Origin of the sequence: Kitasatospora sp. NPDC057223 (genome assembly GCF_042669755.1) — a bacterium.
GTDB lineage: Bacteria > Actinomycetota > Actinomycetes > Streptomycetales > Streptomycetaceae > Kitasatospora.
The window spans coordinates 57,672-146,761 of record NZ_JBHUWW010000005.1 but is presented as its reverse complement, the minus strand read 5'-3'; the positions used below and the strand labels follow the sequence as shown (position 1 = coordinate 146,761).

Here is an 89,090-nt window from a genome sequence, read left to right as displayed (position 1 = left end):
GCGCTGAACCGCGGACCGGGCCGGGCCGAAGCCCCCGACGGCGGATTCGGCGTTCCACCGGGACACCCGCCCGCCGACCTGTTCCCGCACCCGCATCGTGTGCTGCGGAAGACCGACCTAGACCGATACGCGGACGAAGCCCTCGGCCCAGTGGTCCTCGTCGAGGTCGTACTCCCCGATCCGGAAGCACTCTGGCTCGTCGGCGAAGCCCGGTAGACGACGCGCGCGACGCATCCGCTCTTCGGCCGCGGCCTCGGAGGAGTAGATGCCGAGCAGCTTGACGTCGTCGCCGTCCTGCTCGTCGATGAACACGCCTCCGTCGTCGAGGTGAATCGTCTCGTCGTCGGGGCCGGCTTCGTTCTGGTGGCTGATGTGCCAGAGGGGATAGACCTTCACGGGCGCAGGCTACCCCGGGCCCATCCGGCGAACGCTCCCGGTCAGAGCACTGGCCAGGTTCTGTCCAGGGATCCTGGCAGGCCGTACCGCACGGGCCGTGTGCATCCATGGGGCAGTCGTCGGTGCTCAGGCGCATGGCAGGTGTCGTCCGGCCCGGCAGACCTCTGTCGGACGGGCCCCACTACGCTGGGGCGGTGCTGCTCCCCTGCCGTGCGGCGGTCTGGCGGATCGACGCCCTCGCGCCGCTCGGCCGTGTGCAGTTCTCGGCAGGTCTGCCGGACCGGCTTCCGGACGGTGCCGACGTGGGATGGGACGGCGGCCAGGCGTTGGCCGCGATCACGGTCGAGGACGAGACGACCCGGCTCACCGTCGGCGGGCACGACGAGGAAGCGATCTGCTGGGCCGCTGACGAGGGGGAGGCGCCCCGGCGGTGGGCCGCGCTGATCGACGAGATACCCAACCGTTCGACCACCTGGGGCGTGGACTTCGGCCACCACGGCATGTCCTGGACGCTTCCTCCGCTGGAGGCGGGTGACCACTGCGAACTCCCGGTGGTGGCCGCCTGGGCCCCGGCCGAAGCCGCAGAGAAGTGCGCCAACACCTGGTACGCCGTCATGCCGTCGCCGACGGTGCTGCTGCGCCAGGTCACCGCCGAGTCGGCGAAACGGGCCGACACTCCGCATGAGGGATGATTACGGTCTTAGCGTGGAGCCGCGAGGGGCAGGGCGCCGTTCCCCGAACGGGAGCGCGGGGCCCGGACGAACCGGGCTCCCAGGGGGCGACCAGCACGGCAACGGTGTCCTCTATGACGATGCTTCAGCTGAGGTGGGCGGATCAGCCGGCGGAGGGTGGATCAGGCCCCGGCGTTCGAGGAGGTGCCGGTCCTGCTCCTCGGCGAGGACCTTGCGCCGGGACCAGCAGGCAGGCCGCACACGCCGGCGGCGCCGGCCGTCCGGGGGAGTGGCGAAGCGGCCGCCGAACCCCGATCCGTGTCCGGTCGGGGTGGCGGGTCGCCAACCCACACGCTCACCAATTCATGACGCTGAACAGTCACTTGACCACCTCCATCGCAAGGGCGGAAGTTCACCTGGGTCCGCGAGCATGTGCGGCCATGACCAACTTAAGTCGCCGAATCTTCATCCTGGGCGGGCTCACCACCGCGAGCACCGCTGCGCTCCAGCTCGGGGCGATGGCCCAGCCTTCGGCCGCCGCCACCACTCCCTTCCCCTTCACACTCGGCGTCGCCTCCGGGGATCCGGACGACAGCAGTGTGGTGCTCTGGACGCGTCTGGCTCCCACGCCGACCAACGCGGACGGTCAGGGCGGCATGCCCAACGCCGACGTCGCCGTCGACTGGCAGGTGTCGACCAACCAGAACTTCACCACCCTCGTCAGTTCCGGTACGGTCACCGCCCGCTACGCCCAGGCCCACTCGGTGCACGCGCTGGCCGGCGGACTCGCGCCGGACGCGGAGTACTACTACCGCTTCCGGGCCCAGGGATTCATCTCCCCGGTGGGCCGGACCCGCACCGCGCCCGCGCCGGGCACCGTCGGGCGCGACTTCACGATGGCCTTCGCCTCGTGCGCCCACTACGAGAGCGGCTACTACACCGCCTACCGGCGGATGGCCGACGACCGCCCCGACCTGATCCTGCACCTGGGCGACTACATCTACGAGGGCGGCGCCGGCACCGGCGGGGTGCGCCAGCACCTCGGCAGCGAGATCGTGTCGCTGGCCGACTACCGCCGCCGCTACGCGCTCTACCGCACCGACCCGGACCTCCAGGCCGCGCACGCGATCGCGCCGTGGCTGGTGGTGCCGGACGACCACGAGGTGGAGAACAACTACGCCAACATGGTCCGCGCCGACAGCAGCCCCGTGCTGACGGCGGCGCAGTGGACCGCGCGACGCACCGCCGCGTACCAGGCCTACTTCGAGAACATGCCGCTGCGGGCCGCCGCGACGCCCTCCGGCAACAGCATCCAGCTCTACCGTCGGGTCCGCTGGGGCACCCTCGCCACGTTCCACATGCTCGACACCCGTCAGTTCCGCGACGACCAGGCCTGCGGCGACGGGACGAAGGTCTGCGCCGACGCCGATCTGGCCGGCCGCTCCATCACCGGCGCGGCCCAGGAAGCATGGCTGCTCGACGGACTCGGTCAGCACCTCAGCACCTGGGACCTCATCGGCCAGCAGGTCTTCTTCGCCCGCAACGTGAACTCGGCCGGCGCGATGAACATGGACGCCTGGGACGGGTACCGCGCCGGCCGGGCGCGGATCCAGCAGGGCATCATCGACCGGGCCGTCCGCAACCCCGTCGTCCTCACCGGCGACGTGCACGCGTCCTGGGGCAACGACCTCAAGGCCGACTACGCCGATCCGTCGTCGGCGACGATCGGCTCCGAGCTGGTCTGCACCTCCGTCACCAGCGGCGGCGACGGGAGCGCCACCACGGCGATCCCCAACGGATCGCTCAACCCGCACCTGCGCTTCTACTCCAACCGGCGCGGTTACGTCCGCACGCACATCACGCCGTCGCAGCTCACCGCCGACTTCCGGTCGGTGGCGTCGGTCACCGAGCACGGCGCCGCGGCGACCACCGCCCGGACCTTCATCATCCACGACGGACAGCCGGGGTTGGCCGATGCGTAAGCTCTCAGTACTCGGCGCAGCACTCGCCGGCTTCGCCGCGGTCCTCGCCATGGTGGCCCCGGCATCGGCGGCGGGCCCTTCGTCCTGGGTGACCGCGAACAGCGAATCCACCGGTGACCAGGACTCCGCCTCGATCGCGGCCAACCGCCTCGGCGACGTTGCGGTGGTCTGGGAGGACGACCGCGACTCGACCAACGCCGGCGACAACGCGCACAGCGACGTGTGGGTGCGGATGTTCCGCAACGGTGTCTCGGCCTACGAGGAGAAGCTCTCGGCCGGCGGGACCGCGGGCGAGGCCTGGCGGCACCTCCAGCCCGACGTGGGGCTCGACGACCGGGGCAACGCCGTCGTCGTGTGGGCGGAGGACCCGGACGGCAACGGGCTCTACAACATCGTCTACCGGGCGCTCTCCCCGGCCGGTGCCGTCCTCGGCTCCGGTCGGGTCAACGCGAGCGCCGACGGCCAGCAGGTCCATCCGCGCGTCGCGGTCGATCCGGACGGTGCGCCGAACAGCACCACCGCGGTCGCCTTCTCCGTCGTGTGGGAGGACACCCAGGGCACCGCGGCGGCGACGGTGAAGGCAGCAGGCTTCACCGGGACCACGACGAAGGCCTACGAGGTGACGGTCAACGCGGCCGGCGGCTCACACCACAACCCCGACGTCGCGACCTCCGCCTCGGGCGACGCCGTCGTCGTCTGGGACGAGGACACCGACAACAACGGCTCCTACCAGATCGGCCTGGTGAAGCTGGCCAAGGCGAACGGGGCCGTCACACTCACCCGCCGCAGCGCCAACAGCCTCGCCGTCGGACAGCAGCAGCGCCCGGCCGTGGCCGCCGACTTCAACGGCGACTTCGCCGTGGCATGGGAGTCCGATCACACCGGAACCCGTGGCGTCTGGGCCCGATCGTTCACCGCGACCGGCACCGCCGGCTCGGCCGAGGTCGAGATCTCCGGCGCGGCCGGAGCCGGAAACCCCACCGTCGGCATCGACGACCAGCGCCACGCCGTGGTCGGCTGGAGCGTCGCCGGCACCGATCCAGCGGTCTGGGCCCGGGGCCTCAACCCGGACGGCACCTTCACCGGCCGGCTGCCGGCCCAGTCCGTCAGCCAGGTCACGACCGGCCGCCAGGAGCAGCTCTCGGTGGCGTCCTCCCCGTTCGGCACCCTCGCGATGTCGTACACCGATGACAACGACGGCAACACCTTCGACCAGGTCCTGCTGAGTCTGGGCGGGGCCAACTCGGACTGGTGACGCCCTTTCGACTCGCGGACGTCCGCCGGGCTGCCCCGGTCGGGGTGATCCGACAGACGGTTTCGTAACCGCGCGAGAACGCGGTTCGCCGCCACCTCTGTCGGATCCCCCCAGGGTGACCCGGAATCGAGCGTCCAGGCCGTCGGGCCGGCCGTCCCTGCTCGGCCGCAAGCGGTCGTCAAAAGCCTTCGCATAGGCTGAGCCGGGCGGTCATCGTCCCCTGCGGTCCCGGGTCAGGCTCGGCCCGGCCGGTTCGGTCCGGCTGCTCGTTCCCTGGGGCCAGGCGTCGGCCTTGTGCTCGATGTCGGCGACAATGCCTGCGTGACGACCTGGACGGACAATCTCCCGCAGATACCCTTCTCCTGCTGCGACCTCCCGGAGGGCGGCGAGTGGATGACCCAGGAGGAAGCCGCGTCCTGTCTGGGCATCGGCCCGATCCATCTCAACACTCTGACGCACAGCACCCACCGGATCGACATGGTCCGCACCACCGGTAGGGACCTGGCCGTCACCCGCGCCAGCGTGGAAGCGGAAAGGCTTTGGCGCGCCACCGCCCCCCGCTGGCGTAAGGTCCTGCGCCTGCTCGAGGACATCGGTCTCCCGTTCTGAGGAGCCCCTTCGATCGAAGCCGGGCTACTGGGCACCGGTCGAGCGATCAGGTTCGCCTGTCAATCGGTCAAGATCGCCTGTCGTGGGACACCTGTGCCCCGTCTCGCCGAAGTCCGACCGGGGTCTCGGGGAAGTGTGACCTGCGCACGGCCTCATGACGATGCCCCGCACCGAGAGCCGGTGCCGATCAGCTCGGCCTGGACGTGGGCGAGGGTGAAGCGGACCGCCACACTGATTTCCCGGCCGGTCGAGTGGGCCCGGATCTGCGTGACGGCGACCGCGACCCCAGGTCCCCGCGCGACGAAGCGCAGCCCGGGCAGCGGTGCCGGCACCTCGTTGTGCGGCGGTTGTAGGTCGTCGTCGCTCTCGTGGGAACCAACGGTCATTGAGCGGAGCCCCGGTCCCTTCATTGCCTCTCCTCCGACAGGTCGATCTGGTCCGTCTCAGAGGCGGTACGTGTTCAGGGTGGCGCTGTCCGTGGATGCCGTGGACGTGGTGCCGTGGATGCACCCGGTGTTCTGATCGCTCGGGCCCGGCGTTTGTGTTCCGGCCGGAGGTAGAGTCCGGTCGGGCGCGTACGGCGGCCACCGGGCAGGGGGGTGTGGCATGTTCGACCGAATGTGGTCCGGCCGTTGGAGGGACTCGATCGCCTGGGAGGTGATCCTCACCGTAGGGACGGGCTTGATGGCCTTCATGCCCGGCTCCCCCGTCCGCAGCAGCATGACCGTGGCCCTGTTCGCGCTCGCTGTCGTGGGTCTGCTCCTCGATGTCCTGGGGCGGACCCTGGTGCGTCGGGCGAGGCGGGCCGGCCGTCTGAGGGGCCGCCACAGCGTGACGGACCACCCATCGGGTGCGCCGACCTCTACGTCCACACATACCCACTGAGGGACAATGAACGTCTACAGGAACCCCTACTACCGGTCCGCCGGCATCATTCTCGTGCTGATCGGCGTGGTGTTGGCGGTGGCTGACCGGTCGATCCTCGCCGGATTCCCCGACCGGGAATCCGCCTGGCGCATCGCCGTGTTCCTCGCGACGGCCGCCCTGGGCGTCGGGATGTTCCTGATTCGGGTGGTCGCGACCGCCGAGACACTCACCATCAGGAACCTCCTGCGCACCCACGTCCTGCCGTGGGACGCGATAGCCGGCTTCGACCTGGAGGCCAGCCTGGTCGTGGAGCTGAAGGACGGACGCCGCATCGGCTGTTCCGCGGTCCAGCCGACAGGCCTGGACCGCATGACCGGCCGCAAGGGGTACGCCGGTACCACCGCCGAACTTCTCGACGCGAGGCGTCGGATGTCCGCATCACCGGAGAGCCGATCCCTCTGACCTCGGCCCCTGAACCCGCCGAGGCCCCGGACATGCTTCCGACGCCCGCGCGCGGCGCGCTCCTGATGGCCCGCGCGCATCGCGCCGGGCGGCGTCGGCAGTTCCGAGAGGCCCGGCCCCGCCTGGCTTCGCCCGCCGTGCTGCGGTCCGGGCCACGGCTCCTCGCTTCGCCGGCGTGCAGTCGGCTGAGCCGTCCGCGCCTCGGGCGCCCTGGACGACCGCCACCGGGTGCCACCGGGCCCGTTCGAATGGGAACCGCACCCCGGTCCGGACGGTCTTCCGTAGGGGCCGATGCTGTCGGTCCCCGGTTCTACCGTGGACGGATGGCAGCTGAAGGTGGGGGCACTGTGCGGCGGTTCGGTCTGTTGTACCTCGCGTTGAACGTGGTGGCTCTGGGGCTCTGGGTGGTCTGGCATTTCGGGGCACAGACGTTGGCCGGCGCCGGGTTGGCCGGTGAGCGGGGGATGCTCGAAGTGACGAGTTGCCAGGACCGTTCCTACACCACCGACCGCGGTGGCAGCGGTACGGTCCACCACTGCTACGGCGACTTCCAGCCGGACGGCGGCGGTCCGGCGGTCTCGGGTATCGAGCTGAGAGGCGGCTCGGGCGATGCCTACCTGACGTCGAACTCGTGCAAGGGCAGCACCACGAAGCCCTGGTGGTGCCGGACGAACCCGGATTCGGTACGGGCGCGGTACGTCCACGGCCAGGCGTGGATCTACGGCAACGGCATGGTCCTCCCGACAGGTGCCGCCGTCATGGGGACGGCCATCGTCGGAGCCGGGCTGCTCATCGGCTACCGCGGGCTCGGCCGCCCGGTACCGCGCCGGTTGCAGAAGGCGCCCGCCGTGCTGGTGATGACCTTGGCTGCCGGGTTCTGCGTGGTGCTCCTGGCCATGGTGATGGAGTAGATCCGGGTAGTGGGGCAGCAGCATCGCCGGCGTCCTCCCGGACGCCGCCGTCGTGGCCGCGAGCGTTCCGTTCGAAGTGCTGAACGCCGCCAACATCATCGTGCCCGACGGGCTGCCGATCGCCGACGGGCCCTGTCAGTGTCCCGTGGCACGGTACGGCTCATGATCAACAGATGCCGTGCCGAGGTTGACCGCCCTGCTCGACACTGACAAGAACCACGACGCCGCCGAAGTCCTCGGCCGGATCGGAGCCCCGGCGGCCGCAGCACTGCCCCGCCTGCGGCAGATGCTCGCAGCCGGCCATGTCTGGACCCGGATGCATGCCGCCGCCGCGATCCACGACATCGGCGGCCCGGCCGAGGCCGAGGTCGTTCTGTCCGGGCTGCTGGAGGTGTGGGAGGAGAACGACTCGACCGTTGGCCGTGGCGTCTTGGACTGCCTGCGGCGGATGGGCTCCGCCGCCGCGCCTGCCCTTCCCCGGATCCACGCCGAACCCGCCCTCGCCCGCCGGGGCGGCGGGTTCTTCGCGAGCGTGCAGGACGACGAGGCACTGCAGCGCGCCGGCCGGGCTGGACGCCGCTGCCTCCTCCGGGCGCGGAGTCACCCTCCCGGTACCGGCGGGCCGGATTCGCTGCCCGGAGGCCGGACGAGCCCGCCCGCCCGCCCCCGCCGCGCACATGCGACCAGCGCCGCGGACACCTGAGTTCCGGGGCTAGAATCGCCGCTTCGTACCATCAGGGGAGTCGCCGGTCATGAGCAACCGTCCGCACACGGCCGAGGCGATCTGGGAGGCCGCCGATCTTCCTGCTCGCCGGCTCGCCGGGGTGGCGCTCAACCCCTCCGCGCCGACAGATGTGCTGCTCCGCCTGCTCGCGTGCGACTCGGCCGTCGTACGGATGTCCCTCTGCCGGGACCGGGACCTGCCACGGGAGGTGGTGGACGCGGTGCTCACCCACCCCGACCACCGAACCCGGCGGTTCCTCGCCGCCAACCCGCACGTCGACCCGGCCCAGCGCGCCCGGCTGGTGGAGGATCCGCACTGGCTCGTCTGCGCCTGGCTCGGCCAGGGACCCGGCTATGAGCACGGGCGTAGCGAGCTCCCGGAACACACGGTGGTCAGGATGCTGACGACCTACGACCAGGAGCACCTCGGCACCCTCTACCGGCAGGTCCCCAGGTCGGCGCGGTGGACGTTTCCGTCGCATCCGGAGCCGAAGGTCAGGGCCTACGCCTGCAACTGGTGGTCGGAGCTGACAGTGCGGGAACGGTCGGCGCTGCTCGCCGATCCCGACAAGGAGGTACGCGAGAACGCCCAGGGGAAGGGCAGGCACCTCGACCCCGAGTACGTCGAGCGCGCGCTCCCGGATCGGCCCTGCCACGCCCGAACGCACCTGCTGCTGCACGGAGCGCTCTCGCGCCGCGTGGTGGAACAGGTACTGGCCGCGCCGGCGGGACGCGAGGACCTGGCGATGATCGCCGCGAACCCGAGCCTCCCGCTCGACGTCCTGGCGCTGCTCGCCCGCGATCCGGACCCGCACGTGCGTGAAACGGTGGCGAGCCGACCGGAACTGACGGCACAGCAGCGACGGGAGCTTGCTGAGGACCCCCACCCGGCGGTCCGGACCCGGATCTCCCTGCACCCGGCGCTCACCGAGGAGGAACGCGCCGCCATCGACTACCAGGTCGACTCGGACCAGACCTTCGGCCGCTCCGACATCCCCGCCTGGCTGTACGACTCGGCGAAGTCCCGACGCCTGGCCCTCAGCAGCCACCCCGTGCTCCGCCGCCAGGCCGCCTCCGACCCCGCCCTGCCCCCGGACCTCGTGACGCGCCTCTCCGGCGACCCCGACCTCGGAGTACGGGTCCTGCTCGCCCAGAACCATCCCCGGGCCCCGGCGGACCTGCTGCTCCGCAGCTTCCTGGAGTACACCGGCCGTGAGCGGTGGCGCCTGACAACCCGTCCGAACTTCCCCACCACAGAACTCGCAGGCCACGCCGAAGCCGCCGACCCGATGCTCCGACGGCTCGCCCTCCTCGATCCGCAGGCCCCGGCGGCCACCGTGGACCGGCTGACCACCGACTCGGACCCGGACGTACGGGCCGACGCCGCCCGCCACCCACGCCTGCCGCCACGACGGCTCACCGAACTCCTCGACGACGGGGAACTCGCCCATCAGGCCGCCGCCAACCCGGTCCTGCCGCCGTCGGTGATGCACCGCCTGGTGGCGGCACTCGACGACTGAGGGCTGTCCGCTCCTCCAGGCGGCCCGACTGCGGAGACGTGTCGGTGGGGCCTGAGAGACTTCGGCCCGTGTGACCCTGCGGCAGACCCGGTCGGGCCTTGCCTCACGCTCAAGGCCCGGCAGCGGTTCCGCAAGGACACCGTTCTGATGGTCGACGGCCGCCTGGTCCCTACCCGTGACCAAGGACTGCCGGGTGGTCGAGCGCATTCCCGCACGCCAAAAGCGACACGAGCCACTGCCACCGACTGCGCAGCAGGTACAGAAGCCGGACGGGCCACCGAGGGGAATGTTCGGGGGTCGACAGCGGGCGAAAGGGCCAGAAAGGCCCTCTCGCGGACGCTGAGCCCTGTCCAGGTCGCGTCACACCAGCGGGGTCGAGTTCGGCTCCCTGAGGGCCCTTTGAGGAGGTCGATTTTTGCGACAGGCCACGCAAGATCGGCCGCCGACCATGTTCGTATACGTTGCCCAGGTAACTCCGCAGTCGGCTGGACGTGAAATCGGCATTCAAGACGGGCCTGTACCCGCATCCCCTCGTCGCTCCCCGATGCAGCTCAGCGATCGCCGTAAGCCCGCTCGGCTCGACTGGCCGAGCGCTCGCCAACACACTCGCCAACACAATGGAGGCCCGCACCCCCACGACGGGGTACGGGCCTCAACAGCAACCGTCTCAGGAATTCCTGTTCCGGACCGAACTCATGATCTCCGGGAAGCTCGGCTCACGCTGCAGGATGGTGAGCAACGCCGACGCCACCCGCACAGCCTGCGCCACGTCCATCGCCGCGTGGATCGCCTGTGCGGTCCGGATGAAGTCGTCCGGGTCCACCTCCAGGGTCACAAGCCCCGAAGCCGGGGACACAGCCGCATCGCGCTGCTCCGGCACCTCAGGCGTGTCAACGGCGTTTACATCTTGCTCGACGAGGAGAACCGCCTCCAGCACGGACAGCTCGGCCACCGATCGCGACTCGGAGCCGTCCACAGCGCCGGGTTCCCCGATATTCGCAGTCCCGTCATCGGCCTCGGAGTAAACGGCGTTTACATCACCGGTGGGGCGGGGCAAGACCGGGCCCGGCGGCGCGGACCGCTCCAGTCTGGCAACAGCCTTCGCCCTCTCCTTCTCCGCGGCAGCCTCTCTGGCCGCCCGCCCACGCTCCAGCTGCTCATCGGTAGTGAGTTTGCCCGCCCTCGCCTCGGCCCCGATCTTGCGGGCGTCCTCGATGGCGAGCTCACCCGTGCCGGCCTGCTCCTGAAGCTCCGGCGTCAGGTGAAGCAGCGCCAGCCGCTGCCCGACCCACGCCCGGGACTTCCCGAGCTTGCGCGCAACCGCTGCCTGGTTGCCGTCGTACACCGTGAGCAGCAGCTGCTCGATCGCCTGCGCCTCCTCGAACGGAAGCACACCCTCCCGGTGCGCATTGGCGACGAGTGCGGCCTCCACCATGTCCGCCGCCGTGGCTACCAGGTCGTCGTTCAGGTCCACCCGCAGATTGGGCAGACCTGCCCGCTGCGCGGCGAGCAGCCGCCTGTTGCCGTCCAGCGCCACGAAGTCGGCTCCGCCGATCCCGGCGGCCTGGTCCGGGTGCGCGTCCAGGAACGCGTCTCGGCTGACCACCGTGATCGGCACGATCTGGTGCCGGCTCAGGCTCTCCGCCAGCTCGTCGATCGTCTCGTCCACGAAGGTCCTGCGCGGGTTGAGCGGGTTGAACACGATCGACGACACCGGAGCGAGGGAGGAACGCCGCACGCGCCCGGCCGCGTCCAGGGCATCGCTGCGTGCGATCGCCTCAGTTCGCCCCCGCGCCTCGCCCTGGGTCAGTGCCCCGAAGGACCCGCCGCCGCCCGCGAGCTTCTTCGCGATACTCATCCGAGCCTCCGACGGATCTCACGCATGCGCTGCGCCTGGATGGAGGTGGGCGCGTACATCAGCAGCGGCTGCTTGAGGTGCACGGCCTCGCGCTGCTCCTTGAGGTCGGGGACGACGGCGACGACGGGCGGGGTGCCGAGCGCCTGCCAGTTGTCGAGGGAGTGCGTGGTGACGTAGCCCTTGCGCTTGTCGAACTTGTTGACGACGAGGCCGAGTCGGTCGATCTCGACCTCGTAGTCGAGGCTGACCGTTCGGATCTGACTGTCGAGCATGGCGTAGGCGTCGGCGGAGGAGTCCTCCGCCTCGACGGGAATGAGGACGCCGGACGCACCGGCGGCCTCGTTCTTGCGGCGGTGCGCGTAGTAGAGGCCGGCGTCCATGGCGAGGCCGAGGTTCGGGGGAGCGTCGATGACGATCGTGTCGAAGTGCTCCTCGAGCGAACCGAGAGCGCGTTGGAGGCTCGCCTCGCGGGGGCCGCGGACCGAGCCGAGCCGGGAGTCGAGGAGAAAGGCGTCGAAGCTGGACGGCAGGAGGAACAGGCGCCCGTCGAAGTACCCGGGCGCGATCGGCACGACGTGGTCGAGGAGCGTACCGACGGTGCGGTCGCGCTCGACCATGTGCGACACGAGGCTTTCGTCGCCGGGGGCGATCTGCTTGACACCGAGCTGCGAGGTGAGGTGCCCCTGCGGGTCGTAGTCGATCAGGAGCGTGCGCCGGCCGGGCAGTGCGGGCAGTTTCGATCCGCCGGTCGTTGCGGGCAGTCCAAGCGCTATGGCCTGCCCGATTCCTGCGACAACGGTCGTTTTTCCCACCCCGCCCTTCTGGTTGCACACGATGATGCGGCGCGTGTACCGGGGGATTGTCACTTCGGAGCACAGTGCGGCGTGGGAGTCGACCCAGGCACGCACGGCCTGGGCAAAGCCTTGGACGCAGGAGATGTCCCTGCTGCTGCAGTCGGCCTTGAAGTCGTCGTAGAGGCCGGCCGGGAGCACGGTGTTCCAGCTCTCGGCGCCGGTGGTGTCGAGGGTGGGGTTGTTACCGGGGGGGCGAGCGCGCCACTGTTCGATGGCTTCGGTGACTGCGTCCTGCATGTCGATACCGAGCTGAGCGGATCTGGTCTTGAGTTCCTGACGAAGGGCGACAGGAAGCTTGGATGCCACCTTTTCCCGGCCGCCTTCGGAGGGTGGAGATGCCATGGCGTCACCATAGTGGCGCAAAGCGGTTCGGAGGCCGTGGGGAGTTGCGTGTTGCGTCTGAAGAATGCTCATACGTGTAAACGGCGTTTACTTCTGGATCGCAGTTCGCTGGCTGGACGGCGTGTGGCATGTCGACGATCCATCTCGGGGGGACTGCCCGAAGCCTGACCCCCGGGGGTACTCTCCGCGCCGTGGTCGGACGGTCGAGGTCGGGTGGTCGTGGTCGGGCGGTCCTCAGTGGGCTGTCGGCTGTGATGCCGGTGCCGATGTCTGTGCCGATGAGGTGGGTGCAGCCGGCCATGCGGCCATCGCCGCGTCTGCCACGCGGTCCAGCGTCTCGCGCCCCGCTCCGTCGCACGCCTGCTGGCTCATTCCCTGGACGACCGCCGCGTAGAAGGCGGCGAGTCCGTCGGCGTCCACGTGCGTGGGCAGCAGCCCCGCGTCGAGGTCGGCGCGGATACGTGCGGCGAGCGCGGCCTTGGTCGCCTCGCGCATGTCGCGCAGTTCGGCCTTGACGTCCTGCGAGTTGGGGCCGCAGTTGGCCGCCGCCGTGATGATGAGGCAGCCGGGGGGATGGCTCGGGTCGGTGTAGTCGGCGGCGATGTGCCGCAGCATGGCGGCGATGTCCGTGCGGGCGTCCGGGCCCTGCGGCAGCGGGGCTCCGTAGGTGCGGGCGTAGAGCTGCACGGCTTCGTCGAACAGGTGCCGCTTGTCGCCGAAGGCGGCGTAGAGGCTCGGCGGGTTGATGCCCATCGCGGCGGTGAGCGCGGCGATCGAGGTCGTCTCGTAGCCGTGGGTCCAGAACTCCCGCAGGGCGGCGGCCAGGGCGTGGTCACGGTCGAAGGCGCGTCGGCTCTGCCGGGGGCGGGTCGTGGCCGGAGTGCGTTCGCTGCTCATGACGGCAGCCTACTGCCCAGTCCGTAGTGATCGCTAAAGCTGTTCTGCTAGAGTCTGGCCACTGCTTGGCTTTAGCGATCGCTAAAGCCAAGCGGGTGCCTGTCGATCCAGCGAGAGGGAACCGCGATGACCATGACCGCATCCACCGCCTTCGCCCGTACCGTCCGGGGCTCCGGTCCCGGCCTCCTCCTCGCCCACGGGGCGGGCGGCGGAACCGAGGCCAACTACGGGCCGATCATGGAAGAGCTCTCCGCGCGGCACACCGTCGTCGGGGTCGACTACCCCGGTAGCGGCGCCACCCCGAAGGCCGACCAGCCTCTGGAGATCGACGGACTCGTGGACCAGTTGACCACGGCGGCCGACGCCCAAGGACTCGACACCTTCGCGGTCAGCGGATACTCGCTCGGGGGAGCCGTCGCGATCCGCCTCGCCGCGCGCCATCCCGAGCGGGTCACCGCACTGGTGCTGAGCGCGACCTTCGCGCACGCCGACACCCGCACCAGTCTCGCCGCCTCCGTCTGGCACCAGCTGTTCGAATCCGGCGAGCACACCGTGCTCGCCCAGTACCTGAACCTGATGGCACTCAGTGAACCGGTACTGAACTCCCTCACCCCCGCCCAGCTCCACACCGCCGCCGAGCAGCTCGCGGCCAACCTGCCCGTCGGCACCCCGGAACAGGTGGACCTGGTCCGCCGGGCCGACGTCCGCGGCGACCTCGCCGGCATCGCGGTACCGACGCTCGTCGTCGTCACCACCGCCGACCCGCTCATCTCGCCGACCCTCCAGCGCGAGCTGGCCGCGGCCATCCCCACAGCCGAGGTCGCCGAACTCCGCTCCGGCCACCTGCCGTTCGCCGAACGCCCGCAGGAGTGGGCGAAGCTCATCGGCGACTTCCTCGCACGACACCGAAAGCACTGACCGGTCCGGCCGGCCGACAGGGATCCCCTCCCACCCGATGGGACGCGTCGCGGCCGTCACGGGACCGCCTTCTGCTGCTCCGTCGCCGCCCTGAGAGGGTCTTGAGCGGGGAGCCGTCGTCGAGGTCGGCGGTCGAATAAGCCTCGGCCCCCGCTCGCTGCTTCCGGTACGTTGCTCGCTTCGAACACACCATCAGGGGGAGCGTTGACGGATTCGTCGCTGGACCTGGCCGGCCGGTTGGTCAGCGCGGTGATCGCCTGGGACACCGACACGGTACGGACGTGCCTGGAGCAGGGGGCAGCGCCGGACACCTTGGGCTCTGACGGGCTGCCCTTGCTCTGCACCGCCGTGGGCAGGTTCGATCACGTCACCGCTGAAGTTCTGGTCGAGGGGGGTGCTGATCAGGACCGCGAGCTTCCGGGTGGTGGCACCCCCTTGCTGCGGGCGGTCGACACCGGTTCCCCCACGCTGGTCTTGATGACGCTCGGAAACGAACCTCAGGTTCGCCTGCCCGAGGCTTCCCGGCGGGAACTGCTGGACCTGGCCCGGTACTGGCACGAGACGGGTGTGGTCGAAGAACTGCGCCGCCGGACCGGAGCCACGGAGTCAGCGGTCAAGCGCCAGGTCGACGACCCTCACGGTGACACGATCGACGAGTTCTCCCTCGGCGGTCGCACCGCACGGGACGGCCACGGCGCCATCCTCACCCACCTCGAGTGGGCGTTCGGCGTGTTCCCGCCCTCCGGCGAAGTGATGGCACGCGCCGTCCCGCACGCCCAGGTAGGGGACAGCAACTGGTTCGCCGCTAGCTACTACCTGGGCCAGCGCCGCGGTCCACGCATCTGGTCCGAGCTCACCTCGCTGCGGCAGCAACCCGATCCCGCATGCCGCCGCTTCCTCGCTGAGGTCATCTTGCACCGGAACCTCTTCGTGCCGGTGAACCGCCCACCGGATCTCGCTCAGGACGTCGAGTTCCTGGCGTCCTGGGCACAGGAGGAGCCCGACGGACAGGTCCTCGCCGCCGTCCTGGAAACCTTCACCGGCCACGGGCATCCGGAGCAGGAGGCCATCGGCCTGCGGTACATCGGCCATCCCGATCCGGGCGTACGCAGCGCGGCCGTGTCCTGCCTGGACCGGGAGCGTGCCGCATCGGCACTGCTCGGCCTCGTCCACGATCCCGAGCCCGAGGTCCGGCATGCCGTCGCCGAGGCCTTCCCCTCGTGGTCCGCGCCCGACAAGCGACTCGAGCCGGCTGTCCGGGACGCCCTGCTCCTGCTGATTCGCGACGAGATCCTCGGGGTGCGGCGCCGCGCCGCACAGTCCCTCTCCGGCTACGACGACCGGAGCGCCCCCGTCCTGGACGCGTTCCTCGCGCTCCTCGACGAGGAGGACAAGGATCTGCTCCTGGAGGCGGCCTGGGCACTGGCCCGCCGCGACCACCCGCGGACCGAGGAGGCGTACGAGCGGGTCGGACCGCTCGACGTGTTCTCGAAGCACGACCACCGGACCTCCGCCCTCTGGTACTACCGCGCGAGGAGTCGGAGCGACCAGGCATGACAGGACGTCGCCGCGCATGTCTTCGGCAACGCCGGCGGTGCCGCAGGTCACCGCAACACGTGATCGATGCTCCGGTGGTTGGCTACCTCGACAGCTTCGTGGTGCGCTCCGGGTAGGCCGCGCCGACGTACGGCATGGCGGTCGCGTCGGTATCCGGAAGGACCCTATGAGCTGTGGGGTCGCCGGCGTCGAAGGCTTCGCCGAGGAGCAGGAGGACGAGTGTCCGCGCTGGCTGCGGACCCGTCAGGAGATCAAGGCGGGAGAGGGCAAGCGGTCGCCGGCGAGCGTGGAGCCGGTGCTGCCGGCCCACATTCCGTACAACCCGCGTGAGGAGCTGACCAACGTCGGGGAGACGGCCGCGTCGCTCGTGGCGGGGGCACCCTCGCAGCCCGTCGCCGTGGTGTCCCTGTCGGCCTTCTATGCCGTACACCCGCTGACCACACGGAAGTTCGGTCCCGAGGGGTGCACGGATGACGGTGACTCGGGTGCTGCCGGCACACGTCGCTGTCCTGGCGGGACCACTGATACTTCGAGGGACTCAGGGTCTCTGCACGGTCCAGATGCTGTCGCGGATGTCGATCACGGGGATGCCGGCGGCGCGGGCCGCGTCAAGGCCTTCGGTGGTGTTCTCGAAGGCCACGCACCGGCCCGGGGCGACGTCCAGCTTGGCGGCGGCCAGCAGGTAGGCGTCGGGGGCGGGCTTGAGGCGGGAGACGTGTTCACGGGCGATGACGACGTCGAACAGTCGGTCCAGGCCGACCGCGGCGAGGCCTGCGCGCACCACCCGGCCGTCGTTGGCGGAGGCCACCGCCACGGGTACGGCCTGAGCCAGCTTGCGGGCGAGAGCTGCCACGCGCGCTATCGGCCGGACCCGGTCGCTGAGGGTGAGCCAGTGGGCTCGGGTGCGGTCCACGAACTCGCCGTCCGTGCAGGGCAGGTGCAGGCCGAGGTCGGTGTGCAGGCGTTCGCGCAGGGCCGTCAGATCCGCGAGCGGGGCCTGCTGCAGCCACTGTTCGGGGACGGCGAGCCCGAGGTCGGTGAGGCTGGCGTGGGCGGCGTCGGTGTTGACGGTGCGGGTGTCGACCAGGGTGCCGTCGAAGTCGAAGACCGCCGCCTGCGGGGCGAGTCGGGCGAGCAGTTCACTCTCGGGGGTGCGCATTTCGGCAGCGGACTGCGGCAGGGGCGCGTTCATCGGATGACTCCGGCGTGGTGGTGGGCGGGTAGGAGGAGGTCGCGCAGCCCGCGGGCGGCCAGGGCGTGGACGTGGGTGGTGGTGACGGTGAGGAAGGGACGGGGTCCGTACATGATCGGCCGGTCGTCCCAGGTCCCCTCGGCGGTCCGGGTGTCGACGAGGAAACGCACCGCCCGTTGCAGGGCTGCCTCGGACAGGTCGAGGTGACCGGCGCAGTAGGCGGTCAGGGCCAGGCCGGTGGCGGCGGGGCTGGAGTACGGCTCGCCCGGGATACGGGGCCAGCCCCCGTCCGGGCGCTGCGCGGCCGCGAGGCCAGGCCCGGCTGCGCGGCTGCGGGCCGGCGAGTCGGGCCGGTCGCTGACGGCCGGTCCGATCTCGGCCGGGCCGTAGGCCGGTGGGATGTACCAGTTGGACTCCCAGCCGCCCGTGACAGCGAGGCCGGCCAGCCAGCGGCGGGCCGGGCCGAGATCGATCCCCGGCAAGCCGGTTGCCTCGATGCCGGCGACCATGTGGGCGACGACATCGGCGACCGGAGTGTCGTCGCTGGAGAGCCAGGTGTTCCACAGGCCCTTCGGTGTCTGGTGCCGGCGGGCGTAGTCCGTCGCGCGGATCCGGACGCGGTCGGCCCACGTGGTGCCCGCCAGGGCGAGGAGGTTGCTGCCGGTGGTGTCGTTGTCGGAGTCGAGGGCGTGGGCGCAGGCCCAGCCGCCGTCCTCGCGCTGGGCTGCGACGAGGAAGTCGAGGGCCGGGGCGAGCGCGGCCTGCTCGAAGCCGGGGTACCCGCGCAGGCTCCGGACCATCAGTCCGGTGTCCCATATCTCGCTGATCATGAACCGCCAGGTTCCGTCGTCGTGCTGGTCGGCCAGCAGGCTCCGGCGGCAGCGTTCGGTGGCGGGGTGGTCGGGGGCGATCCGGGTCAGCGCGAGGTGCAGCATCGCGGTGACCATCGGCATGCCGTAGTACGAGCCGTCCACCGACTGGCCGCGCCCGAGGTCGTCCGGGATGCCCGGGACTGCGGCCCTGCCCAGCGAGTGGTGGGCGATGGCCTCGAAGGCGAGCAGCAGGGTGCGCTGCCAGGGCTTGATGCGGGCTCCGCGGTCGCCGCCCAGCGCGGCCCGGGCGTGCTCCAGCAGCAGGCCGGGGTCGGCTCCGGGGGCGCCGGCGGCGCAGGCGATGGCGTGCAGATACAGGGCCCGCCGCTGGTGCGGCCCCTCCTGCACGGCCAGGGTGGGCAACGCCGGCACTCTCGGAGCGGTGGTCAGCTCCAGCAGCCAGCGGTCCGTGGCCTCGACCAGCGGGTCGTGCGTCTGTGCGGTCGCGGTGGCGAGCCAGTGCACGGCGCGCTCCCGTGCCTCCTCGGCTCCTTCGACCCCGGCCAGGCTGTAGGCCGCCACCGCGGTGTCCAGGATCCGCGGCCGGGTCGGCACCCGCCAGGCCCCGTCGTCGTCCTGCGTCCGGACGGCGAATGCCGCTGCCTGGTCGAGCGCGTTCGTGGCTTCGGCCTGCAGACCGGCCGGCAGCAGCCGGCCGTGCAGTATCCGCTCCGACGCCTCCGGTGCCTGCCCGAACACGTCGACGGTTCCGAACATGCTTGTTCCCCCACTGCCACCTTGCGGTGACCCACCCCGGCGCCGCGCGACTCCCTCGCCCAGCCCCCCAACCGACGAGACACCCCCGACGGACGACACCGGTGCCCCGGAATCGATCAGTCCGACTATCGCGCCCGGACACCGGCCGAATCAAGATTCACCCATGGCAAGAACCTGCTCATAGCCCCGAACCGCACAGCAGGCGGACCGGCAAATCGGCAGCTCGGCCACTGCTGGTCGGCCTGCTCACCCACCCGAGCGGCCCGGTCCGGGCCAGGGCCGTCCCGGGAACTGCGGCTGCGGTGTCACTGAAGCTTCGCCATCTTCGAACGCGCTGGTCGGGGGCGGTGGCGTGGCGGGCTTCCGAGGTGCTTGTGCAGGTCGTGGGTGGGGGCCTGATGTCCTGATCGTCTGACGGGGCCGGCCGGAGCAGCTCTGTCACGGCAGTAAACCGCTCGCCTACCCAGGCGATCAGCGTTAGCGTCCGCGAGTGATGACAGCAGACGACGTACTGGACATCCTTGCCGTGCTGCAGCAGGCAGAGGTGGACATCTGGATTGGTGGTGGCTGGGGCATCGACGCCCTCGTCGGTGAGCAGACCCGCCGGCACCGCGATCTGGACCTGATGCACCGAAGCGACCAGGAGCCGGCGGTGGTCGCGGCCCTCTCGCAGGTCGGCTTCGGCGAGACCCTGGACTGGCGGCCGGTGCGGTTCGTGGTCACCGACCCTCGTGGTCGGGAGACCGACCTGCACCCGCTGCTCTTCGCTGCCGACGGGTCCGCAGTCCAAGCCTCGACCGACGCCGGGCACCCATTCACCTATCCCGCCTCGTGCTTTGTCACGGGAACGATCCAGGGGACCACCGTCCCCTGCCTGTCGGCCGATCAGCAGGTCTACTTCCACCAGGGCTACGAACCGGCGGATCGCGACCGTCACGACATGGCGCAGCTCCGACAGGCCTTCGGCATCGCCACCCACTTCTGACCCTGGGCAGGCTGGAACCGCTACGCGGCAGGCTGTCGCAGCTGTCACAGCTGTCGCAGCTGTCCAAGCTCGCCGGGCGGGGCCGGCTGCGCAAGCTGCCCGAGAGCCGCTTCACCACGTGCCTGTCACCGCGCCCCCGCAGGCGGATGAGGTGTAACTGTGCTGCCCCCGAGGGCCGTTGAGAGTATGCGATCAAGAACAACGCGCCCGCCGAGGGTGTCTCCCGTGTCGGCCAGTGCAAGCTGAACCTTTCCACGCACCGTGGTCTACCTCGCCGACCTGCTGCGTTCCCACCTGAAGGCGAACCGCTCCTCCTTCCGGTCCCTGCCCACGGGCCGGATAGGAGTGCTCATGCAGTGCTCATGCCGGCGATGCTGCGGCACGACAAGCGGCTCCTCGGCCTGCCCGGCGGCAACGGCGTCCCAGTGTCTCCCTGCGGCGCCGGCGCGACGGGATGATCAACCACGATCAAGACCCCGGGCAGCCGTCCGTCACCAGCACGAGCACCCCGGCCGAACGCCACGCCAGAGGCTCCGACCAGCACGTTCGAAGCTGGTGAAGGCCCACTGTCCCAGCATGCCCGGTTTCAATCCTTTGCTGGGACGGTCCCGGACCGGTCTCCTGGCGGGACTGCTTCGGGCCCGGGTCAGGACAGTGCTGGGACATCCGGCCCGATCGGTCGGCCACTGCCTTCTGCCAAGTGATCCCGACCGACTGCCAGGTGACTTTGACCGGTCGATAACCTGTGCCTGTGACGCCCAGCGATGATCGACAGTTCCCTCCCGCACTCGCCGCCGCGATGTCGGCCCCGTTCGACTACGACGACGGTGAAGGCATCGACTTCGAGCCCTTCCCCGTCTTCTTGTCCGCCGAGGAGACCACCGACTGGTTCCGGGCCTGGACCGGCAACAAGGACCTGGACGGCGACCGCTTCCGCATCTTCGGCCAGGACGGCACGGGCGGGTACGCGGCGCTCTGGCTGATCCGCCCGGCCCAGGAACTCACCGAGCAACCGGTCGTCTTCCTCGGATCCGAAGGGGAGACTGGAGTCGTCGCACGCGACCTGGGCGACTTCCTGTGGCTGCTGGCCGACGGCCTCGGACCCTGTGAGGCAGCCGACCCGCACGAGCGCCGGCGCGCCCCGCGCCCCGACCTGGAGCTGAGGTCTGTCGCGGAAAGGTTCGCGCCGGGGCGGAACCGGTCGGCCGCCACGGTGATCGAGTTGGCCGTCCAGGAGTTCCCCGACTTCGAGGACACCATCGCGGAACTTTGCGGCTGAACCCGGTTCACAAGCGCTTTGCAGTCGGACTCCGGTGGCGAACGGCCAAGACGTGGCGCACACCCGTCTCGCTGACGTCTGACTGAGGTCTGACTGTAGGGCGTTGGCCTACTCGGTCGTGCCCAGCGAGATGCAACCAAGGGCGCTCAACTCGCTCAAGGGCGCGCTCAACTCGCTCGCCGGATCAAGCTCGGCAGAGACGGGCGCAAGGAAATCGGAAGGCGATACGGGCGGGAGATGGAACACTTCGCCAGGTGATCGTGATGCAAGCTGTCCTGGAGATGTGCACCCCCGATGGCTTTGCCTTCTGGCCTGTCGCTGAGATCGAGCCGTTCGGCTTCCTGCCTCTCAGCGGCGAGCTCTCACCCGCCGAGGTCGGGGCAGCAGTGATGCGCATCATCGCCTGCAACGACGTTGACCCGGACGGTGACCGCCCGCCGCGGCCGGCTGATCCGCTCGACTCCTTCCTGCATGGACTGCTGACCCTCGAGACTCTCTACGCGGCCGGCGGCCTACGGGTCACGGACAGCTCGACAGGCACTACCTTCCTGCCCGGCTGCTGCAACGGGCTGGAGGAATGGCGCGACTGGCACCAGGTTGTCGACGGCAGCGGCTACACGTCCTTCGGCCATGATCCCGACCCGTGCGCCGAGCGCTTCGGCCGGACCGTCCGGCTGACCGTCGACGCCGAGCAGCGCGACAGCCCGGTGATCGAGCTGTCCGTCACCGAGCTCCGCCACCTTCTCGTCGGAGTGGAGCGTGACCTTGCCGGCTTCTTCGAGCTGGCAGCCGACTGGGTGTCCAAGAACCTGTCCGACCGGTCCACCCCTGTCACGGCCGCTCTCGCTCGCGTCCTCGACCTCGCGGCCCCAGCCGTCCCGTCAACGTCGTGGGGCGCCGATCCGACTCCGCAAACCCGTGGAGGGCCGGTCAAGATCGCTGAGACTGGTCCGACTTCGTCGAGAGGGGCCGGCCGGTGAGGCAAGAGCCGAAGGCGTGGTACAGCGCAAGAACCTTCTACAGATGGCTGACCTGGGAAAACCGTCCCTATGAGGAGCGTGTCGTGCTGTTCCGGGCACGTTCCCTCGACGAGGCCATCGAACTGGCGGAGCGGGAGTCGGCCGAGTATGCGGGGGAGGGCGACCTCGAAGTCCTGGACATGGTGCAGGCGTACCGGATCTCCGACGGCGACGAGGCGGTAGGCGCGGGTACGGAGGTGTTCTCGAAGCTGCATGCGCTCGGCCTTTCGGAGAACGCGTTTCTCGACCGCTACGACTCGGGACCGGCGCACACTCAGGTCAGCGAGTGATGGTGGCGAAGTGGATCTCGACTGGCGATGATCATGCTGTGGCGCTGGGGGTATGACGGATCGGCAATGGGCCTGGCTGGAACCCCGCCGAAGTGGATGAACGCCTGCCCGTTCATCCACCGCAGGTCAACCAGGTAAGGGCTGTCCATCTCCCGGATGCGCCGCTCGATGCACTCGACGATCCCCCGCAGACGGCGGTCGTCGTAGTCGTCATCGTCGGCCGTGGCACTCTCCTGAACGCTGATCCAGCCGTGGTACCCGAACATGGCCGCAGCCTGCTGACCCGCCCGCCCACGGCCCAGCCGATTTCCGCTCAGCTGATTCCCCAGATCGTTCACCTGCTACGAAATGGGCAGTCGGAGCGACACCGGCCGCTTCCCAGAAGCCGGATCAACGGGGGAGGACCACAATGGACGCCGGGACTCTGCGGCAGCCGCTCGACAGCCTCGACACCCTCCTCGGGCGGGTGCTGCCCAACCCACCGTTCCCTTCCCCGGTGACCGGCGCGTCAGCCCAGGAGTACCACGAGTACCTGGAAGCCGCCCGTCTCTGCCTGGGCCCTGGACGACAACCTCACCAGCCAGCTCGTCTTCCCCCTGACCGTCGCGCTCGGACGTAGGCCTCCTCACCCACCTCATCGCCCAAGCCAGCACCGGTAGTTGGCAGGCCCGTACGAACGCCTGTTCTGCCGCCCACTGGATCAGAGCATCGCGGCCCACCACCCGCCGCGACGCAAGGGTCCGCTGCTGCACCAGGCCCGCCTGATCACTGAGGAGAAGCACCACCTGTTCAACCGACTTCTGGACCACCGGACCGGCTACCGGAGCGCCATCTGATTCCGGCCCCGTCGGGAACAGGCCGACTGACGGTCTGCACCGGAGAGTCCGGGGGCACGCCCCGCCGCCGCCCGAGCTCGGCGGCGGCAAAGTCGCTACCGTGCAAGTCGAGCGGGGCGCTGCTGACCACTCTCGCGGCCGGCGCCACCGACGGCCAGGCCGTGCGCGCCGACAGGTACTTCACTCGTCCCGTCCCGCCGGGGGGACGCTACGGTGTCACGGATCCCGGGGCTTGTGTGGCCCCTTCGGAGGACCACGATCATCCGGCGGTCGGCGAGCTGGGCACGGAACAGGCCGCTGCGCTCGTCGATCCCCGGGGGGATCGACGAGCCGGGAACGCCGAGTGCGGTGAGGAATCCGCCCAGTGCCTCGCCGGGCTCCAGTGAGCCGGCCGAGGGTTGAGGCCCCGCAGGTTCACGTACAGCTGGTCGTCCGGGAACCGCTTTGCGACCTGGTGGGCCGAGTGGACGGCCAGGCCGGTCTTACCCACCCCGGCCATTCCCCCCACTGCGGCGACCGGGGAGCGGCCTGCCTGTACATCTGCGTCTGCGTCCGCGCTCCATGTCGCCGATCGCGCGCACACTGACTCCGGATGCGGCGGCGAGCCCTTCGAGCGTGAGCCGGGCGCGCTCACGCGCCTCGCGCAGCAGGGTGCCGAAGGTCGCCTGCTGCACTGCGCCACCCCCTGATCAGCCGTCCGGCTGGTCGATCATCGTACTGTCCGGGTAGTCGGAGAAGCCTTCCAGCGTGCAGAGCGGTCGTCCTAGGCGGTGGTGCCCCGGGCGATCTGTTCGAGGAGATCGACCAGCTCTTCGGGCATGGAGAGCATCGGTGTGTGGCCGCTGGCCAGGTGATAGGTGGCACCGGTCCGTTCGGCGAACGGCTCCTGGTAGGACGGGGGGAGGCTCTGGTCCTCGTCGCAGACGACGTAGCTGCTGGGAACGGTCTTCCAGGCGGCCCGTCGCACCGGCTCGGCGAAGGAGAGCGCGCTCTGCGGAAGCAGTCGCGCCAGAGCGGCTTCCCTCGGGCCCTCGGGCACGTCGTTGTAGAGCGTCGCCGCCGGGTTCTCCCGGACCGGGATCACCCCCTCCACCGTCGCCAAGTCCGGCTGTTCGCCGCCGAAGCAGGTCATCAGGCTCTCGCCGACCTCCAGCGCGAAGGCGGATACGTACACGAGGTGCGACACGTTGGCGGCTCCCGCACTCGCCTCGGTGACCGGTGCGCCCCCGTACGAGTGCCCGACGACGACCAGGGGGGCCCGGACGGCATCGATCTTCTCGCGGATCACCCGGGCATCGTCCAGGAGGCCGGGCAGCCTTCCGGTGGACCCTTCGGCCACGACGCTCGGCAGGTCGACGGTGTGGCTGGTCCAGCCCCGGTCGGTGAGGATGTCCTGGATCGCGCGCCAGCACCACGACCGATGCCAGGCCCCGTGCACCAGCAGGAACTCGGGGGTTTTCCTTCTGTCGTTCATCTCAGTCCTTCGTTGCTCTCTGCGGTCGTAGGGAAGCGGCAGCCGTACGGAGGCGCACGGCCGCCTCGCCGGTTTCAGCTCACAACGGGCAGGGCCGAGGCCCACAGTCGATCGGCGGCGGCAGGGTCGACCGACCATCGCGCCACTCCCGCCATCACCTCGGGGCCGCCGTCGACGACCTCCGCCTGCTGGTTGTCCTCGAAGTAGCACCCGGTCACGCCGTCCAGGAGGGGTGAGGCGGCCAGCAGTACCGTGGTGGCCGCGCCCTCGGCGGGGGTCTTGTAGTGGTCGGGGGTGAGCAGATTGCCCTCCGCGTCCATGGCCCCGAGCGCCTGCATGGTCGCGGCGTCGAGGTGCCGTGTCAGGTTCGTGTGGATCCACCCCGGCGCGCAGGCGTTGGCGCTGATGCCGTCCTCGGCCCACTGACGGCTGATCCCGACAGCGAGCAACACGCTCGCGGTCTTCGACCGGGCGTAGGCGACGAACGGGTCGTAGGGGTGCCGTTCGAACTGCGGGTCCTCGAAGTCGAATCCTGCCCGGAGCTGGGCTCCGGAGCTGACCGCGACCACGCGCGGGCACTCGGCCTTCTGCAGAGCAGTGCGCAGTCCGAGCGCCAGCGCGAAGTGGCCGAGATAGTTGGTGGCGAGCTGCAACTCCCAGCCCTGCGCGTTCACCTGGCGGGTCGGCAGCATCATCACGCCGGCGTTGGCGACCAGGCCGTCCAGGGGGCCGCGCCAGGCTTCGCAGAAGGTGCGGACGGAGGCCAGGTCGGCCAGGTCGAGGGCGACGGCCCGCACCCCGGGGAACTCCGCGGTCAGCGACCGGGCGGCAGCGGGGTCGCGGGTGGCGACGGTCACCTGCGCCCCCGCCGCGGCCAGCGCGCGCACCGTCTCGGCACCAAGTCCGGAGGACCCACCGGTGACGACGATCCGGCGCCCGCCCAGATCGACCCCTTCGAGCACCTCCGCGGCAGTGGTCCGCGCTCCGAACGGTGTGATGGTTGGGGACATGGCTGTGTCCTGCTTCCAGAAGAGGGATGGTGGCCTGGACCGGCCAGGACCTCGCCGCCTGTGGGTGTTCCCGCCGGGACGACTGGGCCGACCTTACAACATGTTCATACCTGGCAAGGGATTCAATGGTCACATGTGTGACCGTCCGATGGTGTCCGAGTGTCCCGGACGTTGCCGCTGACCTTGCCGCTGATGTTGCCGCTGCCTACGAGTGTCGTTGTCGCGCGACGGCGCCGGTGGACGGCCCGTCGTCAGGTGGCGGACGCCTTGAGTGCGATGCCGACAGGCCCGGAGGAGTGCCGCGACCCCCGGGCGTCGACGCCGCAGGGCGCACATGTCCATCGCGGTGCCGGCTGCGGAGAGCGAACACACTGCTCGTGCACTGCACGGCGAAGCCGAGGAAACGGCCGCCGGTTCGTCGTCCGCGGCGGTCGGCGGTGGGCGGTCGGCGGCCCGGGTGCGGACCTGCGGGGCCGCGCACCCGGGCCGGGACGGCCGCCTTCTCCTGCGGCAGGCGGTGCTGTCGGGGCCTGCTCAGCCCGCGAGGAAGGCCAGCAGGGCCTGGTTCACCTCCTCGGCGTGGGTCCACAGCAGGCCGTGCGGGCCGCCTTCGATCTCGACGTAGGCGGCGTGCGGCAGCGCCTTGTGGAACGGCCTGGCGGTGGCGTCCAGGGGCAGGATGCGGTCGGCTGTGCCGTGCAGGATGAGGGCCGGTACGTCGATCTTCGCGATGTCGGCGCGGAAGTCGGTGGACCAGGTCAGCGGGGCGGCGGCGGCCGCGCGGGCCCCGCCGCCGGCGGCGGTGTTCCAGCTGTTGCGCAGGGCCTCCTCGCTGATCCGGGTGCCGAGGTAGTCGTCCAGGTTGTAGAAGTCCTGGAAGAACGCGGTGTAGTAGGCGTAGCGGTCGGCCTGTGCCGCCTGCGAGACGCCCAGGAAGAACTCGGCCGGTGCCGCGCCGCCCGGGTTCTCGTCGTTCTGCAGCAGCCAGGGCTCCAGGGAGGCCAGGAACGCCACGCGCTCGACGCGGGCGGCGCCGTAGGTCGCCAGGTAGCGGGCGGCCTCGCCGGTGCCCATGGAGAAGCCGACCAGGACGGCGTCGTTGAGGTCCAGGGTCTTCAGGACCGTGTGCAGGTCGGCGGCGAAGGTGTCGTAGTCGTAGCCGGTGGCGGGCTGGTCGGACTGGCCGAAGCCGCGGCGGTCGTAGGTGATGACGCGGTAGCCGGCGTCGAGCAGCGCTGCGGTCTGCTTCTCCCAGGAGCGGCCGCTGAGCGGGTAGCCGTGGATGAGCACGACCGGCTGCCCGGTGCCGTGGTCCTCGTAGTACAGGTCGATGTCGGTGGAGTTCTCCTGGCCGACGGTGATGAACGGCATGACTGTTCCTTGTCTTCGATGGGTCCCGGACGGTGCCGGGAGGGCGCGGGGCGAGCTGCTGAGGAGCGGCGGGCGCGGGGGTGCGCGGCAGCGGGGCCGGACGGGGGCCGCGGCCGGGGTCGGCTCCGGGTAGGTGCTGATGTGGTCAGACCAGGTAGGTTTCGAGCAGCCGCAGCCACACTTCGCTGATCGTCGGGAACGGCGGGACGGCGTGCCACAGCAGGTCGACGGTGATTTCGCCGGTGATGGCGACCGTCGCGGAGTGCAGGAGTTCGGCGACGCCGGGGCCGGCGAACGTCGCTCCGACGACGGTGCGGCGGGCGGGGTCGATGAGGATGCGGGCCCTGCCCGCGTAGTCCGGGCGGTACTGCAGGGCTCCGGCGAGTTGGCCGATCTCGTAGTCGACGACATCGACCCGGCGGCCCGCGCGGACGGCCTGGGCGTGGGTCAGGCCGACGGCGGCGATCTCCGGATCGGTGAAGACGACCTGGGGTACGGCTTCGGAGTCCGAGGTCGCGCTGTGCCGGCTCCAGGGTGCGGTGTCCACCTCGGCGCCCTGCGCCCGTGCGGCGATCACCGAGCCGGCGATCCGGGCCTGGTACTTGCCCTGATGGGTGAACAGGGCGCGGTGGTTGACATCGCCCACGGCATAGAGCCAGTTGCCCGCGACGCCGGTGACGGCCAGACGGTCGTCCGTGGCGATCCAGTGCCCGGGCCGCAGGCCCACGGTGTGCAGTCCGAGATCCTCCGTCGCCGGCGCCCGCCCGGTCGCGAACAGCACCTCGTCGGCGCTGGTCCGGCTGCCGTCGGTGAGCGTGAGGACGACCTCCCCGTCCGGTCCGCCCGTCCGCGCCGCACCGGCGACGGCGGTGTCCAGCCGTACATCCGCACCGGCGGCGCGCAGCCGGTCGGTGACCAGCTCCCCGGCGAAGGGCTCCAGTCGAGCCAGCAGCCCGCTGCCGCGGGCGAGCAGGGTGACCTGGGAGCCCAGTGCCTGGTAGGCGGTGGCCATCTCGACCGCCACCACGCCGGCGCCGACGATGGCCAGCCGTTCGGGTATCCGCTGTGCGGTGGTGGCCTCCTGGCTGCTCCAGGGCCGCAGGCCTTCCAGTCCCGGCAGGCTCGGGAACGCTGCTCGGGTGCCGGTGCACAGGACCACGGCGTGCCGGGCACGCAGGAGCAGTACCTCGCCGTCCGGCGTGGTGACGGCGACCCGCCGCGGGCCCTGCAGGCGGCCGTGACCGCGGATCAGCTCGATGCCGGCGGACTCCAGCCACGCCACCTGGCCCTCGTCGTTCCAGTGCGCGGACATGCGATCCCGGTGCGCCAGCACCGCCGCCGTGTCCAGGGGCCCGGCGACCGAGGGATCGAGGCCGGGGACGTGGGAGGCGTCGGCTCGGAGCAGCACGGGCCGCAGCAGAGCCTTGCTGGGTTCACACGCCCAGTAGGAGCAGGCGCCGCCGACCAGTGCGCTTTCCACGATGACGGTCTTCAGGCCCGCGGCCGTGGTGCGGGCGGCGACGTTCTCGCCGACAGGTCCGGCGCCGATGACGACGACGTCGGGGGAGTGGGTGAAGTCGACCGTCATGGGTCCTCCGGGGGTGGGCGGTACGGGCGGGCGGATCGGGGAGGTGATGGTCCCGAGGGGGCAGCTGGGGGAGCGGCCGCCCCCTCGGGTGCTTCGGGGGTCAGCGGGTGGCGTTGGCGGCCTTCTCGATGACCTGGGCGACCAGGGCCGGGTGGGAGACCGCGACGGAGTGCGAGGCGGCCACCTCGGTGATGTGGGAGTGGGCGCGGCGCGCCATGAAGAGCTGTGCGGCCGCGGGGATGTTGAGGTCCTGGGTGGTGACGACGTCCCAGCTCGGCTTCTCCTGCCAGGCGGCGGTGGTGGCCTTCTCCTGCAGCGCGCTCTGGGCGATGGGCCGCTGGGTGGCAGCCATCAGGGCCGCCTGGGCGGCGGGCACGTCGGCGGCGAACTGGTGACGGAACTTGTCCGTCTGGATGTAGAGGTCGGTGGTGCCGGTGCCGTCGGGCAGTGAGTAGGTGACCGGGTTCAGGGCGTCCGGGAGCGTGGATCCGGAAAACTTGCCGGTCAGTTCCAGCGCCGTCTCGCCCGGGGCGGGCAGGAACGCGGCCACGTAGACCAGTGCCTTGACCTGCGGGTCGTTCGCTCCGGCCGCGCTGATGACGGAACCTCCGTAGGAGTGCCCCACCAGGACCTTGGGCCCCTTGATGTTGTCCAGAACGCTGCGCAGCACGGCGGCGTCGGCGGCCGGCCCGCGCAGTGGGTCGGCGGGGGCGACGACCGGATAGCCGGCCGCGCGCAGCCGGGTGATGACGCCGCTCCAACTGGAGCCGTCGGCGAACGCACCGTGTTCCAGGACGATCGTCGGATTGCCCCGCGTGCCGGCCACCGACGAGGTGCTGGCGTCCGCCGGGCCGCCGAGGGCGACCGAGCCCAGGACGAGGCCCGCCGAGACCGCCGACACGATTGCCATCGGAAGCCAGTGCTTGAGTCTGCTCTTGCCGTCTGCCATGGGAGTTGTCCCTTCCGGGTGAACGAGCGAAGTGTGCGGGTGAGTGCCGCCTCGTGCCGTGCGCTGCACGGGCGCACCGCTGTCGTGCGGACAACGCCGAGGGGCTTGACGGGCTCCACCCTCCTGGCACGGCCCACGGACAGGGATCCGTCACATGACGGTCAACCGCCGTACGCCGTGCCGCACCGGCTCCCTACGTCACGCGATGCGCCTGAGCCATCCGGCGCTGTCCGCAGCACAGGGCCGGCGCAGCGGCGGGGGCTGCCGCCTGCCGAGGACGCGGGTCGCCCCGGGCTTCGCGGGGATGGCCGCAACGGCTGCCGCAGGAGGCAGGACTTCGCAGCGCCACAGCGGTGCCGGTCGGGCCGACCGTCAACTGACGGATGTGTCCGGACTGCGCACGGCTGAGAGTGGGCGGCGCGGAGTGCGCTGTCGCGCACTCGGAGTACGTGAGCCGTCGAGATCGGGAGCCGGCGCAGAACCGCCTCCGAGTCGCCTGGCAACCGCCTGCCAACTGCCTGGTCCTGGTGCGGCGCCCGGAGGAACGTTGTGCCTCACAGGCGGTCCGCCTCCCACAACCGACCCGACCGGTCACCTGGGAACCGCGACCGTGCACCGGGCAACCCCCGCAAGCGCTGCGGCGGCACGGGATCCCCGCCGAGAGCGGGCGGGCACGGGGGAGACACCCCTGCACCAGGTTCCCCGCCACAGGTGGTCGACGTATCCAAGGGCACGGGCCGCAGCCCGGCCCGTCCGGGGAAGGGAGCAGGGCTGTGGAGTCCTTCGAGTCGGCCATCGTGGGCCGGGAAGCCGAAGAAGCGATTCTGTCCTCGTTCGTCAACTCACCCCAGGGGCAGACCCTCCTGCTCACGGGCGAGACCGGCGTGGGAAAGAGCGAGTTGCTGAAACACACCGCCGAGCAGGCAGCGGGCGCGGGGTACCAGGTCGTGCGGGCGGCCGGTGTCGAAGCCGAGTCGGAGCTGCCCTTCGCCGGCCTGCATCAGCTGCTCTATCCACTGCTCGCCCACGTCGACGACCTGGACGAGGTGCGCAAGGTCGCCTTCGAGGTCGTCTTCGGGAGAAGCCAGGCGGACGCCCCGTCGGTCATGACACTGGGTACCGCGGTCCTGGACCTGATCACGCTCGCAGCCGCGCAGTCACCCCTGCTGCTGGTCATCGACGACAGCCAGTGGTTCGACACGGCCAGCACCGCGGTCTGCGGGTTCGTGGGCCGCCGCCTGGCCGGCAGCACCGTCAAACTGCTCATCGCCATGCGTCCCGAAGGACTCTCGGGCTTCCAGTCAGCGGCGTTTCCCACCCGCGCGGTGCCGCCGCTGTCCTGGTCCGCCGCGACGCGTCTGCTGGACCTGCGTCATCCGCAGCTGAACCCGCAGATCCGGGGCCGGGTCCTGGACGAGGCGCAGGGCAACCCGCTGGCCCTGATGGAACTCCCGGCCCACCTCAGTGCGAACGTCGCCGTACCCGTTGCCGGCGAGCTGCCCGGGGACGGCCTGGTCCCGCTTCCCGACCGGTTCCAGCAGGTCTACGGGGCGCGCATCGCCACCCTCGAACCGGCCCTGCGCACCGAACTCCTGCTCGGCGCGCTGGACGGAGTCAACGCCGGAACGCTGACCGCTCCGGCGGGGGCCGCGCGCTACCGCATGCGGGACGCCGACCAGGCAGTGGCGGCTGGACTGCTGGTCCTGGATCCGGGCAGCGGGGAGTACGTGTTCCGTCACCCCCTGGTGCGTTCGAGCGTCGTGCGTTCCGCCGCCCCGAACGCGCGCCGGTCGGCCCACGGGACCCTGGCACAGATCCACCGCGACAACATCGAACGCCGGGCCACCCATCTGGCGGCCGCCACGGTCGACCCGGACGAGGGCGTCGCCGCAGCCCTGGAGGAGGCCGCGGCCTCGGCCACCCGGCGCGGCGGCGCCGCCGCCGCCGTGAACTGGCTGACCCGCGCGGCGGAGCTGAGCGAGACCCGCGAGGACCGGTCCCGACGGCTGGCGAGCGCCGCGTTCGTGGCCGGCCACACCGGGCTCCTCGGCCGGGCCCAGCGCCTGCTGGACACCGATCGCGCACCGGGCGGGACCCAGTCGGCAGCCTCTGTCCGGGTCACTGCCTACGCGGCGTTCTACGAGGACGGGGACGTGCGGTCCTCACACCGGCGGGTGGCCGCGGCCATCGAGAGGATCCGCGACGGCGCCGAGGCAGAGCCGGAGGAGGAACTCACCAGACTCGTGAACCTCCTGCTGGCCATCAGCCAGTACGCCGGCGACGGCGACTCCTGGCAGCGGACCCACCAGCTGCTCGACTCCCTGGGCCACCTCGTCCCGGCGAAGTCACGTATCTACCAAGACGCCTGGAGCGACGTGGCGGACCGGGGCCGCGGAGTGCACGAGCGCCTGGCAGCGGCATACGCCGCGTTTCCGAACCTGGACCCGTGGGACATCACCCGACTGGGCGCCGCCGCCTACCACATCGACACCCTGAGCCACTACCGCACCCATCTCGTCCGCAGCGTGGAACGTGAACTGCTGACCGGAGCCGTGGTCAACGGCATGACCATGCTGCACCTGATCATGCTGGACCAGATGGCCTCGGGCGCCTGGGAGGCCGCCGAACAGACCGGACATCGTGTCCTGGAACTGACGACAGCTCACGGCCACGCCCTGTTCGCCCACCAGAGCCTGGCCCACCTGGCCCACCTCGCCGTCCTGCGCGGGGACCTGGACCGGGCGAGGGACCTGCAGGGCGTCGTCGACCGCTGGGCCCGCCCCCGCAGGATCGGGTTCCTCACCCAGATCGTCGACGTCGTGGCGATGACCGCCGCCCTGATCGAGGGAAAGTACGAAGCGGCCTACCTCTGCGCCACCGCGATCACCCGGCCCGGCGGCTTCACCCCCGGCGCACACCAGGCCCCGCGTATCGCCCTCGACCTCGTCGAAGCCGCCCTGCGCACCGGCCGAACCCGACAGGCACGCGAACACGCCCTGGCAGCACAGGCCGCAGCCCTGCCGGACATCTCTCCCCGCCTCGCCCTGACCACCTTCGGGGTGCTCTCGATGACGGCGGAGGACGACGACGAAGCGGAAGCGATGTTCCAGCGGGCCGACACCCACCCGGCGGCTGCGGACTTCCCCTTCGAGCGGGCCCGCATCCGCCTGGCGCACGGCGGCCGGCTGCGCCACAGCAAGGGCCCCAAGGCCGCCCGGCCACTGCTGGACCAAGCCGCTGAAGCCTTCGAGCAACTCGGCGCCCACATCTGGGCCGAACGGGCCCACGCCGAACTGCGCGCCTGCGGGGTACCCGCCCAGCACTCCTCGACGAACCCGGGACCGCTCACCTGGCAGGAACATCGCATCGCAGACCTGGCGGCACGCGGTCTGACCAACAAGGAGATCGGGGAGCAGACACACCTGTCCCCGCGCACCGTCAGCTCGCACCTGTACCGGGCGTTCCCCAAGCTGGGCGTCACCTCGCGCGCCGCCCTGCGTGACGCACTGGCCGCAATCCCGGACGACGACGCCGTGCGGTCGTAGGACGGACCTGCGAGGCCGTGAACCGAACCATGGACGCAGCCCCGCTGCACACCGCAGAGCAGCCCGCCTCCGACAGGCGTACGGACTTCCGGGCGCTATCCGGCCGCACCACCGGAAGCCGCGACACGATCAGCACGACCGGCCGAGGTGTACAGCACCGCCCGCTGCTCCTTGTGGCGCTGCACCTGCCCCTTGGCGACCAGTGACTCCAGGGTGTTCCGCACGACCTGCGGGGTCGGCTCCCGATCCGGGTGCCGCACCATGAGCTCCTCGCGCAGGTCCTTCGCCAGGCGCGGCTCGCCGTACCCGGCGAGCAGTTCCATCAGGAGGTCTCCCAGCAGCGGCCGCTGCGCCTTGCCCCGCCCGATGCCGCGCGGGGCGCCCGCAGGCGAGGTCGCCTTCCCGGGGGAGGTTCCGCGCTGCCGGGCCCCGGCGGGGACCGGCTCGGCCTCGACCTGTTCCGGCAGGGGAGAGGGCTCGACATCGTCCTGGTATTGCTCGGCCAGGGTCATGATGTCGATCAGGAGTGCCTCCTCCTGCTGCAGCGACTCGAGCTTCTCGGCCAGCTCCTGCTGCCGACGGCGGTTCTCCTCCAGATCCGACGCGGCCTGTACGACGTACCGCGATCGGAGCGAGGCGACTGATCGGCTGGTCACAACCGGTCACTCCTTCGTGAATGGGACGGCTCCTGGAACGTGGTCCGCCACCGTACCGTCGCCGGGTCCGGCCCTTCAGGGAACATGCCCTGAAGTATGTCCGTGAATCGTCATCAGCGACAACCCCGACATATCCCGCTTCCATCGGTACGGGCCGGGTGGCGACGTGAGCCTTCGCTCCGGGCCCCTGAAGAAGTCACACGTGTTGCACTTCCTGGCAGCAGGGCATACGTTTCTCTGGTGCGGCCGTGGTCTCGATGCCGGCGAGTTGCGTCGGGACCTATGTGCAGGTCCGTCCGCATCCCCCGTGCGGATCGTCATGCGCCGCACAACCTTCCCCGCCGACTGAGGACAGCCGGCGGGGAAGGAGGCCTGGAAGGCCGCCGTCGGCCCGGGGCCGGGCAGGCAGGCGCGCAGCAGTGGTCGCACAACGGACCCGCACCGTGCGAGACGCAGCCGGTGCCTCTCGGTTCCGTTGACGAATCTGCTCACGCGAACCACAGGGCCATGTATCCGGCAGTCGAATAACCGATCTGTCGGGTGATTTCTGCGGTCGTGAAGTGTTGCCGCCCGGCACACGCACACACCTGGCAGCTGACCCAGCACCGCTGTTCTCTCCTCGGGCGATGCCCGGGGCCCACGAAAGGAAAGACCAGATGAATCTCGACCTCTTCGGCAAGCGTGCGTTGATCACCGGATCGAGTTCAGGACTCGGCGAGGCCACCGCCAGGCTGCTGGCGGCGGAGGGGGCGGCCGTAGTGATCCACGGGCGCGACAAGGACCGGGCGGAAGCGGTCGCGGCATCGATCCGCGAGGCCGGCGGAACGGCCGACACCGCGCTCGGCGACCTGGCCACCGACGAGGGCGCCGCCGATGTCGCCCGGCGGGCGACCGCAGGCGGCCGGGTGGACATCCTCGTCAACAACGCCGGTTTCTACCGCCACCTCTCGTGGGCTCGGGCGACACCCGAGGAGTGGAACGACACCTACAACGTCAACGTCGTCTCCGGGGTGAGGATGATCCAGCACCTGGTCCCCGCGATGCGTGAGCGCGGTTGGGGCCGGGTCGTCACCATCGGCGGCGGCCTGGCATCCCAGCCGATGAACACCCACCCCCAGTACAACGCCACCCTGGCGGCCCGGCACAACCTCGCGGTGTCGCTGGCCCGTGACCTCAAGGACACCGGCGTCACCTCCAACGTCGTCTCGCCCGGCGCGATCCTCGTCGAAGCCACCAAGGACCTCGTCACGCAGATCGGCCCGGACCGCGGCTGGGGCCGGACCTGGGAGGAGATCCAGCCGAACGCGGTCCAGGCCCTGATCCCCAATGACCAGGGGCGGTTCGGCCGGCCCGACGAGATCGCGGCAGCGGTGGCGTACCTGTGCAGCGCCCACGCCCAGTACGTCAGCGGAGCGACGATCCGTGTGGACGGCGGCCTCATCCGCTCCGCTTTCTGAACCGGCCCGGCTCGGGCGAGGTGCCTCTGTGCCCGCCGTCCGCCCGACCCGCCCGGCGTGGGGCCGCCGGCCCGCTCGCTGCCGGCGCCTGCCCCTCGCGGGTCGGGTCGGGCGGACCGCTCACATCTCGGGCGGTGCCGCCTCGGTCAGGGATCCGTCGGCCAGCCGCAGCCACCGCTCCACCCCCAGGCCGGCCAGGAACCGCTCGTCGTGGCTGACCACGACGAAGGCCCCCTGGTAGGCGTTGAGGGCACTTTCGAGCTGGCCGACGCTGACCAGGTCGAGGTTGTTGGTGGGTTCGTCGAGCAGCAGCAACTGCGGCGCGGGCTCACCGCACAGCACGCAGGCCAGGGTGGCGCGCAACCGCTCGCCCCCTGACAGGGCGCGGACCGGAAGATGGGCCCGGGCGCCGCGGAACAGGAAGCGGGCCAGCAGGTTCATCCGTTCGGGAGCCGGCAGGTCGGGCGCTGCCGCGGCGAAGTTGTCCGCCACGCTGGAATCCAGGTCCAACAGGTCCAGCCGCTGGGACAGATAGGCAACGCGGCCCGGCGAGCGCCTGATCCGCCCGCCGTCCGGGGTCAGATCGCCCGCCAGCAGGCGCAGCAGGGTGGTCTTCCCGGCTCCGTTGCCACCCACCAGGGCGATCCGCTCGGGGCCCCGGACGCCGAGGCTGATCCCGCTGCCCGCGAACAGCGGAGCACCGTCGCGCCGTACCTGCACGTCCTCGGCGACGAACAGATCGCGTCCGGTCGGTACCCGGGTGCCGGCCAGGTCCAAGGTCAGCCGCTCGTCATCACGCAGCGCACGTTCGGCCTGGTCGAGCCGGGTCCTGGCCTCGCTGACCCGGGCCGCGTGCACCTGACCGGAGCGGCCCGCCGACTCCTGGGCACCGCGCTTCATGTTCCCGGCGAAGATGCGCGGCAGTCCGGCACTCTTGAGATTGCGGGCGGCGTTGCCGGCCCGGCGTTCGGCTCGCTCGCGGGCCTGCTGCATCTCCCTCTTCTCGCGCTTCAGGTCCTGCTCGGCGCTGCGGGCGTTCTTCTGCGCGACCTCACGCTCATCCTGCACGGCCTCCTCGTACGCAGTGAAACTTCCCCCGTAGAGCCGTAGTTCGGTCGAGTCGAGTTCGGCGATACGGTCCATCCGATCGAGCAGCGCGCGGTCGTGACTGACCAGCAGCAGGCAGCCGGAGAATCCCGCCAGCACCTCGTGAAGCCGTCGGCGGGCCGGCAGGTCGAGATTGTTGGTGGGTTCGTCGAGCAGCAGGACGTCGGGCTCCTTGAGCAGTTGGGCCGCGAGGCCCAGCTGCACGATCTGGCCGCCGCTGAGCGTGCCCAGCCGCCGGGTCAGGGGTACGCCGCCCAGGCCGAGACGGTCGAGCTGGGCCAAGGAGCGTTCCTCGATGTCCCAGTCGTCGCCGATGGTGCTGAAGTGCTCCTCGGCCACGTCGCCGCGTTCCACCGCATCGATGGCGCGGACCACCTCGGCGACGCCGAGGACGTCGGCCACCGACAGGCCCGCGGTCATCGGTAGGTCCTGCGGCAGGTAGGCAGTCGTACCGCTGACCGTCACCGAACCGGCGGTGGGGGTCAGTTCTCCCGCGATCAGCTTGAACAGCGTGGTCTTGCCCGAGCCGTTGGGAGCGACCAGGCCGGTGCGGCCGGCGCCGACCGCGAAGGACAGCTCCCGGAAGACGGGGGTGTCGTCCACCCAGGAGAAGGACAGCTGGGAGCACACGATGGATGCATCGAACATGAGGACAACCCGAAGATGAAGGGGGCGGAGACACCTCGGCCCCGTGCAGGCAGGAAACGGGTACGACGAACCGGGCCCTCGCACAAGGCGCTCCAGCGCCCCACGACGGCCTCAAAACCGGGATCACCCGGAGATGTCGTCCTCGCCTGCCATGTCCGCACCACGCTGTCTGTCTAGAGGTTTGCCTCACACCAGCGTAGCAGTGCCGTGCCTCCGGATGCCGGAGACCTGCCTTGACGGGGCTGGGCCCAGATGTGAGTATCGTAACCGCTCAGACCGGTTACGAACGCGGGCCGCGGTGTTTCCCTCACACATGTTTACCTATCGAGGTGTGAATACATGAGAACTCCAGCCGAACCGCGCGATCTGACCGGCGCGGACTCCAAGAGGGGAGCGGACATGGCAGAGGACAATGACCGACGTAGTCGCGGAACCCCGGTGGGCCGCAGGATGCTGCTGGGCACGTTTGCCGCAGGCGTCGCGGGACTCGCGGCCGCACCCTACCTGCAACGCGAATGGGAGGGCCTCCTCGGAGCGGCCTCCCAGCACGACCCCACGGGCCTCACCGGCCTGCTGCCGGACCCCGGCGGCTTCCGCTACTACAGCATCGTCGGCTCGGTGCCCCGCAAGGACGAGAGCGACTACAGCCTGCGCATCGACGGCCTCGTCGACCGCCCGAACACCTACACCCTGCCGCAACTGCGCGCACTGCCGCAGCAACGCCTGGTCCGCGACGTGCAGTGCACCGACGGCTGGCGCGTGGACGACACCCCGTTCCAAGGAGTGCGGCTGGCCGATCTGCTCGACGCCGCCGGAGTGCGCCCCGAGGGCGCCGCCCTGCGCTTCACCTGCTTCGACGGGGCCTACAGCGAGAGCCTGACGCTGGAACAGGCCCGCCGCCCCGACGTCCTGGTGGCACTGGACATGCAGGACAAGCCGATCAGCCACGCACACGGCGGCCCGGTCCGCCTGTACGTGGCGCCGATGTACTTCTACAAGTCGGCCAAGTGGCTCTCCGGCATCACCGTGACCGACCGGGTGATCCCCGGCTACTGGGAGGGATACGGATATGACGTCGACGGCTGGCTCCAGGGCGCTGACCGCAGCGTCGGCACGGCATGACGGGACCGCACGCATCCGCCGCTTCGCGCGCGCCATGCGCTCGGTGCACCGGACCACCGGCGTGCTCATGCTGCTGGTCCTGACCACTGCGGCCTGCCTCTACATCGGCCCGCTCGCCCAACTCGTCGGACGACGGCGACTGATGATCACCGTTCACGAGTGGTCGGGTGTCGCCCTGCCTGTACCGCTGTTGCTCGGCCTGCTCTCCCGCGAGTTCCGCGCCGATCTGCGGCGCCTCAACCGCTTCGCGGCCTACGACCGGCAGTGGCTGAGGGCGGCTCGGCTGCGCCCGACCGGGCCGCAGGACCGGCCCGCCGGAAAATTCAACGCCGGCCAGAAGCTCTACGCGGGCTGGATCGCCGGAGCAGCCCTGGTCATGATGCTCACCGGACTGCTCATGTGGTTCACCCACCTGCTCCCCTTCCTCTCCCGCACCAGTGCGATCTTCATCCACGACTGCCTCGCCTGGGCGATGGCCGTCGTCCTGATCGGACACGTACGCCGCGCCCTGCGCGACCCCGAGGCACGGCGGGGCATGCGCACCGGCTACGTCAGCCGGCGCTGGGCGCGCAGCCACCACCCGCAGTGGCTCGAAGAAGAGCACCCGGACGGCAATACCGTGGTCGGGGGTACCGATCACGGCCGACCTTAGCGCCCTGGCCAGCAGTACCACCGGGGCCGACGGGAAGCCCTTGGGGACTCCCTTCCCCGCGCCGGCCGAGTGGGTGTCCGGGTGGGTGGCGAAGCGGCCCGCGTTCGATGTCTCGACCATCACCTACGGCCAGTTCGCCCAGCTCTTCAAGCAGTCCCGGAGCGAGTACGACAAGGTCATCGGCACGGACGATCCCGACCTGTCGGCGTTCCGCAGGGCCGGCGGCAAGCTCATCACCCACCACGGCACCGCTGACCAGTACATCGCCACCGACGGCACGGTGAAGTACCGTCAGCAGGTCGAGCAGCGGATGGGCGGCGCGAAGAAGACCGAGGACTTCTACCGGCTCTTCCTCGCGCCGGGCACCGCCCACTGCGGGCTCAACGGCCAGAACAGCGGCCTGGCGGCCCTGACCGCCTGGGTCGAGCACGGCAAGGCACCGAAGACGCTGGCGGCCACGCTGGCCACGGCCTCCGGGCAGAGCGTCAGCCGGAACCTGTGCGCCTACCCCTCGGTCTCGCGCTACAAGGGCGACGGTGACACCGCCGACGCCGCCAGCTTCCGCTGCACCCGGAGGCGGGTGGCACAGGTCAGCGCTCGGCCCGGGAACCACCGCGTCCGGTGCGTGCGGTTCGCCGGGTCGGCTCGCCCCGGACGGCGATACGTCAGGACGCGGTCACTTTCAGTCAATCGACTGATTCCCCCGGAACGGCCCTTTGCGAGGCTGGGGTGGTGGCCCCAACAGTGCAGGCCACCATCATGCTCGGAGGACCAATGGTGACCCGTACGCCCGTCTTGTTCATCCATGGCGCGTGGCTGCACGCGCTGTCGTGGGAATCCTGGACAGAGCGCTTCGCAGGACACGGCTACACCACCTGCGCCCCGGGGTGGCCCGACGAGCCGCCCACCGCGCGCGAGGCGCGCGAGCGTCCGGACGCCGTCCCCGACCTGGGTCTGGACGATCTCGTCGAGCACTTCGCCGCGATCGCGCGCTCCTTCGACGTCCCCCCGGTGATCATCGGGCACTCGGTCGGCGGACTGGTCGCCCAGCACCTGATCGGGGCCCGGCTGGGGCAGGCTGCCGTCGCCATCGCCCCGGCACCCATCAACGACATCGCCGTGCACACCCGCCACAGGTCCGCCACCGGCCCGGACCTGCTCTCCGCCGAGCAGTTCCGCGAGGTCTTCGCCAATGCCGCCGACGCCGGGGAGGCCCAACGGCTGTACGACAGGTACGCGGTACCCGTCTCGCACCGCCTGCTCGACGACCTCGGGTGCGGCGGCCGTCCACGCCGTCCCAGCGCTCGGGTGGACACCGGCAACACCGGGCGTGGACCGCTGCTGCTGGTCTCGGGCCAGGAGGACCTGTTGGTGCCCGACCACGTGACTCGCACCGTGTACAAGGAGTACGGCGACTCCACGGCCCTGACGGACCTCAAGCAGTTCGCGGACCGGGGCCACTCACTGGTCATCGACAGCGGCTGGCGATTCGTCGCCGACCACGTGCTCGGCTGGCTGACAGCGCGAGGCATCCGCCCCACAGAGCCCGGTTCCCGGGGCTGACGGTGCCGCGAGCGGGATCGCACCCGGGGCGCCGCGCCGGCCCCGCTCCCTACCCGTGGTACTCGTCAGGGCCTTCGCCCAACGCGTCGCGCAACGCCGCCCGGGTCGTGATACCGAGCTTGGGAAAGACCCGGTACAGGTGTGAGCTGACCGTCCGCGGGGACAGGTGCACCTGCTCGCCGATCTCCTTGTTGGTCAGACCTCTCGCGGCGAGACCGGCGATCCGCTGCTCCTGCCAGGTCAGCCCCGCCGCGGACGAGGGCCGGGTGGCCAGACCGGAGACACGTACCTCGGCTCGGGCCCGGTTGGCCCAGGCGGTGGCGCCGAGCCGCTCGAAGGCCTCGGCGGCACGCGTCAGTGCCTCCCGGGCGGCCCTGGGCCCCTGGGAGTGGCGGATGCGTACCCCATGGGCCAGCCGGATGCGCGCGAGCTCGAAGGGGAAACCGGCGTTGTCCGCAAGCGCCTCGGCCCGTTCGTACAAGGCGGTCGCCTCCTGGTCGTCGTCGGCCGTCATCGCCAGCGCCCCGTAGGTGATCAGGGCCAACCGCGGTGAGATGTCCTGCAAGCCGGCCTCCCTCGCGGCCAGGGCGTGCTGACGGGCCTGCTCCGCGCGCCCGGTGTGCAGTGCGGCCTCGACGAGATCGAGCAGGGTCCGGGAGGCCTGGTGGGCACAGGGCTCGAAGACACCGGGCGCGGTGATGCGGATCGCGCAGCGGTAGGCGCCCTCGTAGTCGCCCTCGCTCAACGCCGCCGTGGTGCCGACGGCGTCGGCGATCTGGGTCAGGAACCCCACCCCGCGCGGACGCGCCCAGGCCTCGACAGCGGCCTGCAGTTCGCGTGCGCGTTCCAACTGCCCACGCATCGCCGCGAGCTGAGCGAGGTAGGCGCGGCTGTGGTACGCGAAGAGCGCGTGGTCGCGTTCCGAGGCGAGATCCAGACCGCGCACCCCCGTCCGCTCGGCCTCCTCCCACTCGCCGGCGGCCATCTGGTCGAGCATGATCAGGTGCAGCATCGTCATGGCGGCCGCCGTGGCTCCGGTCTCCACCTCACGGTCCACCGAGCGCTGCAGGTAGGGGCGGTGCGGACCCAGCACGTCGAGGTGGTAGGCCGCCACGCTCAACCGGACGACGTCCCAGGGGTCGAGCAGAGTCAGGTCGGCGAACGCACGGTCCAGCCGCCGACGCACGCCTGCCCCGTGCCGCACCACATCGCTCCAGGCGTCGCGGTAGATCAGCGACTGCGCCGGGACCCGGTCCCCGGACTCCTCCAGCAGCCGGCGCGTCTGCTCCCAGGCCGCGGCGTCGGCCGTGTACTGGCAGGTGACCAGCAGCAGGTTCACCAGGCGGACCTCCACCCCTTCCGACCCGGGCCCGGCCTCGCCCTCCCGCAGGGCATCGAGCGCCGCCATGACCTGTCGGCGCGAGGTGCGGACCTCACCGTCGCGGTACAGCGACTCGTAGGCGGAGGCCACCATCGACGCCGGAAAACCCTGCCCGCCCCGGAGGACGTCGGAACGGGCCAGCCGCTGCGCCTGATCGGGAAGGGCGGCCTGCCCGGCGATGAAGGCCGCGTCGGCCAGGCGCCGCGACCGCTCCTCGCGGCTCTCACTCAGCTCCGCGGCTCGGGTCAGCCAGGCGATGGCCGCCAGCGCGCCGCCGCGCCGTGTCGCGAACTTCGCCGCCGTTTCGAGCTCGGCTGCCACCTGTTCGCTCGGGTCCACCGTCGAGGCGGCCAGGTGGGTGGCCCGTCGTTCGAGATCGTTCCGGTACACCCGGGCGAGCGTGGCATGCGCCTCACGCCGCTCGTTGGGGGTGGCCTTCTGCACGACCGTCGAACGCACCAGGGGGTGCCGGAAGACGAACTCCCCGCTCACCCGGTCGATGTCCAGCAGCCCGCAGAAGACGGCCTCGTCGGCATCGGCCATGCGGTAGCGGGTTTCCCGGGCCGTACGCGCCGCCGCTCCCGCTCCCACCCCGTCCAGCGCCCCGCGCAGCAGTTCCGTGCGCACCGACGCGTCGAGCGTCTCGATACGGGTGCCGTAGACGTACTCCAGTCGGCGGGGCAGCGGCACACTGTGGTGGCCCGGCAGCTCCGGTGCACCGTGCGCGGACCTACTGCTCAAGAAGGGCGGCAGTTCGAGCAAGGCCAGAGGGTTGCCCTGGGCCTCGCTGAGGACGGTCTGCCGGATCCGGGGATCCAGCTGCGGATGGTGCAGGTCGAGCAGCGCCTGCGAATCCTGTTCGGACAAGGTGCTGATGTGGAGTTCGGGCAGCGCGGCGGTGTCGAAAGGCGATGGCACGTCCGAGCGCAGGCCGATCAGGAACTTGACCGAGCCGCCGGTCAGCCTCCGAGCCACGAAGCCGCACACCTCGGCGCTGACCGCGTCCAACCAGTGGCCGTCGTCGAGGACCAGCAGCTGCGGCTTCTGTGCGGACGCCAGCGCGAGCAGATCCAGGACGGCGATGGCCAGGGTCATCACCGAGGGAGCCGGGCCCCGGTTCCGGCCGAGCACCACGTCGAAGACCGCGCGGTGGCCGGAATCCAGCCGGTCGAGATGTGGCAGCAGCGGGTACAGGAACTGGTGCAGGCCGGCGAACGCGAAGTCGGACTCCGCCTCCACGCCGAGCGCCCGCACCACCTGGTGGCCCTCCTGCTCGGCGCGGGCGACCACGTGGTCCAGAAGCGCGCTCTTGCCCACGCCGGTCTCCCCTTTGAGGACGAGCGACTGACCTCCCCCGCTCCCCACGAAGGACGACAACGCCTCTCGTTCTCGCTGCCGACCGACCAAGGAACCCACCAGTGCACCCATACCGCCCCATTCTCTGACCACCGGGCCGGCCGAGCGGCGCGACCGCTCGATCCACCGTCGTACCTGACGGGCCGACCGGCACGCGGCAGAACCGGTGAACTCCTCCGCAGTGGCCATGCATCGCACACGTGTCGCTACTCGATCCGACACTCATCGCGCAGCGTATAGGCAGATGGCAGCCCACGCCATCCCCTCCGGACCCGCCGGATGCCACCGGAATCCTGAATACGTGTCATGCTGGTGGACGGAAGTGTTCCCACTTCCCGGGCGACTGTATGAGCCATCGAACCAACCGGGCACGTCCATGGCGACGCCGGCGCGCACAGGTGTGAGTTTCCGCCGCGCATGCTCCGACCCGCGCAGGAGCAGGCACTCGCCCGTCCTGCCCAGGACCAGGAGATCCGACGTGGTGATCGTCGAGCAGCGCAGTTTGAAGAGCAGCAACCCGGTACTCTCGCGGAGCAGCGCCATGTGCCGGAGCGGCATGAAGACGGCGGCAGGCCGGGATCATCTGGTCCAGGCAACTGTCGGAGTGGACTGGGACGGATCCCTTGAACTGCTGCCCCGCCGGCCACGGCCGGGTCTTGACCCGGTGCCGGCGGCGGCCCCCCTGCTGACGCTGGAGGCCGTTGTGCGGCGGACAGCGGCGGCCCTGTCCGTGGCAGCAGTCGCCGCAGGCCTGGGGTGGACGTGCCGACCGGCCGACGCTCGGATCGGGTACGTGCTGGCCGGAGCTCTCGCCCTGGTGGCAGCCCTGCTCACGGTCGCCCGGCGCCGCAGCGCCGAGCCGGCTCCGGCCCTGACGTTCGCGTTCGCCGCGTGCGGAGGCGCGTTCCTCGGCCTGCTCCCGGGCGCCGTCGCGGTCCAGACCTCCTCAGGAGCGTGCCTCCAGACCGTCCTGGGCACGATGGCAGCCTCGGCCGGTGTGCTGACCGCTTACCGGCTACGCCTGATACGTATGACCCGCCGGTTCAGAGGCTACGTGCTGGCCGGCGTGCTGGCAGCCGCCCTCCTCGCAGGCGCGGACCGGGTCGCCGTGATGACGGCCGGCCCCGACAGCCTGGGCCTCCACAGTGCACATGACTGGGTGATCGGCGGCCTCTGCGCACTGGCCGGAATCCTTCTGACCACGCCCGGCATGTCCATCCACGTTCAGCGGATCGAAGAGATGATCAACGAGGGCCTGCCGGACCGTAGTTGCTGGACGGCGGCCTTCGGGCTCACCTTGACCCCGGCGTGGAGTTGCGTGGAGGCGGTGCGCGCGCTCACCCTCGCCTCGGCCGAGGACCTCTACTTCTGGTGAGCTGCTCGCACGCCCGCGTTTCGCGGCCATCCGTAGCCGACGGGGCCCGGTTCCGCCTCGGTGCCCGTCACCCCTTCGGCATCTCACCGTCGACAAGGAGCAAGACCATGTCCGGACAGCCCACAACCCTTTTCCAGAAGTCCTTCGAGGTTCGCTGGGACGACGTGGACGTCAACGGCCATCTGCGCAACACCCGCTACCTGGAGTACGCCTCCACCGCTCGGATGGCTCTTCTGGCCGCGCACGGATGGACCGTCCGCGACCTCCTCAAGGAGGGCTACACCGCGGTCATGCTGGGGGAGGAGGCGCAGTACCTGGCCGAGGTCCTCCCGGCGGAATGGGTGGAGGTCAGCTGCGAGTTCATCGCCGGCAGCGAGGACGGCTCCCGTTTCAGGTTCCGGCATGTCATCTCACGCGCGGACGGGTCACGTGCCGCAGTGGTCCATGCCATGGGCGCCTGGTTGAGCCTGGCGAACCGTCGGATCTTCTCGCCCCCCGAGCCGCTCAGGAAGGCACTGGAGAGCCTGCGAACCGCAGACTACGCGCCGCTGGGCGCCGAGCGCTGACCTGGGAGACCCGTACCGGTCCCTTCTGCGGGGCCGGGGTGCTGCGTTGCAGGCCTCGTCACGCTTGCGCAGTGGCTGTACTCCCCGGCGAAGGCGGGGATCCGGCAGCAGGGCGTCATGACCCGTCCCGGACCACGGTCAAGTGACTGATGTCGCGAACCGTCGCCGTGAGCGACAGTCGTGCCTGACGAAGTCGCTCTGCAGAAGGGAAACCCGCCATGACCGGCGAACAGTCCGGCCTTCGTGAGCGCCGCACGATGCCCCGGGAGGTGCCTGAGCTGACGCTGGTCGCGAAGCGGGTGCTGGACGGCCGTGCCTGGCGGCCCGTCCGGGCGGAGTTCCGCTTCGACCCGGCCACCCCCATGATCGTTTCCATGACCCTCGTGCCGGCCCGGGGGCCGAGCGTGGTGTGGCGCATCGGTCGTGGGCTGCTCCACCAGGGGTTCTTCGAGGAGAGCGGCGAAGGCTACGTGCAGGTGTGGCCCGTACCGGGACAGGAGGGCGTGACCGTCCGCCTTCTCCTGGAGTCGCGACAGTCCAGCGCCGTCCTGGAGCTGCCCGTACCGGCACTGGCGCACTGGATCGAGTCGACCTACGAGATCGTTCCAGCACATGCCGAGGGCGAGTCCCTGAACTGGGACGGATTCATCTCCGCGCTGCTCAACGGCTCGGGCCGGAACCGGGAGGACGAGAGCTGATCCAGCCGAGCAGGCATCGCGCAGCCGTACAACGATGCCCTCGTTGTGATGTCTTCCAGAGGGGGCGGCATGAGGACGTCCTCGTGAACGTCCTTCGCCGGGCATGCGTCGTTTGACGGCCCTCAACCAGGCCCGCAGCTCTGCGAATCGGTGAGTCATCCGACGGATGCGCGCGCTGGGCCCCGGTCGCCATCCTGAGGGGACCGGGCCTCTCCGAGGTCTTCCAACCACCACCGAAAGGGACACCCCCATGCCCAAGGTCTGGTTCGTCACCGGAAGTTCGCGCGGTCTGGGCCGTGCGATCGTCGAGGCCGCCCTCGAAGCCGGCGATCGTGTGATCGCCACAGCGCGCGACACCGCCCGGCTCGACGCGCAGGCACGCTACGGCGACGCCGTGCTACCGCTGCCGCTCGACGTCAGGGACGTCGACGCGGTGGAACGAGCGGTCGCCAAGGGAGTGGAGGCCTTCGGCCGCATCGACGTCGTGGTGAACAACGCCGGCTACGCGGACCTGGCCTCCATCGAGGACACCACACTCGATTCCTTCCGCGACCAGGTCGAGACCGACTTCTTCGGCGTCGTCAACGTCACCAAGGCCGTGCTGCCGCTCCTGCGCGCCCAGGGGTCGGGCCACATCATCCAGGTCTCCTCGGTCGGGGCACGGGTCACCACCCCGGGGCTGGCCGCCTATCAGAGCGCCAAGTGGGCCGTCAGCGGCTTCACCAGTGTGCTCGCCCAGGAGGTCGGCCCCCTGGGCATCAAGGTCACCGCCGTGGAGCCCGGCGGCATGGCCACCGACTGGGCGGGTGACTCCATGCACGTGCCAGCGGTGAGTGAGCCCTATCGTGCCACCGTGGGGGCATTCGTCGACATGCTCAGGTCGGGGGAGGCAGCCTCACACGTACCGGCCGCCGAACCGCGACGTGTGGCGGAGATCATCCACGGCCTGGCGACCCGCGACGACGCACCCGTGCGCCTCCTGATCGGTGCCGATGCCGCCCAGGTCGCCGCCGAGGCGGCCCGCCAGCAGGCCGACTCCGACGTCCGTTGGCACGAGCTGACCGTCTCGGCCACCGTGTGAGTCCGCTGCGCCCCTCGGCCCTCCCGCCCGACGCGGGAAGACCGAGGGGCGCCCGCTCACACCGATACCGACGCCACGAACGAACGCACCGCGTCCGAGAACTCGGCGGGCTGTTCCACGTGGCCGAAGTGCCCGCTGTCTTCCAGCACCGTCAGCCGGGACTGCGGGACCAGCGAGTGGATCTCCCGTGCCCACCGCGGTCCGCAGATGACGTCGTACGCTCCGACCACCACCAGGGTGGGGACCGCGAGCGAGGGGAGCGCCCCCCGGTCGTCGATGACGTCAGGATCCCCGTTCTCGTCCTGGGAGGAGATGTAGCTGCAGGCCACCGCGGCACGCAGGTCGCGGAACTCGTCCTCCCGGTCCCAGTAGTGGGCGAAGTAGACCGGCATCAACGCGCGCAGCGCCGCGGTCACCTTCTCGTCGTCGGTGAAGCTTCCGACGCTCTGCAGTCCGGCCAGAGCCGAGGGGAGTCCGGGCCGGCCCTCGTTGCGGAGCGCGAACTCCTGGACCCTGGCACCGGCCTCGGCCATGTGTTCGGCCCCTGTCACCGGAGCGCTCTCGTACAGCACCAGACCACGCAGCCGGTCGGGGTGGTGCAGGGCCACGTACTGCGCGACGAAGCCACCGTGGGAATGCCCCAGCAGGAACACCTGCGGCAGCGCCAGCGCGTCGATCAGGCCGAGCAGGCTGCGGGTGTAGCGCTCGCGGGTGTACCCGTGGGGGTGCGAAGGCAGCCGCTGGGACCCGCCGGTGCCCAGCGGCTCGACGTACACCATGGTCAGGTACTCCTCCAGGGCGGGTGCCCGCAGGTACTCCCAGTCCACTCCCGGTCCTCCGGGTACGGCCACGCAGGCCGGCCCCGATCCGTACACGTGGTAGCGCTGCCGCAGGCCGTCGATCAGGACTTCGTGGGCCCCGGGGGACAGCAGGTCAGATGTCTCGTCCGTCACCGAGATCCTCCATAGGTGTTCAGTTTTGTGAATACCTATCAGATCCCATGTGTGCTCAAAAGTGTGACCGTAGGCGTCGTGATACGTGTCACGTGGCTCTGTGTGTGAACCCTCGATCACCTGGGTGCCACCCCCTGGGCGGGCGGACGGTCACCGCCGCCCCCGAGCACGCTCCTTCTCGGTCAGACCGCCCCACACCCCGTACGTCTCATGGGAGCGCAGCGCGAAGTCGGCACAGGCCTCACGCACCGGGCACCGCGCGCACACCCTGCGGGCTGCGGCTTCACGGCTGTGCTTGGCCTCGCTGCGCTCGTCGGGCGGTGCGAAGAAGACAGAACTGTCCATGCCCCGGCAGGCGGCCACACTCTGCCAGGCCCACGTCTCCAGCGTGGGCACAACGAAGGGAGCATCCCCGGCACCCCCACGGCCGCCACGGCCGCCCGGTCGCGGGCAGGCGACACGGCGAGCCGGTAGCGCCTGGGGCATACCGGCCGGGGAGGATGTCGAGGCCGGGTACTCCAGCAGGTCGGTCTGTCCGATGGGGGCGGTGGCGCCGACAAGGCGCTGTTCTGGGCCGATACCGACTGCGGCGCGGCGAGTTTGCACGGTGGTCACAGGTCCTCCCGGGACACTCGAAATTGTCTGACAAGCCGGTTGGTCACGACGCGCGATGCGGCCCGCAGGAGCAGGAGCAGGAGCAGGAGCAAGAGCAGGAACGGGGTCGGGTACGGCCGTCGGTACATCCACCTTCGCAACGCCCGCAGCTACCGCGAATCCGTCAGATGACGGTCAAGATCGGGAACACCCGACCGACGGCGCACGCCATGACCCAATCTCACCCGGACGGTCAACTGACGGATGTAGCCGCCACGTTCCCTGGCCAGAGTGAGTGCAGTCGGGCAGAGCCTGCCCGCAGACCACCACCGTGACCCCGCGCTCCCTTCATTCCGGACGGACGCGTACCCGCACCTGGAGATCCCGTGACAGTCGTCAACTTCCACCTGCTGTCCTCGCTGAGCCCGACCGCCGTGCTGGAGGTCCTCACCGACTTCAGCGCTGCCCGGGCCGAGGCGTGGCCCACCATCGACGCGGACCACTTCGAGGTGCACGGCCTCGGCGAGGGCTGGGCCGAGGTGACCGAGGGCACCGCCGCCGCCTGGGAACGCGCCCGCTACGACTGGCAGCCCGGTGGCAACGAGGTGACCATCACCACCCTGGACTCCAAGATCTTCGGCCCTGGGGGAGGATGGCTGTTCCGGCTGACCCCCGAGGCGGACGGGACCCGCGTCGACATCCGGCTGACCAGGGAGCCGGGCTCCCTGAAGGGAAAGCTGCTGGCGTCGCTGCTCCCCGCGATCGCCCCGTCGTCCCTGCGCAAGTCCTTCGCCGGCCCTCTGCAGGCCCGCTGACTGCCCCATGAAGAGCTTCGCCGAGGCCGTTTGCGAGGTGTCGGCAGACGGTCGTTCATGGGCCGTCAGATGACTGATGCCGCCCGGGGACTGGTTCAGGAAATGTCATGGCCAGCCGGTCCGTCCGTGCGGCCCCTGCACGGACGGTCGTCAAGCAAGGAACTCTCGAAGAAGGAAGAACCCTCATGGGATCCAGGTTGAAAACTTTGCGGCTGTTCCCGCTGGCGCTGATGACAGCGCTTGCCGTCCTGCTGTTCACGAGTACGTCGGCGTCCGCCACCGCCCCCGGTGAAAGCACGCAATGGGCCAACGAGATCGAAGGCGGGCACGCGGCGTACGCCGAGGGCAACATATCGGAGGCACGCAACCCCGGAACCGGGGCCCTCATGCAGGTGTGGCACGGGTGGGGCACCGGCAACATGTACATCGCGCTCGATCACGGCACGACGTACCTGATGGACGGCCTCACCAACTCTTCCCCGCAAATCGTCTGGCTCGGCCACGGCGGCAACGATTTCATGCTCTTCCACACCGGAACGAACGGATTCATCTTCTACGCGTTCGGCTCCATCTCCTACGCGAACAACGGCGCGCGTTTCCCGGAGGTCAGTGACTGGCAGCAGGTTCCCAACGGTGCGGCAACTCCCAACAGTCGGTCAGTCGCGGTGACATCCCTTCCCAACAACGGCGTCTTCCTCGCCTTCCGGGGGGCCAGCAGCCAGGAGATCTGGGGGATGTTCTACAACGGGCAGAACGGTCGGTGGGATCTGCCCACCGTCACGTTGGGGGCCACGAGCGACTCTTCCCCCGCTCTGTCCTACAGCCCGAGCGCCCGCATCCTCCTGCTCGCCTACCGCGGTCTGGACAACCAGGTGAACGTCATTCGTCAGGACTACGGTTCGGGCGTCTGGTACGGGCGCCAGATCCTGGCAGGACTCTCGACCGACGCGCAGCCGGCCATCGCGATGGCCCCCAACGGCTGGGGCCAGGTCGCGGCCCGGGAGCAGGGATCAAATCTCCTGGGGCTGAACACGATCCTGGAATCCGGCGGGTCGTACGGGTGGGCCCACGAGGCCAACGGCCTGGTCGCACGCTACGGCCCGACGCTCGTCATGTACGCCTACACGGCCTACCTCATCGCGACCACTGCCAACGGCGCCGTCCTGTGGAAGCAGTCGAGGGAGTTCTGACGGAGCAGTCCCGCCCTCCGGCGAGAACCTGGCGGGCCGCAACCATCCGGCTGCGGCCCGCCAGTGCTGTGGAGAGCACGGTTCGGGGCCTCGTCCCGACGCGCGTCCGCGCCGTCGCGGCGTAGTCCGAGAACTACTGCAACGCCTGGACGGCGTCCGGCGCGCGGTCCGCTGCAAGGGCGACGGGCCCCGGGTGGCCGGCCGGTGTGACCCAGGACACAGAATCGGGGTGCATAGCGGAGCGAGGTCCAGCGTCTTTATCAGGGGTACAGGGACGCGTTCGCGGTCGTGTGGCGGTGCGCGCGATCGATGACGCGTGCGCCGCCCTCGGCTCCGAAATACCGCGACAGGAGCCGACATCGCTCGGCGGGGAGGCAAGGGACCGAGGTTGACGGGGCAGTTGCGGGCCGACGAGTTCGACCGCTTCGTGGCGGCCCGCTGGCCGGTGCTCCTCCATCTGGCGCGGCTGCTGACGGGCGGGGACCGGCACCGGGCCGAGGACCTGCTGCAGGAGGCGCTCGTCAAGCTGTGGTTCGCCTGGCCGAGGGTCGCCGAGCAGGCGCCCGAGGCGTACGTACGCAAGATCCTGGCCCGCGCCGCAGCCCGCTCGGCACGGCGCCGCTGGTGGGGCGAGCAGCCGGTCGGCCGGCTGCCCGACCCGCCCGGGCCGGCGGACGAAGCCGCGGCCGTGGACGAACGGACCGGGTTGGAAGCCGTGTTGGCGCTGCTTCCGGCGCGGCAGCGGGCCGCGGTGGTGCTGCGCTACTACCAGGACCTGCCCGAGGGGCAGGTCGCAGAGGTGCTCGGCTGCCCGCTGGGTACCGCCCGGTCGCTCACGGCCCGTGGTGTCGCGCGGTTGCGGCAACTGCTGGCCGAGCCGGCCGGCCCGGTCGAGTGAGGAGGGGAGCCATGGATCGCTTCGAGCAGGAGCTGGTGCGAATGATGCGCGCCGGGCAGGAGGACGCGCGGTACGAGGACCGCCACCGGGACCGCCTGCACGTCGGCGTGCGCGCCCGGGAGCGGACCCGGAGGGCCTGGATGGCCGCCTGGTCCGTGGTGACCGCCGTCGGACTCTGCATCGTGCTGCTGGTCCTGGCGAGTTCCTTCTCCCGGGGCGGGGTCCCCAGCCCCCAGCCCCGTCCGCTCGTCTCCGCCCAGTCGGTGACGTCGACGTCGGCGTCGACATCACCGGGCCGCCCGGCCCCCGCCGAGGGGGCGCCGGCACCGTACCGCGTGTCGACGCCCGGTCACGTCCCGGGACCGAGCCGGATCCCGGCCACCCCGACGGATGCCGGCAGTCGCGACGGATGAGGAAAGCCCCGGGCGGCGGGCACCCGACCTCCGCTCGTCCCGCCCTCCCGAGGAGAAGGCCCACTTCGTGATCCCCAAGAACGCGACCCCCTCCGCCGGCCTGCCGCAGCAGGCGGCCGGGCACCGGCCGACGCCCGGGGAGCAGCAACTGCCCGGCGCCGGGCACGTCGCGCCACTGCACCTCTCCGTGCGCGACCGCCTGGTGGCGCCGTTTCCCGAACCCGGTTCACGGATGCGGCACACCCTCGGACTGTCTCCGGCGGCCGTGCGCCGGTTGGCGCGCTGGTCCGGCTGGGGCGGGCCGCTGCTGGTGACGTTCCTCGCCGGACTGTCGCGCTTCTGGCGTCTGGACAGCCCGCAGGCGCTCGTATTCGACGAGACGTACTACGCCAAGGACGCCTGGTCCCTGCTCCGCCTCGGCTACGAGGGCAGTTGGCCGGACCGCCTGGTCTCCGACCCGCAGATCCTGGGCAGCCCCCAGGTGATCCCCCTGTCCGACTCCGGGGCCTTCGTCGCGCACCCGCCGACGGGCAAGTGGGTGATCGCCCTCGGCGAGTGGATGTTCGGACTCGGCCCGTTCGGCTGGCGCTTCATGACGGCGGCGCTGGGCACCCTGTCGGTGCTGATGCTGTGCCGCACGGGGCGCCGCCTGTTCCGTTCGACGTTGCTGGGGTGCCTGGCCGGGGGACTGATGGCACTGGACGGCCTGCACTACGTGATGAGCCGCACCGCGCTGCTCGACCTCGTGGTGATGGTCTTCGCGCTGGCGGCCTTCGGGTCCCTGCTCGTCGACCGGGACCGCACGCGCGCCCGGCTCGCGGCCGCCCTGCCGCCGGACGGGGCCGACCGGGCCTACCTGGCCGGGCACATCGGTGACCGCGCCGGGACGGGTCCGCGGCCCTGGCGCCTCGCGGCCGGACTCTTCCTCGGACTATCGGCCTCGGTCAAGTGGAACGGCCTGTACTTCCTGGCCTTCTTCCTCGTCCTCACCCTGGTGTGGGACGTCGGCGCCCGCCACACCGCGGGGGCGCGTCACCCCTACCGCTCGGTGCTGCGCAAGGACTGCTGGTCGGCACTGTCCCTGGCCGTGGTCGCCGCCCTGACCTATCTGGCGACCTGGACCGGCTGGCTCAGGTCCGGCCAGGGGTACGGGCGGCACTGGGCCGACGGCCGCGGCGGCACCTGGTCGTGGATTCCGGCCCCGCTCCGCAGCCTGTGGCACTACGAGCACGCGGTGTACCAGTTCAACGTGGGGCTGCACACACCCCACCCCTACGAGTCGAACCCCTGGAGCTGGCTGGTTCTCGGCCGTCCCGTGCTCTTCCACTACGTGCAGGCGGAGCCCGGCACCGCCGGCTGTCACACCGCAACCGCCTGCTCGCAGACGGTCCTCGCCCTGGGGACACCCCTCCTGTGGTGGTCGGCCTGCTGCGCGCTCGTCCACCTGCTCTACCGGTGGGCACTGCGGCGCGACTGGCGTTCCGGCGCCGTCCTGTGCGGAGTGGGAGCCGGCTATCTGCCCTGGTTCCTGTATCAGGACCGTACGATCTTCTCCTTCTACGCGGTCGCCTTCGTGCCCTACCTGTGCCTGGCCCTGACGATGATGCTGGGCGCCCTGCCGGGGCCGCCGGGGGCGAGCGACCGGCGCCGCGTCCGGGGTGCGGTGGTGGCAGGGGTGCTCGTGCTGCTGATCGGCTGGAACTTCGTCCACTTCGTTCCGATCTACACGGGGGAGAGCATCCCGTACGAGGACTGGCGCGCCCGGTTGTGGCTGGACAGCTGGTACTGAGCCTTGCCGGATGTCCGGTCGGAGACGGGTGCCGCCGACTCCGCTGACTTCGCGGGCTGAGGCACACGGCCAGGCCACCCCGCGCCTGGTGGACACGTACCACCCCTGTCGCAGGCCGCTCGGCAGCCTGCTGCGCAGCTCGCCGGGGACGTGTCGTGATCACGCAGTCGGGGTGTCTTCATGCTCGGGTTCCTGCCCTGGGGCAGCCGGCCTCGCGGGGCCGGGGGTGCCGAGGCGGTTGATGTCGGAGCTGTGCAGCACGTGAGGGCCCTGGCCGTCGAGTCCCACGGTGGCGACCATCGCCCGTCCCAGCTGCTCGGCGGTTGTGGTGTGCCGTGGCGCGAGCCGGTGCAGGAGCGGGTAGAGCCATGACGTGAGGCGGTAGGTCCAGCGGTAGGCCGTGGTCTTGGAGACGGCACCACCGCCGGGGCGGATGTATCCGGGGCGGAACATGTAGGCGTGCACGGGCAGGGCCAGCAGGTCGTTCTCGGTGCGGCCCTTGACCCTCGCCCACATCGTGCGGGACGTTCCCGTGCTGTCGGTTCCCTCGCCGGAGACGTAGGTGAAGGTCAAGGAGGGGTTGTCGGCGCTCACCGCGTGTGCGGCCGCCAGGGTGCAGCTGTGCGTGATGCGGGTGTACTCCGCCTCGCTGCGGCCCGCCGCGGAGACGCCGAGGCAGTAGAAGCACGCGTCGAGGCCGCGCAGTTCGTCCTGGAGTGCGCCGAAGTCGGTGAAGTCGGCGTGGGTGATCTCGCGGACTTTCGGGTGGGTGGTGTTCAGCGGGGTGCGTCCGATGACCAGGACATCCTCTACGCGCGGATCGCGCAGGCAGGCGTCGAGGACCGCGTGCCCCACCATGCCGGACGCTCCGAAGACGGCTACTCGCATGCTGCTCTCCTGTACGGGGGTGTGCCGGTGCTGGTGCCGTTGCCGGACGGTGGCGGGGGCGGGCTGACGGCCGGGGTGGTCACGTCGCGGGCCCGGCGGGGGTCCCGGCGATGAGGGTGGTGATCATGTCTTCGAGGGTGGGGGCGAAGTCCATGCGCAGGGCCGCGAGCGAGGGGTCGGCCGCGTAGGCGGTGAGCATGGCCCGGGATGGCTGGGAGTGGATCCACACCGCTCCGATCACCAGCACGATCTGGGCGCACAGCCGGGTGGCCCGGTCGTGTAGTTCGGGCAGGTGTTCGCGGGCCAGGGCGGCCAGGGCGTCGACGTTGGCGAGGGCGGCCCGCTTGTACTTGGCGGCCACGTCGGGGGAGACGTTGTGCTCCAGGACGCCGGCCTGGGCGCTGAGCAGGTCGCAGAGCCTGCGGTCGGCCGCGAGCGAGCGGGTGAGTACGGCCGCGAAGGCCCGAGCGCGCTCCGCCCGGTCGGCCCTCGGCTGCATCGCGGCCTCCAGCGGCGCGGGGAGATCGTTCGTCCACCGCCGCCAGTCCTGGTCGAGCAGTTCCAGCAGGATCTCCTCGCGCGAGTCGAAGTAGCGCAGCACGTTGGACTTGGCCAGGCCCACCCGGCGGCCGATCTCGTTCAGGCTGACCGCGCTCGCCGGCATCTCGTCGCACATCTGCGCAGTGGTGTCGAGGATCGCGCGCCGTCGGATCTGACGCTGCTCCTCGCTGCGTGCCCTTTGGAAGGTCGTCATGCCGTCCATATTACAGACTGGCGGTCTGTTGACAATAAACCGGCGGTCTCTTAACGTTTCGGCAGACAAGAGACCGGCGGTCTACTAACCGGCGGGGCGGCGGCGCCCCGCGGTCTGACCACCGGCCGCACCCTCCCGGCGCGGGAGGTGAACTCCGCGCCGTCCCCGTGAACGCATCAGACCCCAGGAGCCCCTCATGAACCGCACCGTCGTCATCACCGGCACCGCCTCCGGCTTCGGGCTCGAAAGCACCCGCCTCTTCGCCGCTCGCGGCTGGAACGTCGTGGCCACCGTCCGCAAGGAGGAGCACCTGGCCGTTCACGGTGACCTGCCCGACGTGGAGACGCTTCTGCTCGACGTCGACGACGAGGAGGCCGGTGCCGCCTTCGCCGAGCGGGCGATCGCCCGGTTCGGAGGCGTCGACGCGCTGGTGAACAACGCCGGCTACTACCACATGGGCCCCGTCGAGGCGGCCTCCATGGGGCAGGTGCACGACCAGTTCCAGACGAACGTCTTCGGCCTGATCGCCCTGACCAAGGCCTTCCTGCCGCATTTCCGCGAGCAGCGGTCCGGCGCGATCGTGAACATCTCCTCGATCAGCGCGGACCAGGGGTACCCGTACACCGCCGTCTACGCCGCGTCGAAGGCCGCCGTCGCCGCCTTCTCCGAGGGCCTCAACATCGAACTCGCCGACTTCGGCGTCTCGGTGAAGGCGATCTTCCCGGGCGCCCACGCCACCCGCATCTTCACCAAGATCGACCAGGCCGGCGACATCCCGCCGGATTACCTCCCCGGCATGCAGCGCTTCTTCGGCATGCAGGGCACCGGTTCCAAGCCGGCCGTGACCGCCGAGGCCGTCTACGAGGCGGTCACCGACGGGAAGATCGAGAAGGTCCGCTACTACACGGGCCCCGACGGCGTCGTCATCCCCCGGGTCAAGCAGATCCTGGGCGCCGAGCAGTACTGGGAGGAGTTCCGCAACGCCTCCACCGGCAACCCCAGCCCCCTGTGGACGAGCCTGGTCCCGCAGGGCCAGGAGCCCGTCGAGTTCGCCCTCTGACCCCGGGCGCGGGAGACCGCCCGGCCTCGCGAGCAGCGGCGGGCCGCCGGTTGCCGGGAGTGTTCCTTCGGCTCGCCGACAGCCCGCCACCGTCGCCGGACCGCAGGAGCCGCCACCCTGACGAAAGGCAGCGTGAGGCCATCGGCGTCGTCGCCGTCGTCATCCCCTCGAACGCGCCCACCTCCTTCGCTTACGGCAAGATCGTTCCGGCCCTGCTCGCGGGCAACACCGTCGTCCTGAAGGTCTCCCCGGAGAACTCGCTCAGCATGGGCTCCCTCGCCGGACCGCTGATTCGGCGACGGCCACCAAGCCCATCGAGCCGGCCCCGGCCCTCTGGCGCGCGATCCACATCACGGCCAGCGCGTACAGCCGGTCACCGAAAACCGACAGAGTCTGCGCGCTCCACAGGAGAAGCACCGGCCCTCGCCGCCGCAGCCGCACGTACCGCATGATCCGACTCCGCCCAGGAAGCACGAAGTCCCGGCAACGAGACGCGGCCGGGAACTCCGTTCACCCTAGGGCAACTTGAAGACCATGAGGCGCAGGCGCCCCGAGCGTCGTGCCCGACGACAGCGAGCCGATGGCCGGCTCCCGACCAGCCACGACCACACCGTCGGTCGACCTGCCCACCGATCGAGGTGCAGAGGCGGCCGCACTGCGTGGGTGGGCCGTCACTCCAGCGCAGCAGCCTTGTTCAGCAGCACCGACCGCTCGCGGGTGTTGCGGCACAGCCGGGCGGCGAGTTCCAGCTCCGCCCTGGCCTCGTCGGTCCGGCCGAGCCGGACCAGGAGTTCGCCGCGCACACTCGGGAGCAGGTGCGACCCCGACAGGCGGCCGGAGACGGCCAGTTCGTCGACCATGGACAGCGCCTCCTGCGGCCCGCTCGCCATGGCGACCGCCACGGCCCGGTTGAGCTCGACGACGGGGGAGGGGGCCACGCGGCCGAGCGCCTCGTAGAGGAGCACGACCCGTTCCCAGTCGGTCTCCTGCACCGAAGGCGCGGTCGCGTGGCAGGCGGCGATCGAGGCCTGCAGACCGTACGGGCCGAGGCCGCGTCCGAGGGCCGTGGCCCGGCCGATCGCGGCCAGACCGCGACGGATCGCCGACCGGTCCCACAGTCGTCGGTCCTGGTCCTCCAGGAGCACCGCCTCCCCGTCGGGCCCGGTACGTGCCGGAAAGCGCGCGGCGGTGAGTTCGAACAGGGCGAGCAGCCCGTACACCTCCGGCTCGGCGGGCAGCAGGGCGGTGAGCATCCGGGCCAACCGAACAGCCTCGTAGGCGAGATCGGTGCGCAGCAGGCGGTCGCCGGTCGTCGCCGTCGAGCCCTCTGTGAAGATCACGTACAGGACGCTCAGGACCCCGCCGAGCCGTCCCGGCCGCTCTTCGGACGGCGGCAGCTCGAAAGGCACGTGCGCTGCGCCGAGCGTTTTCTTCGCCCGGGTGATCCGGGCCTGGACGGTTGGCACGGGTACGAGGAACGCCCGGGCGATCTCCTCACTGGACAGGCCGCCCACCACGCGCAGCGTGAGCGCCACCCGGGCCTCGGGCGCGAGTACCGGATGGCAGGCGGTGAACATCAGCGCGAGGACGTCGTCGTCGACCCGGTCGGGATCCCACGGCAGGTCGTCCGGCCGGCCGGACGCGGCCACCGCGCCCGAGCTGAACTCACCCTCCGTCAGCTCGCCCGCGAGCACGGCGTACCGCTCGTCGAGCGCCGACTTGCGACGGAAGCCGTCGATGGCCCGCCGCCGTGCGGTCGCCAGCAACCAGCCCACCGGGCTGGCCGGCGCGCCGTCGCGCGCCCAGGTGACCAGTGCCTCCGCCAACGCCTCCTGCGCGACGTCCTCGGCGAGCGCGAAGTCCCCGGTGTAGCGGGCCAGCGCACCGACGATCCGTGCGGACTCGATCCGCCAGACGGCCTCGGCGGCCCGCCGCGCCGCATCGGCGCTCGGCGGGCCGTCGGCGGCCGCGGGCGTCAGATCTGGCCGGTCTGCTCGCGCCACGCCCGCTCCTTGCTGATCCACTCGTTGTCCTGCGGAAACTCCTCGATGCCCGGCACACGACGGACCTCGCACTTCGAGCCGGCGATGGCCGGGAGGCGCTTGGCCCACTCGACGGCTTCCTCCTTCGAGGCGACGTCGATCAGGTAGAAGCCGCCGAACAGCTCCTTCGTCTCGCCGTAGGGGCCGTCGGTGACCACCGGGGTCTCCGCGCTGAAGTCGACCACCACGCCCTGGGACGGGTCGTCCAGGCCCTCGGCGGCGACGAGCACGCCCGCCCGGATCAGCTCCTCGTTGAACCGGCCCACCGTTTCGAGCATCTCCTCGAAGGGCGTCTCCATCATCTTCGCGAGGGACTCGTCCGTGCCACGCATGATCAGCATGTACTTCGCCATCATCGTTCTCCTTGATCGGGGGTCGCTACCCGACCCTCTCTACACCAAGGTCGAACGGCGCAGCCGCAGATCGACACGACGCACGAACACGGATCCAATTTTTTTCGACAGACGCCTTCGTCCCCCGCCAGTCGGCCTCGACCGCATGGACGACGCCCCGACTGTCCTTGAAGATCTGGCCGGGTCCGGGTCGCCGCCATGCATGCGACGGCCACCCACACGGGCACCACCCGCCCCGCCGACGCCCGTCGTCTCCCGGCGCGAAACGGTGCCCACCGCGGAACCCGCCGAGCCGGTGCCTGCAACGCTGCGGGGCGGAACCCGGGCGCCGGCGACCGGCTGCGCGACCTGGTCGACCGGCGTTTCGCGCGCCCGCGTCACCGCCGCCCAGACCCACGGCAGCCTCTGCAGCTACTGGCTCGGCTGCGCCGTCCCGGCTCAGTACGCCGCGAACGCCCCCTCCGGCGCCACCTCGCCCGCGCCGGCCTCTCCACACCGCTCATCGCGCCGACGGTGACCCCGGGAGCCGGGAGCGTACGGCACTCTGACCTGCGGCGGGGAGTTCGGCCACCCCCGTCGGCCCGCGCCGGTGAGTTGCGCGAGTCCGCGCGGCCGGCGCCCGGCGAGATTCGGGTATCGGCGCAGGCCAGTACCCGGTGAGGACGAACCGGCCTTACTCCGTTCGAGTGAAGTCCGGGTTCGTCGGGCGGCCGGGGCGGGCAGAGCCTTCGCATGACGACTCCCACCAGGCACCGCCGCCGCCACCCGGCAGCTGCCGCCGTCCCGTCCCGGACCCAGATGCCGTCGGCCCCGTCCCGCCGACATGCCGCCGGCGGGTGTTGCCGGACCTGGTCCAGTGAGCACCTCTCGCTCGGCGGCCGGGTCGTCCGCACGATCTGGCACGAACCCGCCTGCACGACCGGGACCCGGTCGTGACCTCCCCCGCCGAGCAGGTCCCGCCCGCCCGGTTCGAGCCCGGCAGCACCGCGGTGCGCCGCGACGTCCACCGGGGCCGGGTCTGGACCGCGATGCCGCAGCGGGTCCTCGCCGACACCGGCGACACCCTCCAGCTCGCCTACTGGCCCGGCATCACCTCCCTCGCCCCGACCACCTGGATCGAGGCCTGGCGCACCGGCGACACCGCGCTGCGCGAGAGCGGACTGCGGAGTCTCGCCGCCGGAACCTGGACCACCGCCCCCTACCGCTGGACGGGCACCGCCCTGCGCAGCACCTTCCTGACCGGGGAGCACTTCAGCATTCACCGGTTCCAGGACGCCGTCACGGGGAATCCGATCCGCTGGTACGTGAACTTCGAGCTCCCCTACATCCGCCGGCCGGGCGTCGGGATCGACACCCTCGACCTGTGCGTCGACCTGGTGGCGGAGCCCGACCTCTCGACCTGGTCGTGGAAGGACGAGGACGAGTACGCGCAGGCCCGGCGACTTGGCCTGATCGGCGACGACCTCCACACCCTGGTCGACCACGCGCGCCGGCGTGCCCTGGGCCTCCTCCAGGAACAGGCCGGCCCGTTCGGCGACCCGTGGACCGCCTGGTCACCCGACCCGGCCTGGCCACTGCCGACCCTGCCCGGCGGCCCGGACGACACGGCTGCGCACTGACCGCCCACAGGCCGCTTTGACGGTCTCTCCGTCGGGCCGATCCGCACCCCTGGTTGATGAGCTCCGATGGTCAGAGGGCATCATGATCGAATGCCGAACGCCGCAGCACACCTCGCTCCACTCGACCACCATCGGTGGACGCAACCGGGTGGAGGCGGCCCTCGCCGCCCACGGGGGGCCTGGTGGGGCGTGACCGCTGGCGGGGTGCGGGGGCAGGCCGATCCGCCGGATCGCCTGGCTCCTCGTCAGCGATGAACGGACAGGCCTGTCCGCTCTGATTCGACTACGCCGGTGGATCCATCCCACGTGAACGAAGGACGCACATGGCTCGCCCCTACAAGCCCGGACCGAAACAGTTCGTCTTCGCTGTCGGTGACGGCGACGACCAACAGGTCTCCGTGGGTGACCCGCAGGAGGCCTACGTGGCGTTCTCTGCGTTCTTCCGCGATCGGGACTCTGACACCTACACCATCAAGGACGAACCGTCGGGGCAGAGGTTGGTACTCATGCCCGGGCAAGGTGTGATCTCCCGGATCAGGGACGCGGACCAGCCCCGGTCGGAATACCTCCAGGTCGACAGGGGCAATCGCTACCTTCCGAGCGCGATGCTGTTCTTCGAGAACGGATTCGCCGGCCTCGACCGCTTCGGCCAGTGGTTCTCCGACCTCGCCGACCTCGACGCATCACCGGAGACCCGCGGTGCCGCCCGCGCCGCCACGATCACGACGGAAGCAGCGGCGATCGAGGAAGTCGCCCGGATCTGGGCGGATTCGGGCTGTGTGGACCCGATCGACCAGTACTACGTCTTCTTCAACTCGCATGGGGTCGACGAGGACCGAGCCGAACGAGCCGAACTGCTCAAGTTGATCGAGTTCCTCGGTCTCGAACGAGTCGACGCTCCGGCCGGTGCCGCCGGTGCCGCCGGGGGAGAAGTCTGGGTGCGCACCGACCCACGCCTCGACGTCGAGTGTGCACGGTGGTCGTGAACAGGCGAGCGGGGTGGGGCCGCAACGTCACCAAGAGGCCGGCTGCTGCTGTTCCGGGAAGGAATGACCCATGAGAGAGATCGTTTTCACACGCTCCAGCGGCTGGATCCCGAACGCGATCCGCGAGGACGGCGAGCTGAATCTGATGCTCGGTGCCGGGGCCGATGCCAACCACGAGCCCCGTACGTTCACGTTCCCGATCAGCGAAGCCCATCTCGCGGTGATCCGGGAGGACCTGGCCAGACACCTGCTGTTGTGGAGTGCGGTCCTTCCGCTGTGCGACGCCGCCGGAACCCGGGGCCGGCTCGACGAGAACGCTGCCGTCGCGCTCCTTGACCCGATCCTCCTGGCCGCGCCCGCGGACGTCGACGCGCTCTTCCAGCGCATCGAGTGGGACAGGAGTCGGCTCATCGCCCACGGGGCCGACATCGGTCTCCTGGAGCGCGGTCAGGTATGCGCGGCGATGCGCGCGGCGACCGAGACGTCGAACGGGAAACGAGCTCAGGAGTACCACGCGGAGCGCCGTCGCGCGGAGCGCGGAACAGTACTCGGTCCACTCGACGCCGCGATTCTGAGGTACACGGGCCAGTACCTGCACGGCTCGACGGCTCCGAAGCGGACGCCGGACGCCGTCGACCCGGCCCTGCTGCCCGAGGTCATGCAAGTGATCGCCACTGCGGAGCAGGCGTGCGCCGGGAGGCGGATCGGCCGCGATCCGCGACGGGGAAAGCGCGCCACGGACAAGCGCGACTGGGAACGGATGGAGACGACGGTCGAAGCGGCCGTGCGCCGTGCCCACCCCGGGCTCGTCGATGACGCGGTGCGTACCGTGAGCTTCCTGATGTGCTCGGAGGCCGCGGACCGCTCCAGGAACACATCCATGGAGGATGACGAGGAGGCTGCCGGCCACCACGCCGACCTCGGGGGGAGTGCGAGGAAGACGGCCCTGTCGTTCACCGACGACAAGGGCGTCGAGAAGAAGTGGCTACGGGACGGTCCCCGTACTGCCGCCGCGGAGTTCTGGGAGTTCGTCGGCGATCGCTCCGCCGCCGACAACGAGGTGTTCACCATCGAGGACGAGGAGCTGGGCGAAGGGATCCAGCTCCACTTCTACGCGGACTCCATCGCCCGGATCACGACGCTGCGCGAGGGTCAAGGCGGATCGGAGCCGGAGTACCGGGTCGAGTACCGCCTGGTCGACGGGATCGCCGGGTACCGGAACCTGGTGAGCACCTTCGTCCGCGGCGGCTGCGCCGCACTCGAACAGCACGGTCCCTGGATATCGGATGTCGACGAGTTCGAGCGCGCGCGTCGGCGGCGCGACGCCCGGTAGGCCCAACGGCAGCCCGCGCTGACGCCGTCGGAAGAACCTGCGAAGAGCGGGTGGGGGGAGCTGCGAACTGAGCGTCTGCGCCGACTGCAGCGGTGTCGGGCTGCGTGCGGACTGCTCGTGCCGGGGTTCGATCGGTGGCCGGGCGGGCACGTCCCGCCTGGCTGCCAGGCGGGTGGCGATCAGGGGTAGACAGGCGTCAACACCGGCTCGCAGTCGGCGCCGCAGACGGCATCGCTCCACAGCCCCGCGCCGATCACCAGGAGAAGCACGGCGAGGACCGCCACGAAGAGGAGGCGCCAACGCAGTTCCAGCGCCTCGGGACCCCAGAGCCACCTTCTGCCGACCACCAGCAGGAGGACGGCGACGGGCAGCAACAGGCCTGCCAGGACACTCAGCAGCACCGAAGCCACGGACGGCCTCCCTCGGGGAACGCGGTGAACGACCGGAGGCCGAGCACGAAGCCGACATGACGACACCCAAGTAGTCGCCTCCCGCGGGCATCGCGGTTCCCGGCGGACCGTGCCCCGGTGCGGCCTCCCCTCCCGGCCGTGGCCTTCCCGCCCGACGAACGCCGCACCTGGCCGGGCTCACACCCGCGGCGGGTATCCGCCTGTGTCCCGTTCAGCGTCGACGTGCCCATGGCCGTGGTGCGGGGTGTCGATGTTCAGGGCTTGGCTGCCACGGCTGCCGCAGCCGCAGCCAGGATGCGGTGCAGGACGGGGACCGGGATCGCCGGGTTGATGACTGCTGCGCTTGCGGTGTCGCGGTCGTGCAGCAACTCGGCCAGGACGGCGGACCTCATTCAGGTGGTGAGCAGGGCGGCTGCGGCGGTGGCGTTCGCGAGCAGCCCGGGCAGGTCAGCGGTGGCGACCTGGCCGGTGGCGTGGCGGCGGCCGATGTGCTCCCAGCCTGCGAGGGCGGCCGCGGCGGCCATGGCCGGGTGGGGGTCGTCCGGGCCGGTGCCGAGCTCGGTGTGCAGGGCGGCGGTCAGTAGTTCCTGGTAGCGGGATGCCTGGAGGCGGGCACGGGCGGCGAGGGCGGGTGACCCGCCGATGACCCGGGTCAGCAACTGTTCGGTCTCCGGTCCGCGTTCGGTGATCCAGCCGTGGACGACGCGCTCGGCCGTGTCGAGGGCGCCGGCGCCCGGCGTGCGGGCGGCGAGCCGGTCGGCGAGGTCGGTGCAGCGCCGGGCGTCCAGGTCGAACAGCACGTCGTCCTTGCTGGGGAAGTGCAGGAAGAACGTTCGCGGTGCCATGCCGACCGTGGCGGCGATGTCCTGCACCGTCGTGTCCTCGTAGCCGCGGTCGGCGAAGAGCCGGAGCGCGGTGTCGGCGATGAGCTGGTGCCGCTGCTGCCGTTCGCGCTCGCGGAGCGTGGGTCGCTGGTCCATGGCACCATCCTAGGCCTCTCGATGCAGTCAGTGCATCAATTGCCTTGGATGCAGGTCATGCAACCGTTGCACTTCAGTTCCGTGCGGCCTAGTATCCGGTGCAGCAGTTCGGTGCAGTCAGTGCATCGAATGCAGTACATGCATCGGTATTCCCGGGCTCCGCACACGCCGCGGGCCCGGACGAACACATGGAGGGGAGGCGGCCGTGAGCACAGGAGTTCCCGACCGTTCACTGACCGGGCGGGTCGCCCTGGTCACCGGCGGCACCGGCGGCATCGGCCTGAGCACTGCCGTCGGCCTGGCCCGCCAAGGAGCCCAGGTCACCGTCACCGGCCGGGACCCGGAACGCGGGCAGGTCGCCGTCCGGCGGATCGCCGAGGCGGCGGGGGCCGACCCGGCCTCGGTCCGCCTGCTGGTCGCCGACCTCGGGGTGCTGGGCGACGTCCGCAGGCTCGCCGACGAGGTCCTCGCCGGCCACCCGCAGCTGCACCTGCTGGTCAACAACGCCGGCGTCAACAACGGCTCCCGGCAGACCACCCCGGACGGCCTGGAGGCGAACCTCGCCGTCAACGCCGTCGCACCGCTCCTGCTGACCCGGCTGTTGCACGGCCGACTGGCCGGGAGCGCGCGGGCGGGCCACGCCTCCCGGGTCGTGCTGGTCAACTCCAGCGCGCACAAGATGGTGCGGCGGGCCGCCGACGCGCTCGACGACCCACAGGCCGAAGCGCTGCCGTATGTCGCGATGACGGCATACGCCCGCAGCAAACTGCTCGCCCTGATGGCCGGATTCGCGCTCGCCAGGGAACTGGGGGACGACCCGGTGACGGTCACCGCCGTCGACCCGGGACCGGCGGACACGAGCATGACGCGCGCCATGGACCGCACCTTCCTGCCGCCCGCGATGCGGGCCGGCTGGGCGCTGTACTACCGGCTCGGCCCGGCACGGCGCAGCGCGGACACAGCCGCCGCCTCGACGCTCGCCGCAGCGTCCTCGGCCGTACTGGAAGGCCGCACCGGGCTCTACCTCGACGCGAAGGGCCGACCCGCCCGCACGTCACCGGCCGCCCGAGAGGAGAAGGCCCACCACCTGGCACTGGCTCTCCTGGACGCGCTCGGTACCGACACGCGGGCCGTACGGCCCTGACCCGCAGGCACCGTGAACCCGGCTGCGGAGCATCGGAAGCGTCCGACCCCACCGACCGGCCCCTGCGGCGGTGAGGTGTGCCGAGCCGAGCCTTCGGTGGCCCGGACTCGGCTCACCTGTCCGACCTGCCCGACCGGCCTGACGAACTCCCGGACAACTGTGAGGTACGAACGGAAACCGGACTCGTGCCTCACGCGCTTCACGCTCTGATCGGACCTCGGACAACCGCGGCGACGAGGAGGCCGTGCTGGTCCTGGACGAGACGGGCGACCCGACAAAAAGGCACCCACGGTGTCGGAGTCCAGCGTCAGAACACCGGAACTGCGGGCCGGATCGAGAACTCCCAGGTCGAGGTCGGGCCTCCGCGTTGATGGTCGGCACGGACCGCTCAATCAGGCCGGCTGGCCCGAACGGTGGGTCGGCGCGGACTGCGGCGTGCGGACGGCTGTGGGCGCGATCCGGCGGGGTGAACACGCTCACACATGGGCCCGGGACCTCTGGTCAGACCCTGGACGACCACCCGAGGTCCGCATCGGCGCCGGCCTGGCCTGGCTGTGCCTGGTCGCCGACCCTGCCCCCGACGAACCCCGCACCCTCCTCACCGACCCCGGCACTCGCCGATACGACGACCTGCTCCAGCCGGTGCCATGGCTCGCCCGGGTCGACCCCGCCGGCGTCGGACTGCGCAGCTGGATCGACGCGACGCTTACGGCGAACGGCATTGATCACGAGTTCGGGTTCTTGTCCATCTCTGCGATCTGTGACGCTGCGTCAGGTTTCGAGGTCGAAGAGCGGGATGTCGAATGAAGGCGGCGGTGGGTCAAGTACCGCGCGAAGTGCGTTGACCATGGCGAACCAGCGGTGTGCGGCGCCCGATTCCACGTGGTTCGATACCAATCCGGAGTCGTCGGCTGCGATGCGCGTGAGTGCTTCAGCAGCGAGTATCCGAAGATCGGTGGGGAACTCCGGCATGGGTGTCTTCGGGCCGTAGCCTGTATTGCTTGGTTGGCCGGCCGGGCACTGCGAGGCCAGCACGGCTGCTGCCCCGACCGCCTCCTCAGCGTCGCTGAGATCGTCGGTCGCGCCGAGGGTGCGGACGATGACGCCACGGATCAGGGCTTCGCGTTCCTCGGCCCCGGCATCGTCGAGGGTGTTGGCGAAATCCGCGGCCGTGTCGTTGTCGAATGGACCGGTGCCCCAGGTGCCCATGGCGTTCTCCTCACGTCCTCACGTCGCTGTGCGGTGATCATGGCACCGGCGACCGACAGTGGCGTTGTGAAGCGAGCAGGACACGATTCCGCAGCAGGCTGAAGCCGGCCCGTCCGTCCAACTGGCGCTTGATCATTCTGATTCGGTTGACCTGGCCTTCGACGACGCCGGAGCTCCACGGCAGCGTCAGGCCGGCGGTGACAGCGGGGAGATCCCGTTCGAGACCGTTGACGCACGTGCGGAGGCTGGGCAGATCGTCAGTGCTTGGCGCGGGTGAGGTCGGCGAACCGGTGCCCGGTGGGTCATGGCGAGCCTTCGTCCGCCTCCGCCGGTGCCTGGCCCCCTGCCTTCTCCGGGGCCGCCTGGGCGGTGGTCGCGCGCAGGCACGAGCCGTGGTGGGAGATGTACCGCTCGGCGGCTGGGGATACGGGAGCGCGTCGACCAGTCGCATGACCGTGTTCCGGCTGGCCCTGGCCCCGAGGACGCCGGCCGGCCGGGCGCCGGCGCGTCCGCCGGGCGCGAGGTCTTCGGCCTCACGACCACCGGCGTCCGTCTCGCTCGGCCTCCTGCTCGTCAGTCCGGCAGCCAGTGCAGCTCGTGCGCCAGGGTTTTGGCGACGGCACGGATACGGCGGTGCAGTGGTGACTGCTCGCGTGGGAGGACCAGGTGGATCGTCAGGCCGGGCGCGCCCCGCAGCGGTCGCCAGGTGAGGCCGGCCGGTTGTGCCGTGGCTGCGGCTTCTCCGGCCGGGGCGAGGGTGACCCCGTCACGCAGGTCGCGCTGGGACATGTCGAAAGAGACGGCGGGCGTGTGGAATCGGGGGTGTGGTCGGGTGTCTCGGAACAGTGCGGACAGCTGATCGTGGATCACGGGGTTGGTCGCACGGTTCGGGAGCCGCAGCGGATACGCGGCCGCGTCGGCGATCTCGATCTCCGGGTGTTCGGCCAGCGGATGGTGCTGCGCCAGCTGGACACCGACGCGCAGACGCCGCAGCAGGAACCGGCGCACGCCACGGCCCGGCTGTTCACCGCGGGTGATGCCGACATCGATGTGGCCGTCGGCGACCGCGGGGGAGATCTCCGGGGTCGCCATCGGGACCGCGCCGACGTCGAGTCCGCTGGTGCCGCGCATCAGCCTGTCCACCAGGGCCGGTGCCGTCTCGGCCCCGGTGCTGAGGCTGTATCCGATGCGCACTGTGCCCAGTTCACCGGCCGCCGCGCTCCGGGCGGTGTCCCAGGCCCGGTCCAGCGCCGCCAGCGCGGGCGGCGCGGACTCCGCCAAAGCCGCACCGGCGGTGGTCAGTACGACGCTACGCGTGGTGCGGACCAGCAGGGCCGTACCGAGTTCCGCCTCCAACCGGCGGATCCGGGCGCTGAGTGCGGGCTGTGCGACACCGATCCGTGCGGCCGCGCGGGTGAAGTTCAACTCCTGCGCCAGCACCAGGAAGTACCGCAGGCTCACCGTATCCGGCGCCACGTGCCCTCCCCGCCGATTGATAACGATCCGTTCTGACTCTATGTCGTACCGGTCTTTCCCTCGGCGGCACGTCTAGTTCTAGCCTGCGCATACGGCGATTCCGCCGACCGCAGTACCCGTCGCCGGGATCGATCGATCCGGGTGTCAATTCGAAGTCGGACGTGTCCGGCCGAACACAGGAGGTTTCCATGGCCAAGGGCTACTGGGTCAGTGTGTACCCCGCCATTTCCGACCCGGAGAGGCTGACTGCCTACGACAAGCTGGCGGGTCCGGCTGTCCGGGCCGGGGGCGGGCGCCTGCTGTCCCGTGGCGCTCGCGTCGTCGCCCACGAGGCCGGAATCACGCAACGCGTCGTTCTGATCGAGTTCGACAGCTTTGAACAGGCCGTCGCGGCCTACGAGAGCGAGGCGTACCAGAAGGCGCTGGTGGCCCTCCCCGAGGGCTTCGAGCGCGACTTCCGCATCACCGAAGGCATCGACTGACGGGCGGGCCCGGCCGTCGCTCAGCACCCGTCACCTGATACGCACACGGTCCCGGCAAGGGTCCTGACCCGGCGGCGTTGCGGGCCAGGCGCTTGAGCTCGTGGACGGTGAGGTTGACCTTACGGCCCATTCGGGCCGTCATGGCGTCCGACGATGCGCGTTGGATCTCCGGGGACGCCGTCCCCGTCTCCGGCGGCATGCGCTGACGCCACGCGGTCCTCGCCGCTGACCCGAGAGGGCCGGAGCCGCTGCTCAGGCTCAGCGAGGGCTGAGGAGGCAGAACTCGTTGCCCTCCGGGTCGACCAGGATTCTCCAGGAGATGACGGACTGGTCGATGCCAGGGTCGGTGGCGCCCAGGGTACGCAGTCGGGATTCCTCTGCTGCCAGGTCGTCATCGAGGTAGGGAGCGACATCGAGGTGGACGCGGTTCCACCCGCTCTTGGTGTCGGGAGTGCGTACGAACTCCAGGTAGGGGCCGACGCCTTGGGCGGAGCGCAGGGAGGCGTGGTCGTCGGCGACCTCGTGCACAGTCCAGTCCGTCGCCTCGCCCCAGAACCGGGCCATCGCTCGCGGGTCGGTGCAGTCGACCACCACCGCGGCGATCGGCCCGGTGTCCCGGTAGACAGGGCGGGGTTCCAGGACGCAGAACTCGTTGCCCTCCGGGTCGGCCATGACCGTCCAGGGGACATCGCCCTGGCCCACATCGGCGAGCGTCGCGCCGAGGTCCTTCAGACGCGCGACCAACTCCGCCTGGTGGGCAGCCGAGGTGGTGGCCAGGTCGAGGTGCACCCGGTTCTTCACCGTCTTGGGTTCGGGACGGGTGATGATGTCGATGCAGACGGCCGCGGGGTCGGGGTAGTCGAAGCCCACGGGTTCGAGGTTTGTCACGCCGGGTCCCTCGCTGTCGACACCCCAGCCGAGTGCCTCCGCCCAGAACCGGCCGAGCACGGAGTCGTCCTGGGCCTTCATGTTGATCTGTACGAGTCTTGTTGCCATACCGCAAATCCTAGAACCGGACCCAGAGCCGGGAGTACACGGTCGAACCTCGCCGAGGCGGGTCAAGCCGCGGTGGCACGGGTCAGCTGGGACAACCCTGTCCGGCAGCAGCCCGTTGACCACCGGCACACCGAAGTCTGACGGGTCTCAGCGGATCTCGACTGCTGGGATTCATCTCATCGGACTTTGACATCGCAGGTCAGGTACGGTGCGGGCATGAATGAGGGTCTTCCTTCCGACGTTGACGTGCCCGACGGGATCCTGCTCGCCGGCTACTTCGTCACCGCGCCCGAGCTGCTCGCGGGCTCGGGTATGCCCAGGACGGAGCGGCTGATCACGGCGTCCGAGTGCCTGAGCGACCGGCTCTCGCTGGGTGGCTGCTGGTTCGCTACCGCCCGGGAGGCGTTGGCGGCCTGCCTCCTGTTCCAGCTGCCCGCGGAGGCGCGCCTGTACGCGCTGCTGGTGCCGTCCGAGCATGTCGGCGGCTTCGTTGCGGACATCCGCGCGGCCGGGACGGACGAGCCGGTGCTGTTCGCCCACCTCGACGGTCGGGGCGTCGGTCAGGCCGCCCGGAAGGTGGCCGAGGGCGGACACGAACTCGGCTGGGAGGTTCTCGGCTACGACTACGGGCTGCTCCACAGTTGGCTGTGCAACGACCTCTACGACGACGGTGTGCTCAGTCTCGGCGTGGGCACCAACGAACACGGCCTGTTGCCCGACCGGGACAGCGCCCAACGCGTCGCCGCCTGGGCGAACGCGTGTGGCGACACCAAACCGGTCACCTGGTTCCCCGGTGCGCTGATCGAGTGGGACACCCCGATCGAGAGCCGCCCCGGCCCCGCCACCCCCGAGACGGCGCCCTCTGCTCCGCAGCCCTGGTGGCGCCGGATCCTCCAGCTCTAACGCGCCTGCGGCTCAGGTCGAGCCGCGAGATGTCGGCACCGGTCGATCGTCGGTGGGACTGGTCAGCTGATGGAGACCGGTCCCGGACCGCCGGGTCGCCACCCGGGTCCGGAGTCGAAAGCGGCCTTCGTCTCCGCGCTCCTGGAGCGGTGGCCGGATCGCACCGAGGACGAGGACGGCATCTCGCCGTGGTCGGCCGGCCTGCTGATCCGCGAGGCCCGCGGTCCGCTGATCCACTTCCCCAAGCGCTGGAGCATGGCGGCGGAGGCGTCGGTTTACGCGGCGGGGGTTGCCTCGCCGACGGGCCTCGACTGCTTCGACCCGCAAGCGCGGCAACTGCTTCTGGCTCTTCGGCGTGGCCGTCGGCTCCGCTTCCCGGCCCTGCAACGGCCCTCGAGCCGCCCGTGTACGGGGGTGGGGGAACGGCTGCGCCGTGGTGTGCTGATCCGGGATCATCTGGTGTGACACGGCCCGGCCGGGCAGGTGCTGTCCGAGGGAGGCCGTGCCATGCGCGTGCGCATGCTGAGTACCGTCGCCGCTGTTGCCGTCGCGGTTGTCGGGTCGACGGCGGGGCGTGTGGCTGACAGCAACGACTTCGCGGATTTTCTTCTCGCGCGGGTCAACGAGCGGGTGTCCGCACCTGTCGGGCTGCAGGAGTTCACCTTCGTCGTCAAGGGCGACAGGATCACGAGCAGGGACTTCTCCGGCACCTTGCGCTGCACGGTGCGCTTCGACCTGCGGCGGATGGGCGACTCCGCCCCGGCGGGCTGGCGGAACGGGAAGGTCGTGACGGGCTTCCACGCCGGCTTCCAGGGGACGCGGGTGTCGTGCGAGGGCACGGTCAAGGGCGACACAGTCGCGGGCAGGCCCAGGAAGACGTCGGTGGACTGCCGCACCGCACGGGAGGGGTCCGTACTGGTGGAGGCCACCGGTACCACGCCCAACCGGATGGGAGGGACGCTCAGCAGCTTTCGGTTGCTGGCGTTGTCCCTCACGTGCTCTGCCTCGCCCCCATGGAAGCTGAGCAGGTCCCGCGCCGACACGGCGTTCCAGGCCGTCACGAAGGACATTCGCGCCCAGATGACGGATGTGATCAACAAGCGTGTCGCCGCGGCCTTCTCCGAAGCCGTCCCCGGGGTCAACATGCCGGACCCCGCTCGGCACTGAGACCGGGTGCCCGGTACGGAGACCGGGTGGATCGCGGGTGAGATCGCCGGGATCCGTGAGGCGGCCCGGCTGGTGGCCGAGCAGGGTGAAGAGTTCTTCGCCGCGAGCGCGGAGTTCCTGACCGTCGGGGCCCGGCTGCTGCACGGCGAGAACGAAACCTGCACCGGCGAGGAAGCGGCCGATGGGACCGTACCCGGCCCACTTCGCCGACCCCGGGGTGGGGACCGGTGAGGCCGCCACGGGTTTTCTGACGACCCGCAGCCGGGTGGCCGCCCTGTCAGCCCCCGGCGCCGGCGCCGGGGGCTTTCCGGTGGCTGCGGTCTGCCGGTGAGGTGCGGCCGGAGCCGGGCCGGTGGGCCGATGTGGCGCCCCATCCCCGTTCGAGGAGGTCGAAGGCGGCGTCGACGGCCTGTTCCGGGTCCTCGGAGCGGTGGGCGAGGGCGGAGGCCTCCAGGGCGAATCGGGCCAGGGCTGCGCTGTGCGGGTCCCCGGGCGGAAGGCCGGCGTCGTCGGCGATGGCACGGGCGAGGGCGTCCTGGTGGCGCATCCACATGCGGTGGGCGTAGTCGGCGAGGGCGGGGGTGCCGGTCACCAGGTCGAAGAAGTCGGCGTAGCGGGGGGCCGAGTCGGCCGGGCGAAGGCGGACACGCTTGACGTGCGCGCCCAGCGCCTGGGGGACGGTCGTCCCGGGTGCGCGGTCGCGGACGGCGTCGACGAGCCCGGCCTCCTGGTCGGCCTCCTCGTCGAAGACGAGGGCCTCCTTGCTGGGGAAGTGCTTGAGGAGCGTCGTGGTGGACACGTCGGCGGCCTCGGCGATCTCGTGCAGGGTCACCTGGTCGTAGCCGCGGGCGAGGAAGAGGTTCAGGGCGGCGTCGGCGAGGGCCTGGCGGGTGGCGGCCTTCTTGCGTTCGCGCCGCCCGGCCGGAGGAGGGGGCGGGGTCGGAGCAGAGGGCGTGGTCGGGATCGTCATGCTGCCATCGTACATAAAGGTGTCAGGGTAAAAAAGTTGTGCCGTTGCACTTTTTTGGTGGTTGTGTTTTTCTGGAGTGGCGGCAGCGCGGACCACCGCCCCGCCGGCCCCGGCGAGAGCGCCGCGGCCGACTCACCTCGCCCTGTACGGGCACCTTCCCGCACGGCTGCCCAGTGCCGGGCGACGCGAACGGAGTACCACCATGAACACCACACCCACACCCACACCCGCGTTGGCACCCACACCCGCGCCGCGCATCGCGATCATCGGCGCCGGACCCGGTGGCCTGACCTGCGCCCGTGTCCTCCAGCGCCACAACATCGATGTCATCGTCTACGACGGCGAGGCCGGGCCCGACGTCCGCAACCAGGGCGGAACCCTCGACCTGCACGAGGACAACGGCCAGATCGCCCTGCGTGAAGCCGGGCTGCTGGAGGAGTTCTTCCGTCTCTCCCGCCCCGAAGGGCAGGAGATGCGCCAGCTGGATCCCGAAGGAACGATCGTCTTCCACCACACCCCCGAGGAGGGCGAACGTTTCAAACCGGAGATCGACCGCGGCGACCTGCGCGACCTCCTCCTCGACTCCCTGGCGCTCGGCACCGTCCGCTGGGGCCACACCCTCACCGCGGTCGAAGGACCCGCGGAAGGGCCGCGCCGGTTGCACTTCGCCGACGGGACCGTCGCCGAGGCCGACCTGGTCGTCGGCGCCGACGGCGCCTGGTCGAAGGTCCGCCGCGCCGTCTCACCCGCCCTCCCCGAATACAGCGGGGTGAGCTTCCTCGAAGCCTGGTTCCACGACGTCGACAACAAGCACCCCGACATCGCCGAGCTCGTCGGCCGGGGCAGCGCCGCAGCAGCCGACGGCGAACGCGGCCTGTTCGCCCAGCGCAACAGCGGCGACCACATCCGCGTCTACATCTTCCAGCGCGTCCCCGTCGACTGGATCACCACCGGCGGCCTGACCATCGAGGACACCGACGGCATCCGCGCCCTGCTCCTGGAGCGCTACCGCGACTGGTCGCCGACCCTGCGCCGACTGCTCACGGACAATGAGGGCCGCTACGTGGACCGCCCCATCAACGCCCTTCCAGTGCCCCACACCTGGGAGCCCGACCCCACCGTCACCCTGCTCGGCGACGCCGCCCACCTGATGCCCCCGCTCGGCGTCGGCGTCAACCTCGCCATGCTCGATGCCGCCGAACTCGCCCTCGCCATCGTGGGCAGCGACAGCGTCGCCGACGCCATCGAGGCCTACGAGAAGACCATGCTGCCCCGCTCCCACGAGATGCAGGAGCGCCTCGACCACGGCGCCGAACAACTCCTGTCCACCGAACTGCCCGACTTCGCCACCGACGACGACAGCCACTGACACCGACGTGCAGCGGCACCGACCACGGGCCTGCGCGCCGACGTCGTCCTACGTCTGGGCTTCCCAGATGAGGTTGCCGCTTACCTGGTAATTCGTCATCAGCCACTCGCGCCGACCAGCCAGGACCAGCCCGCCGGGCCGTTGGGCCGCCTGGTCGTAACCCACCATGAAGGCTGCCACGCCGGTGAGGGATGTGCGGCCGATGGACATGCCGGTCCGCTTGGTGAACTGGACGAAGTACTCGCGCTCGCTCATGTCGATCAGATTCGTCACCCCTGAATCCTGGCGCCCCGACTCCCGGTTGCCGACGAGCATCCGGCACCTCACCAGGACCTCAACACCGGTCTCGGTCCGGGTGACTCGCGCCAACCCACTACGCGATGCCGTCAGTAGGCTTGCAGGTCAGGGGTATGTCAGCGGTTCGGAGCGGTCCGGCAAGGGGCGTCAGCGGGGGGTGAGCCAGCTGAGTGCGGCGATGGTCATGGCCTGGACGCCGATGTCGATGGTCGGGTTGATGAGCGGGGCGAAGTGCGGGGAGTGGTTGGAGGGGATGTCGCTTCCGAGGGTCCCGTTCTTCTCGGCGGCTGCGTAGACGGCGGGGTCGGCGCCGCCGAAGAACCAGTAGCACAGGGGTGCTCCGGAGGCGGAGGCGAGGATGCCGCAGTCCTTGCTGCCGGTGGCCGGCCCGTGGTCGACGATGGCGTGCTCGCCGAAGTGCGCGGCCAGGGCTCCCATGGTGCGCTGGACCGCTGCGGGGTCGTTGACCAGGACAGGGAACGTGTCGAGGGGGGTGATCTCCGGGGCGCGGGGGGCTCCGGAGGCGGCGGCTTCGGCGTTGACGATGCGGGTGACGCTGTCCAGGACGGTGGTGCGGACCTCGGGGGTGTAGGTGCGGATGTTGAGCTTGAGCTCGGCCTCGTCGGGGATCACGTTGTCCTTCGTCCCCGCGTTGAGGGCTCCGACGGTGACGACAGCGGTGTCGCCGCCGGCGATCTCGCGCGAGACCACCGTCTGCAGGCGCAGCACCGTGGCGGCGGCCATGACGACCGGGTCGATCGCCATCTCGGGGCGTGAGCCGTGGGCGCCGCGTCCGAACATGCGCACCCGCAGCGCGTCGGTGGCGGCCAGTGCGGGTCCGGGGTGGCAGCCGATCATCCCGGTCGGGAGGGGTGCCACGTGCTGGCCCAGGACGATGTCGGGGGTGCCGGCTGTGGCGAAGAGCCCGTCGTCGACCATGGCCTGCGCGCCGGCGCCGATCTCCTCGGCGGGTTGGAACACCGCGACGATCGTGCCGGACCACGACCGGCGTGCTGCGGCGAGCAGGTCCAGGGCGCCGAGCAGGCAGGTGACGTGCATGTCGTGTCCGCAGGCGTGCATCACCGGCACCTGCCGACCGTCCGGGTCGGTGCCGGTCGCGTTGCTGGCGTAGTCGAGGCCGGTCTGTTCCCGAACGGGCAGTGCGTCGAAGTCCGCCCGCAGGAACACCCTGGGCCCCTCGCCGTTGGCCAGGACACCCACCACCCCGGTGCGGCCGACGCCGGTGGTGACCTCGAACCCGAGCCGCTTCAGGTCGTCCGCCACCACGCCCGCCGTCCGGGTCTCGGCGAACGACAGCTCGGGGTTGGCATGCAGGTCCCTTTACAGCGCCTCCAGACGCGGGCGGATCTCGGTCAGCCTGTCCAGCACCTGGGTGTCGGCTCCGCGCCGGAGGTCGTCGCTCATGCCGTCACCCTTGGCCTGGCCCGCCCTGGCTGCCATCTCGGCGGGCATTCGGGTGAACGGGGGTGCGTGTGTCCGCACGTCCCCATCCGGAAACCCTCGGGGACAGACCGACTGTCAGCGTCTCGTGCTACGCATGGCCACCATGGACGATGAGACGAAGTCGCTGCCGACCACCATCAGCAGCAGCGACGCCGAGGCGCACTTCCGGCGGGGCTGCCAAATCCTGGAAGAAGGCGGGATCGACGACTGGGACGTGGCCCGCGCCCAGTTCGAGGAAGCCGCACGACACCCGGACCCGTCCATGCTCTGGCGCATCGCCGATGTCTGCCAGTGGGTCCCGACCCAGGCTGCCCACTGGATGAGCCGAGCCGTTCTCAGCGAGAGCCGGCCCGGTGGCATCACGACGGACCGCAACCTGCTGCGCATCATCGGGGGCGACAACGGCGGTGCGCTCACCCAGGCCTTCTCGGTCGCTGTCGAATCGGACAACCACGACCTGGCCGTTGCCGCGCTCACCGCGGCTGCTGAGAACCGGCTGTGGGCGGTTCTCGAAGACGGCCGGGAACTCCCGCCGGAAGAGGCCGAGGAGATCATCGGCGACACCGACCTCTACAACCCCAACTACGTCGGCATCGACCCCGCGGTGCCGAGAGTCTGGCTGGACTGCAAGGGCATGATCTTCCCGCACATGGCACGCACCGTGCTGCTCATCGTCGCGGACGAACTGCGCAAGGCCGGGATCCAACAGGCACACCTGTTCACTCCAGAGCGGTGAACAGCTCCCGAGGTGCGTGAAGGGAGTCGGCTTGGCGATCCGTGCAGGGAGCGCTGCCCTTGACACCGTCTCGGCGATCTCCCGCTCGACGATGTGCCCGGCGGGCATGGCGAACTCCGACTCAGCGCGGCACCACCAGCGCCCGCGGCCAGTCGGGTTCCGGGCCTGGCGGCCACCGACCGCGCGATCGAGGCAAGCTCTGCCACAACAGTGGCGTGCGATGGGCATGAGTTGTCGTCAGCCCGTCCACCTGCTCGACGCACGTGACCGTGAGGCATGCCGGGTTCTCACAGCGGAACCGACGTACCATCAACTCGGTCATCGCCCGGACGCCTCCGTTCGCGGCATCGGCCAGTCGCCGCACGTACCGGCCGTGCACCCGGGACGACACCCAACCGCACCGTGAACACACCGCGGCAGCGGCCTTCACCCGAGCGTGAAACCTCACCCCACCAGCCGTGCGCTCGACCGACTCAACCGCCACAGCGGCCAGGTGAGGAAGAGCTGACCCAAGCCCGGCCGGCCGACGGCCCGTGCCCGGACTGTCGCACGGAGCATGAGGCACGCCGTGGGAGGATCGACCCGGACGATGCCGAGGCCGTCCGCAAGGCCTTCGAGACCCTGTTCGCCGCCGGAGAGCGCTGATGAGCACGCCGTACATGCCGCAGGGCCAGCACCCGGCCGTGTGGGTCACCGAAGGTCTGCCGGGGCCGCTGCTGGCCGCCCTGGTCCGCCGGGGCGGCATTCCGCACGACGTCCGCACCCTCGTTCTCGATCAGCTCGGCCGGCGCAGTGCCGGCGATCTGCGCCTTCGGGCGGAGCGACGCTGGTTCCAGCGGTACTCGAACCTGACCGGTCCCGAGATCGCGGACCGGGCGGACCGCCTCGCCTACGAGCTACTGGCCCCGTCCGGATGCGAGGTCGCCCTCTGCGAGGACGGCTGGTTGCTGGACGACTCGGGCAGCTGCCGGTGCCGGCCCTCGCGCTCGGTCGTCGACACGACAGGCAGCGAGGGCACGGGCCGGCCCCGCTCCTCGCCCGAGTTCGTCACGGAGGTGGTGGCGGCTCTGCGTGCGGAGCGTCGCCGGGTCCACGGGATGCCCCGGGGCGCCCGCAGCGGCCATGTCGTGAAGCAGCCGCGGCCGTACCAGCCCGCGCCCCCTGTGCTGCGGGAACCCGAGCCCGAGCGGGACAACCCCGCAGCGGGGCAGGCCGAGCGGGTGCAGCGCGAGGAGCGCGACCGGGAAGCGCAGCACCTTGCGGAGCAGAGGACGAAGGCGGACAGGGCTGCCCGCGCCAATCATGAGGGGGAGAACCAATGACTCTGACCGTCAACGCCCGCGAGGTGACGGCCGTCCTGTTGGCCGATGGCTGGCACGAGATCCAAGCCGGCACGTTCACTGTCGGTCCGCTCCGGTTCGTGGCCGCCGCTCTGGATGACCCGGTCGGGGTCGGGGGCGCACTTGGTTTCCGGTTCACCACCCTCGACGGGGCGATGATCTCGGGCCCGTTGACCTCGGCCCTGGCGACCCGGAGCGAAGTAGCCCGGGCAGCGGAGCGCAATCCTCTGGAGGAGCTCGCACACCGCCTGGGCGGGGAGATCGTCACCACCGACGGCTCCGGGTCCGTACGCTTCACCTACGCAAAGGAGCAGTTCGAGATCTGGCTCGGCACCACGAAACGCGGTGACACGAGGTGGATGTTCGGCGTGCTCGGCGAACGCGAGGGCGCTGTCGACTTCGGGATCGGCGAGAAGGACCCCGTCCACCAGGTGGCCAACGCTGCGATGAGCGAGCTCAAGGCCGGGATGCGCCCCGGTCGGGCACAGCGCGCCGACGTCGACTCCGACAGCACTACGTAGCTCACAGGGGGCTGCCGGGGGGCTGCCAGGAGGTCGGACAAGGCCCTCCGGCAGCACTCGGCGGCGTTCGGATGTGGGAGGGCAAACCTGTCGAGGATCAGCCCGACGGCGCCTGCGACGAGGCTGCGACCAGCACGTCGGCGACACCCACCGGCCACCGAGGGTGCGCTCGACCCCCTCCGGACCTGGCACCATCACCTGGTGCCCCGCTGCCGTTCTTCCGTAGGCCGGCGGTCGGAGGGCACCTTGGCTGAAGGAGACCCGTAGTGCCCTGGAAGTCCCGTCTGACCTGGACCGGCCACACCGCCGAGGCCACCGCCACCGTTCATGAGGGGCGCACCTGGCACCTGTGGAAGCACAGCTCCCCGCCCAACGACCAGGGCCGCTACAGCCCGTACGAACGCTGGTACCTCCACGCCGACGACGGCCACGGAAAGCCCGTCCCCGACCCCTCCGGTGCCACCCTCGGCCGCAACCGCAACACCGCCCAGCACCTCGCCGAACTCATCCTCACGGGCTGGGAGAACGCCCACCAGCTGCGCCCGGGCGACGGCGCGCCGCTGTGGCGGCGTACCGCCGACGGCGCACTGGTTCCCCTGGATGAACTGCTCGCCGGAAAGCACCGCTGACTCGCCCCGGTCCCCGCCGATCCACGGCACGTCCAGGTTCAGTGCCCGGTGATCCGGTGGTTCTGTGCGTCCGACGGGGGCCGCCGTGGCAGTGACCCGGGGACCTGCCGGTCGGTGGGCCCCCGACAAGGCCCGGGGCGGTCCCTTCCGCCAGTGTCGGCCCAGCCGAACGAAGGACCGGATCCCACCTTCGCAGCCCATTCGTGCGAATGCCGGGACGAGCCGCCTTCCCTCGTGCCAGGTCACCCCTGAGCAGAGCGGTTCCCGGGCCGCCGCCTGAAGCGGAGGATGCCGCCAACGCCATCCCCCGCCTCGGGGCGATCGCCGGGCAGGGCTTCGTCGTGCTGCGGCCGGCGGACCGGCGCCTGTACGCCGACGCCGAAGAGCTGTTGCGTCAGTACCGGCCCCGCTCCACCGCTGACCGGCACGGGGACGCGGCCGGGGCGCTCACGCTCGAATCGCGAGGGCCAAGGACCGGGTGCTCAGCGGTGTACCAGCACGGCGGTGGGCCGGCCGGCCGCGTCCAGGACCGGGACCAGGCGGTAGCCGTCGGCGTCGACCACCATCACCAGCGCTGGGCCGCCCGCCGCCCGGTCGGGCAGCATCATCCAGCCGTCTGCGAGTTCCGCGCCGACCGTGCTCGCGGCGGGCCCGGGAGCTGTCGCCCGGTCCAGCAGGGCAGCTCGTTCGGCAGCCGGAAGGGCGTGCAGCAGCAGGACCTTCGAGTCGGTGTCCACCCGGTCGCCGTCCTCGCCCGCCGCCACGGGCGGGGTGTCACCGTGGTGCAGCAGCAGGGCGATCACTGTCGGACGCCGCGGGTCCTTGTCCAGCACGAGGTAGGCGATGCCGCTTCCGAAGCTGAACGCGTCGCCGTCCCGTGCGTCCTCCAGCCGGCACTCACCGCCGGGGGAGAGGTCGAGCGCCCCGGCCCGGCACAGTCTCCAGGGGCCGACGACCTCCTCCCCTCGGTCGAGGGCGGGCAACGCGGTGAGCAGGGCGGGCAGGAAGTCCATACCGTGCTGGACGTCGCGGGCCGCCGGTGCGGTTCTGCGGTACCCAGCCCGCCCCCGCCGCACCACCGGGCCAGGCGCAGCGCACCGACCGGCTGCGCGAACCCGGGAACGCTCACCGCCCGGCCGCCGGCGCCCAGGGCGCCGAGGACGCAGCCGTTCAGGACTCCGCGGACGTGGACCGTGGTGGCTGCGCCCGGAGGACGGTCGAGGCGCGGCCGTCTGCCCCCGTTCGGTCCTACTCCTCCGGCTCCCAGGCGCGCAGCAGGTCGAGCAGCCCTGCGTCTCCGTCAACGTGCAAGGAGTCGGCCTTGATCCGGTCGTACAGGTAGAGGACCAGCTCGCCGGCCGTGCCGTGGACGGAGGCGCCGGCTGCGTCCGAGTCCTCGCCGGTCGTGGCGGTGGGCGCGGGGATGCGGGTGGTGCGTGCGCCGTCGCCGTCGACGGTGAGGCGCCAGGAGCGGCCCTCGGCGGCGTGGAAGTCGAAGGCCGTGGGCTTGTGCGGCCAGGCACTCGGCGTTGCGCAGACGGTGAACAGGAACTCCTCCACACCGTCGAGTGCCGGCTCGACCGGCAGCGGCAGCGGTTGCGGGGAACCCCCGGCGAGCTGGGCGTCGTAGGTGTGCACCATGCTCTCCTGGACCCGGTGGCGAGCGACTCCGCCGGAGGTCCGCGGCGACTGCAGGGCACTCCACCACGTCCAGCAGCCGGCGTCCGGTCCCGCCTCGCGCAGGGCGTTCAGCAGCAGCTGCGTCGACGCGTCCAGCCAGGCCAGCAGGGCCTCACGCTCCTGCGGCACTTCCAGCGCGGCGCGCGCGGCGGCGGCCTCGGCCGGGGGAGCGTCGGCAGGCCCCGCGCCGACGATGGCGGCCCAGAAACGGTCTCCGCCACCCAGGTGCTTCACCAGATCGAACAGCGTCCACCCGGGGCAGGTCGGCACCTGCGCGTCGAGACCGGGCGCGGTGGCGACCGCGGCGCGGAAGGCGGCCGACCGTTCATCGATCAGTCGCAGTAGGTCAGAAAACTCAAGATTCTTTTCCACGCCGGATGTCTATCACCTGCTCCGGTAATCGGACAGTGGTTTTCACAGTCGTCGCCGGTCGCCATCGCGGACGTCCTCGCCTCCCACTGCCCGCCCGGAGCAACGGCCTTGGAAGCAGCGGCTCGACCACTTCTCACGAGCCGTCAGGAACGATCCGTCCCCACTGACCAGGTTGTCACCTTGCCACGCCTGCTAGGTGGTCGGGGAGGTCGGTGAGCCGTTCGATGCGGAGTACCGTCTCGTCCGCCGTCGGCGATGGTCCACCGGTGACGAAGTCGATGCCGCGGTCCAGCCAGATGCCGGTGAGCCCGGCGAGGGCGGCTGCGTTCACATCGCTTTCCAGCATGTCGCCCACGTTGACCGCCTGCGCGGGGTCCGTCCGCAAGTGCCGGCAGGCGGCGGCGTAGGCGGCGGGCTTGGCCGCACCGAGCTCGGTCGGGGTCAGGACGGCTTCGAAGTATTCGTGGAGGCCGAAGCGGGCGAGCTTGGCGCGCTGCTGCGCAGGGTCCCCGTTGGTGAGAACAGCCAGACGCGGTCCTCGGGGAAGCCGTTTCAGGGCCTCCAGGCATGGCTGGACGTCGGGGTAGCACCGCCAGGACTCCTCGAACACGGTGAGGTAGCGCTCGGCGATCCAGGCGTCCAGAAGGCCGGGATCCTCAGGAACCGGCTCGCCGAGCACCGGCAGGAAGGAACGGAGCCTGCGGCGGTGGTGCTCGGCGAAGGAGCACTGACCGGTGAGGTACTCCCGCATGTGGCGCGCCTCCAGCGTCCACCACAACGTCACCAGTTCTTCCGGTGGAGCCGTCGCGTTGGGCGCGGCCCGGACGATCCGGCCGATCGTTTCCAGGACCGCGCTTCGATGATCGACCAGTGTGCCGTCCAGGTCGAAGAAGATCACATCTGCCATAGGGTGATCATCTCGTGGTTGCCTGTCCCTGACGTCAGAAGGCAGGTATCGCGGTCTTCCCTTCTGGATGGTTGTCCGTGGTCGCCACAGGACCAACCTTCTGGATCGGCCCGAGCGGGTCCGCGAACTCCCGTTGCCTCACCGACCGCCTGTCCGTGAGGCTCCGGGCAAGCAGTGACCTGCCCGTTGCGCCGGTACCGGTCGGCCCGGTCGCTACCGCCCGCCTCGCCCACCGCGTCATGCCCACCGCGTCATGCTCGACGCGATCCGCGCCGACTGCCTCCCTGCCGCCTGCCTCCTCCTGGCACCGGACGCCGTTCGCGATGCAGACCAGCACCTGCCGGGGGAGTGGCTGTCCGCCGCTGACGGGGACGACGGACGGCCCGGCGAGGATCCGGGCGTTCGTCACTCCGGGGCGTTCGGCAACGCTGCGGTCATTTGCAGGCAACAGACCTATTGACTGTTTGCTATAGCAAGATGCACCCTTCTGTCATGAGCAACGATGCCCTGGGCCCCATGGAGACGATGTCGCTGGCCGACCAGGCCTATCAGCGACTTCGTGCCGCGGTTCGTGAGGGCTCGCTGCGGCCGGGCGAGAAGATCACCGAACGTGATCTGGCCGCCCGGCTCGGCGTGAGCCCCACGCCGGTGCGCGAGGCGCTGCGCCAGCTGGTGCACGAGAAGGTGGTGGAGCGGGTCGGCACCAGGGCGCTGCGGATCGCGGACCACTCGGCCGCCGCGCGCTCCGAGATCGTGGAGGCCGAGGTGCGGCTGTCCGCTCTGATGGCCCGGCTGGCCGCGCGTCATGCCACCGATGCCCAGCTCGGGGAACTGGCCGAGGTGCTGGAGCGGGCCGACGTCCTGGTCTCGCAGATCGAACGGGAACTGGCCGAGCAGGGGACGCAGGCGGACGTGACCGGCCGGCTCGCAGCCGTCCACCGGCTGCTGCGCCACTTCCACCATCAGGTGGAGGCCTCGGTCGGCAACCCGGTCCTGGAGGGGCTGTTGGAGCAGGCCCGCGCGTTCAGTGACGAGGAGCGCCTCGACCTGACCGTCAAGCTCGCCCCGGAGCGGGCCGAGGCGTTCCGCCGCCGCTACCGCGAGCACCGCGGCCTCCTCGACGCCCTGCTGGACCGGGACGAGGACCGGGCCGAGCAGCTCGCCGCACACCACCACCGCGAAGCGCTCGTCCAGCTCTCCGGCAGCTGACCCCCACAAGCCCGACCGCTTGTCCACCGGTGCCGCGGGAGGCGACCGGCGCACAAGCATCCCCCTTTTGCTATAGCATATGGCAAGGAGCCGCCATGATGCACAACCCTCCGTCCACCCCCGGCGGAACTCCGACCCTCACACAGCCGGCCCCCGTCGTGCGGAACCGGATGAGCGCGAGCGCCGTGCTGTGGGTCACCCTGGCGGTCTTCGCCCAGGAGTCGGTGTGGAACTTCTACGACGCCCAGGTCCCCGAGCAACTGCGCCACTACGTCACCTCGGCCGGCGTCATCGGTCTGATCATGGGCCTGGACCACTCCTTGGGGATCTTCACCCAACCGTCCGTGGGATTCCTCTCCGACAGGCTCGTCCGCCGGCGCGGGGGCCGATGGCCCATCGTGCTGATCGGCGCATCGCTCGCCACGGTCCCGTTCGTACTCATCCCCTGGGCCGGCAGCCTTCCCGCCCTGGTGGTGTGCGTCGTAGCCTTCGCCGCGGTCGCCAACGCCTTCAAGGGCGTCACCGAGACACTGGTCTCCGACTACGTCTCGTCGGGCAACCGCAGCAAGGCGCAGGGCGTCATCAAGGCCGGCGTCAGCCTGACCATCATCATCTCGGCCCTGATCAGTCTGCTGGTCGTCGACCGCAGCCTCCACCTGGCCTTCGCGATCCCTCCGGCCCTGATGCTGATCATGCTCGGACTGTCCTGGTGGTTCCTCGGCCGCCGGCACGAACAGGCCGTCCTGCCCGAGCAATCCACCGACGGCCACCGGGACGTGCCGGACTTCGCCTCCCCCTGGGCCGTCCTCCGGGACGCGCTGCGGACCCCCTCCAGCCCCGCACTGCTGCTGATGATCGGCATCTTCTGCTTCGCCGGCATGTGGACCGCCCTGCGATCGCTGACCACCCCGTACGGCACCGAACTCCTCGGGCTGACCGGCGGCCAGGCCGGCGGCCTCGCCCTGCCCGGCGCCGTCGCCTTCCTGCTGGGTGTGCTGCCCATCGCCCACTGGTCCGACCGGATCGGGCAACTGCGGGCCATGCGCTACGGCGTCGGCCTGTTCGTGGTCGGCCTCCTGGTCGGCTTCGCGGTGCCCACCGTCCCGGGAACGGTCGTCGCGATGGTCCTCTCCACCCTCGGCTACGCGTCGTTCGCGGTCAACGCGCTGGTCGCCCTGTGGAACCTGGCCCCCACCGAGAAGGTGCTGGGGACCTACACCGCGCTCTACACCATCGCCTCGTCCGCGGGCATGGCCCTGGGCCCGGCGATCCTCGGCACCACCATCGACCTCACCAGCTGGCGCTTCATGATGCTCAACGCCGCCGCCTTCGCCGCGGTCACCTTCGCCGTCTTCACCCTCCTCGCCCGCCGGGCCCCCGCCCGGACCACGCCGTGACGAACCCTCTGAACCCGCACACGAACCCGTCCATGAATCCGCATGCGAACCCGCACAGCGAAAGGCCCTGAACCCATGGAACTGCGCATCCTCGCTCCCACCGGGGCGCTCGGCGCGGGCTTCGACGCCGACGCCTTCCGCCGCGGCGTCGAAACCCGTCCGCACGTCATCGCCTGCGACGCCGGATCCACCGACAGCGGCCCGGCCGCCCTCGGCTCCGGCACACCCAAACTCTCCCACCAGGCCGTGACCCGCGACCTGCGCCTGCTGCTGAAAGCCCGCGACGAGCTGAAGGTGCCGCTGATCATCGGATCCTGCGGCACCAGCGGACGCGACGTCGGCGTCGACCAGGTCGCGGCGATGGTTCGCGCGATCGCCGCCCAGGAGGACCTGCACCTCAAGCTCGGCCTGATCTACTCCGACCAGTCCGCCGAACGCCTCCAGGACCTGTACGACGCGGGGCGCATCCGGGCCCTGCCGAACGCGCCGGCCATCGACCGGGACCTGTTCGCCCGCAGCCACACCGTCGCCATGATGGGCGTCGAACCGATCCAGCACGCCCTCCTGGAGGGCTGCGACGTCGTCCTCGCCGGACGCGCCAGCGACACCGCCCTCTTCGCGGCCCTCCCGCACCTGCACGGCGCCGACCCGGGCCTGACCTGGCACATGGCCAAGACCATCGAGTGCGGCGCCGCCTGCGCGATCCCGCCCTCCGCCAACGGCCTGCTGGTGCACCTGCGCGAGGACCACTTCGACGTCACCACCCTCGCCGACGGCAGCCGCCTCACCCCGCGCTCGGTCGCCGCCCACACCCTGTACGAGAACGCCGACCCGTTCCACATCCTGGAGCCCTCCGGGACCCTGGACACCACCGACGCCACCTACGAAGCCGTCGACGAGCGGACCGTCCGCGTACGCGGCGCCGCCTACCTGCCCGCCGACGGGTACACCAACAAGCTCGAAGGCGCCGAACTCGTCGGCTACCAGAGCGTCATCATCGGCGGCGTCCGCGACCGCATCGTCATCGACGCCCTGCCCAAGCTCCTGCCGTTCGCCCGGCAGTACTTCGACGCGAAGATCCGCGACGTGTTCGCCGGCGCGGTCGACCCGGCCGACGTCGACATCGACTACCGCCTCTACGGCGCCGGAGCCGTCCTCGACGGCACCGAGCCCGACCAGCTCCTGCCCCGCGAGCTCGGTGTGCTGATTACCGTCACCGCCCCCGACCAGGCCACCGCGCACGCCGTCTCCACCTTCGTCGCCCACGCCAGCAGCCACCTGCCCATCCCCGAGTACGACGGACTCGTCTCCACCCTCGCCTACCCGTACTCCCCACCCGAGACGGACCGCGGCCCGCTCTACCGCTTCACCCTCAACCACGTCGCCACCGGCGTCACCCCCACCGAACTGTTCCGCACCACCACCGAGGAGCTGTAGCACCGTGCCCACCCTGACCGACTACTGCTCCCTGGTCCGCTCCAAGAACGCCGGACCCTTCACCCTCACCTTCGACTTCATGTGCCACGACCAGGCCGCCTACGACGCCCTCGTGGCCACCGGTTTCCTCGACAAGGACCTCTTCGCGTCCCTCTACAACACCGACCCCGACCGGATCCTCGTCGTCAACCACCCCCACGCCCTCGCCGTCAAGGTCTCCCTTCCCCGCCCCACCGTCCAGGGCGACCTCCACGACCGCGACTGCTACGCCGGCCAGCAGTACGCCCCGCTGATGGACATGGAACTGCCCGCGCCCGGCTGACCCGCCCCGCCGGCGGGACGGCCGGAGCACCGCACCGCCCGTCCCGCACCGCCCGTCCCACCGCACCTGCTCGAAGGAGTCGACCGATGCCCGCCCAAGCCCCCATCTCCCCCTGGCACCTGCCCCCCGACCACCCCGCGCAGCAGTTCCTCACCGGCTCCACGCCGCTGTTCGCGCTCTCCCGTGACCCCCGGGTCTCCTACTGCCTGTACGTCCCCCGCCGCCACAGCAACACCGGTGAGCCCCGACCGCTCGTCGTGGCCGTCCACGGCACCCACCGCCACGTCGGGCAGGTCCGCGACTCCTTCGCCGCCTTCGCCGAGGAACACGACTGCGTCGTCCTCGCCCCGCTGTTCCCCGCCGGCCTGACCGGGCCCAACGACCTCGACAGCTACAAGTTCTTCACCGAGCCGGGCCTGCGCCCCGACCTGCTGCTGCTCGACATGGTCGAGGAGGCCGCCGCACGCTGGCACATCCGCACCGACCGCTTCCACCTGCACGGCTTCTCGGGCGGCGGACAGTTCGCCCACCGCTTCCTCTACCTGCACCCCCACCGCCTCGCCTCCCTCTCCGTCGGCGCGCCCGGCCGCACCACCCTCCTCGACGCCCGCACCCCCTGGTGGCGGGGAACCGCCGACAGCGAGACGCTCTTCGCCACCACTCCCGACACCACCGCCATGGCGCAGGTACCCGTCCAGCTCGTCATCGGAGCCGACGACACCGGCATCGACGTCTGGGAGGGCGCCGAGCAGCCGGGCAGCCGTATGGACCGCCTGATCGAACTGCGCGACAACTGGAACCGGCACGGCATCGCGACACGCCTGGACATCGTCAGCGGCGCCGGCCACAGCGCATCCGCCGTCACCCCGGCCGTACTCGCCTTCCTCGCCGACCGTGTCCCCGTATCGGCAGACCCCCGGCACGGGCCTGCAGCAGGGCCGCGCCGATGACGACGAAACCGCCCGAACCGTGCTGAGCGTCCCGGAGCAACCCCCGGACGAGAGCGTCCCGCCCGCCGGACGGGAGAGCGCACCCGAGGCCTTCCGCCCGACCGGGTGGGTGCTGCTCGACAACCTGCTCCTGGCAACTCTCGACCACCACCACCACGTCAGGGCCTCCGACGGGCAGAGCGCCCGGATCGTCTTCGAAGCGCCGAAGGACACCGCAGCCGGCAGCCCTGCCGCAGGCATCGACGTCCTCTTCGGCGGCGACGCCTGCAAGGAGTCCGCGCCGATGGTGGGGCCCGGCTGACGGCGGGCCCGGTGCGCCGGAACCGATTCCGGTGACCCGGTGAACCGGTACCGGCGCACCGGTGACCCGGCGGACCGCGCGGGCGGCCTCGCCGTGCGACTCCGGCTACCAGCCGCTCAGTTGCTGCGGCCGCCGGATCGCCGTGACGCGGAACGGACCGGGTCAACGGTGCCGACTGGCACGTCGGAGCGGCAGCGGCGCAGCCGCTGTGCGGCCAGCAGGCAGCCTCGTTCGAGCCCGTGCAGGCGTACGGCGTCGGCGGCGTAGACGCTGCAGCTGGGAACGTAGCGGCACTGGACGCGGAGCCGGGGCGACAGGTGGCGCTGGTAGCGGCGGACGGCGTGCAGGAACAGCACCGAGGCGCGGCCCGAGAGCGTGGGGCTGCCGATCCGGACGGCCGTGGCCGACAGGGCGAGCAGCAGGGCGGAGAGGGTCAGCCGGGTGCCCAGGGCGTCGCAGCCGGATTCGCACCCCTGGTCGCAGATCTCCTCGCAGCCGTCCTCGCAGACGCTCGAAGCAGCACTGGCGCCGGAACCCCGGCGTTTGTAGTTGGTGGCCATCTGATCTCTCGTCCCTTCGTGGTCGGGTTGCGGACGCCGGGGAAGCAGCCGGGATCATGACCGTCGTCGGCCGTGGCGAGCGCGGCGGACGACGAGGGGGACGGAACCGGGCCGCTCAGGGCCCGTGCTGGAACGGTGTGTGGACGGGGGCGTCGCGGCGCCACGCGTCACAGAGTTGACCTGCCAGCAGGTGCTCGGCCGCCGAGTCGGTCGGCAGCGGCAGGTGCAGGGCCTGCAGCAGGTCGAAACGGTGCAGGTCGAAGGCGTTCTGCACTGCAGCCCGGAGCGCCGGCACGGCGTCCACCGCGCTGCGGTAGGAGAGCACGGCGAGGGTCAGCGGCAGCAGGGTGAGCAGGCTCCACCAGCGGGCCGGTGCCAGGAGGGGAATGCTGGCCAGGGAGGCGAACACCAACACGGTGGCCAGCGCGATCGCCTGGTCCAGTGTGTTGCGTGCGTCGTCCACCAGCAGTCGGGCCCGGTCGGGGAGGACGGCGTACAACCGGGGCCACGCCACGTCGCTGCGCCAGCCGTGCTCCTGGCCCGCGTGCGCCCACAGGGCGAGCAGCGCATTGCCCAGCGCGGTCGCCCGTACGTCCGCGTCCCGGGGAGGGTAGGCCAGATCCCGCTGCCGGGCCGCGTGGAAGGCGACGTTGGCGACGGCCTGCCGCTGGTTCGTGGGCAGGGCGAGGAGCCGGGCGGAGGCGTCCCGTTCCGTCGTGTCGAACCCCTGCTTGGTGCTCAGGTGGGCCTGGCGGCGGGCGGAGCGCAGGGGAAACCAGACCGCGCCCTGCCACAGCCGGTGCGCGCTCGGCAGGGCGGCCTGCAGCAGGACCGCCACGACCAGAACGGCCAGCACGAGGAGGACCACCGCGCCCACACCCAACCCGCCGACGCTGCGGCTGATGCCGGAGAACTTGGGGTGCCCCTGCGGCGCCCCGGACCAGACCAGGCACAGCAGGTAGAGCGCGCCCGCGGTCACCGGCAGCAGGACGACCAGCAGGAACCGGACGGAGAAGACGGACAGGGCCGAGGACGCGAGCTCGGTGGGGTTCAAGGCCGGCTGTCCTCCCGCATCGGCGTCCGGTGGACGGGGCAGGCCGGCGGCATGCCGTAGGGCTTGGCCTGCTCCTGCGGGCACCCCGCCACCGCGCACCGGTAGACGAAGACCCGCACGTCCTCGTGGTCGTCGGCGGAACCAACCGGCCTGAGGGCCGCCGCCTCACCGCCGGTCATCGGCACGCGCATGCCGTAGTTCTCCCGGAGGAACGCCCGGCTGGTCACCACCTCTTCGGGCTCGTCCGCGACCCTGACGAGGATCCACGGCCGCAGGAGCAGGTCCTGTTCCACGGCCTCCTGCAGCTTCCTGCAGCCGTCCGGGTAAGAGGTCGCGGCGGGCAGTTCCAGCACCAGCACGTCCGCTTCGGGCGGTGAGGTGGGAGCGGAGGGGTCGGTCAGATCGGCGAGTTCGTTCATGGGTCCTTCCCGTCGGTGCGGCGGTTGTTCGGGCTCGCGGGGTGCGCTGGGGGTGCGCGGGGGGTCAGGGTCCGAGGTGGATGTAGGGTGC

At 70.8% G+C, this 89,090-nt stretch carries 91 protein-coding genes and 3 pseudogenes (1 of these 94 only partly in view); 54 read left to right on the top strand and 40 right to left on the bottom strand.

Features of this window, described 5'->3' with window-relative positions:
* Window positions 1-117 precede the first annotated feature (117 nt).
* Window positions 118-396 carry a hypothetical protein gene (locus ACFUK0_RS04000; RefSeq protein WP_380246440.1) on the bottom strand — a complete coding sequence of 93 codons (279 nt, stop codon included), beginning with the start codon at window positions 394-396 and terminating at the stop codon, window positions 118-120.
* 194 nt (window positions 397-590) lie between these two features.
* On the opposite strand from ACFUK0_RS04000, the gene ACFUK0_RS03995 reads away from it, so the two are divergent.
* The 4 genes from ACFUK0_RS03995 to ACFUK0_RS03980 all read left to right on the top strand — a co-directional run bounded on the left by ACFUK0_RS03995 (window position 591) and on the right by ACFUK0_RS03980 (window position 4,913).
* On the top strand, window positions 591-1,088 hold the full coding sequence (locus tag ACFUK0_RS03995; protein WP_380246439.1) for a hypothetical protein: 498 nt from the start codon (window positions 591-593) through the stop codon (window positions 1,086-1,088).
* A gap of 419 nt (window positions 1,089-1,507) precedes the next feature.
* Window positions 1,508-3,049 carry an alkaline phosphatase D family protein gene (locus tag ACFUK0_RS03990; protein ID WP_380246438.1) on the top strand — a complete coding sequence of 514 codons (1,542 nt, stop codon included), beginning with the start codon at window positions 1,508-1,510 and terminating at the stop codon, window positions 3,047-3,049.
* Window positions 3,042-4,304 carry a hypothetical protein gene (locus tag ACFUK0_RS03985; RefSeq protein WP_380246437.1) on the top strand — a complete coding sequence of 421 codons (1,263 nt, stop codon included), beginning with the start codon at window positions 3,042-3,044 and terminating at the stop codon, window positions 4,302-4,304. The genes ACFUK0_RS03990 and ACFUK0_RS03985 overlap by 8 nt, the downstream gene beginning before the upstream one ends.
* A gap of 321 nt (window positions 4,305-4,625) precedes the next feature.
* Window positions 4,626-4,913: a hypothetical protein gene (locus tag ACFUK0_RS03980; RefSeq protein WP_380246436.1), complete on the top strand. Its 288-nt coding sequence runs from the start codon at window positions 4,626-4,628 to the stop codon at window positions 4,911-4,913.
* 152 nt (window positions 4,914-5,065) lie between these two features.
* Here ACFUK0_RS03980 and ACFUK0_RS03975 read toward each other — a convergent pair whose 3' ends face one another.
* On the bottom strand, window positions 5,066-5,299 hold the full coding sequence (locus ACFUK0_RS03975) for a hypothetical protein (RefSeq protein ID WP_380246435.1): 234 nt from the start codon (window positions 5,297-5,299) through the stop codon (window positions 5,066-5,068).
* 505 nt (window positions 5,300-5,804) lie between these two features.
* On the opposite strand from ACFUK0_RS03975, the gene ACFUK0_RS03970 reads away from it, so the two are divergent.
* The 4 genes from ACFUK0_RS03970 to ACFUK0_RS03955 all read left to right on the top strand — a co-directional run bounded on the left by ACFUK0_RS03970 (window position 5,805) and on the right by ACFUK0_RS03955 (window position 9,396).
* The gene (locus ACFUK0_RS03970; protein WP_380246434.1) at window positions 5,805-6,242 is read left to right on the top strand and encodes a PH domain-containing protein; all 438 of its coding nucleotides are present in this window, start codon (window positions 5,805-5,807) and stop codon (window positions 6,240-6,242) included.
* Between the two features lie 347 nt (window positions 6,243-6,589).
* Window positions 6,590-7,153, top strand: coding sequence for a hypothetical protein (locus tag ACFUK0_RS03965; RefSeq protein WP_380246433.1), 564 nt, complete (start codon window positions 6,590-6,592; stop codon window positions 7,151-7,153).
* A gap of 178 nt (window positions 7,154-7,331) precedes the next feature.
* Complete coding sequence (locus ACFUK0_RS03960) at window positions 7,332-7,856, top strand: hypothetical protein (RefSeq protein ID WP_380246432.1); 525 nt, start codon at window positions 7,332-7,334, stop codon at window positions 7,854-7,856.
* A gap of 49 nt (window positions 7,857-7,905) precedes the next feature.
* Window positions 7,906-9,396 (top strand): hypothetical protein, encoded by a 1,491-nt coding sequence (locus tag ACFUK0_RS03955; protein ID WP_380246431.1) that lies wholly within the window; start codon window positions 7,906-7,908, stop codon window positions 9,394-9,396.
* A 667-nt stretch (window positions 9,397-10,063) separates the two neighbouring features.
* Here the strand turns inward: ACFUK0_RS03955 and ACFUK0_RS03950 are convergent.
* The 3 genes from ACFUK0_RS03950 to ACFUK0_RS03940 all read right to left on the bottom strand — a co-directional run bounded on the left by ACFUK0_RS03950 (window position 10,064) and on the right by ACFUK0_RS03940 (window position 13,347).
* Window positions 10,064-11,254 (bottom strand): ParB/RepB/Spo0J family partition protein, encoded by a 1,191-nt coding sequence (locus tag ACFUK0_RS03950; protein ID WP_380246430.1) that lies wholly within the window; start codon window positions 11,252-11,254, stop codon window positions 10,064-10,066.
* Complete coding sequence (locus tag ACFUK0_RS03945; protein WP_380246429.1) at window positions 11,251-12,345, bottom strand: ParA family protein; 1,095 nt, start codon at window positions 12,343-12,345, stop codon at window positions 11,251-11,253. The genes ACFUK0_RS03950 and ACFUK0_RS03945 overlap by 4 nt, the downstream gene beginning before the upstream one ends.
* A 339-nt stretch (window positions 12,346-12,684) precedes the next feature.
* Window positions 12,685-13,347 (bottom strand): TetR/AcrR family transcriptional regulator, encoded by a 663-nt coding sequence (locus ACFUK0_RS03940; protein WP_380246428.1) that lies wholly within the window; start codon window positions 13,345-13,347, stop codon window positions 12,685-12,687.
* Between the two features lie 126 nt (window positions 13,348-13,473).
* Here ACFUK0_RS03940 and ACFUK0_RS03935 point away from each other — a divergent pair, with 126 nt between their 5' ends.
* The gene (locus ACFUK0_RS03935) at window positions 13,474-14,265 is read left to right on the top strand and encodes an alpha/beta fold hydrolase (RefSeq protein WP_380246427.1); all 792 of its coding nucleotides are present in this window, start codon (window positions 13,474-13,476) and stop codon (window positions 14,263-14,265) included.
* A 477-nt stretch (window positions 14,266-14,742) separates the two neighbouring features.
* Window positions 14,743-15,822: a HEAT repeat domain-containing protein gene (locus tag ACFUK0_RS03930; RefSeq protein ID WP_380246426.1), complete on the top strand. Its 1,080-nt coding sequence runs from the start codon at window positions 14,743-14,745 to the stop codon at window positions 15,820-15,822.
* 538 nt (window positions 15,823-16,360) lie between these two features.
* Here the strand turns inward: ACFUK0_RS03930 and ACFUK0_RS03925 are convergent.
* On the bottom strand, window positions 16,361-17,014 hold the full coding sequence (locus tag ACFUK0_RS03925) for an HAD family hydrolase (protein ID WP_380246425.1): 654 nt from the start codon (window positions 17,012-17,014) through the stop codon (window positions 16,361-16,363).
* A complete protein-coding gene (locus ACFUK0_RS03920; protein WP_380246424.1) occupies window positions 17,011-18,603 on the bottom strand; it encodes a hypothetical protein in 1,593 nt (530 codons plus the stop codon). Before ACFUK0_RS03920 ends, ACFUK0_RS03925 begins: the two co-directional genes overlap by 4 nt.
* A 493-nt stretch (window positions 18,604-19,096) precedes the next feature.
* Here ACFUK0_RS03920 and ACFUK0_RS03915 point away from each other — a divergent pair, with 493 nt between their 5' ends.
* The 4 genes from ACFUK0_RS03915 (at window position 19,097) to ACFUK0_RS03900 (ending at window position 22,176) form a co-directional block, all read left to right on the top strand.
* The gene (locus ACFUK0_RS03915) at window positions 19,097-19,588 is read left to right on the top strand and encodes a nucleotidyltransferase domain-containing protein (RefSeq protein ID WP_380246446.1); all 492 of its coding nucleotides are present in this window, start codon (window positions 19,097-19,099) and stop codon (window positions 19,586-19,588) included.
* A gap of 751 nt (window positions 19,589-20,339) precedes the next feature.
* On the top strand, window positions 20,340-20,867 hold the full coding sequence (locus ACFUK0_RS03910; protein WP_380246423.1) for an SMI1/KNR4 family protein: 528 nt from the start codon (window positions 20,340-20,342) through the stop codon (window positions 20,865-20,867).
* Window positions 20,868-21,130: 263 nt separating this feature from the next.
* Window positions 21,131-21,847, top strand: a complete 717-nt coding sequence (locus ACFUK0_RS03905) for a hypothetical protein (RefSeq protein WP_380246445.1) — start codon at window positions 21,131-21,133, stop codon at window positions 21,845-21,847.
* Between the two features lie 83 nt (window positions 21,848-21,930).
* A complete protein-coding gene (locus ACFUK0_RS03900) occupies window positions 21,931-22,176 on the top strand; it encodes a hypothetical protein (protein ID WP_380246422.1) in 246 nt (81 codons plus the stop codon).
* Here ACFUK0_RS03900 and ACFUK0_RS03895 read toward each other — a convergent pair.
* Window positions 22,161-22,442 (bottom strand): Imm7 family immunity protein, encoded by a 282-nt coding sequence (locus tag ACFUK0_RS03895; RefSeq protein WP_380246421.1) that lies wholly within the window; start codon window positions 22,440-22,442, stop codon window positions 22,161-22,163. The two genes, ACFUK0_RS03900 and ACFUK0_RS03895, sit on opposite strands and share 16 nt — an antisense overlap.
* A gap of 393 nt (window positions 22,443-22,835) precedes the next feature.
* On the opposite strand from ACFUK0_RS03895, the gene ACFUK0_RS03890 reads away from it, so the two are divergent.
* Window positions 22,836-23,012, top strand: coding sequence for a hypothetical protein (locus ACFUK0_RS03890; RefSeq protein WP_380246420.1), 177 nt, complete (start codon window positions 22,836-22,838; stop codon window positions 23,010-23,012).
* A gap of 482 nt (window positions 23,013-23,494) precedes the next feature.
* Here ACFUK0_RS03890 and ACFUK0_RS03885 read toward each other — a convergent pair whose 3' ends face one another.
* From ACFUK0_RS03885 to ACFUK0_RS03860, 6 genes are all read right to left on the bottom strand, one after another.
* A complete protein-coding gene (locus ACFUK0_RS03885) occupies window positions 23,495-23,686 on the bottom strand; it encodes a helix-turn-helix domain-containing protein (protein WP_380246419.1) in 192 nt (63 codons plus the stop codon).
* 89 nt (window positions 23,687-23,775) lie between these two features.
* Entirely contained in the window at window positions 23,776-24,486 is a 711-nt protein-coding gene (locus ACFUK0_RS03880) for an alpha/beta hydrolase (protein ID WP_380246418.1), read from the bottom strand.
* 74 nt (window positions 24,487-24,560) lie between these two features.
* Complete coding sequence (locus ACFUK0_RS03875) at window positions 24,561-25,496, bottom strand: SDR family NAD(P)-dependent oxidoreductase (protein WP_380246417.1); 936 nt, start codon at window positions 25,494-25,496, stop codon at window positions 24,561-24,563.
* A gap of 534 nt (window positions 25,497-26,030) precedes the next feature.
* Window positions 26,031-26,867 carry an alpha/beta fold hydrolase gene (locus ACFUK0_RS03870; protein WP_380246416.1) on the bottom strand — a complete coding sequence of 279 codons (837 nt, stop codon included), beginning with the start codon at window positions 26,865-26,867 and terminating at the stop codon, window positions 26,031-26,033.
* A 145-nt stretch (window positions 26,868-27,012) separates the two neighbouring features.
* Window positions 27,013-28,455, bottom strand: a complete 1,443-nt coding sequence (locus tag ACFUK0_RS03865; RefSeq protein ID WP_380246415.1) for a dihydrolipoyl dehydrogenase family protein — start codon at window positions 28,453-28,455, stop codon at window positions 27,013-27,015.
* 100 nt (window positions 28,456-28,555) lie between these two features.
* Complete coding sequence (locus ACFUK0_RS03860; RefSeq protein ID WP_380246414.1) at window positions 28,556-29,404, bottom strand: alpha/beta fold hydrolase; 849 nt, start codon at window positions 29,402-29,404, stop codon at window positions 28,556-28,558.
* A gap of 773 nt (window positions 29,405-30,177) precedes the next feature.
* On the opposite strand from ACFUK0_RS03860, the gene ACFUK0_RS03855 reads away from it, so the two are divergent.
* Window positions 30,178-32,949, top strand: a complete 2,772-nt coding sequence (locus tag ACFUK0_RS03855) for an AAA family ATPase (protein ID WP_380246413.1) — start codon at window positions 30,178-30,180, stop codon at window positions 32,947-32,949.
* A gap of 95 nt (window positions 32,950-33,044) precedes the next feature.
* On the opposite strand, the gene ACFUK0_RS03850 is transcribed toward ACFUK0_RS03855, so the two are convergent.
* Window positions 33,045-33,605 (bottom strand): hypothetical protein, encoded by a 561-nt coding sequence (locus tag ACFUK0_RS03850; RefSeq protein WP_380246412.1) that lies wholly within the window; start codon window positions 33,603-33,605, stop codon window positions 33,045-33,047.
* A gap of 656 nt (window positions 33,606-34,261) precedes the next feature.
* Between ACFUK0_RS03850 and ACFUK0_RS03845 the strand changes: the two genes are divergently transcribed.
* Window positions 34,262-35,062: an SDR family NAD(P)-dependent oxidoreductase gene (locus tag ACFUK0_RS03845; RefSeq protein WP_380246411.1), complete on the top strand. Its 801-nt coding sequence runs from the start codon at window positions 34,262-34,264 to the stop codon at window positions 35,060-35,062.
* A gap of 120 nt (window positions 35,063-35,182) precedes the next feature.
* Here ACFUK0_RS03845 and ACFUK0_RS03840 read toward each other — a convergent pair whose 3' ends face one another.
* On the bottom strand, window positions 35,183-36,817 hold the full coding sequence (locus ACFUK0_RS03840; protein WP_380246410.1) for an ABC-F family ATP-binding cassette domain-containing protein: 1,635 nt from the start codon (window positions 36,815-36,817) through the stop codon (window positions 35,183-35,185).
* 399 nt (window positions 36,818-37,216) lie between these two features.
* Here ACFUK0_RS03840 and ACFUK0_RS03835 point away from each other — a divergent pair, with 399 nt between their 5' ends.
* From ACFUK0_RS03835 to ACFUK0_RS03820, 4 genes are all read left to right on the top strand, one after another.
* Entirely contained in the window at window positions 37,217-37,939 is a 723-nt protein-coding gene (locus tag ACFUK0_RS03835; protein WP_380246409.1) for a molybdopterin-dependent oxidoreductase, read from the top strand.
* Window positions 37,887-38,591, top strand: a complete 705-nt coding sequence (locus tag ACFUK0_RS03830) for a cytochrome b/b6 domain-containing protein (RefSeq protein WP_380246408.1) — start codon at window positions 37,887-37,889, stop codon at window positions 38,589-38,591. The genes ACFUK0_RS03835 and ACFUK0_RS03830 overlap by 53 nt, the downstream gene beginning before the upstream one ends.
* A gap of 85 nt (window positions 38,592-38,676) precedes the next feature.
* Window positions 38,677-39,372: a tannase/feruloyl esterase family alpha/beta hydrolase gene (locus ACFUK0_RS03825; protein ID WP_380246407.1), complete on the top strand. Its 696-nt coding sequence runs from the start codon at window positions 38,677-38,679 to the stop codon at window positions 39,370-39,372.
* The gene (locus ACFUK0_RS03820; RefSeq protein WP_380246406.1) at window positions 39,369-40,154 is read left to right on the top strand and encodes an alpha/beta hydrolase; all 786 of its coding nucleotides are present in this window, start codon (window positions 39,369-39,371) and stop codon (window positions 40,152-40,154) included. The genes ACFUK0_RS03825 and ACFUK0_RS03820 overlap by 4 nt, the downstream gene beginning before the upstream one ends.
* 49 nt (window positions 40,155-40,203) lie before the next feature.
* Here the strand turns inward: ACFUK0_RS03820 and ACFUK0_RS03815 are convergent, their stop codons facing one another.
* Complete coding sequence (locus ACFUK0_RS03815; protein WP_380246405.1) at window positions 40,204-42,963, bottom strand: AAA family ATPase; 2,760 nt, start codon at window positions 42,961-42,963, stop codon at window positions 40,204-40,206.
* A 115-nt stretch (window positions 42,964-43,078) separates the two neighbouring features.
* On the opposite strand from ACFUK0_RS03815, the gene ACFUK0_RS03810 reads away from it, so the two are divergent.
* The 4 genes from ACFUK0_RS03810 to ACFUK0_RS03795 all read left to right on the top strand — a co-directional run bounded on the left by ACFUK0_RS03810 (window position 43,079) and on the right by ACFUK0_RS03795 (window position 46,611).
* Window positions 43,079-44,266 (top strand): Bax inhibitor-1/YccA family protein, encoded by a 1,188-nt coding sequence (locus tag ACFUK0_RS03810; RefSeq protein ID WP_380246404.1) that lies wholly within the window; start codon window positions 43,079-43,081, stop codon window positions 44,264-44,266.
* A 107-nt stretch (window positions 44,267-44,373) separates the two neighbouring features.
* Window positions 44,374-44,832, top strand: coding sequence for an acyl-CoA thioesterase (locus tag ACFUK0_RS03805; RefSeq protein WP_380246403.1), 459 nt, complete (start codon window positions 44,374-44,376; stop codon window positions 44,830-44,832).
* A gap of 218 nt (window positions 44,833-45,050) precedes the next feature.
* Window positions 45,051-45,530, top strand: coding sequence for an SsgA family sporulation/cell division regulator (locus ACFUK0_RS03800; protein WP_380246402.1), 480 nt, complete (start codon window positions 45,051-45,053; stop codon window positions 45,528-45,530).
* Between the two features lie 250 nt (window positions 45,531-45,780).
* The gene (locus ACFUK0_RS03795) at window positions 45,781-46,611 is read left to right on the top strand and encodes an SDR family NAD(P)-dependent oxidoreductase (RefSeq protein ID WP_380246401.1); all 831 of its coding nucleotides are present in this window, start codon (window positions 45,781-45,783) and stop codon (window positions 46,609-46,611) included.
* A gap of 56 nt (window positions 46,612-46,667) precedes the next feature.
* Here ACFUK0_RS03795 and ACFUK0_RS03790 read toward each other — a convergent pair whose 3' ends face one another.
* Window positions 46,668-47,564 (bottom strand): alpha/beta fold hydrolase, encoded by an 897-nt coding sequence (locus tag ACFUK0_RS03790; RefSeq protein WP_380246400.1) that lies wholly within the window; start codon window positions 47,562-47,564, stop codon window positions 46,668-46,670.
* 150 nt (window positions 47,565-47,714) lie between these two features.
* Window positions 47,715-48,050 carry a WhiB family transcriptional regulator gene (locus tag ACFUK0_RS03785; protein WP_380246444.1) on the bottom strand — a complete coding sequence of 112 codons (336 nt, stop codon included), beginning with the start codon at window positions 48,048-48,050 and terminating at the stop codon, window positions 47,715-47,717.
* Window positions 48,051-48,544: 494 nt separating this feature from the next.
* Here ACFUK0_RS03785 and ACFUK0_RS03780 point away from each other — a divergent pair, with 494 nt between their 5' ends.
* The 5 genes from ACFUK0_RS03780 (at window position 48,545) to ACFUK0_RS03760 (ending at window position 53,263) form a co-directional block, all read left to right on the top strand.
* Window positions 48,545-48,973, top strand: coding sequence for a hypothetical protein (locus ACFUK0_RS03780; protein WP_380246399.1), 429 nt, complete (start codon window positions 48,545-48,547; stop codon window positions 48,971-48,973).
* Window positions 48,974-49,158: 185 nt separating this feature from the next.
* On the top strand, window positions 49,159-50,163 hold the full coding sequence (locus ACFUK0_RS03775; RefSeq protein WP_380246398.1) for a hypothetical protein: 1,005 nt from the start codon (window positions 49,159-49,161) through the stop codon (window positions 50,161-50,163).
* 388 nt (window positions 50,164-50,551) lie between these two features.
* Window positions 50,552-51,061, top strand: a complete 510-nt coding sequence (locus ACFUK0_RS03770; protein WP_380246397.1) for a SigE family RNA polymerase sigma factor — start codon at window positions 50,552-50,554, stop codon at window positions 51,059-51,061.
* Window positions 51,062-51,072: 11 nt separating this feature from the next.
* Window positions 51,073-51,474 (top strand): hypothetical protein, encoded by a 402-nt coding sequence (locus ACFUK0_RS03765; protein WP_380246396.1) that lies wholly within the window; start codon window positions 51,073-51,075, stop codon window positions 51,472-51,474.
* A gap of 232 nt (window positions 51,475-51,706) precedes the next feature.
* A complete protein-coding gene (locus tag ACFUK0_RS03760) occupies window positions 51,707-53,263 on the top strand; it encodes a dolichyl-phosphate-mannose--protein mannosyltransferase (protein WP_380246443.1) in 1,557 nt (518 codons plus the stop codon).
* A gap of 159 nt (window positions 53,264-53,422) precedes the next feature.
* On the opposite strand, the gene ACFUK0_RS03755 is transcribed toward ACFUK0_RS03760, so the two are convergent.
* Both ACFUK0_RS03755 and ACFUK0_RS03750 read right to left on the bottom strand, forming a co-directional pair.
* Window positions 53,423-54,151, bottom strand: coding sequence for an NAD-dependent epimerase/dehydratase family protein (locus ACFUK0_RS03755; protein ID WP_380246395.1), 729 nt, complete (start codon window positions 54,149-54,151; stop codon window positions 53,423-53,425).
* Window positions 54,152-54,230: 79 nt separating this feature from the next.
* A complete protein-coding gene (locus tag ACFUK0_RS03750; RefSeq protein WP_380246394.1) occupies window positions 54,231-54,905 on the bottom strand; it encodes a TetR family transcriptional regulator in 675 nt (224 codons plus the stop codon).
* 196 nt (window positions 54,906-55,101) lie between these two features.
* Here ACFUK0_RS03750 and ACFUK0_RS03745 point away from each other — a divergent pair, with 196 nt between their 5' ends.
* Both ACFUK0_RS03745 and ACFUK0_RS03740 read left to right on the top strand, forming a co-directional pair.
* Complete coding sequence (locus tag ACFUK0_RS03745; protein ID WP_380246393.1) at window positions 55,102-55,965, top strand: SDR family NAD(P)-dependent oxidoreductase; 864 nt, start codon at window positions 55,102-55,104, stop codon at window positions 55,963-55,965.
* A gap of 71 nt (window positions 55,966-56,036) precedes the next feature.
* Window positions 56,037-56,261 (top strand): annotated as a pseudogene (locus tag ACFUK0_RS03740) (aldehyde dehydrogenase family protein); the annotation flags it as partial.
* A 375-nt stretch (window positions 56,262-56,636) separates the two neighbouring features.
* On the opposite strand, the gene ACFUK0_RS03735 reads toward ACFUK0_RS03740, so the two are convergent.
* On the bottom strand, window positions 56,637-57,968 hold the full coding sequence (locus ACFUK0_RS03735; protein WP_380246392.1) for an RNA polymerase sigma factor: 1,332 nt from the start codon (window positions 57,966-57,968) through the stop codon (window positions 56,637-56,639).
* Window positions 57,941-58,360: a YciI family protein gene (locus ACFUK0_RS03730; RefSeq protein ID WP_380246391.1), complete on the bottom strand. Its 420-nt coding sequence runs from the start codon at window positions 58,358-58,360 to the stop codon at window positions 57,941-57,943. The genes ACFUK0_RS03735 and ACFUK0_RS03730 overlap by 28 nt, the downstream gene beginning before the upstream one ends.
* Window positions 58,361-59,292: 932 nt before the next feature.
* On the opposite strand from ACFUK0_RS03730, the gene ACFUK0_RS03725 reads away from it, so the two are divergent.
* The 3 genes from ACFUK0_RS03725 (at window position 59,293) to ACFUK0_RS03715 (ending at window position 62,298) form a co-directional block, all read left to right on the top strand.
* Window positions 59,293-59,979 (top strand): DUF402 domain-containing protein, encoded by a 687-nt coding sequence (locus ACFUK0_RS03725; RefSeq protein ID WP_380246390.1) that lies wholly within the window; start codon window positions 59,293-59,295, stop codon window positions 59,977-59,979.
* A 323-nt stretch (window positions 59,980-60,302) separates the two neighbouring features.
* On the top strand, window positions 60,303-60,965 hold the full coding sequence (locus ACFUK0_RS03720; protein WP_380246389.1) for a hypothetical protein: 663 nt from the start codon (window positions 60,303-60,305) through the stop codon (window positions 60,963-60,965).
* 70 nt (window positions 60,966-61,035) lie between these two features.
* Complete coding sequence (locus ACFUK0_RS03715; protein WP_380246388.1) at window positions 61,036-62,298, top strand: DUF6357 family protein; 1,263 nt, start codon at window positions 61,036-61,038, stop codon at window positions 62,296-62,298.
* Between the two features lie 179 nt (window positions 62,299-62,477).
* Here the strand turns inward: ACFUK0_RS03715 and ACFUK0_RS03710 are convergent, their stop codons facing one another.
* From ACFUK0_RS03710 to ACFUK0_RS03700, 3 genes are all read right to left on the bottom strand, one after another.
* Window positions 62,478-62,708: a hypothetical protein gene (locus ACFUK0_RS03710; protein ID WP_380246387.1), complete on the bottom strand. Its 231-nt coding sequence runs from the start codon at window positions 62,706-62,708 to the stop codon at window positions 62,478-62,480.
* A gap of 254 nt (window positions 62,709-62,962) precedes the next feature.
* Window positions 62,963-63,100, bottom strand: coding sequence for a hypothetical protein (locus ACFUK0_RS03705; protein WP_380246386.1), 138 nt, complete (start codon window positions 63,098-63,100; stop codon window positions 62,963-62,965).
* Window positions 63,101-63,688, bottom strand: coding sequence for a TetR/AcrR family transcriptional regulator (locus tag ACFUK0_RS03700; protein WP_380246385.1), 588 nt, complete (start codon window positions 63,686-63,688; stop codon window positions 63,101-63,103).
* A 205-nt stretch (window positions 63,689-63,893) separates the two neighbouring features.
* Between ACFUK0_RS03700 and ACFUK0_RS03695 the strand changes: the two genes are divergently transcribed.
* Entirely contained in the window at window positions 63,894-64,832 is a 939-nt protein-coding gene (locus ACFUK0_RS03695) for an SDR family NAD(P)-dependent oxidoreductase (protein ID WP_380246384.1), read from the top strand.
* A 232-nt stretch (window positions 64,833-65,064) separates the two neighbouring features.
* Window positions 65,065-65,188, top strand: a pseudogene (locus ACFUK0_RS03690) (transposase); the annotation flags it as partial.
* A gap of 415 nt (window positions 65,189-65,603) precedes the next feature.
* Here ACFUK0_RS03690 and ACFUK0_RS03685 read toward each other — a convergent pair.
* The 3 genes and pseudogenes from ACFUK0_RS03685 to ACFUK0_RS03675 all read right to left on the bottom strand — a co-directional run bounded on the left by ACFUK0_RS03685 (window position 65,604) and on the right by ACFUK0_RS03675 (window position 67,517).
* A complete protein-coding gene (locus ACFUK0_RS03685; RefSeq protein WP_380246383.1) occupies window positions 65,604-66,041 on the bottom strand; it encodes a DUF4259 domain-containing protein in 438 nt (145 codons plus the stop codon).
* A 37-nt stretch (window positions 66,042-66,078) separates the two neighbouring features.
* A pseudogene (locus ACFUK0_RS03680) lies at window positions 66,079-66,270 on the bottom strand (hypothetical protein); the annotation flags it as partial.
* Window positions 66,271-66,614: 344 nt separating this feature from the next.
* Entirely contained in the window at window positions 66,615-67,517 is a 903-nt protein-coding gene (locus ACFUK0_RS03675) for a LysR family transcriptional regulator (RefSeq protein ID WP_380246382.1), read from the bottom strand.
* Between the two features lie 188 nt (window positions 67,518-67,705).
* Here ACFUK0_RS03675 and ACFUK0_RS03670 point away from each other — a divergent pair, with 188 nt between their 5' ends.
* The gene (locus ACFUK0_RS03670; RefSeq protein ID WP_380246381.1) at window positions 67,706-67,999 is read left to right on the top strand and encodes a DUF1330 domain-containing protein; all 294 of its coding nucleotides are present in this window, start codon (window positions 67,706-67,708) and stop codon (window positions 67,997-67,999) included.
* Between the two features lie 258 nt (window positions 68,000-68,257).
* On the opposite strand, the gene ACFUK0_RS03665 is transcribed toward ACFUK0_RS03670, so the two are convergent.
* A complete protein-coding gene (locus ACFUK0_RS03665) occupies window positions 68,258-68,995 on the bottom strand; it encodes a VOC family protein (protein WP_380246380.1) in 738 nt (245 codons plus the stop codon).
* Window positions 68,996-69,211: 216 nt separating this feature from the next.
* Here ACFUK0_RS03665 and ACFUK0_RS03660 point away from each other — a divergent pair, with 216 nt between their 5' ends.
* The 4 genes from ACFUK0_RS03660 (at window position 69,212) to ACFUK0_RS03645 (ending at window position 71,296) form a co-directional block, all read left to right on the top strand.
* Entirely contained in the window at window positions 69,212-69,898 is a 687-nt protein-coding gene (locus ACFUK0_RS03660) for a hypothetical protein (RefSeq protein WP_380246379.1), read from the top strand.
* A 69-nt stretch (window positions 69,899-69,967) separates the two neighbouring features.
* Entirely contained in the window at window positions 69,968-70,363 is a 396-nt protein-coding gene (locus tag ACFUK0_RS03655) for a hypothetical protein (RefSeq protein WP_380246378.1), read from the top strand.
* A 42-nt stretch (window positions 70,364-70,405) separates the two neighbouring features.
* Window positions 70,406-71,065, top strand: a complete 660-nt coding sequence (locus tag ACFUK0_RS03650; protein WP_380246377.1) for a hypothetical protein — start codon at window positions 70,406-70,408, stop codon at window positions 71,063-71,065.
* A 6-nt stretch (window positions 71,066-71,071) separates the two neighbouring features.
* Entirely contained in the window at window positions 71,072-71,296 is a 225-nt protein-coding gene (locus ACFUK0_RS03645; RefSeq protein ID WP_380246376.1) for a hypothetical protein, read from the top strand.
* Window positions 71,297-71,342: 46 nt separating this feature from the next.
* Here the strand turns inward: ACFUK0_RS03645 and ACFUK0_RS03640 are convergent, their stop codons facing one another.
* Complete coding sequence (locus tag ACFUK0_RS03640; protein WP_380246375.1) at window positions 71,343-72,035, bottom strand: TetR/AcrR family transcriptional regulator; 693 nt, start codon at window positions 72,033-72,035, stop codon at window positions 71,343-71,345.
* A gap of 202 nt (window positions 72,036-72,237) precedes the next feature.
* Between ACFUK0_RS03640 and ACFUK0_RS03635 the strand changes: the two genes are divergently transcribed.
* Window positions 72,238-73,404, top strand: a complete 1,167-nt coding sequence (locus ACFUK0_RS03635; protein ID WP_380246374.1) for an FAD-dependent oxidoreductase — start codon at window positions 72,238-72,240, stop codon at window positions 73,402-73,404.
* Window positions 73,405-73,452: 48 nt separating this feature from the next.
* Here the strand turns inward: ACFUK0_RS03635 and ACFUK0_RS03630 are convergent, their stop codons facing one another.
* A complete protein-coding gene (locus ACFUK0_RS03630) occupies window positions 73,453-73,677 on the bottom strand; it encodes a hypothetical protein (RefSeq protein ID WP_380246373.1) in 225 nt (74 codons plus the stop codon).
* A gap of 171 nt (window positions 73,678-73,848) precedes the next feature.
* A complete protein-coding gene (locus ACFUK0_RS03625; RefSeq protein ID WP_380246442.1) occupies window positions 73,849-75,036 on the bottom strand; it encodes an amidohydrolase in 1,188 nt (395 codons plus the stop codon).
* A gap of 223 nt (window positions 75,037-75,259) precedes the next feature.
* Between ACFUK0_RS03625 and ACFUK0_RS03620 the strand changes: the two genes are divergently transcribed.
* From ACFUK0_RS03620 to ACFUK0_RS03605, 4 genes are all read left to right on the top strand, one after another.
* Complete coding sequence (locus ACFUK0_RS03620; RefSeq protein ID WP_380246372.1) at window positions 75,260-75,901, top strand: hypothetical protein; 642 nt, start codon at window positions 75,260-75,262, stop codon at window positions 75,899-75,901.
* Between the two features lie 644 nt (window positions 75,902-76,545).
* Window positions 76,546-77,223 (top strand): hypothetical protein, encoded by a 678-nt coding sequence (locus ACFUK0_RS03615; protein WP_380246371.1) that lies wholly within the window; start codon window positions 76,546-76,548, stop codon window positions 77,221-77,223.
* A complete protein-coding gene (locus ACFUK0_RS03610) occupies window positions 77,220-77,762 on the top strand; it encodes a hypothetical protein (RefSeq protein WP_380246370.1) in 543 nt (180 codons plus the stop codon). The genes ACFUK0_RS03615 and ACFUK0_RS03610 overlap by 4 nt, the downstream gene beginning before the upstream one ends.
* 266 nt (window positions 77,763-78,028) lie before the next feature.
* On the top strand, window positions 78,029-78,391 hold the full coding sequence (locus tag ACFUK0_RS03605; protein WP_380246369.1) for a hypothetical protein: 363 nt from the start codon (window positions 78,029-78,031) through the stop codon (window positions 78,389-78,391).
* A gap of 482 nt (window positions 78,392-78,873) precedes the next feature.
* Here the strand turns inward: ACFUK0_RS03605 and ACFUK0_RS03600 are convergent, their stop codons facing one another.
* The 3 genes from ACFUK0_RS03600 to ACFUK0_RS03590 all read right to left on the bottom strand — a co-directional run bounded on the left by ACFUK0_RS03600 (window position 78,874) and on the right by ACFUK0_RS03590 (window position 81,341).
* Window positions 78,874-79,404 carry a hypothetical protein gene (locus ACFUK0_RS03600; protein ID WP_380246368.1) on the bottom strand — a complete coding sequence of 177 codons (531 nt, stop codon included), beginning with the start codon at window positions 79,402-79,404 and terminating at the stop codon, window positions 78,874-78,876.
* 235 nt (window positions 79,405-79,639) lie between these two features.
* Window positions 79,640-80,443 carry a maleylpyruvate isomerase family mycothiol-dependent enzyme gene (locus ACFUK0_RS03595; RefSeq protein WP_380246367.1) on the bottom strand — a complete coding sequence of 268 codons (804 nt, stop codon included), beginning with the start codon at window positions 80,441-80,443 and terminating at the stop codon, window positions 79,640-79,642.
* A gap of 175 nt (window positions 80,444-80,618) precedes the next feature.
* Complete coding sequence (locus tag ACFUK0_RS03590) at window positions 80,619-81,341, bottom strand: HAD family hydrolase (protein WP_380246366.1); 723 nt, start codon at window positions 81,339-81,341, stop codon at window positions 80,619-80,621.
* A gap of 262 nt (window positions 81,342-81,603) precedes the next feature.
* On the opposite strand from ACFUK0_RS03590, the gene ACFUK0_RS03585 reads away from it, so the two are divergent.
* The 7 genes from ACFUK0_RS03585 to ACFUK0_RS03555 all read left to right on the top strand — a co-directional run bounded on the left by ACFUK0_RS03585 (window position 81,604) and on the right by ACFUK0_RS03555 (window position 86,966).
* On the top strand, window positions 81,604-81,810 hold the full coding sequence (locus tag ACFUK0_RS03585; RefSeq protein WP_380246365.1) for a hypothetical protein: 207 nt from the start codon (window positions 81,604-81,606) through the stop codon (window positions 81,808-81,810).
* 32 nt (window positions 81,811-81,842) lie between these two features.
* Window positions 81,843-82,559, top strand: coding sequence for a GntR family transcriptional regulator (locus ACFUK0_RS03580; protein WP_380246364.1), 717 nt, complete (start codon window positions 81,843-81,845; stop codon window positions 82,557-82,559).
* Between the two features lie 170 nt (window positions 82,560-82,729).
* Window positions 82,730-83,956 carry an MFS transporter gene (locus tag ACFUK0_RS03575; RefSeq protein WP_380246363.1) on the top strand — a complete coding sequence of 409 codons (1,227 nt, stop codon included), beginning with the start codon at window positions 82,730-82,732 and terminating at the stop codon, window positions 83,954-83,956.
* 75 nt (window positions 83,957-84,031) lie between these two features.
* Entirely contained in the window at window positions 84,032-85,393 is a 1,362-nt protein-coding gene (locus tag ACFUK0_RS03570; RefSeq protein WP_380246362.1) for an acyclic terpene utilization AtuA family protein, read from the top strand.
* Between the two features lie 4 nt (window positions 85,394-85,397).
* A complete protein-coding gene (locus ACFUK0_RS03565) occupies window positions 85,398-85,715 on the top strand; it encodes a DUF4387 domain-containing protein (protein WP_380246361.1) in 318 nt (105 codons plus the stop codon).
* Between the two features lie 86 nt (window positions 85,716-85,801).
* Window positions 85,802-86,665, top strand: coding sequence for a poly(aspartic acid) hydrolase (locus ACFUK0_RS03560; protein ID WP_380246360.1), 864 nt, complete (start codon window positions 85,802-85,804; stop codon window positions 86,663-86,665).
* Window positions 86,666-86,684: 19 nt separating this feature from the next.
* On the top strand, window positions 86,685-86,966 hold the full coding sequence (locus ACFUK0_RS03555; RefSeq protein WP_380246359.1) for a hypothetical protein: 282 nt from the start codon (window positions 86,685-86,687) through the stop codon (window positions 86,964-86,966).
* A gap of 116 nt (window positions 86,967-87,082) precedes the next feature.
* Here ACFUK0_RS03555 and yidD read toward each other — a convergent pair whose 3' ends face one another.
* From yidD to ACFUK0_RS03535, 4 genes are all read right to left on the bottom strand, one after another.
* Window positions 87,083-87,526 carry a membrane protein insertion efficiency factor YidD gene (yidD, locus tag ACFUK0_RS03550; RefSeq protein WP_380246358.1) on the bottom strand — a complete coding sequence of 148 codons (444 nt, stop codon included), beginning with the start codon at window positions 87,524-87,526 and terminating at the stop codon, window positions 87,083-87,085.
* A 115-nt stretch (window positions 87,527-87,641) separates the two neighbouring features.
* Window positions 87,642-88,580: a hypothetical protein gene (locus ACFUK0_RS03545; RefSeq protein WP_380246357.1), complete on the bottom strand. Its 939-nt coding sequence runs from the start codon at window positions 88,578-88,580 to the stop codon at window positions 87,642-87,644.
* Window positions 88,577-88,999 carry a hypothetical protein gene (locus ACFUK0_RS03540; RefSeq protein WP_380246356.1) on the bottom strand — a complete coding sequence of 141 codons (423 nt, stop codon included), beginning with the start codon at window positions 88,997-88,999 and terminating at the stop codon, window positions 88,577-88,579. The genes ACFUK0_RS03545 and ACFUK0_RS03540 overlap by 4 nt, the downstream gene beginning before the upstream one ends.
* A 64-nt stretch (window positions 89,000-89,063) precedes the next feature.
* Window positions 89,064-89,090, bottom strand: the final stretch of a protein-coding gene (locus tag ACFUK0_RS03535; protein ID WP_380246355.1) for a CHAT domain-containing protein. It continues 4,353 nt past the right edge of the window; the window shows 27 of its 4,380 coding nt (coding positions 4,354-4,380); the start codon falls outside the window, past its right edge; it ends in the stop codon at window positions 89,064-89,066.

Bases quoted from the DNA above. Each gene is read 5' to 3' on its own strand.
- ACFUK0_RS03785 (WP_380246444.1), bottom strand. From the start codon at position 48,050: ATGCCCCAGGCGCTACCGGCTCGCCGTGTCGCCTGCCCGCGACCGGGC.
- ACFUK0_RS03815 (WP_380246405.1), bottom strand. From the start codon at position 42,963: ATGGGTGCACTGGTGGGTTCCTTGGTCGGTCGGCAGCGAGAACGAGAG.
- ACFUK0_RS03765 (WP_380246396.1), top strand. From the start codon at position 51,073: ATGGATCGCTTCGAGCAGGAGCTGGTGCGAATGATGCGCGCCGGGCAG.
- ACFUK0_RS03660 (WP_380246379.1), top strand. From the start codon at position 69,212: ATGAATGAGGGTCTTCCTTCCGACGTTGACGTGCCCGACGGGATCCTG.
- ACFUK0_RS03875 (WP_380246417.1), bottom strand. From the start codon at position 25,496: ATGTCCCCAACCATCACACCGTTCGGAGCGCGGACCACTGCCGCGGAG.
- ACFUK0_RS03970 (WP_380246434.1), top strand. From the start codon at position 5,805: ATGAACGTCTACAGGAACCCCTACTACCGGTCCGCCGGCATCATTCTC.
- ACFUK0_RS03745 (WP_380246393.1), top strand. From the start codon at position 55,102: ATGAACCGCACCGTCGTCATCACCGGCACCGCCTCCGGCTTCGGGCTC.
- ACFUK0_RS03755 (WP_380246395.1), bottom strand. From the start codon at position 54,151: ATGCGAGTAGCCGTCTTCGGAGCGTCCGGCATGGTGGGGCACGCGGTC.
- ACFUK0_RS03860 (WP_380246414.1), bottom strand. From the start codon at position 29,404: ATGGCAGACGGCAAGAGCAGACTCAAGCACTGGCTTCCGATGGCAATC.
- ACFUK0_RS03915 (WP_380246446.1), top strand. From the start codon at position 19,097: ATGACAGCAGACGACGTACTGGACATCCTTGCCGTGCTGCAGCAGGCA.
- ACFUK0_RS03585 (WP_380246365.1), top strand. From the start codon at position 81,604: ATGCTCGACGCGATCCGCGCCGACTGCCTCCCTGCCGCCTGCCTCCTC.
- ACFUK0_RS03945 (WP_380246429.1), bottom strand. From the start codon at position 12,345: ATGCAGGACGCAGTCACCGAAGCCATCGAACAGTGGCGCGCTCGCCCC.
- ACFUK0_RS03670 (WP_380246381.1), top strand. From the start codon at position 67,706: ATGGCCAAGGGCTACTGGGTCAGTGTGTACCCCGCCATTTCCGACCCG.
- ACFUK0_RS03620 (WP_380246372.1), top strand. From the start codon at position 75,260: ATGGCCACCATGGACGATGAGACGAAGTCGCTGCCGACCACCATCAGC.
- ACFUK0_RS03870 (WP_380246416.1), bottom strand. From the start codon at position 26,867: ATGCCGTTCATCACCGTCGGCCAGGAGAACTCCACCGACATCGACCTG.
- ACFUK0_RS03635 (WP_380246374.1), top strand. From the start codon at position 72,238: ATGAACACCACACCCACACCCACACCCGCGTTGGCACCCACACCCGCG.
- ACFUK0_RS03795 (WP_380246401.1), top strand. From the start codon at position 45,781: ATGCCCAAGGTCTGGTTCGTCACCGGAAGTTCGCGCGGTCTGGGCCGT.
- ACFUK0_RS03775 (WP_380246398.1), top strand. From the start codon at position 49,159: ATGGGATCCAGGTTGAAAACTTTGCGGCTGTTCCCGCTGGCGCTGATG.
- ACFUK0_RS03705 (WP_380246386.1), bottom strand. From the start codon at position 63,100: ATGAGGTCCGCCGTCCTGGCCGAGTTGCTGCACGACCGCGACACCGCA.
- ACFUK0_RS03610 (WP_380246370.1), top strand. From the start codon at position 77,220: ATGACTCTGACCGTCAACGCCCGCGAGGTGACGGCCGTCCTGTTGGCC.
- ACFUK0_RS03905 (WP_380246445.1), top strand. From the start codon at position 21,131: ATGCAAGCTGTCCTGGAGATGTGCACCCCCGATGGCTTTGCCTTCTGG.
- ACFUK0_RS03920 (WP_380246424.1), bottom strand. From the start codon at position 18,603: ATGTTCGGAACCGTCGACGTGTTCGGGCAGGCACCGGAGGCGTCGGAG.
- yidD (WP_380246358.1), bottom strand. From the start codon at position 87,526: ATGGCCACCAACTACAAACGCCGGGGTTCCGGCGCCAGTGCTGCTTCG.
- ACFUK0_RS03730 (WP_380246391.1), bottom strand. From the start codon at position 58,360: ATGGCGAAGTACATGCTGATCATGCGTGGCACGGACGAGTCCCTCGCG.
- ACFUK0_RS03800 (WP_380246402.1), top strand. From the start codon at position 45,051: ATGACCGGCGAACAGTCCGGCCTTCGTGAGCGCCGCACGATGCCCCGG.
- ACFUK0_RS03950 (WP_380246430.1), bottom strand. From the start codon at position 11,254: ATGAGTATCGCGAAGAAGCTCGCGGGCGGCGGCGGGTCCTTCGGGGCA.
- ACFUK0_RS03940 (WP_380246428.1), bottom strand. From the start codon at position 13,347: ATGAGCAGCGAACGCACTCCGGCCACGACCCGCCCCCGGCAGAGCCGA.
- ACFUK0_RS03990 (WP_380246438.1), top strand. From the start codon at position 1,508: ATGACCAACTTAAGTCGCCGAATCTTCATCCTGGGCGGGCTCACCACC.
- ACFUK0_RS03955 (WP_380246431.1), top strand. From the start codon at position 7,906: ATGAGCAACCGTCCGCACACGGCCGAGGCGATCTGGGAGGCCGCCGAT.
- ACFUK0_RS03985 (WP_380246437.1), top strand. From the start codon at position 3,042: ATGCGTAAGCTCTCAGTACTCGGCGCAGCACTCGCCGGCTTCGCCGCG.
- ACFUK0_RS03700 (WP_380246385.1), bottom strand. From the start codon at position 63,688: ATGGACCAGCGACCCACGCTCCGCGAGCGCGAACGGCAGCAGCGGCAC.
- ACFUK0_RS03845 (WP_380246411.1), top strand. From the start codon at position 34,262: ATGAATCTCGACCTCTTCGGCAAGCGTGCGTTGATCACCGGATCGAGT.
- ACFUK0_RS03640 (WP_380246375.1), bottom strand. From the start codon at position 72,035: ATGACGATCCCGACCACGCCCTCTGCTCCGACCCCGCCCCCTCCTCCG.
- ACFUK0_RS03665 (WP_380246380.1), bottom strand. From the start codon at position 68,995: ATGGCAACAAGACTCGTACAGATCAACATGAAGGCCCAGGACGACTCC.
- ACFUK0_RS03720 (WP_380246389.1), top strand. From the start codon at position 60,303: ATGGCTCGCCCCTACAAGCCCGGACCGAAACAGTTCGTCTTCGCTGTC.
- ACFUK0_RS03655 (WP_380246378.1), top strand. From the start codon at position 69,968: ATGGAGACCGGTCCCGGACCGCCGGGTCGCCACCCGGGTCCGGAGTCG.
- ACFUK0_RS03575 (WP_380246363.1), top strand. From the start codon at position 82,730: ATGAGCGCGAGCGCCGTGCTGTGGGTCACCCTGGCGGTCTTCGCCCAG.
- ACFUK0_RS03540 (WP_380246356.1), bottom strand. From the start codon at position 88,999: ATGAACGAACTCGCCGATCTGACCGACCCCTCCGCTCCCACCTCACCG.
- ACFUK0_RS03760 (WP_380246443.1), top strand. From the start codon at position 51,707: ATGCGGCACACCCTCGGACTGTCTCCGGCGGCCGTGCGCCGGTTGGCG.
- ACFUK0_RS03930 (WP_380246426.1), top strand. From the start codon at position 14,743: ATGACGCTCGGAAACGAACCTCAGGTTCGCCTGCCCGAGGCTTCCCGG.
- ACFUK0_RS03880 (WP_380246418.1), bottom strand. From the start codon at position 24,486: ATGAACGACAGAAGGAAAACCCCCGAGTTCCTGCTGGTGCACGGGGCC.
- ACFUK0_RS03810 (WP_380246404.1), top strand. From the start codon at position 43,079: ATGCATCGCACACGTGTCGCTACTCGATCCGACACTCATCGCGCAGCG.
- ACFUK0_RS03805 (WP_380246403.1), top strand. From the start codon at position 44,374: ATGTCCGGACAGCCCACAACCCTTTTCCAGAAGTCCTTCGAGGTTCGC.
- ACFUK0_RS03600 (WP_380246368.1), bottom strand. From the start codon at position 79,404: ATGGACTTCCTGCCCGCCCTGCTCACCGCGTTGCCCGCCCTCGACCGA.
- ACFUK0_RS03580 (WP_380246364.1), top strand. From the start codon at position 81,843: ATGAGCAACGATGCCCTGGGCCCCATGGAGACGATGTCGCTGGCCGAC.
- ACFUK0_RS03865 (WP_380246415.1), bottom strand. From the start codon at position 28,455: ATGACGGTCGACTTCACCCACTCCCCCGACGTCGTCGTCATCGGCGCC.
- ACFUK0_RS03560 (WP_380246360.1), top strand. From the start codon at position 85,802: ATGCCCGCCCAAGCCCCCATCTCCCCCTGGCACCTGCCCCCCGACCAC.
- ACFUK0_RS03840 (WP_380246410.1), bottom strand. From the start codon at position 36,817: ATGTTCGATGCATCCATCGTGTGCTCCCAGCTGTCCTTCTCCTGGGTG.
- ACFUK0_RS03925 (WP_380246425.1), bottom strand. From the start codon at position 17,014: ATGAACGCGCCCCTGCCGCAGTCCGCTGCCGAAATGCGCACCCCCGAG.
- ACFUK0_RS03715 (WP_380246388.1), top strand. From the start codon at position 61,036: ATGAGAGAGATCGTTTTCACACGCTCCAGCGGCTGGATCCCGAACGCG.
- ACFUK0_RS03570 (WP_380246362.1), top strand. From the start codon at position 84,032: ATGGAACTGCGCATCCTCGCTCCCACCGGGGCGCTCGGCGCGGGCTTC.
- ACFUK0_RS03750 (WP_380246394.1), bottom strand. From the start codon at position 54,905: ATGACGACCTTCCAAAGGGCACGCAGCGAGGAGCAGCGTCAGATCCGA.
- ACFUK0_RS03935 (WP_380246427.1), top strand. From the start codon at position 13,474: ATGACCATGACCGCATCCACCGCCTTCGCCCGTACCGTCCGGGGCTCC.
- ACFUK0_RS03830 (WP_380246408.1), top strand. From the start codon at position 37,887: ATGACGTCGACGGCTGGCTCCAGGGCGCTGACCGCAGCGTCGGCACGG.
- ACFUK0_RS03835 (WP_380246409.1), top strand. From the start codon at position 37,217: ATGGCAGAGGACAATGACCGACGTAGTCGCGGAACCCCGGTGGGCCGC.
- ACFUK0_RS03895 (WP_380246421.1), bottom strand. From the start codon at position 22,442: ATGTTCGGGTACCACGGCTGGATCAGCGTTCAGGAGAGTGCCACGGCC.
- ACFUK0_RS03975 (WP_380246435.1), bottom strand. From the start codon at position 5,299: ATGACCGTTGGTTCCCACGAGAGCGACGACGACCTACAACCGCCGCAC.
- ACFUK0_RS03615 (WP_380246371.1), top strand. From the start codon at position 76,546: ATGAGCACGCCGTACATGCCGCAGGGCCAGCACCCGGCCGTGTGGGTC.
- ACFUK0_RS03685 (WP_380246383.1), bottom strand. From the start codon at position 66,041: ATGGGCACCTGGGGCACCGGTCCATTCGACAACGACACGGCCGCGGAT.
- ACFUK0_RS03650 (WP_380246377.1), top strand. From the start codon at position 70,406: ATGCGCGTGCGCATGCTGAGTACCGTCGCCGCTGTTGCCGTCGCGGTT.